The sequence below is a fragment of the Streptomyces sp. NPDC050617 genome, assembly GCF_040654795.1.
In the GTDB taxonomy this organism is placed as follows: Bacteria; Actinomycetota; Actinomycetes; order Streptomycetales; family Streptomycetaceae; genus Streptomyces.
The window spans coordinates 1-111,124 of sequence record NZ_JBFAIS010000012.1 but is presented as its reverse complement, the minus strand read 5'-3'; the positions used below and the strand labels follow the sequence as shown (position 1 = coordinate 111,124).

Below are 111,124 nucleotides of genomic sequence, written 5' to 3'. Positions count from 1 at the left end.
CGTCGGGTGGCGGAGGTAGACGAGGTACGGGAGTCCGGCGCCCTTGTGGTCGGTGATCGCGGCGGCGACCTTGACCATCTGGAGGAAGGCGACGGTGCCCTCCTGCATGCGCGTGCCCCCGGACGCCGGGGCGGCCAGCAGCGGCAGCCGGAGTTCCGTGGCGCGCTCTACGGCCCGTACGAGCCGCTCCCCCGCCGCCACGCCGATGGAACCGGCCAGGAAGCGGAACTCACAGGCGACGACCGCCACTCGGCGCCCGCGCAGCCGCCCCTCGCCGGTGATCACGGACTCGTCCAGGCCGGTGCGCTCGCGCGCGGCGAGCAGATCCGCGCGGTAGCCGGGGTCCGGCGTATCGGCGAGCGCCCCGGCCGGCTCGTCCCAGCAGCGCCAGCTGCCGGGGTCCACGACGGCTTCGATCAGTTCCAGCGCGGGCGTTCGGGGGCTCGGTGCGGTCATGGGATCACCCTGCCACGCGCCGTACGGGACCGACGGCCCGCGGGGTCGCGGTCGCGCGACGGCGTGCAGGCACTCGCCCACCGTGCTCACCACCGGCGCGTCCGCATCTGCGTCCGCGCCGCCGGAGCCGGGGTCGGAGTCGGCGGCGGCGGCGAGCCAGAAATCCCGCCACCGCGGGTCGGTCCCCGGCGGCAGCCGGAACGCCGTGCGCCCGCGGTGCGGGACCCGTGGCCGGGCCCGTGCCCGGTACGCGGTTGCGGGGCCACCGGCCCGGTGTGAGTCTGAAGAGCCTCGGGGAACCGCCGCGCGTCCGCGCCAGCGAAAGGGTCTTCCGTGAGCATCGCCGCCGACAGCCTGTCCGACCCTGCCGTACGAGCCTTCGTCACCGCCCTCAACGCCAACGACCAGCAGGCCTTCCGGGCGGCGCTCGCCCCCGGCGCGACCATGTCCGACGACGGCACCGACCGCGCCCTGGGCGAGTGGGCGGACCGGGAGATCTTCTCCTCGAACGGCCGCATGGAGGTGGAGTCCGAGGCGGACGGCGGGCGCTCGCTGACCGCGCTCTACAGCAACGACACGTGGGGCGCGATGCGCACGCGCTGGGTGTTCACCGTCGAGGACGGCAAGGTCAGCCGCTTCGAGACCGGGCAGGCGTGACGACGACGGCCGGGGCCGCCCCGCGAAAGCGGGACGGCCCCGGAGCGCGGGCAGGTCAGCGGTTCGGCGGCTTGACCCAGCCCTTCTTCACCAGCTGGTCGCAGTGCCACTTCGCGTGCGCCGGGCTCTCGCCCTTCTTCGCGGTCGCCTTGAGGCAGTCCGCGTAGGGGAACGGCGGTCCCTGCGGGGCGGCGGCCTGGGCGGCCGCGGCCGACGCGCCGAGCCCGCCGACGGCGATGGCCAGGGCCAGGGCGGCACTCATTCTGCGCATGGTGTTCTCCTCTGTCGTCTCGTATATCTCGTGTCCCGCTGATCTCGCAGATCTCGCAGATCTCGCTGAACAAGATCAGCTAGGGCTCAACGAGCGAGACGGCCGGCAGAAACCATCCCTCTGCCGTGACCTCAGGAGAAGCAGGTGGTCGGCGTCGCGTGGGCCGGGTCGAGGGCGTTGGCCGTCTCGTGGAAGGCCAGCCGGTCCGTGAGGCCGATCGCGAGGTGTTCGGACAGGTCGACCGGGCACAGGTCCTGGAGCAGGACGTTGCGGACGTCCGGACCGCTGAGGAACTGCGAGCGGTACGGCGTGACGACCTCGTCGTACTTGCTCGCGATGACGGTGTAGCGCACGCCCGGCACGGTGTCGCCGCCCGCGTTCAGGCGGTTGAGGAAGGCGGACCCGGCGACCTGGTCGGTGAGGCCGGGGGTGAAGTGACCGATCGCGTCGGCCGCGCCCGGGAAGTAGTTCAGCAGCTTGGTGAGGCCGCTGAGCGTCGTGCCGTGGTTGTCGGGGGCGATGCCGACGAGCGCGCCGACCTTGGCCGCGCCGCCCAGGAACTTCAGGTACTGACGGGGCATCATGCCGCCCTGCGAGTGCCCGACCAGGTCGGCCTTGGGTCTGCCGGTGGCGGCCAGCACCCTGTCCACGTACGCGGACAGCTGCTTCGCGGAGTCCGCGATCGGGCCGAGGCCGTGGAAGAGCGGGACGCCGGGCAGCTGCCCGTAGTCGAAGGAGAAGACGCAGTAGCCGCGCGCCACGAGGTAGGGGGCGAGGCCGAGCCAGTTGTCGACGGAGTTGCCGAGCGTGCCGTGTACGAGGACGACGGGGCGGGGGTGGGCGGCGGAGGGCTTGCAGGAGTAGTCGTTCCAGCCGCGGCTGACGGCGGTGGTACGGGCCCCCTCAGCGGCAGCCGACGCGGCGGACGGCACGGCTGGCGGCGCGGCGGACGGCGCGGCGGACGCGGCGGCCGGCGCCACGGACGCGGTGAGCGCGGTCAGCGCCAGGGCGAGCGCGGTCAGTGGCCCGCGGGCGCGCCCCAGGGACAGCTTCATGTGGACTCCTCGCAGGTGGTGGGAGGTTGCGACGGGGGTTCACGCTGCGGTCCGGACCACAGATTTGCCGAGTGCACGTCAAAGTACTCACGGGTAAGGAAGGTGGCCAGCCGTGCGCCGGTGAAGAAAGAGGCACGGAGCCCTCACGCCACGTCCAGGAGCGCGGCGGGCCCGACCGCCGCCGCGCCGAAGCGGGCCCGCGCCCGGTCCACGGCCGCCCAGGCGCGGCGCGCCTTGTCGTCGGCGGGGTCGAACGTCAGCTGGCGCGCGGTCCGGTCGGCGTCCCGCAGGTCCTCCGCCCGCAGCGCCACCGCCCGCACCCGGGCCCGTTCCAGGCCGAGCGCCGCGTGCAGCGCGTACGCGGCGGCGGTCAGCGCCGGGGTGTGCGCGGTCGGCTCCTCGAAGGCCCTGGCCCGTACGGTCGTGGAGCCGTCCGCGTAGCGCACGGTCAGCGCGAGGCCGCGGGCGGTCTGCCCGCTCGTGCGCAGCCGGGAGCCGAGCCCGTCGGCGAGCGTGAGCAGCGCGCGGCGCCTGCGGCCGGGGTCCAGCTCGTCGCCGCCGAAGCGGTGTTCGGCGGAGAGCGAGCGGGCGGGCGCGTTCGGCGTGACGGGCGTCGGGTCGATGCCGCGCGCCCGCTCGTGGATCCGGCGGCCGGCGCTCGCGCCGAGGATCCGCTGCAGGGTGGCCGGCGGCGCGGCCGCGATCCGGCCGACACTGTCGAGCCCGTACGCGCACAGGGTGCGGGCGGTGGCCGGCCCCACTCCGTGCAGCGCCGCGGCGGGCTTCCGGGCGAGGAAGGCCGCGACCTCGGCCGGGTCGTCGGCCAGGGTGCGCACCGCGCCGGGCGGGCCGTCCTGTGCGGCCATCCGCGCCAGCATCGGGTTCGCCGCCGCCCCGACCGTGCAGTCGACCCCGTGCAGCGCCAGCGCCCGGAGCCGGATGAGGTCGGCGAGTCCGACGGCGTCCCGCCCGAAGTACCGCCGGGCGCCCCGCACATCGACGAGCGCGGCGTCGGGCGGCAGCGCCTCGACCACGGGCGAGAACTCCGCCAGCATCGCGAGCAGCCCGCCGTAACTCTCCTCGCCGAGGGCGACCGGCCGGGCGCCGGGGCCGCCGGTGCCGCGGGGCGCGCGGCGGTGGAAGTGCGCGTACAGGACGTGCGGCGCGGTTTCGTCGGCGGCGGGCGATACGGTGCCGCCGGGCCCGGACTCCCTCTCCTCGTGCGGCCGTTCGCCCTCCGGTTCCGGGCGCGCCGCCAGCTCGCCCCAGACCTCCCGGTACGTCGCCGCGCCCGCGCCCGTACGGGCCTCGTCCGCCGCCCCGCGGCCCGTCATCCCGCGCTCCCCGGGCTCGCGTGCCACAGCTTGCGGCCGGTGGCGGCGCGGTCGCCGGCCGGCCGGAGGTCGGCCCAGGGGTGCAGCTCGTACCCGGTGGGCAGCTGGATGCGGCGGTCGGTCTCCGAGGCGGCGGAATCGGCTCCGGAGGCGGCGGACTCCCCCGGTTCCGCCGCGAGCAGCGCGGTGACCGCCTCCAGGCCCCCTTCCCGGCGCAGCGCGGTGAGGTCGGCGAGGTTCCAGGCCGCGGCGCCGACGACGCTGAGGCTGCGGGGGCCGCGGCGCTGCACCACGCCGCGTACGAGCAGTAGCCAGGAGTGGAAGACGGTGTGCGCGCACGCGGCGTGGCTGTCGTCGAAGAAGGCGCAGTCGACCAGGCCGCTGCCGTCGTCGAGGGTGGTGAAGATGACGCGCCGGCCCGAGCGGATCGGCGGGGTCTGGGTGGCGGCCTTGGCCCCGGCGACCAGCACGGTCTCGCCGTGCCGTGCGTCGCGCAGCCGTTTCGCGGGCACGGCGCCCAGTTCGGCCAGGAACTGCCGGTGGTCGTCCATGAGGTGGCGGGAGGCGTCCATGCCGAGGACGCCCAGTTCCGCGCCGAGCCGTTCGTCCGCGTCGAGGTCGGGCAGGCCCGCGGGTTCGGCGAGCGTGCCGCCGTCGAGCGGGAGCTGCCGTTCCCGGGGGTCGGCGCCGCGCTGCCCGCGGTGGAGTTCGGCGATGTGCAGCAGCAGGTCGCGGCGGTTGGGGCCGAAGGCGTCCAACGCGCCGACCTGGGCGAGCCGTTCGGCGACGGGGCGGCCGGGGCGGGCGCGCCGCCACAGGTCCTGGAGCGAGGCGTACGGGCGGCCGGCCGCGATCCGGTCGGTGGCCGCCTCGCTGATGCCGTGCACGTCGCCGAGGGCCAGCCGCACTCCGAAGACGCCGCCCGGTCCGCCTTTCGAACCTTTCGGACCTTCCGAACCAGACACCAGTTCGATTCCATAGGCGGCCGCCGACCGGTTCACGTCCAGCGGCAGGATCGGCACCCCCCGCCGCCGCGCGTCCGCGAGCAGCAGCCGCTTCGGGTACATCCCCGGGTCGTGCGTGAGCAGCCCGGCGTAGAAGGCCGCCGGGTAGTGCGCCTTGAGCCAGGCCGACTGGTAGGTCGGCACGGCGAAGGCGACGGCGTGCGCCTTGCAGAAGCCGTAGCTGCCGAACGCCTCGACGATCCCCCAGGTACGGCGGACGACCTCCGGCGTGTACCCCCGCCGGCCGGTCTCCCGCTCGAACCAGGCCCGTACCCGCCCCTGCCGCTCGGGGTCCGACAGCGCGCGCCGCGCCTCCTCGGCCAGCGACCGGTCGCAGCCGGTCATGATCGCCAGGATCTCGATGATCTGCTCGTGGAAGACGACCACGCCGTATGTGTCGCGCAGCGGTCCCTCCAGGTCCGGGTGCGGATAGCGGACCGGCGCCCGGCCGTGCCGGGCCTCGATGAAGGGGCGCACCATGTCGGCGGCGACCGGGCCCGGCCGGAAAAGCGATATGTCGACCACGAGGTCGTGAAAGGTCGAGGGCTGGAGCCGCCCCACCAAATCCCGCTGGCCCGGCGACTCGATCTGGAAGCAGCCGAGCGTCTCGGCGGTCCGGATCAGCTCGTACGTCCTGGGGTCACCGGGCGCCACCCGCGCCGGGTCGTCGAGGTCCACCCGCTCCCCCGTGGCCCGCTCGATCTCCCCCACCGCGTGCGCCATCGCCGACTGCATCCGCACGCCCAGCACGTCGAGCTTGAGCAGCCCGAGGTCCTCGACGTCGTCCTTGTCGAACTGGGCCATCGGGAACCCCTCGCCGCTGGTGGGCACGGTGGGCGTGCGGGCGCGCAGCGTGGCGTCCGAGAGCAGCACCCCGCACGGGTGCATGGCGACGCCGCGCGGCAGCGCGTCCAGCGCCTCCACCAGTTCCCACAGCCGCCCGTGCTTCGTGCCGTCGGGGTCCACGCCGCGCAGCTCCGGCAGCTCCGCCAGCGCGGTGCGGGCGTCCCTGGCCCGGATGTGCGGGAAGGACTTGGCGAGCCGGTCGGTGAGGGCGGGGTCCATGCCCAGCGCCGCGCCCACGTCCCGTACGGCGTGGCGCACCCGGTAGGTCTCGGGCATGGCGACGGTCGCCACCCGCTCCGCGCCGAAGCGGTCGAATATCGCGCGGTAGACGTCGAGGCGGCGCGCGGACTCGACGTCGATGTCGATGTCGGGCAGCACGGCCCGCCGGACGGAGAGGAAGCGCTCCATCAGGAGCCCCTGTTCGACGGGGTCCGCGTGGGCGATGCCCAGCAGGTGGTTGACGAGCGACCCGGCGCCCGAGCCGCGCGCGGCGACGCGGACGCCGAGCGCGCGGGTGTCGTCGACGACCTGGGCGACGGTGAGGAAGTACGAGGCGAAGCCGTGGTGCTCGATGACGCGCAGCTCGTCGGCGAGCCGGTCCCAGTACCGGCGGTCGCGGTCGTACCGGCGCAGCACCAGGCCCGCCGCGCACCGCGAGCGCAGCACGCGGGCGGCGGTGCGCCGCTCCGCGCCGACGAGGCGCGGCTCGGGGAAGTGGACCTGGCCGAGGCCCAGGTGGTCCTCGGGGTCGACCACGCACTCGGCGGCGGTGCGGGCGGTCTCGGCCAGCAGCCGCCGCGCGGCGCCCCGCCCCTGCCCGGCGGCCTCGGTGATCCGCTCCGCGACGGCCGCCATGTCCCGTGCGTCCTTGAGCCAGCGCTCGCCGCTGTCGAGGAGCTCGGGTCTGCGCGGGTCGATCGGCACCAGCCGCCGCGCGGAGTCCAGGACGTCGGCGACCGGGCCCTGGCCGGGGTCGGCGTAGCGCGTGGAGTTGGTCAGCACGGCCCGTACGCCCTGGTCGGCGGCGAAGCCGACGGTGCGGGCGGCGAGCCGCAGCGAGCCCGGTCCGGTGCCCTGCCGGCCGTGCCATACGGCGGCCAGCCGCAGGGCGTCGCCGAAGAGCTCGCGCCAGGGGGCCAGCAGCCGGGCGGCGCGGTCGGGCCGACCGGCGGCGAGCGCCCGGCCGATCTCGGAATCGGGGCCGAGCAGCACGGTCAGCGGGGCGAGCGCGCCGGCGGCGGCGCCCTCCAGGTCCTCCCAGCGGAGCCGGGGCCGCCGGGCGGGGTCGGGGCGGACGGGGGCCGTGCCCAGCGGGTCGGTCCCGCCCGTGCGGATCGTGTCCGCGTGGGCGGCCGAGACCAGCCCGCACAGGGCGGCCCAGCCGGCCGCGCCGTCGCGGGCGAGGAAGACCGCGCGGGGCGTCGACTCGTCGATGAACGCGCCGCCCCGCACGGGGGCGCGCCGCCGCACCGTGCCGTGGCGGCCCTGGGGCTCGGCCCGTTCCCGTACGGCCAGGTCGGCGCCGAAGAGCGGCCGCACCCCGGCCCGTGCGCTCGCCTTCGCGAACCGTACGGCCCCGGCGAGGCTGTCCCGGTCGGTCAGCGCGATCGCGTCCATGCCCCGCTCGGCGGCGCGCTCGGCGAGCCGCTCCGGGTGCACCGCGCCGTACCGCGTCGAGAATCCGGAGGCGGTGTGCAGATGCGTGAAGCCAGGGGGAACCTGAAGAGCCGGCATCCGCACCTCCCACTCGCTACTCGATACCCGAAGACCAACCCACCCCCTGACGGCCCCGACGCCTCCATCTCTTCCTTCACCATAACCCCTACGTCGAACACTCGTACGAACGAACATCATCCGTACGAGCAGGCCCCACCCTCACCTCTTCGAGCCGTTCACACTGCGGAATGCCCGCTTTTGTGCGCACCATATGGGGGCAGAAAGCCCACCCATCACGGCGAGGAGCGGCCCATGGCCACCACAGACCCCGGCACCCGCCCCTCCTTCGCCAGGGAGGTCAAGAGCGCGGTCAGCACCCGCGCCGCCGTGCTGGTGATCGGCGTGCTGGCGCTCCAGCTCGCGTTCATCGCCTCCTACGTGGGCGCCTTCCACAGCCCCAAGCCCAAGAACATCGCGCTCGCCGTCGTCGCCCCGGAACAGGTCCGCGGGCAGCTGATGGGCAAACTCGACAAGCTGCCGGGCGACCCCCTCGACCCGCGCGCCGCCTCGGACGAGGCCAAGGCCGTACGGCAGATCCGCGAGCGGGACATCGACGCGGCGCTGATCGTCGACCCGCGCGGCAGCACCGACCGGCTGCTCGTCGCGAGCGGCGGCGGCGCCTCGCTCTCCCAGGCCGTCGAACGGGTCGTCACCGCCGCCGAGAAGTCCCAGCAGCGCACCGTGAAGACCCAGGACATCGCGCCGGTCGCCAAGGGCGACGCCCGCGGGCTGTCCGCGTTCTACCTGGTGGTGGGGTGGTGCGTGGGCGGCTATCTGTGTGCGGCGATCCTCGCGATCAGCGCCGGGGCCCGGCCCGCCAATCCACAGCGCGCGGTCATCCGGCTCGGCACGCTCGCGCTCTACTCGATCGCCTCCGGCATCGGCGGCGCGGTCATCATGGGCCCGATCCTCGAAGCGCTGCCCGGCTCCATCCTCGGGCTGTGGGGCCTGGGCGCCCTGGTGGTCTTCGCGGTCGGGGCCACCACGCTGGCGTTCCAGGGGCTGGCGGGCATCGTCGGCATCGGCCTCGCCATCGCGGTCATCGTCGTCCTGGGCAACCCGAGCGCGGGCGGCGCGTACCCCTATCCGCTGCTGCCGGGCTTCTGGCGCGCCATCGGCCCCGCCCTGCCGCCGGGCGCGGGCACCTGGACGGCGCGCTCCATCGCGTACTTCCGGGGCAACGCGGTGACGGGGCCGCTGCTGGTGCTCTCGGCCTGGGCGGTGGCGGGGTCCGTGGTCACCCTGCTGTTCGCCGCGTTCAAGAAGCCGTCGGACGCGGCGATCGCGGCGAAGCCGCCGCGCTGACGGGGCGGCGCGAGTAACAGGAGTCGCTCTTTGGAGTGATGAAGGCCGGTGCGCGGACTCTCAGCCTTGTTCGAATGAAAGCGGTCGACGGTACGCGGGGCGCGTGGCCCAGGTGGAGCGCCGACGCCGGGCTGGTCGCGCTGACGGTTCTGCCGCCGCTGCTGTCCCAGCCGTATGTGGACCCGTCAGGAGTGGCGTGGTCGGCGCTCGCCGGTTACGAAGCGGTGACCGCGGTGCTCCTGGCGCTGCGGCGGCGGCTGCCCGCCACCGCCTTCGCGGCGGGCCTGGCCGCGCTCGTGGTGGCGCCGGCCGGAGGGGCGAGCCAGGACGCCAAGCTGACCCCGCTGGTCTTCCTGCCGCTCGCCGTGCTGTTCTACGGCCTGGGCTGCTACTGCACGAGCTGGGTACGCACCGGACTGGCGATGTCCGGCGGCATCGTGGCGATCGCGGCCGGCCTGCTGGTGAACTGGACGACCGCCGGCGCCCGCGAGTACAAGGGCGGTCTGGACATCCTCGCCTCCCTGGCCCCGATGCCGCTGGCGTGGGCGATGGGGTTCGCCGCCCGTACCCGGCGGGCGCTGCTCGCCGCGGCCGAGCAGCGGGTGGCCGACGCGGACCGCGCGCAGCGCCTGGAGGCGGCGCAGGCCACCCAGCGGGAGCGGGCGCGGATCGCCCGCGAGATGCACGACGTGGTCGCGCACTCGCTCACCCTGCTCGTCGTGCACGCGGAGACCCTGCGCGCCCGCGGCGACGAGCTGCCCGGCTGGGCCCGTACCCAGATCGACGGGCTGGCGGCGGCGGGCCGGCAGACCGGCGGCGAACTGCGCGACCTGCTGCGGATGCTGCGCGACCCGGCGGAGGCGGCCCCGCTCCAGCCGATGCCGGGCCTCGGCGAGCTGGCGGCGCTGCTGGACAGCCACCGCGCCGCGGGCGGAACGATCGAGGCGCGGGTGGGGGCGGCGCTGGGGTCGCTGCCGAGCGCGGTGCAGCTGGCGGGCTACCGCGTCGTACAGGAATCGCTGGCCAACGCCCGTCGGCACGCGCCGGGAGCCCCGGTCCGGCTCACCGTGGACAGCGCCGCCGGGCGGCTGCGGTGCGAGGTGGTGAACACCCGCGCGGCGCGGCGCGGCACGGCGGGCGCGGGGGTCGGCCTCGGTCTGACCAGCATGCGGGAGCGGGTGTCCGCGCTGGGCGGCGACCTCAGCGCCGAACCGACCGACGACGGCGGCTTCCGCGTCGTGGCCACGATGCCGTTGGAGAGCGCCGGTGCCTGAAGCGCTCGGTGCGCCTGAAATACCTGAAATACCTGAAGAAAGTGGGAGAGCTCCGGTGTCCGAGCAGCAGATCAGTGTGCTCGTCGTGGACGACGAGCCGGTCATCCGGGCCGGCCTGGTCGCGATCCTGGACAGCCAGTCCGATCTCACCGTGGTCGGCACGGCGGGCGACGGCGAGGAGGCCGTCGAGGCGAGCGCGCGGCTGCGGCCGCAGGTGCTGCTGCTCGACATCCGCATGCCCCGCCGGAACGGGCTGTGGGCGCTGGCCGAACTGGGCCGCCGGGGGCTGCTCGGGCCGGGGCGGAGCCAGGTGCTCATGCTGACGACGTTCGACCTGGACGAGTACGTGGACGACGCGCTGGGCGACGGGGCCGCGGGGTTCCTGCTGAAGAACAGTTCGTACGAAGAACTGACGGGGGCGGTACGGGCGGCGGCGGCCGGACACAGCGCGCTGAGCCCGGCGGTGACCCGCCGGATCATCGAGGGGCATCTGAGCACCCGGAGCGGGGCGGACGATCAGGACCTGGCCCGGCTGAGCGACCTCACCGAGCGGGAGCGCGGCGTGCTGCGGCTGGTCGGGGACGGGCTGAGCAACGCGGAGATAGCCGACCGGCTCGTGGTCAGCCTGCACACGGTGAAGACGCATGTGAGCCGCATGCTCGCGAAGACCGGCTGCCAGAGCCGGGCACAGGCGGCGGTGCTGGCCCGGAACACGCTGGCCTGACGGGGGCCTGTCATCCCTCGTCACTCCTTCGAGTGATCCGGGGGCACGGGAGGCCGCGCCAACGAGCGATGTGCCGGGCGACCAGCCCTGGCTGAATGGTTGTTGTGCGGCGGGCCCGCCGTGAAGCCCCGCAGGGGGAGGAATCCGGGGCCTTCGCCGCACGAGACCACTTGTCATGCGCCGAAGGGAACCGCCATGTCCGTAACCACATCATCTCGCCGCCGGATTCTGCGCGGGGCGCTGACGGTGGCGCTGGTGACCGGCATGGCCGGGGGGCTCGCGGCCTGTTCGGACTCGGACGACGACGAGGGCCCGGGTTCGGGTTCGGGGAAGGGAAAGGGAAAGGTGTCGGCCGAGCGGGACGCGGCGGCGGCCGACAAGCAGCTGGGCGACCTCGCGCAGAAGGCTGCGGACGGCGGCTCCGTAGGCGTGATCGTCCGGGTCGACGACGGCAGCGGCAAGCCCGTGGAGATAGCGCGGCAGGCCGGCTGGACGGAGTCCGATCACCGCATCGCCCCCGGCGACCAGTTCAGGGTCGGGTCCAACACCAAGACGGTCACCGCCACCCTCGTCCTGCAACTGGTCGCCCAGCACAAGATCGGCCTGAACGACCCGGTGGAGAAGTGGCTGCCCGGAACGGTCAAGGGCGGCAAGGACATCACCGTCCGCATGCTGCTCAACCACACCAGCGGGCTCGGCGATTTCCTGCTGACGCCGCAGTTCCTGCCCTCCCTCACGGGCCAGAAGCCGCGCACCTGGCAGCCGAAGGAACTGCTCGCCATCACCCCTCGGCAGGACCCGCCGGCCGCGCCCGGCGAGAAGCACTCCTACAGCAACGCCAACTACTCGGCGCTCCAGCTGATCGTCGAGAAGGCTTCCGGTAAGAAGCTGGGCGAGCTGATCGAGCAGAAGATCCTCAAGCCGCTGAAGATGAAGGACTCGTTCCTGGCCGAGAACGCCGACTGGCCCTCCGGCAAGCAGCACGTGACCGGTTACGAGCCGGACTCGGAGCGACTGAGGCAGCTTCTCGCCGGGACCGTGGACCTGCCCGAGGGCGTCGGGTTCGCGGGCCCCGAGCGACCCAAGGGCAACGTGGACACCGACGCCATCGATCCGAGCTGGGCCGGGGCCGCGGGCGGCATGGTCTCCACCGCGCAGGACTGGGAGCGCTTCCAGACCGCGCTCATGTCCGGCAAGCTCCTGCCCGAGGCCCAGATGAAGCAGATGCGCACCACCGTCGCCGCGTCCGAGGAGGGCGAGGCATACGGGCTGGGGCTGATGAAGGTGGACACGCCCTGCGGCACCGTCTGGGGCCACACCGGCGGGCTGCCCGGCTACTCCAGCGAGTTCTACACCGACGAGAGCGGCAGCCGCAGCGTCGCGGTCCTGACGAGCACGAACTTCGGCATCAAGGAGAAGTCGGCCGCGGTCTCCGACAAGGCCCTCGTCAACGCGGCGGCCTGCACCATGCTGGGCAAGCCGGCGCCGTCCGGCGACAAGGCGAAGTGACCGGGCCGAGCGGGCCGGCGGCCGGGCCGTCGGTCACCGGCCCGCTTCCGCGGGGGCGGGGCCGGTGCGGGGCGCGGGAAGGCTCCGCGCCGGACGCCTGAGCTGCCAGACCCTGGCCGGGGGGAGGTTGGTCCGGACCGTCCGGCAGCCGGTGGCGTACCGGCGCTGGTAGCCGGCCATGACCTCCTCCACCGCCCGGTGGCGGCGCGCCTCGGCGCGGGTGGCGAACAGGGCGCGCGCGTGCCGGGTGCCGAGGTAGGCGAAGTAGGTCAGGGTGCCGCCGGGGTGGAGCAGTTCCAGGTACCGGTCCATGACCGTTTCGGCCTGGCGGGGAGTGAAGTTGGTCAGCGGCAGGCCGGAGACGATCACGTCGTAGCGTCGGCCGGTGTCCAGGTCCTCCACGAGGCTCTGGTGGACGCGGACCTGTTCGGGGCTGCCGGCCAGGCGCGGATGGGTGCGTACGAGGTGGCGCAGCCGGGCGGCGAAGCGCGGGTTGGCGTCGACGACGTCGAGGCGGCTGCCCGGCGCCAGCCGGGGGATCAGGGCGCGGGTGACGGCTCCGGTGCCCGCGCCCGCCTCCAGTACGGCGAGGGGGCGGGGCGCCCGGGCGCGTACCGGGTCGGTGAGCGCGCGGGCCAGGGCCTTGCCGCTGGGCGCGACGGCGCCCGTGGTGCGCGGGTCGCGGGCGGCTTCGAGGAGGAACGTCCAGCCCTCGGCGTGGCGCCGCGCGAGGACACGTTCGTACGGGGTGGTGGTCTGGTCATCCATGGATCCGACGCTAGAAATCCGCGAGCGTCGGCACTTCGGCCGATGTGCGGCCGTCTCCCCCTACGAAAGTAGGGTGCGTAACGCGGGCCTCAGCCGTAACGCGGGGCTCATAACGCGGGTCTCAGCCGTAACGCGGTCCTCAGCGCCGCGCGTGACGGATCGTCAGCCGTCCGAACCCCATGGCCCCGGAGATCCGGATCGTCGGCCCGCCGGGGCGGGCGTTCCGCCGGGGCTTGTAGTGGGAGTCCTTCCATCCGGTACGCAGCCCCTCGACGTCCACGACGGCGTCGCGCGGCACCGTGATCACGGCCTTGCCGGTGCCGAGCTGCAGCTCGATGTCGAGCACCGGATGCTCGAAGACCGCCCGGGACAGGTCCAGCCGGACCTTCGCGAACGCGGACTCGACCTTGAGGGTCCGCGGCACCCGCCATGCGCCGCGCCGCCGGATCCGCCCGGCTCCGGCGGCGATCGTGGACGTGGCGCCCGCGTCCTCCTCCGGGATCGCGTCCAGGGCCGACACGAACTCGCCGTGCGTCGTGGCAGTGAGCACCTGGTGAAGACGGGCTTCCAGGTCCTCGTGCGCGATCTGCCCCGCGGCGTACGCCTCTTGGAGGCGCCGTACGGCTGTGTCGCGGTCGTCTTCGCCGATCAGCGGCGGCCGGTCGTTCGGCAGGGCGGTCACCTTGTCACTCTATCGCCGTCGCGCCCGCGCACGGGAGCGCGAGGGAAGGCGGCCGGGCCGCCGTACTACCGCAGTTGGGGCAGATAGGCGCCGGAAGTCTGGCCGGTGGCCCGGCGGAACGCGGCGATGAACGCGCTGGGTTTGCGGTAGCCGACCGCTCGGGCGGTGGCGTTGACCGGGACGCCGTCGGCCGCCATCGGGACGACGGCGCGGACGCGGACCTGGGTGCGCCAGGCGGATCGACACCGCCGTGCTCACCGCCGTGCTCACCGTCGTCCTCGCCCACCGACTCCGCCGCCACCCCACGCCCGCCGGGCAGGCCGGCGGATTCGGGACGACGTTCCTATGGGTGCCGGCGATCACGATCGCCGCCGCCGTCCCGACCGTCGTGCTCGCCCGCGCCGAACGCCGCGCCCTCCGCAGCGCCGACGCGGCCGAGCCCCGCCCCGCCGCGGGCGAACCGGTGGAGAACTCGCGCTAGGACGAAGGCGCTGTCCGGTGCGGCGGCTCGTCCTGGGGGCGTACGACGATGGCGATCTTGCCGCGCGGGCGTCGGCGCCCCCCGGCGGTGGCGCCGCCCTCCAGCAGGGCGTGCGCCTGCGCGACGTCGGCCAGCGGCAGCACGGCGCCGATCACCGGCCGGAGTCTCCCCTCGTCGACCAGGCGGCCGAGGGCGTCGAGCTTCGCCCGGCCGGGGCTGACGAAGAGGAAGTGGTAAGTCGCGTTCACGCCCCACGCGGCGAGCAGGTTCTGCGGTTCGGGGATGTCCACGATGGACACGACGCGACCCCGGTCGGCGAGGACCTCCGGGCTGCGGGTGAGGGTGTCCCCGCCCACCGTGTCCAGCACGACGTCCACCCCGCCCAGCTCACGGACCTGCGGCACATAGTCGCCGGCCGAGAAGTCGATCGCGGTGTCGGCCCCCAGCCCGGTGACGAACTCGTGGTCCCTCGCCCGCGCGGTGGTGACCACCTCGGCCCCCAGCGCCTTGGCGACCTGGACGGCGGCCGAGCCGACCCCGCCCGCCCCGCCGTGCACCAGGACCCGTTCCCCGGCCCGTACCCCGGCGCGTTCAACCAGGGCCTCCCACACCGTCACGCCCACGAGCGCGAGACCGGCGGCCTCGACGTGCGACAGCCGTGCGGGCTTACGGGCGACCAGGGCCTGGTCGACCACGTGGAACTCGGCGTAGGTCCCCTGCCCGGCGAACACCGGCGCCAGGTACCAGACCTCGTCGCCCGGCTGGAAGTCATCGGCCCCGGGGCCGGTCCCGACCACCACGCCGGACACGTCGTTGCCGATCACCGCGGGCAGCGCCACCTGGTCGCGGTAGTCGCCGCGCCGGGTCTGCAGGTCGAGGGGGTTCACGGAGGTGGCCAGCACGCGCACCAGCACCTGGCCGGGTCCGGGAGTGGGCCTGGGCAGTTCCCGGGCGGCGAACGCGGTGTCGGCGTCGCCGAAGCGGACGAGTTCCATCACGCGCATCGCAGTAGGCACCGAAGCAGACATCGGAGCAGGCGCCGAAGCAGGCGCCGAAGCAGACATCGACGGGGGTATCGACGGGGGTATCGAGGTAGGCATGCGGCAACCTTAGATCGTCATATCGCGAATCATCAATACGTCCTGCCGATATACGTGTACGTTACGATCACCCCGTGTTCTCGGAGGCGGAGTTGCTGACAGTGTTCCGGGCCCTGTCGAACCCGGCCCGCCGCCAGATGCTGGTGTGGCTCAAGGACCCGATGAGCTTCCCCGGCCAGGAGCCCGAGGACGTCGAGATCGGCGTCTGCGTGACCGACATCCAGCAGCGCGCGGGCCTGGGCCAGTCGACCACCTCGCAGTACCTCGCGATACTGCGGCAAGCGGGACTGGTGGTCGCCACCCGGCGGGGCAAGTGGACCTACTACCGCCGCGACGAGGCGAACATCGCCCGGCTGCTGGAGACCCTGCGGGACGTGTTCTAGACCCAATACCGTGCAGTCAGGCGTCGGCCGCGTATGTCAGGTCGCCTGAACAGGGACGGAGCCTCCACTGGGCAGGACGCCGTCAGCGGTGACGACAAGCAGGTCCGTCGCGCCGGTCGACAGCACTTGGGTGAAATCGGCTCGCTCGTCGGCCATCCACCGTTCGGTGGTCAATTCGGTGGTCAATTCGGCGGTCAAGCGGAGCACGGCCACGCCGACATCGGTGGCCGGCCGCGCCGCCTGCCGGCCGCAGCCGCGGTGCAGCAGGGCGGCGGCGAGGGCGTCGGACAGGGACGCCGGCTTGATCAGTTCGCGTTCTCGCGACGGCGGATTGGCCGCAATGACCGCAGACCGCTCCCGCAGGAACTCGCGGGGACGGAACACCTCTGGCGCGGTTGCGAGTGAGGGCGGCAGCGTCGGCAGCGCACCAGTGTCCGCGGGAAGGGCGTCGATCGCAGAGACGAGATGCTTCTTGAGGCCCTCACTGCCGCCGAACAGCACCTCACGCTTGTCGGCGAACCATCGGCAGAACGACCGCCCGGCGAGGTTGGCGCGCTGCGCGACCTGCGCGACCTGCGCGATTGTCGTGCGGTCGTAGCCCTGCTATTTCGACACCAACACCACTCAGCGCAACGACGTGCTCGGCGAATACGCGAACCTGGCGTCCGAGGGCCGGTTCTCTGCGCCAGTGGCCCGCACCTTCCCGCTGGAGGACTGGCGGACCGCCGCCGAGCTGAGCCGCCTCGCGTGGCTACCGGGCATCGATCGCCTCGAAATCGATCATCTGGAGCTACGCAGGGTCTTCCGCGGCGCGGCGGAGGCGTTCGAGCCAGGTGTCGAGGGACTGGCCGAGCAGCTTCCGCATGTTCTCCGTGTCGGCATCGACCGGGTCGCCCGACCAGGACTCCTCGTTGCGCACCTGGGTTCCGTCGCCGTCGGCCTCGAAACGCCACTCGTGGATGGCGGCGATGCCGTGGGCGGTGCCGCCCCACAGGATGCGCCCGGGGGCCTCGACGGCGTAGATGGTGGAACCGATGGACAGGCCGGCGCTGGTCCAGTGGAAGGTGCTGCCGGGCATCACGGGACCGTCGATCCGGGCGGTTTCGATGTCGGTCTGCCAGCGAGGCCAGGCGTCAACGTCGGTGTGCAGCTGCCATACCCGCTCGATGGAGGCGGCGATTCGAATGCTGTGCCGGGAGATCACCGGGGCGGTCTCGTCGATACCGCTGGGGGTGGGCTCGGAACGGGTCATGACTCTTCCTTAGTGTTGGATACCGGAACCTTAGGGATAAGGTAGCTCGTTAGTTAGAGTGTATAACTCTCCCGAACGGGAGTGTCAAACAATCCCTTGCCCCGCCCGTCACCCGCCGCCTGACCGACCCCACGTCGAAGCCGCCGTCGCTGCCTACCAGCGCCCCTCAAACCTTCACGATCACTGCATGGATGATCGATTCCGAGGTCAGCGGCCGTAGGCGGTCGGTGAGCGGATGGTCGAGCCGGCGGTCTTGTGGCTATGCCGGATCGCGGTCGTCAGGGCGAAGGCGATCGGCAGGCCGTGAGGGTGCACACCAGGTGCAGACGCAGCCACCACGAGAACCGTGAGTGGTCGGGTCGGCGCAATAGCCTGGAGTCGGCCAGGCGCACCGCCGAAGCGGTCACGTTACGGGCGTCCTGCCCGTCGTTGCCGACGAGATGTCCGGGTGCCGGATGCCGTCATGGAGGGTGCACGGGCGCTACGTTCGCCACTGGCCGATGCACCGTTCGGCGGCGCGGCCGTCGTGATCGAGCTGACCGTGCGCCGGTTCACGTGCCTCAACTCGGCCTGTCCGGCAGTGACGTTCACCGAGCAGATCCCGGACTGACGACCAGCCCGCACGCCCGGCGCACGCCGCTGCTGCGCACCGCGCTCCCCCCTCGCGCCTTTACTGGCCGCGCGCCCCGGGGCCAGGCCGGCCGCCGCGTTGAAGATTTAGTGGGTGTTCTACGAGTCTTTGCGCGGGTTCACTTTGCGAGCCGGGGCATGGTGAACAGGCCGGGTTCGGATTCGGTGAGGATGCCGCGGCTGACGAGGCGTTTGAGTTTGGCCCGGGCGCCTTCGACGTGGCGGTTCTCGGTGCCGGGTCCCAGGGCTTCGCAGACGTCCTCGGCCCGCAGGCCGTGCTCGCCCTCCTCGAACAGGGCCAGTATCTGGCGGTAGGCGGACGGCAGCGGCCGGGGCCGCCGGGATCGCTGCCACCGTCCGCGGCGATCTCCAGGACGGTCTCCCGGGTGATCTCCAGCCGCTCCAGCCCGTTCTCCACGGCCGTGAGCGGATCGCCGAGCTCGGCGATCCGCTCACGCAGGCGGGCTGCTTCCTCGCGGCCGGCGGCCTGCCGTGTCTCGATCCGGGCCAGGAGCTCACGCATGCGCCGCCCCGCGGGCCGGGGACCCGGTGCCGATCGCCGACGGGTCCTCGCGCCGCCCCGGCCCTCGCGGACCTGCCAGCGCAGCAGGCCATGGATCACCTGGTCGGTGCCGGGACGAGCTCGATGTCGATGCCCAGGGCCGCGCCGTGGTCGACGACCGCGTTCTTGAACCTGGCGTCCACCCAGCCCTTGGTCACCGACGGATTGTCCGCGGCGACCCGGTCCAGCAGCGCGATGCCGACGGCGTTGTCGTGCACGCTCGCGGCGACCACGATCACCGCGATGAGCAGGCCGAGGCCGTCGGCGGCGATGCCCCGCTTGCGGCCCCGACTCTTCCTGCCCCGGATCCAGCCCCGTAGTCTCCTCCGGCGCGTTGACCGGGACGTGCACGGTCTGGGCGTCCATCACTATCGCCGACGGGTCCTCGCGCCGCCCCGGCCCTCGCGGACCTGCCAGCGCAGCAGGTCATGAATCACCTGGTCGGTACCGTCGTCGCGCCACTTGCCGAAGTAGCAGTACACCGCGGTGCAGGGCGGGAAGTCATGCGGCAGGTAGCGCCACTGGCAGCCCACCCGGGCCTCGTACAGGATCGCGTCGACGATCTCCCGCATCTCGTACCGGCCGCCATGGCCGCTGACCGAGCGGTGCTGTGCCTAAGCTGCCTGAGTCGCTTGAGCTGCTTGAGCTGCCTAGGCGACCGTGACGCTCTTGTCGTCCGGGGGCCAGCCGACGGCCGTGATCGCCGTCAGCAGCACGACCGCGTCCTCCAGCGCCACCAGCCCGTGCCGCTCCTGCCGGATGCCGTGCAGCGCCCCGGCCGCCAGCTCCTGATCCCCGGACCCGGCCGTCAGCCGCACCCGCCCGCGCAGTACCTGAAGGCTCGCGGAGGGGGGCGCGCTGTGCTCGTCCAGGGCGGCGCCGGAGACCAGCGCGATGACGCTCTGCCGCAACGGGCCGTCGTGCAGGACCAGATGGGCGCTGCGCCCGTGCTCGGCGGCCCGCGCCACGGCCAGGTGCTCGTCGGCCAGTGAATTCAGGTCCTCCATCGGAGTCTCCCCTTGCCCATCGCCGAGTACCGCTGTCGCTACCGCTCCCCACCCACCGTAACGCCCGCACTCCCGCCACGACCGCCTCATTGACCCGAACGACGCCCCGGACCGCGCGGGGCTCGGGGCGTGTGCGGCTCGGGACGTGTGCGGCTCGGGACGTGTGCGGCTGCGGCTGCGGCTGCGGCTGCGGACCGCGTACACCGGCACGTATACCGGAACGCATACCGAGGAGTCGCACGCGAGCCGGGCTACCGCGGCGACGCGCTGGAAGACGGTGCGGGTGAGGCGGAGCCGATCGGGGCCGGGAGGTCGGGGAGCTGCCAGCCGCCGCCGCGGTCCTCCTTCGCGAAGCGCGCGGCGAGATCGGGGATGTGCAGGAAGCAGGCCAGTGCGGTGGTGTTCTGGAAGGCGCTGATCGCCCCCTGGGTCACCGGCATGGCCAGCCGCAGGAGACGCGGGTTCACCGCGCCCTGGATCTCGTCGACGAAGGGCCGCAGCACGCTGTCGTAGTTCGCCAGCGCGGTCGGCAGGTCGTCCGGATGCCGGTTGATCTCGCCGGCCAGGACGTACGCGCCGACCAGGCCGCCGGAGATGCCCATGCCGCTGTACGGGGAGGCGCAGTGGGCGGCGTCGCCGGCCAGGACGACGCGCCCCTTGGACCAGGTGCGGGTCCGGACCTGGACGACCTCCTGGGAGTAGAAGAAGGGGCTCGTCCGCATGCCGTCGATGAAGCGCTCGACCTGCCAGCCCGCGTCGCTGAACCTCCTCGCCCAGAACTCCCGCTGACGCTCGACGGGTTCCCGGTGTATCGCCGACGCCTCCTCGGACTCCTCCCGCATCACGAAGTACACCTGGGTCTCGGTCGGGTTGTGGCTGCGGCGCATGATCTGACGGCCGCCCGGAACCATGTAGGTGTCCCGGATGTTGCCGTCGGACGCCGTGCGCGGGATGAACCAGTAGGCCATGTGGATGCCGAGCCTCCGGTACGGGTCGAACCCCTCGGGGAGGATCGACCGCCGGATGCGCGAGCCCTGCCCGTCCGCGCCGACCAGCAGGTCGTACTCGCCGGAGGACCCGTCGGAGAAGTGCGCGGTGACCTTCTGCTCGTCCTGCGTGAAGCCGTCCACGCTCACGTCGAAGACGTACTCGGCGTCGTCCTTGGACGCCTCGTGCAGGATGCGCACCAGGTCGCCGCGCATGATCTCGTACTCGGAGGTGAGGGTCTGCCGGCCCTTGCCCGAGGTGTTGGCCATGATCTTCGCCTTGGCCCTGCCGCGCGAGTCGACGAAGGCGACGCCCGGCTCGTCCACCAGCTTGTCGCGTACGGCGTCGAGCAGACCCATCCGCTCGACGGCCTCGATGCCCTGCCCTCGGAGATCGACCTGCGCCCCGGTGGCCCGCAGCGCCGGGAAGCGTTCGACGACGGTCACCTCGTGGCCGCCCCGCGTGAGCCAGAAGGCCAGCGCCTGGCCCGCTATCCCGCCGCCTGCGACGAGTACCCGCAGGGGGCGTGCTCCCGATCCGTTTGTCATGCCCATCACCTCAGAAAATCTATCAGTGAATGATTCCTCTTCAGCGTCACCTATCAGTGATAGGTTTGTCAACGTGACCAAGGTGAACCGCGAAATCGTCGTCTCCGAAGCCCTCGACCTGCTCGACGAGGTCGGGCTGGACACGGTCAGTACGCGCCGCCTGGCGAAGCGGCTGGGCGTCGAACAGCCCTCGCTCTACTGGTACTTCCGCACCAAGAAGGACCTCCTCGCCGCCATGGCGGAGGCGGCGATGGCACCACACTCCACCGCCCCGCTGCCGACGCCCGACGACGACTGGCGCGAGTGGTTCCTGGAGAACATGCGCAGCTTCCGGCGCACCCTGCTGATGCGTCGGGACGGCGCGCGCCTCCACGCGGGCAGCACCCCCTCCAGCGACCTCGACCGGCTCCGCCGCAAGATGGACTTCCTGGTCACCGCCGGGGTACCCGAGCGGGACGCGCAGATGGCGATGCTGGCCGCCGGCCGCTACACGGTCGGCAGCGTCCTGGAGGAACAGGCGGACGCCGGCCCCGGCGACGGCTCGGATCTGCCGGCGGACATCCCTGTGATCGACTACGAGTCGGCGTTCGAGGCCGGGCTGACCCTCATCCTGGACGGCCTGGCGCACCGCGCCGACGGCCTTCCGCCGTCCTGACGTCGCACGTCGGAGGGGTGGTACGGGCCGACCGCCGGAGGCCGCCGGCCGGGCGGCTCCGCATTACGTGGCGACGGGGGATGCGCGTACGGGCGCCCGGCGGCAGGCTTCAGTTCGCCGACGTCACCTCTCCGGCATCACCGCGGAGCATCGGGTGCGAGTTGCGCGCCGTCGCGACCGCCGTCGCCGCACTGTGCGCAGGGCAGTGCCAGTCAGGGCAGCGCGTAGCCGACCAGCGGTCCGATGCCGGCGGCGAGGGCGGCGACGGCGAGCGCGCGAGTACGCGAGTACGCGAGTACGGGGCAGCCGCGGCAGCGCCCGCACAGCCGTCGCCGGTCTCTCACAGACGCCGGGCGATGGCCCAGGTCCGGGCGGGCGGTTTTGCGCGTTGAAAAGGTCGGTGTGGGGGCACCGCGTGACTTCGGTGGCCCCGGCGGTAACGGTGTCCTCGCCGCCGACGATCAGCAGGTCCGCCGCGCGTTCGACAGCCCCTCGGCCGCGATGACCTTCTGGTAGAACGGCGTGCTGTCGTAGAAGCCGAGGGCGGCTGCGGCGTCGTCGGTGACCTCCGATCTGCGGTGCCGGGGCCGCCCGGCTGCGGCGGCGGCTTCGGTAATGACCGGCACGATCCGTTCGGAGAGGGTACGAGGCCCGGCGGGGAACGGAACCGTTCCCTCGGCCAGCTCGCCCGCAGCCGCGAGCAGCCCCCTGGCCCCCTGGCCCCCTGGCCCCCTGGCCCCCTACACCAGACCGTCGCTCAGAACACGGTCGAGCGCTGCCCGGCCCGCGGGTCCCCACGCCGGTTTGCCGCCGGGCAGGCCCCGGTCACCGTTCTGGCCCATGAGCATGAGGAACAGGCTCTTCAGGGCGGCCAGCCCGCGGGCGCGCCGGATCGTCCCCGCGTCTGCCTGCCCGTACGCGCTGAAGAAGGGTGAGGCGGCGCCGGCGGGGAGGATGACCCACGCGGCCGCGAGGTCCCACGCAGGATCGCCCGCGAGCACGTCACCGAAGTCGATCACGCCCGAGAGCGTCCCGTCCGTGACGACGACGTTCGCGGGATGAAGGTCGCCGTGCACCCAGAGCGGCGGGCCCTCCCACTCGGGCGCCGCGACGGCGTCGTCCCAGACGGCCCGGACACCGTCGGCGAGCTCGTCGGGAACGACGGCGTGGAAGAAGTGGTCGAATCCGTCCGTGTACTTCTTGAGGTGGCCGCCACGGTCCTCACTGACCGGCGCGTCCTCGGGCGCCTCCACGTGGAGCGCTTCGAGGAAAGCCGCCAGAGTGCCGGCCGCGTGGCCGCCGCGGCTGATGGAAGTGCGGTCCAACGGCTCGCCGGGGATCCACGTCATGATCGTCCAGGGCTTCGGGAAGCGCGCGGACGGTTCACCGATCCGTACGGGCTCGGGCACCGGAAGCGGCAGGCGCGGGGCCAGTACGGGCAGCCACCGGCACTCCTTGCGCAGGAGGTCCGGGGCGCCCGCTGTACGCGGCATGCGCACAGCCAACTCATCCCCCAGGCGCCACATCTGGTTCCCCCACCCGCCGGCCACTTCGCGGATGGCCAGTCCTGCGAGGTCCGGATGCTGCTCCCGCAGCAGGTCATGTACCAGGTCCGCGGTGATCTCGATCTCGGAGTCGGTCATGCGAAGCCACCCTAGCCGGGGCAGGATCGGGGCAGGGTTCCGGCTTCGCTCATTCATCGAGGTCGTCGTAGGAGGTCGCCGTACCGTGACGCGCGGGAACGGCCCGCGAGAGCTGGGCAGTTGAGTCCTCCCTCAAGGGGACGGGCTGCCTTCATGCCGCAGCCAGGCGGGTGTCGATGGTGTCACCGAGGCCGCTCGCCGGGTCGCCGTCGGGCAACCGACGTCAGGGACGTCAGGGACGTCAGGGACGTCAGGGACGTCAAGGACGTCAGGGACGTCAAGGACCGTCAACGTCCAGGCGAGCGCCGGCGTCACGTTCCCCGGTATCGGCACCCTGGCGGCGGGTGGGCCCGCGGCCGGGGCCGCCGTCCCCGCACACGCCGCGCCCACGCTGTAGACCACATTGCTCATGCCGCATGCCGCATGCCGCATGCCGCATCAGGCAACGCCCGCCTCGCCTGTGAATACGGAGGAGTAAATCGGTGGGGTGATGCAGGGGAATCTGCCACGATCGCCGGATGGGTGCATTGGATGCGGTGGCAGGCAGGGTTGCCGGCGGGGCCACACTGGCGTTCCGGCCCAGCGGCTCCTCGATGGTCCCGCTGATACGCAGCCAGCAGCAAGTGGTCGTCGCTCCGGTCGACCCGTCGAAATTGGAGGTCGGGGACATCGTCCTCGCCCGTGTCGCCGGGACGGTCTACTTGCACTTGGTGTCGTCCGCGGACCCCGCCAGGAAGCGGGTGCAGATCAGCAACAATCGTGGCCGCGTCAATGGCTGGACCAGCCACGATCGCGTCTATGGCATCTGCGTGACAGTCGACGGCGTCACCCGGTCAAGGGTCGAAGGCAAGACGCACGCGGCCGACTCCGACGACTCCTCCCGAACCTGACGCTCCAGCAGTACCGGACCGCCAAGCCATGCGGGCGGCAGAACGAGAGCGCGTTCGCGAGATCGATGGCATCGATGACGACGAGGGCCTGCGCCTTCTGCTCCACGAGGAAGACATCCCCTTTCAACTTTCAACGCCGGAAGACCTGGCGGCCCCCCATGATCCGGACCACGCGACCAAGAAGGCCCACATCGAGCATCTCTACGCGATCGCCGACGGCGAGGTCATAGCCGAAGACGCCGAACTCGAAGCCGTCTTCTGCATGCTGATACCGCACCCCGGACGGCAGTGGGCCGAGCGCGGTGGCGGCCACAAGGATTCCGACCGTGAGCCCAGCCGCGTGGCTTCGTTCGCGTTCAGCAGCAGCGTTTGTCTACCGGTCCGGGAGGCGACGGAGGGTCGGAGCCTCAGCAGATGTCCACGAGAAATGACGTCGCTCTTGGCCGAGGAGCCTCAACCGTGCCTGGTTGAGTGACGGGCAACCGATAATGCGTTGTCGGTCTCAGCTGGGCTGCGAGAGCATCCGATGCATGGAAGAGCCTGCCGAAAGCCTCATTTCTGACCAGGTTGAGCTGCGCCGGTGGCGCATGAGCGATCTCGACGCCTTGGAACGGACGATCGACGAGTCCCTGGACCATCTGGTGCCGTGGATGCCCTGGGCAGCCGACTCGGACAGACAGCAAACCTCTGATTTCCTCGCCCGCAACCAGGAAGAGTGGGAAACCAGGCAAGCCTTCGGCTATGCGATCACATCGGATGCTGCGGTGATCGGCAGCTGCAGCCTCATGCGCCGCATCGGAGCCGGCGGCCTCGAAATCGGCTACTGGCTCCACCCTCATTGGACCGGACGGGGGCTGGTCACGATGGCAGCGACGGCTCTTGTCCGCCAGGGCTTCCAGCTCGCGGGCATCGAGCGACTCGAGATCCATCACGATGCCGCCAACCTCGCCAGCGGAGCCGTCGCCCGCCGCTTGGGATTCACTGAGGTTGAGCGCATACGAGCAGCTGAAGGGCCCGTCGCTCCTGGCGAAGTGGGGATCGATGTCATCTGGCGTATGACGGCAGACCATTGGAAGGCAAAGACAGCCGAGCACGCTCAACAAGCGAGCTGAGCAGAGGTAATACGGGCAATTCTGTTGGCGGACACCGCCCGTGAGAGCGAGGCCCGTGAACAACTGACGTCACTACTCGTGAATAAAGCCCCGCCGTCGTGGACAAGGCAAACATTGCCTGATGCGACACCAACTGAGCTTTTGGCTAGGTTCGATGGGCCAGCCGGCTCGGGGCCGAAGGGACCGGCGGGCCAGCCGGTCCAGGGTGCGGCAGCAGAGGACTGTTGCGTTGCAACCTCTCCCGTCTCGTCCCCTCTCACCCCGTGACGGCGGTGTCACGCTCTTTGCCCCTCGCCGAGCCGGCCCCGCGCGGTACATCCCAGACATGCCCCCGCGCGACGGTCCCCAGCGCCCTCTCCGACGCACGCTGGGGGGGTGATCGAACCCGTGCTCACCGCCTGGCGGGCCGAGCGCCGCTGCGCCGCCCTGGGCTTCGACCGCCCGCCCGAGCACGACCTGCGCCGCACCATGGACGCGATCCTCTACGCCCCTCTACGCCGACCGCACCGGCATCCCCCGACGCTGCCTGCCGCACGGCTTCCCACCCCGCCAGACGGTCTACGGCTACGTCGCGCGGCGGGACCAGGACGGTGTCCTCGCCCAGCTCACCGGGCCGCTGCGGCGCCTGAACCGCGAGCGCGAAGGACACTGGGCCGAGCCGTCCGCGTGCGTGCCGGACTCCACACCATCAAGACCTCCGCCCACGTGCACTTGACGGACCAGAGCACCCATGCCGGGAAACGCATCATCGGACGCAAGCGCCACCTCGGCTGCGCCCCCGGCCTGCCGCTGACCGTCCCGGTCACCGCTGGCAGCCAGTTGCGCATGGCGACGTTCGCCGCGTTCGCGTTGGCGACCTGCGGTACGGCCATGGGACCGCATCCGCTGCCGCTCCTCGCGAGGGTCGTCCCGTTCCCGCGGTCGATCATGCCGGGGAGCACCTGACGCACGGCCGCGAGGGCGCCGAGGAAGTACCTCTCCAGTTCGGGCAATACGGCCTCGACGCGGGGGTGCGCCGCCGGGTCTGTCAGTGGGGGGCTGCTGAGAACTCCAGGACGTCGACGGATCCGAAGTGGCTGTCCGCGGCAGCGAGCGCCTCGGCGAGCTTCGGGCGATCGGTGAGGTCGGCCGGGAACGCCGCGGCTCGGATCTCCTTGTCGGGCAACATACTTGCCATGCCCGCGAGCTGCGCTCTGGTTCGACGAGAGTCGCGCTCGTGGTGGGCCTGGTCGTGCGGCCGAGGCGCCCGCACACCGATGTCGCGGCGGGGGGCCTCGGGTCAGGCCGTCCCGGATCAGACTTCGGCACAGGCCCTGGGCGCTACACCTTGGGGGCGTTGGTCAGTACGAACGGGCCGTTGCCCCGGTCGCCGATCGGAGTCAGCACCCGGCCGTGCTCCCGGGCCACGGTGCGTGGGAGCCGCGACTCCACGGCCCAGCCGTGCTCGCGCAGCCACGCGCCGGGGCCCTGCCGGGTTTCCGAGTCAAGCAGCGAGCGCGATCGAGCCCCAGCGACTCGGATCGGGCCCGTGCCTGCGGGTCCTCCATGCGCTTGAGGAAGCACGGATCGTCCTCGATGACCCAGCGTGAGCCGGGCGCCGAATTCTCGTCCACGGCCTGGAGGGGGTCCTGCTGGGCGTCAGGGCCGAGGTAGTAGAGCAGCCCCTCGGCAACCCAGACAGCGGGGCGGTCGCGGGCGAACCCGGCCACGCGCAGCAGCGGCGTCCACGGGTCACGCAGGTCGGCGGAGAGCGGAAAGCGGAAACACGGCGGTGCGCGCAGTTCGGCTGGTCGGCGCCTTCAGGCCAGCCGTTCGATTCACGCAGCGCTGAACTCACCCCTGCCGGTGGATCCGGGGGGGGAGTCAGCGCACCAGGAAGGGGGGTTATCGCAGTACCTGTATCGCCAGGATCTCCCAGACGTCCAAAGCGCCTGTCAACCTGGTGGAGTCGAAAGCGCCGACAACACTCCATGGACCCGCGCTGCAGCTTTACCCCCATCAGTTCAATTCAGCTGCCCCGAATGCGCACCCGTGCCGGCACACTCTTCCACGAAGGAATAAGGGACCAAGACCAATGGCGGACAACCAATTCACCACTCACACAGAACTCTTCGATCTGAGGGGGAAGTACGCCCTTGTAACCGGCGGCACCAGGGGCATTGGGCTGATGATAGCGCGCGGCCTTCTCCAGGCAGGCGCCCGCGTCGTCATCAGCTCACGCAAGGCGGACGCGTGCGCGGAGGCACAGCGTCTGCTGTCCGAATTCGGCGACGTTCAAGCAATTCCCGCCGACCTGTCCAGGCACGACGAGTGTCAGCGCCTCGCTGATCTCGTCAAGGCCGACTCGGAACGCCTGGACATTCTTGTCAACAACGCGGGAGCGATGTGGCGCGAGCCGCTGGCGACGTTCCCGGACGAGGGCTGGGACACCGTGATCGACCTCAACCTCAAGTCGCCGTTCTGGCTGGTGCAGGCGCTGGTCCCCGCGCTTCGCAGGGCGGGCACCGCCGATGATCCCGCGCGGATCATCAACATCGGCAGTATCGCCGCCATCCACGTCGCCCAGGCGCCCAACTACTCGTACGCCAGCAGCAAAGCGGCGCTCCATCAACTGACCAGAGTGCTCGCCCGAGAGCTGGGCCCACAGCACGTCACGGTGAACGCGGTAGCACCGGGAGTGTTCCCGTCGCAGATGATGACGTCCACGCTCGACGCCATCGGCGACACGATCGCGGCGGCGACCCCCCTGCGCCGGCACGGCCGCTACGACGACATGGCCGGAATCGCCGTGTTTCTCGCCAGCCGTGCCGGGTCCTTCCTCACCGGCACCGTCATCCCGGTAGACGGCGGCATCGCGACGACCGCATCGGGTACCCCTTGAGGCCATGTCCTACGTGGTGAGGCGGACGTAGAACCCGTTATGGGACGGGGCGTTCCGCAGCGGAAGGAGACCGAACGGCCGTGAAACTCGTAGAGGTGGGATCGGAGGACCCGGCGAAACTCCGCCCCGTACTGGGCGCCGAGCGCACCCGGACGCTGAAGGAAGCCCTGCGCGACGCCGGCACGGCCCTCGCCGGACGCACCGTGTGGCAGGTCAACACCACCGCGGCCGGCGGCGGCGTCGCCGAGCTGTCGCACGCTCTGCTGCCGTACGTACGCGGCGCCGGAATCGACGTCCGGTGGCTGGTCCTGACCGCCGACAGCCAGTTCGTCGACACGGCCAAACGGCTGTGCCTGCTGCTGTACGGCCTCGACGTCGCCGAGCCGGACGACGCCGCCCACGCCCACTACACCGAGGTCTGCGAGACAGCCGCGGCACGGCTCGCCGCCGCGCTGCGTCCCGGGGACGTGGTCATTCTGCACGACCCCCAGACGGCGGGCCTGGCCCCCGTTCTGCACCGGGCCGGGGCCCACGTGGTGTGGCGCTGCCACATCGGAGCCGATGCCCCCACCACGGGCAGCACCCGCGTCCGGGAACGGCTGCACCCCAGTCTGACCGCCGCTGACCTGCTGGTCTTCTCCACCCGCCGGCACATCCCCGCCCCCTGGCGGAACATGCCCGAGCGCACCCGCGTCATCCCTCCCTCGCTCGATCCCCTCTCCGTCAAGAACCGTGACATGGACGCGGATACAGCGGCGCGGATCCTCGGCGGGTCCGGGCTGCTCGCCTCCGCCGCCGGCGCGAGCCCGCTGCGGATCAGCCGGATCACCGACGGTCCGCCGATCCCCGCGCAGGCCCCGTTGGTCGCCCAGGTCTCCCGCTGGGATCCGCTCAAGGACATGCGCGGCGTCATGGACGCCTTTCGCGCCGCGCTCGGCGACCCCGGCGCCGACGGCGCCCATCTGCTCCTGGCCGGCCCCGATGTCACCGCCGTCGCCGACGACCCGGGCGGCGCGGCGGTGCTCCGCGACTGCCATGAGGGGTGGTCCCGTCTCTCCGCCCGCGACCGGGAGCGGGTCCATCTGGTCACCATTCCCATGGACGACCCCGTCGCCAACGCCACCGTGGTGGCGGCGATCCAGCGGCACGCGGCAGTGGTCGTGCAGAAAAGCCTGGCCGAGGGGTTCGGCCTCACCGTGACGGAAGCCATGTGGAAGGCGCGCCCGGTGGTCGCCACGGCCGTGGGCGGCATCGTCGACCAGATCAGCGACGAGCACGAGGGCATCCTCGTCCCCGACCCGCACGACCATGCCGCCGTCGCCCGCCACCTCGTCCGCCTGCTCACCGCCCCCGCTCTGGCCGCCCGGCTCGGCACGGCCGCCAGGGAGCGGGTGCACCGGGACTTTCTGCCGGACCGCCACCTCGGCCAGTGGGCGGCCGCCCTCCACCACCTCGTCGCCTCCTGAACCCCTGCCCGCCCTCGCCGCCGGACCGCACCCAGTCCTTCAGGACGCCGTGCGTCGAGGCGCGGTCCAAACCGCGCGGGCGGTCCGCCAGTACGGCATCCAGCTCATCCGGCAGGCCCCGTCAGGGCGAGCCGGTGCGGTGCCTCCACGCGACGGCTTCGAGGGCTCCACGGTGATCTGCCCGCCTCCCGGCCGGCCAGGGACCGGATCGGTCGGCATCAGCGGCTCGATCCGGTCCCGCGTCGCATCAGCGATCACTGACCGGGCAGACGCAGCCGATCAGCCGGCGGACGCGCCAAGGAGACACGCTCCGGCGGTTCCAGCGTCACGTAGTCGTCGACGACGCGGTGGTAGCTGGTGTGCCCGGTCGCCCGCGTGTGGCGGCGCATCCACTCCTCGATCCAGTCCGAACCACCGGAACGGATCATCTCCCCGCACTCCTTCCCCTCCCCCGCGACACAGGTAGCGCTGTACTCCGGGCGTACGCCCGGGTCCTGCTCGAACGTCCACCCCACGTGCCGGCACGCGCCCCTCATGACGCCCCCTCACGACCGCCGTCGGTCACGCCGCCCCCGGCCAGCCGAACCGCCGTGTCCGGCAACCCCAACCCCGCACGGTGCTGCGGGCATTCGCACCGGGGAAAGGCGATCGAGCCGGGCGGAGGCTTCGGTCGTTCGTCGCTCCCGTTCAGGTGATCCGGAGGGATCGTGAAGACGAGGAGCGCCCCGTTGACCCCCCGCTCCGCGATCATTCGGGCCAGTTGCGCCCGCGCCGTGCTCTTCATGTGACCATCCGCCTCAGTCCGTGCCATACCTTCTCCGTCAATTCCTTTGTCGGCTCCGCGTATTGGCGCGGCACCCAGTCGGGGGCTATGCGCCAGAAGCCGCCCGCGCGGATGAGTTCGTACAGCGCTTCAAGGTCGTCCCCTGGCCCCGGGGGCTGGGGGGCTCGTTCGGCCACGTCCGGTGCCTTTCTGCCGGTTTCCCGACATCACCTTGCCTGCGCAGTCGTACGATCACTAGCAGTGACAGCCGGACAACGGAATTGTCCGGCTGGGGAGGTGCACATGCCCGAGAAGGCCGAAGAGTTGGACGGGGCGAACGACCCCCGGAGCTTCTGGCATTCCGAAGTCAAACGCCTGCGCGAGAAGAGGGGTTGGCTCCAGAGCAGGCTCGGCAAGGAGATCAACGTCTCGGAGGACTACGTCAGTCGCCTGGAGCGGGGCGTGCGACCGCCGACGCATGAACTGTCGATTCGCCTGGATCAAGTATTCGACACAGACGGACACTTCGTGCGCCTCTTCGAGCTGGCCAAGAAGTCCATCGGCGCGATACCCGACTTCTTCGCCTGGGTAGCCGAGATGGAGAAGTCCGCACAGCGGATCGAGGAGTATTCCCCCACCCTGGTTCCTGGGCTGCTACAGACAGCGGGCTACGCCCGCGAGGTGTTCAAGGCCGTGTGGCCGTACCACTCGCCGGAGAAGATCCAGGAGTTGGTCGATGCCCGCTTGGAACGCGCCGGAATCCTCAGTGTTCATGGGGGCCCGGAAGTCTGGGTCATTCTCGAAGAAGCACTGCTGCACGCACGCCTGCCCGTAGGCGTCATGGCCGACCAGCTCGCGCACATCGTCGAGTTGATTGAGGGGCGAAAGATCGTCCTGCAAGTGCTCACACAAGACATCGGCATGCATGCGCTCAAGACCGGACAGCTACGGATCATGACGCTGGAGGACGGCGCACAGATCGCCTATACAGAGGGCCCCTACTCTGGCAGCGTGCTCGACACAGCGGAAGAGGTGGCAGCCTGCCGAAGGTCATACGATCTGGTGAGGGCTACCGCACTTCCACAGGCGGACTCCCTCGCCCGGGTCAAAGCGGCACTTGAGGAGCACAAGAAGCATGATCAGTGAGAACGCGTGGTACAAGTCGAGCCACAGCGGCGGCGAGGGTGGCAACTGTGTCGAGTGGGCACCCTCCACCGTGGCAACGCACGGCGTCGTGCCCGTTCGTGACAGCAAGGCCCCGCACGGCCCTGTCCTCACCGTCTCCCCCGTCGCGTGGGCCTCGTTCATCGCCTTCGCGGCCCGTAGCGACGTCTGAGCCCGACAGAACCCCCCTGCTGCGGAGGCCGGCACCTCATCATGCGGTGCCGGCCGTCGCCCTCGCGGCCTCGGCGATGATGGACTCACGGTCGCGCCATTTGGCCCAGAACGCGCCCCGGTAGCCCAGCGCGGTGAGCGCCGCCAGGAAAGGGTTGTCGGCGTAGTTGTTGTCGTCCTTGGAGCTGCCGGGGGCGGTGGGCAGCATGACGCGGGGGTAGTCGGCGGGGGCGACGTGGTCCCACATCAGCTCGACGGTGCGCAGCCGGCGTCCCGCGGGGTCGGCCAGGGTGTCGGGGTCCTCGGGGAGGCCGGGTGAGAAGTAGAACACCGGGCGGAGGGCGCCGTCGGGCTGGAACAGGAACTGGCGCTCGTACTCCACGGGCGAGGCGCACTGCTCGGCCGTGCGCAGCACGATGGGTTCGGTGGCGGTGTTGGACTGCGTTCCGGGTTCGTGCCGTACGCCCGCGCTCTGCCGGGCCAGCCACAGGCCCAGCGGCTGGTAGGGGAAGCAGCGCAGTCCCAGACTGAACCCGGCGACGGTCGCGTCCAGCGCCAGGGTCCGGTCCATGGCTTCGCGCAGGGTCTGCCAGGTCTCCCCGGGCATCCCGGCCAGGACCTCCACCAGGCTCGCCATGCCGTACTTGCGGCACAGTTCCACCGCGTGCGCGGTGTCGGCCCAGGTGTAGTAGCGGGTGCCCTTGCTGGTGACCTTCCACCCGTCCAGGAGGTCATCGCGTACGTGGTCGGGCGCCACGTTCACGCCGGCGCAGCCGGCCGCCGCCAGCAGCTCGGCGAACTCCTCGTCGAAGGGTTTGGGCTGGGCGTAGATCCACAGCCGCAGCCGGTGCAGCGAGGAGCCGGGGGTGGTGTTCTTGCGGCGCACGATCTCGCGCAGTACGGCCTTGGAGTTCGCGATGGCGAGGTTGAACTCGGAGTCGGCGGTGTGCACGTCGTACACGCCCTGGTCCAGCAGTTCGGTCAGTTCGTCGACCACCGCGTGCACGGAGCGCTTGGCGAACGCCGTGCCCTTGGCATCGGGTTCCACGCAGTGCGCGCACGCGTAGGGGCAGCCGTTCTTGGTGAGGATGTTGCCCAGGCCCCCGCGTTCGTAGTAGCCGAGGTTGTCGACCTTCCACCGGTCGCCGGAGCGCCGCGTGTAGGCGGAGGCGGTGTCGACCTGCCAGGCGCGCGACTGTCTGACGCCGACCTCGCCCACCGCGCCCAGCGCGGTGTCGGGGTCGGGCGTGGCGGAGCGGGTCACCCGGCCGTCGCCGTGGTTGACGAGCAGGCCGGGGACGAGGGCCGGGTCCTCGCGGCGGGAGAGCCGGTCGGCGAGGTCCACCAGGACACGTTCGCCCGGACCTTTGACGCCGAAGTCCAGCCCGAGGTAGTCCACGCACGCGAACGGCGTCGCGGAGAATCCCACGCCGCCGCCCACCAGGGGCGCCGGGGTCAAGGAGCGAATCTTCCGTACGATCTCCCGGTGCTCGGGGAGGAAGACGCGCTGCTGCTGCGCGTAGAGGTTGTCGGTGTTGCGCACCGAGAAGCCCACCAGCAGCGGGGGCGGGCGGGAGGTGAAGTAGTCCTCCAGCAGCCGCGGCCAGCTGTCCCGCTCGAAGCACAGGTCCACGACCTCCGCTGTGTAGCCGTGCTGCTCCAGTTCGGTGGTGAGGACGTCCAGCGCGTACGGGGTGATCGGGGGATGAACCTTGTTCGGGTTGATCAAGGTGATCAGGGGGGACGTGGGAGCGGTCATGATCGGTCCGTGCCTTCCTCGGGGTCGAGCGGGTCGAGCGGGTCGAGCCTGGCGGTGAAGTGCCTCAGCGGCGACTGCGGGCCGGTGATCGTGAAGCCGGTCAGCTCCCGGGCCCGGCCGGCCACTTCGCGCGCCGCCGCCACGACGTACTCCAGGTGCGAGCGGGTGTAGACGCGACGCGGCAGCGCCAGCCGCACCAGTTCGTGCGGGGCCGGGCGGCCGTCGTGGCCGAGCGTCAGCGTGCCGAACTCCACCGTGCGCACCCCCGCCGTCCGGTAGAGCTCGCAGACCAGGGCCACGCCGGGGAACTCGTCGGGCGGAATGTGCGGCAGGAGCGCTCCGGCGTCGGCGTAGACGGCATGGCAGCCGGCCGGGCGCAGCATGGGCAGGCCCGCCTCGGCCAGGGCGTCGACGAACCACGCCGCGGTCTCGGCCCGGTACGCCAGATAGGCGGGGTCGATGACCTCGCGCAACCCGCGGGCCAGGGATTCCAGGTCGCGCCCCGCGAGTCCGCCGTAGGTCGGGAACCCCTCCCAGGCGATCAGGAGTTCACGGCAGCGCGCCGCCGTCTCCTCGTCGCGCAGGGCGAGGAGCCCGCCGGTGTTGGCCATGCCGTCCTTCTTCAGCGAGGCCCAGCAGCCGTCCGCGAGGTCGAACATCGCACGGGCCGTCTCCCGCGGGGTGCGGTTCTCCTGGCCCGGCTCGCGGGCGGTGATCAGATAGGCGTTCTCGGCGAAACGCGACGCGTCCAGCAGCATCGGCACCTCGTACTTCCGGCACTCCTCCCGCACGCACCGCAGGTTCTCCAGCGAAACGGGCTGGCCGCCGCCTCCGTTGTCGGTCACCGTCATGATCACCGCAGCCACCCGCTCGCCGTCCTGGCCGGCCAGGAGTTCCCGCAGCCGGTCGAGATCGATATTTCCCTTGAAAGGCGCGGGGACCGCGATATCGGCGGCCTGCGGGGACGGCAGGTCCACCGCCCGGCACCCCAGCAGTTCGACGTTGGCGCGCGTGGAGTCGAAGTGCGTGTTCGCGACGGTGATCTGGCCGGGGCGCAGCAGCGTGGTGAAGAGAATCCGTTCGGCCGCGCGTCCCTGGTGAATGGGAATGATCTCCGGGAATCCGGTCAGTTCCCGCGCGGTCCGCTCGAATCGTCCATAGGACGAGGCCCCCGCATAGGATTCGTCGCCCTGCATGATCGCCCCCCATTGCGCGGACGACATGGCCGTCGTTCCCGAGTCCGTCAGCAGGTCGATGGTCACGTCGGAGGCGGGCACGCGGAAGATGTTGTAGTCGGCCTCGGCCAGTATCCGCCGCCGCTCATCTGCGGTGCGGAAGGCCAGCGGCTCCACCATCTTTATACGAAACGGCTCCATCGTCGCGCTCCACTCCTCGGAGGGGGTGCGTCACGAACTTCCTCGCTCCCTTCCTTCACGAATACGGCAGCGGCGGTCACGGCCCCGCGGAATGGGAGCCGGAAGAACGGACCGGCAGAACGGACCGGCAAAGCGGGTCGAGAGAACGGGCCGGGAGAACGGGCCGGAATTACGCATGCGTGAACGCTTCGGATTCTCATGAATTACCGTACTGCCGACAGGGCGCGCGCGCCTTCTCAAGAAATACGGGCGCGGGGCGGCGGGGTATCGAGCGGCGTGCCGGAGTTACGGGGCGGACCCCAACGGACCCGAACGGGCCCGAGCGGCCCCGAGCGGCGACCCCGCGATACGTGACGTGGACATGTCCGACTATGCGCGGACGCGCACCCCGTTTCGATAGGACTTCGGCCATTGATGCCGCGGACCCGCGCCGTCCGGAGCGCCCCGCGACCGCCCGCCGGGCCTCTTTTCGGCCGGGGCGCCAGAGACCCCACACCACGGCGCGGACCATTGGAACCGAAGGCGCTTCACGGTTCATGTCGCAACCATCAAGGCATATCGCGCACCATAGGCAATGATCAGAAGGCCTCTCCGCCGCTCCGCACCCCTGAGGCCCGGCCGCTCGGCGCGGCGGCCAGGACGCCCGTACCGCCCCTTCCCTGAGACCCCCGTCACGCGAGTTCGCGCCATTACGGAACGCGTTCAACCAGCGACCAGAAGTGATCGGGCGATGTGCGTTCGGCGGGCGGTTGGGTCAGACTCCCGTCCGGTATCTGCACCTACGAGCAAGGGAGTGTTCGAAATGCGGTACATCACTGGGGGAATCGCTCTTGCCGCCGCGCTGGCCGTGACCGGTCTGGCCGGGGCCTCGACCATCGCCAGCGCCGCGCCCGTACAGCCCAAGAGCCTGTACGCGCCCTCGGCGCTCGTGCTCACCGTCGGCGAGGGCGAGCACGCCGCGAACACCACGGTCCGCCGCGCGGTGACGCTGAGCTGCACCCCGACCGCGAGCGGCACGCACCCGGCCGCGAAGGCCGCCTGTGCCGAACTGACCGCAGCCGGCGGGAAGTTCGACGTACTGGCCGAACCCGCCTCGGACCGAGCGTGTCCGCATGTATGGAACCCGGTCGTCGTCACCGTTGACGGCGTCTGGGAAGGCGCCCGCGTCTCGTACGAGCACACCTTCGCCAACGCGTGCACGAAGGAGAACGCGCTGAGCACGGTCTACGAGTTCTGAGGCCACGCCACTCCTGAGGGGCACGGTCTCCCGAAGGCCGCTGCCCCCCCTGAAGGTCGCCGCCTCCCGAAGGCAGCCGCGCCTGAAAGTCCCCGTACGACCCTACGCCCGTACATCTCGTACGCACGCGGAGCGGCCCCCGGACAACCCGCTGAGCAGGTTGTCCGGGGGCCGCGTCAAGCAGACCGGGACCAGGACCGGGACCGGGTACTAGCCGATCTCCGCCCCGTACTCCTGGAGCGCCTCCGGGACCGGCTGGAAGAAGGTCTCACCGCCCTGGGAGCAGTCGCCGCTGCCGCCCGAGGTGAGGCCGAGGGCCGACTCGCCGTCGAAGAGGGCGCCGCCGCTGTCACCGGGCTCGGCGCAGACGTCGGTCTGGATCAGGCCGTCGACCTGGCCCTCCTGGTAGTTCACGGTGGCGTTGAGCGCCTTGACCGTGCCGTCGTGGACCTGCGTGGTCGAGCCGCTGCGCTTGACCTGCTCGCCCACGGTGGCCTCGGCGGCCTTGGTGATCTTCTGCGTGCCGCCGTAGAGGTCCACCTCGCTCGGGTGGTCCGTCTGGCCGGTGTACTTCGCGATGGAGTAGTCGTGACCGGGGAAGGTCGACGCCTCCGTGGTCGCGATCTCCTGGCCGCCCTGCTGGTCGGACCAGCTCTTGACCGCGTTGCCGCAGTGACCGGCGGTCAGGAAGTACGGCTGGCCGCCCTTGGTGACGTTGAAGCCGAGCGAGCAGCGCGCACTGCTCCCCCAGATCGCGTCGCCGCCCGCGATCAGCGGCTTGAACTCACCAGCGCTTCTCTTCAGCGCCGCCTTGTCGCCGAGGGACGAGACGACCTTGTCGACCTTCGCCAGCTTCGCGCCCTTGACCGTGCGGTCGGCGGTCACGACGACCTGGTTGGTCTTCTGGTCGACGGCCCAGGCGGTGCCGGGAACGGCGGCCTTGGCGTCCAGCGTCCGGCGGGCGGTGTCGAGCTGGGCGAGCGAGTGCTTGACGATCTTCGGCTCGGCCCCGGCCTTGCGGACGTTGTCCGCGGCGGCCTGGTTGAGGACGTTGACGACGAGTTTCTTGGCCTTGGCGTCGTAGTACGAACCGGCCGCGTCACCCTTGAGGCCGGCGGAGAGCTTGCTCGCAAGCTTTCCGGCGGACGTGACGGACAGTGAGTCGGGGGTGGGGGCCGGCGCGGCGTTGGCGCTCTGCAGGGTGAGGGACGCGGCCGCGAGTACGGCGACACCTGCTCCGGCGAGGGCTACGCGCCGCTTGGGCATCCGACGGTGCTTCAACTCTTGACCTCCAGTGGGGGGATGGGCCCGGCTGTGGGGTAATGCCCGGACCCGGAGGGGGTACGACACGGGCGCTGCCCCCGGTCGGGGTCGCGTCCATGCCAAGTTGCGCCGTCGAGTATCCCGACGTGGCGAGGGAGTGCACAAGACCGACTTCCAGTCGCGCGAACAGGGTTTCGCGCGCCCCCGTCACAGGAGCCTCACAGGTAACTCCCCGCACGTCGGCCAAGGTGCTGAATACGGTGGGCAGATGGCCGGTCAGCGCAGGGTGATCCATAAAGCTGTCCGGTAAACGCCCCTCCGCTTCCGGAATGCGAGGCGGTTTACGCCGGGTGGACTACGGGCGCGGAGCGGGAGCGTGAGGGGGGAGTGTGAGGGGCCGTGGCAACGACCCGGCCCGGTCCGTGCTCGGGCCCCGGTCCGGGCTCGGGCCCCGGTCCGGGCTCGGGCCCCGGTCCGAGCCGAAGTCCGGCCCCGGGTCAGGCCGCCGCGTGCCGATAGGTCGGGTACGTGATGTATCCGGCGTCGCCGCCCTGGTAGAAGGTGCCCTCGTCGACGGGCGCGATCGGCAGCCCCAGGCGCAGGCGCTCGACCAGGTCGGGGTTTGCCAGGAAGGCGCGGCCGAAGCTGATCAGATCGGCCCCCTGGGCCAGCCAGCGGTCGGCCTCGGCCGGTCCGGCCTGCCGGGGGCCGCCGGGCGCGGCGGGGTTGACGATCAAGGAACCCGGCCACGCCTTGCGCAGCTGGAGGAGCACGTCGTCGTCCGCGGTGGCCTCCAAGTGCACATAGGCCAGGTCGAGCCGGGCCAGCTCCGCCAGCAGCGCGGTGTTCAGTTCGGCGGCGTCGTCCTCCACCACGCCCCAGATTCCGCCGCCGGGCGACAGGCGGATGCCCGTACGAGCGGCGCCCACGGCCTCGACCGTGGCAGCGACCGCCTCGACCGCGAACCGAATCCGGCCCGCGATCGAGCCGCCGTAGCGGTCGTCGCGCAGATTGGCGTTGGACGACAGGAACTGGGAGATCAGATAGCCGTTGGCGCCGTGCAGTTCGACCCCGTCGAAGCCGGCGTCGACGGCGCGGCGGGCGGCCTCCGCGTAGGAACGGGCGTGCTCCGGCACCTCCTCGGTTCCCAGGGCGCGGGGTACGGGCATGGGCCGCGGGCCGTGCGGGGTGAAGACGCTGCCCTCGCCGGGCACGGCCGACGGGCCGACCGGCTGGAAGCCGGTGGTGTCCGGGTGCGAGACCCGGCCGCCGTGCATGAGCTGGGCGAAGACGCGGCCGCCGTTGGCGTGCACGGCGTCGGTCACCTGCCGCCAGGAGTCCCGCTGCTCGTCGGTGTGCAGGCCGGGCGTGCCCGGGTTGGACTGCCCGACGAGGCTGGGCTGGACGCCCTCCGAGACGATCAGTCCGGCGGTGGCCCGCTGCGCGTAGTAGGTCGCCATCGCGGGGGTGGCCAGCCCGCCGGCGGCGGCCCGGACGCGGCTCATCGGGGCCATGACGGCCCGGTTGGGGAGGGTCAGCCCGCCGAGCTGGTAGCTGCTGAACAGGGACGGCATCGGTTTCTCCTGCGTGGTCCCGCGCCCCGGTCTTTCGGGGCGCGGGACCACGCTAAAATCTGACATCCATGTCAGATTCAAGTCGAAGACCCCGCGAACTCGTGTGACAGCCCTCACACGCCCTCGGTGCGCCGGGAGACCGGTGAAGAACGACGAGCAACGACGTAGGACGACGTAGGACGACGCAGAACAAAGGACGAAGGGAGCGCAGTCCGTGCGCATCGGAGAGCTTGCCGCACGCACCGGAGTCAGCGTGCGATCACTGCGCTACTACGAGGAGCAGGAGCTGCTCACCAGCGTCCGCAGCGGTGGCGGGCACCGGCACTACACGGAGAACGACATCGACCGCGTCCACTACATCCAGGGCCTGTACGCGGCCAACCTCTCCAGCCGCACCATCGCCGCCCTCATGCCGTGCGCCGAGTCGCCGAGCACCCACAACTCCGACGCGGCCCTGGAGCGCATGGCCCTCGAACGCGACAGGATCACAGCCCAGATCGACGACTTCCTGCGGGCCCGGGACACGCTTGACCGCATGATGGACATGGCGCGTGCGCACCGGGAGACGCTGGCGCACGCGGGTGCGGGTGCGGGTGCGGGTGCGGGCGCGGACGCGGCTCCGGTGGAGGAGGGCGCGGGGTTCCGGTGCGGGTAAGGCGTCGAGGAGGGCGTACGGCCGGGGCCTGAACCTCAGAGGGTCCTCTACCGCACCTGCGGCTCCTCCGAAAGCGCCTGCTCCGGTGTCGCGTCGCTCACCTGATCCGGCTGACGCACCCGGCCCACCTGCCCCAACTGCTGTGTCCGGTCCGGCTGGTCGGCCTGCTCCATCGGGTCGGGCGGCTGCTGCGCCGCCTGCTCCTGCGCCGCTTGCTGCTGAGTCCGGGGCGGCTCGGCCTGGACCTGCGGCTGAACCTGGGGCTGAGGCTGGGGCTGCGAGGGCTGGGCGGCCTGCGGGGCCGGCTGCGTGGAGCGTTCCAGGAAGCGCAGCAGCTCCACCGGGAACGGCAGCACCAGCGTGGAGTTCTTCTCCGCCGCCACGGCCACCACGGTCTGGAGCAGCCGCAGTTGGAGCGCCGCGGGCTCGCCCGACATCTCGTGCGCGGCCTCGGCCAGCTTCTTCGACGCCTGGAGCTCCGCGTCGGCGTTGATGACGCGCGCCCGCCGCTCGCGGTCGGCCTCGGCCTGCCGTGCCATCGACCGCTTCATGGTCTCCGGCAGCGACACGTCCTTGATCTCCACCCGGTCGATCTGCACGCCCCACCCCACGGCCGGGCTGTCGATCATCAACTCCAGGCCCTGGTTGAGCTTCTCGCGGTTGGAGAGCAGATCGTCCAGGTCGCTCTTGCCGATGATCGAGCGCAGCGAGGTCTGGGCCATCTGGGAGACGGCGAAGCGGTAGTCCTCGACCTCGACGACGGCGTTGGCCGGGTCGATCACCTTGAAGTACACGACCGCGTCCACGCGCACCGTGACGTTGTCACGGGTGATGCCCTCCTGCGCGGGCACCGGCATCGTGACGATCTGCATGTTCACCTTGCGCAGCCGGTCCACGGCCGGGATCACCATCGTGAACCCCGGTCCGCGCACGGAATTTCGCAGCCGGCCGAGGCGGAAGACCACGCCCCGCTCGTACTGCTTGACCACACGGGCCGCCGCGAGTGCGTACAGCACACCCGCGGACGCGACCGCCGCTCCTGCTGCCACCAGCTCCTCGACCATCACGGCCCCCTAGCCGTCTGGGCCCCTCCCCGTCTGCGGCAGCGGGGAGGGCGGGTGTTATTTCCCACGGTATGCCCGCTACGGGCAGGGGTCGAGCCCCCCGTCACCGGGCCCGGCCCCGCCTCGGAGCTGTACGCCGGGGTCAGCCCCGGATCAGCCCGAGGCCAGCCGCTCGATCTCGGCGGTGACCTGCTCGGCGTACGGGCGCAGGCGCGGCAGCAGGTCGTCCCAGCGCTCCCGGTCCGCGCCGAGCCGGCCGAGATAGCCGGCTCGCGCGCGGGAGAGTACGGGGCGGTGCTCCTCGGGGAGCCGGGCGAGCGCCCAGCCGGCGGCCGCGTCCTTGGAACCGATCTCCCCGGTCGCCAGGGTCCGCCAGACGCGGGCGAGCGTCAGGACGACGTTCCGGGTGTCGTCCTCCAGCTCGGCCAGCAGCTCCGGCACCCCGGCGACGATGCCGCGGCGCAGGTCCTCGGGGGGTACGGCGTCGAGCGCGTCGGCCGGGGGCGGCCCGCACAGCGGTGCGTCGCCGAGCAGCGCCATGGTGATCAGCGGCGCGAGATCGGGGCTCTCCCCCGGCCCCGGCGTCTCCCCGCGCTCGTACTCCGTACGCAGCCACTCCCCGTACTGGAACTCGCAGCGCGGCGGATACCGCCACGGCCGTACGTCGTCCTGGACGACGACCGTCAGCTCGACGGGCCGCCGTCCGCCGCCTTCCTCGCCTCCTCCGCCTCCTCCGTCCCCTCCGTCTCCCGTGCCCCCCGTGCCGGAGATCCTCAGCAGCGCGGCCACGAGCGCCCGCCGCTCCCCCGCCGTCGTGCGCCGCCGCAGCACGGCCAGCACATCGAGGTCGCTGCTCGGCCGCAGCCCGTCCAGCACGGCGGAGCCGTGGAGATACGCGCCGACGACGTCCTCGCCGAACACCTGACGTACCAGGCGCACGACGTCCTCGGCCTGCGCTTCCGTGTCCGCCTCCGACTCCGGGAGGCCCGTCCCGCTGATCGCCACGGTCCGGATGGTAGGGAGCGGAGGAGGGGGGAGCCAACCGGTTTCCGGCGAGGCGACGGCACCGTACGGTCACCGATTAATCTGTTGATCATGACCGATTCCGCAGACGTACGCCGCATCGCCCTCTCCTTGCCGGAGACGGTGGAGAAGGAGGCGTGGTCCATGCCCACCTTCCGCGTCGCCGGCAAGATGTTCGTGACGGTCCCCGACGACGAGACGTCGTTCGCCGTGCGGTGCCCGATGCACGAGCGGCAGGAGCTGATCGCGGCGGAGCCGGAGAAGTTCTGGGTGCCGCCGCACGAGGCCGCCTCCAACTGGGTGCGCGTACGGCTCGCCGCCCTGGAGGACGTCGACGAACTGCGGGACATCCTCGTCGACTCCTGGAAGCAGGCGGCCCCGCCGCACCTGCTGGACGCCTTCACCGGAGCGGCCTGAGCGTGCGACCCGACCAACTCACCTATCTGATAAGGGGGTTATGGGTCGTCGGCACGACAGCCGTCGTCACCGTCGCCCTGACCGCGTGGTGGCTCTGGGAGGACCGACTCGAAAACCACCGCGATGACGGGCTGGCGTCGAGCCAGGTGCTGGTGAGCCGGGACGGCCGTACGCTCACCGCTGCCGTCTCGTGGTCCCCCTGCCATGAGGTACAGCCCGAACTGGCGGCTCGGGAGTCCTCCGACACCGTCGCCCTGACGATCAGGACAGGCATCCCCGACCTGTCGCACCCCTGCGCGACCTCGAAAGATCAACAGGTTGCCGTCACGCTGCGGACGCCCTTGGGGAAGCGGCGGCTCGTCGAGGGCTTCACCGGCGACCGCATCCATCCCTTCGACAGCGCTTTCCTCGGCGCTCCCGGCTACCTCCCGCCGGGTTACGCGCAGACGGACGTCATGTACCAGGAGGCGCCCGGACCCCAGCCCGGCCTGCCGTCCCTGCTCTCACGGGACCGCGAACACGGGCCCGCCTGGACCCGCTACTACCGCAAGGGGGCAGGGGAACCCACCCTGGCCATCGCGCAGATCGCCGGCAGAGACGGGCAGGTCGGCTCGGGCGAGGCGGTCTCGGTCGGCGGGCGGCCCGGACACCTCTTCACAAGGGCGGGCTCCGAGCGCGGCGTGACCTGGTTCGACGGGACCTTCACCTACATGGTGTGCGACTCGGGCTCGCGGCTGGCCGCCGACGAGTTGCTGAAGGTCGCGGACCGGCTCGGCGGCGGGGAACGGGGCGGGGCCGCGTACGGACCGGCGGCGGTCCCCCGCTGAGTCACGTGCGCCCGTAAGCCCCGCCCGTACGCCCCGTACACCTGCCCCCGGCCGGTGTTCCGGCCGGGGGCAGGGGGGATGGGGCAGGCCGTGAAGGTGGGGAAGAAAGCCGCGCCTTCCCTCGGAACGCGCTCAGAGCGGGGTCAGAACAGGCTCACGCCGTAGGCGTTCATCGCTTCGACCACCGGCTGGAAGAACGTCGTGCCGCCGGAGGTGCAGTTGCCGCTGCCGCCGGAGGTGAGGCCGTAGGCGGTGGAACCGGAGTAGAGCGAGCCGCCGCTGTCGCCGGGCTCGGCGCAGACGGTGGTCTTGATCAGGCCGGAGACGATGTCGCCGTTGCCGTAGTTGACGGTCTGGTTCAGCGCGGTGACCTTGCCGCTGTGGGTGCCGGTGGTGGAGCCGCGCCGGGTGACGTTCTGGCCCACGGTGGGGTTGGCGGCCTTGGTGATGGCCTGGCTGCCGACGGCGCTGGGGTGGGCCAGCGAGGTGTTCGTGTACTGCACGATGCCGTAGTCGTTGCCGGGGAAGCTCGTACCCGTGGTGGGGCCGATGCTCGTGGTCTTGCTGGAGTTCGCGTAGTACGGCGGCTTGCCCTCGGTGCAGTGTCCGGCGGTGAGCAAGTAGTACGTGTTGCCCTTGCGCACGTTGAAGCCGAGGGAGCAGCGCCAGCTCGGCGCGTAGATCGCGTCGCCGCCGGAGAGGAGCTTCCGGAGCTCGCCCTTCATGTGCTCGATGCGGATGGCGCCGGCGTTGGCGCCCGCCCCGGCCTTGATCTTGGCGATGTCGGCCGCGGTGACGGTGTCGTCGACGGTGACGGTGACGGAGCGGGACTTCTGGTCCACGGACCAGGCCGTGCCCGCGACGTCGGCGCTCAGCACGGCCGAGTCGACGGCGGAGAGCTGGGCGACGCTGTACGGCTCGGCGGACCGGCCGCCGTCGGCGTGGGCGTTGGTGGCGACCAGCGCCGTCGCGGCCGCGAGGCCCGCGGCCGTGGCGAGCAGGCCGGAACGTCTCACGATGCCGCTGCGGGGGGTGGTGCGCTTGATCCTCACGTTCTTCCTCCCGAGGGGGGTAGGGGGCCCGCCGTGGGGTGGACGGGCCCGTGAGGCGCAGTCAAAGGGCACACCGGATTCCGTTTCCGCCGTGCCCCTGACAAGCGCTGCTGCGGAGTATCGAGGCGGGCGGACAACAGGCGCAAGGGCAGCTTTCGGACGCCCGTTCGCGGCACAACGGCCATGGCCCCGACGGCTCGGAGGCCGCCGGGGCTGGGTGCTGACCCCCTCGGGTCGCCGATAGGACGTAGCGGCGCGGCGGTCGGTTCCCTTCGGCGCGGCAACCGGTTTTCGCTCGGCGCGTCAGCCGGCCGTCCGCTCCCCCTCGGCGCGGCGACCGGCCCCCTCAGAGCCCCGGCAACCGATCGCGCTCAGCGCGGCGACCAGCCCCCCCCTCAGCCCCGGCAACCGGTCTCGCTCAGCGCGGCGGCCGGCCCCCTCGGCGCCTCAGCCGATCTCGCTCAGCGCGTCAGCCGGTTCCGCTCCCCCGCCCGTACGTCGATCGGCAGCGTGTTGCCCGGCGGCGGGAAGGGGCAGATGAAGTGGTCGGCGAAGGCGCACGGCGGCAGCAGGGTCCGGTTGAAGTCCACCGTCACCGTGCCGTCCGCGGCCGGCGCCGGCGGGCGCAGGAAGCGGAAGCGGTAGCTGTCCCGGCCGCTCGTGCCGTCGGCGAGCACGGCCCACAGCGACCCGTCCCCCTCCACCGCGACCTGGAGCGTGTGCTCGTCGCCGTCGACCGTGAAGGCGAGTTCGCCGCCGAGCCCGAGCCCCCGCTCCTGGCCGTCGGCGTTGCCGACCCGTACGGTGCGGCTCGTGTCGTACGGGCGGAAGAGCCCGTCCAGCACCCACCGCTCGTCGTAGTCGAAGACGTCGATGCCGGCGAAGGAGCGGCGGTTCTCGGCGTCCGGGTCGAAGACCCGGACGGCCCACAGGCCCTCGCGGCGCAGCACGACGAAGCGCTGTCGGCCGCGGGCCACGCGGGCCGCCTCGGGGCCGCTGTCCTCGCCGAGCCGGACCTCGCCGTCCAGCGGCCGGCCGTCCACCGTCAGCCCGTCGGCGGCGTCGGCGCTGAGCGACATCGTGTCCTCGTCCCCGTCACCGCCCTCGGTCCAGCGGCCGGGGAGCGTGCCGCCGTCCAGGGTCGGGACGCGGCCGTCCTCGGCGTCGGAGAGCCAGTGCGTACCGGTGAGCGCGAGCGGCCCGTACGGCTCGGAGACCGTCGCCACGCGGCCCTCGTGCCAGGTCTTCCACTGCTGCTGTGCGTCGTCGCTCATGTCGTTCAACCTTTCACAGCCCCCGCGCGCGTGCCACGCGCGGGGGCCTCGGCGGGGGCCTCGACGAGGCGGGACGGTGCGGCGGGCCGGGGCAGCCCCAGGTGGTCGCGGAGCGTCGTGCCCTCGTACCGGGTGCGGAACGAGCCGCGCTCCTGGAGCAGCGGCACCACGCGCTCCACGAAGTCGTCGAGGCCGCCCGGCGTGAGGTGCGGGATGAGGATGAAGCCGTCGGCGGCGCCCGTCTGCACGAACTCGTCCAGCTCCGCCGCGACGCTCTGCGGCGTCCCGATGAACGACTGCCGGCCGGTCGTCTCGATCACCGTCTGCCGGATGGACAGCCCCTTGGCCGCCGCCAGCGCCCGCCATTTCGCGGCGACGGCCAGCGGATCGCCGAGCCGGACCCGGCCCTGGACCAGTTGGCCGTCGGGGTCCGGGTCGATGTCGGGCAGCGGCCCGTCCGGGTCGTACGCGGACAGGTCGCGGCCCCAGATCTGTTCCAGGGCGAGGATCGCGTTCTGCGGCGAGACCTGGAGCCGGCGGATCTCGGCGGCCTTCTCCTGCGCCTCGGCGGCGGTGTCGCCGAGCGCGTAGGTCACGCCGGGCATGATCTTGAGGTCGTCGGGGCGGCGGCCGTACGCGCCGAGCCGCCGCTTCACGTCGGCGTAGAACTCGCGGCCCGCCTCCAGGGTGCCGTGCCGGGTGAAGATGATGTCGGCGGCCGAGGCGGCGAACTCGCGCCCCTCGTCGGAGTCGCCCGCCTGAATGACCACGGGGTGGCCCTGCGGGCTGCGCCGTACGCCGAACTCGCCCGAGATGTCGAAATGCCGCCCGGTGTGGGCGAAGGGGCTCGGGGCGTCGCCGCCGTCCCAGGAGTCCCACAGCTCACGGGCGGTCGCGACGAACTCGGCGGCGCGGGTGTAGCGGTCGGCCCGGTCGAGGTAGCCCCCGCGCCGGAAGTTCTCGCCGGTGAAGGCGTCGGAGGAGGTGACGACGTTCCAGGCGGCACGGCCGCCGCTGAGGTGGTCCAGCGTGCCGAGCCGACGGGCCAGTTCGTACGGTTCGTTGAAGGTGGCGTTGACCGTGGCGGCCAGCCCGAGGTGCTCGGTGACGGCGGCGAGGGCGTTCAGCACGGTGATCGACTCGGGGCGGCCGACCACGTCGAGGTCGTGCACCCGCCCCTTGTGCTCGCGCAGCCGCAGCCCCTCCGCGAGGAAGAAGAAGTCGAACAGGCCGCGCTCGGCGGTACGGGCCAGGTGCTCGAAGGAGGAGAAGTCGATCTGGCTGCGGGAGCGCGGATCGGCCCATACGGTCGTGGCGTTGACGCCCGGGAAGTGGGCGGCGAGGTGGATCCGCTTCCTTTCGCCCCTCGCGGGAGTGTTCCTGGCGGGAGTGTTCCTGGCGGGTGTGGTCATGCGATGCCTCCGGCGGGTGCGTAGCGGTTGGCGGGGCGCGGCAGGCCGAGGTGGTCGCGGAGCGTGGCGCCGGGGTAGAAGGTGCGGAAGAGGCCGCGGTGCTGGAGCAGCGCCACCGTGCCGTTGACGAACCGCTCCAGGTCGTCCTCCGGGTCGGTGGGCGTGATGTGGAAGCCGTCCACGGCCCCCGCCTCGTGCCAGTCGCCGATCAGCTCGGCGAGGCCGACGGGCCCGCCCCGGTAGAGCGTGCGCCCGTCGCGCCCGGCCGTGAGCTCGCCCTCGTACGAGGCGGCGTCGGCCGACGCCGCGCTCTCGCCGTCGGTCAGATCGACCGTCAGCGCGGCCAGCACCGTCAGCTCGTCCGGGGCCCGGCCGTGCGCCGCCGCCCGGCCGCGCAGATCCGCCCGCGCCCCGGCGGCGGCGGACCGGCTCATGGCCCGTACGTACGCGACGTCGGCGTGCCGGGCCGCGGCCTCGCGCGGCAGCGAGGCGGTGGCGTCCAGCGCGATGACCGGGCGGCCCTGGGGCGGTCGCGGCACGATGGCCGGGCCGCGCACCGAGAACTCGCCGCCCTCGAAATCGACGTAGTGGAGCTTGTCGCGGTCGATGAAGCGGCCGGTGGCGACGTCCCTGATCTCGGCGTCGTCCTCCCAGCTGTCCCAGAGCCGCCCGGCGACGTCGGCGACGTCCGCCGCCTCGCGCCACAGCGCCCGTGCGGAGGCCGCGGGGCGGCGGCCGAAGAGCCGCGCCTCGGCCGCCGTCGTCGACACGTCCACGGTCCAGCCGGCCCGGCCGCGGCTGACCCAGTCCAGCGTGGCGACGGCGCTGGAGACGTGGAACGGCTCGGTGTGCGTGGTGGTGACGGTCGGCACCAGGCCGATCCGTTCCGTCGCGGGGGCGATGCGGGCGAACACGGCGAGGGCGTCCGGGCCCCGCCGCGCGAAGGAGTCGCCGAGGGTGACGAAGTCGAGCCGGCCGCGCTCGGCGAGGCGCGCGGCGCGTACGTACGGGCCGGCGTCGAGCGCACCGGCCGCATCGGCGCGGTCGACGGCCGCGGCCAGCCGCAGCGGCCGGGAAGGGGAGGGTACGGACATGGTCGTATGCCTTCTTTCGGTGGCTCTCGGTGGCTCTCGGTGGCTCTCGGCGGTCGCTTCGGTGCGATGGGCGGACCCGGCGCGCCTCATCCCGGCGCGTCCCGCCCCGGCGCGTCCCATCTCGGCGCGTCTCAGAGGACCTTGGACAGGAACACCCTGGTGCGCTCGTGCTTCGGGTCGTCCAACACCTCGGCGGGCGGCCCCTGTTCGAGGATGCGGCCGCCGTCCATGAAGACGACGGTGTCGGCGACCTCCCTCGCGAACCCGATCTCGTGGGTGACGACGATCATCGTGGTGCCGCGGGCGGCGAGGTCCTTGATGACGTCGAGGACCTCGCCGACCAGCTCCGGGTCGAGGGCGGAGGTCGGCTCGTCGAAGAGGAGCAGCCGGGGTTCGAGGGCGAGGGCCCGCGCGATGGCGACGCGCTGCTGCTGGCCGCCGGAGAGCTGCCGGGGGTACGCGGCGGCCTTGTCGGCGAGGCCGACCCGGGCGAGCAGCCGTTCCGCCGTGGCCGCGGCCTCCTTCTTGGGGCGCTTGAGCGCTGATACGGGCGCTTCGGTGATGTTCTCCGCCACCGTCAGGTGCGGGAAGAGGTTGAAGTTCTGGAAGACGAAGCCGATCCGGGTGCGCTGCCGCAGCACCTCCCGCTCCCGCAGCTCGTAGAGCTTGTCGCCGGAGCGGCGGTAGCCGACGAGGGAGCCGTCGACGCTCACCTGGCCGCTGTCCACCTTCTCCAGGTGGTTGATGGTGCGCAGCAGAGTGGATTTCCCGGAGCCGGACGGGCCGAGCACGACGGCGACCTCTCCTGGTCGTACGCGCAGGTCCACGCCGTGCAGCACCTTGAGCGGTCCGAAGCTCTTGTGTACGGACCGGACGTCGACCATGAAGTCCGCGGCGCTCGCGGCATCAGTGGGGTCCGCGGCATCAGTGGGGTCCGGGGCGTTCGTGGTATCCGGGGCGTTCGTGGTGTCCGTGGCGTTCGTCGGTCGCTTCGCGTGCGAAGTCAGTGGCATAGGGGTTCCTCGAAGTCCGTGCGGGCCGGGGTGTGTTCAGGCGCTGAGCGGTGCGCGACAGGACACGTCGCGGAGGAAGACGAGCAGGGCCCGCGCGGCGGCGTCGTTCTGCCGGAAGGCGGGCGCGTTGGTGCGGGGCCGGGCGAAGGCGCCGGACGAGCGGGCGTCGGTGTGCGCGCCGATGGCGAAGCGGCGGGGGTGCGGGCGGCTCGTACGGTCGAGGACGCGCAGGTCCACGGGGTCGACGGCGAGCAGCCCGGCGGGGGTCGCCGCGGCCCCGTCCGTGTACAGGCCGCGCAGCAGCGGGTCCCGTGAGCGGACGACGGACGGCGCGGGCAGCCGGGCCTCGACGAGCGCTCTCGCCTCGACGGCGTGGCCGGGCACGCTCGCGCCGCCCGCGCGGAAGACGCCGCGCTCCGGGTCGGCGGTCACGGTCATGTCCGCGCCGAGGAAGCGCACGACGCCGGCGCGGGAGAGGGCGAGGAGCTGCCGGAGCCGGGGGCCGGGCGGGCCCGAGGCGAGGTAGCTGAAGAAGCCGTGCCACCACGGGCCCACGTCGCCGAGGCGCACGAGCTGCCCGTAGACGGAGAGCAGGGCGAGGAAGACGGCCAGGTCGGGGCTGTAGGCGGGGTCGTGGGCGCGGGCGAGGCCGGCCTCGATGTAGCCGCGCAGACCGTCCTGGAGGGCGTCCGCGTCGGCGTAGCGCAGGCCCGCGAGGGGGTGGTCGAGCGCGTCGAGGTCGAGCCGGTCGGCGGGGTCGGGCACGGAGGCGGCGACCAGCGCCTGGAGTTCGGGGCCGCCGGGGTCGCAGGCGGCGTACTTCTCCTCGAAGTCCGGCCAGTCGACGGATGTGCGGTGCGGGTGGGCGGTGAAGAGCCGGTGGTAGTGGGCGAAGCCCAGCTCCTTCTCGACCAGCGGCCAGACGTCGCGCCGGAAGTCGGGCGGGCCGGGGCGGGCGAGCACCGCGTCGACCTGGGCCGGGCCGAAGAAGCGGGGCAGCGGGGGCGCCTCGCCGCGCAGCGGGTAGCCGAGCTTGGAGTGGTACGGGACGCCGCGCCGCGAGCCGACGTGCAGGACGGGTTCGCGCCCCGAGGGGTGGTAGGTCGGCGCGCCGTCGGGGCCGTCTTCTGTGTAGCGTCCGCCGCGCCCCTCGGTGAGCAGCACCATCAGGTCGATGAAGGCCAGCCCGAAGCCTCGTACGATGACGGGCTCGCCGGGGCGCAGGCCGGACAGGTCGCTGTCGGCGGTGAACTCCGGCGGGATGTGCGTGAGTCCGTGGTCCGCGGCGAAGGCGGCGAGGGCGCTCTGCTCCGCGTCGGGTTCGGCGTCGAGGTGGCCGAGAGCGAGCACGACGAGGTCGGCGAGGAGCGGCGTGGGCCGGTCCGCGAGCCACACCTGCTGCCGGCCGTCGCGCGGCCCGGACACGCGGGTGGCGCGGCGGCGGTGCTCGTGGACGGTGATGTGCGGGGGCAGGGCGGCCAGCGCCTGCTCGTACACCCAGCCGAGGTACGCGCTCTGGAGCCGCCGGCTGGCGAAGGTCTGGCCGGTCAACTCGGCCAGTTCCGCGGCTGTTTCGGGTTCGAGGTCCACGGTGAGCGCGCCGGTGCGCACGAGTTCGGCCCACTCGGAGAGGGAGGGGCCGGGGCGGACCGGGCCCTCGTGCTCGACGGAGTCGTCGCCGAACATGGTGACGTCCTCGGCCATGGAGTTCATCCACAGCAGCCGCGACTGGTCGTGCCGCCAGATCCGGCCGCCGCCGGGCGGGTGCGGGTCCACGAGGTGGATGTCGAGGCGCGTGCCGTCGAGGAGTTCGGGGGCGTTGGCGGCGATCCGTTCGATCACTCCGGTGGCGCGCGGTCCGGCGCCGACGATGACGACGGAGGGCACAAGGGCGGTGGACCGGCCGTCGGGGGCGTTCGGCACCCGGTCGCCTGCGGCCTGACCGTTCATGGCCTGACCGGTCAGAACGCGGTCGCCCAGGGTGCGGGGGCCGCCCGGTCGGGGGCCAGGCGGGCGCGTGCTCATCGGGCGCCCGCCGTGCCGCGCGCGTAGCGCCGTTCGACGTAGTGCTGGCCCACGCTGAGCACCGAGGTGACCAGCACGTACCAGAGGGTGGCGACCAGCAGCATCGGGATGACCTGGTACGTGCGGTGGTAGACGAGCTGCGCGGAGTAGAGCAGGTCGTTCACGGCGATGATGGAGACGATGGAGGTGCCCTTGAGGGCGCCGATCAGCATGTTCCCGGCCGGGGGCACGATGGACCGCATGGCCTGCGGCAGCACGACGCGGCGCAGGGTGCGACCGCGCCCGAGGCCGAGCGACTGGGCGGCCTCCAGCTGGCCCTTCTCCACGGAGAGGATGCCGCCGCGGACGACCTCGGCGGCGTACGCGGCCTCGTGCAGGGTCAGCCCGACGACGGCGACGGCCGTGGGGCCGAAGAGGTTCACGGTGTGGACGCTGACGAACTCGGGCCCCCAGGGGATGCCGAGGCCGAGCGTCGGGTACAGGGCGCCGATGTTGAACCAGAACAGCAGCTGGACCAGGACCGGCACCGACCGGAAGAGCCAGACGTAGCCCCAACTGACCTTGTTCAGGACGGGGTTGGCCGAGAGTCGCATGACGGCGAGCAGGGTGCCGAGCGCGAAGCCGGCCACCATGACCACGGCCGTCAGCCAGAGCGTGAGGCCGAGGCCGCGCAGCACACTGGAGGAGGTGAAGTACGCGCCGACGACGTCCCATTGGAACGCCTTGTTGCGGGCGACGGAGTTGGCCGCCATGGCGAGCAGCAGGATGACGACGGCTGCCGCGATCCACTGGCCGGTGCGGCGTACGGGCACGACGCGCGGCCGCGCGCCGGGGTCCGGGTCGGGTGCGCCGTCGCGTTCGTACGGCGGGGAGGTGGTGGCGGGAAGGGTTTCGGGGTGCGTGGCTGCGCTGCCCAAAGACATGCGGAGGCTCCGTGGATGCAGAGATCGAACACGGGATACGCCTTCACACGCGGGCCGCGCCCCTCAGCACGGCCGTGACAGGAGGCTAAGCCGCCCGTACGGTCCGCTGTCAAGCCCGTCCGCACTGTGAGCCGTACGTCTCATGTCAGTTGACGAAGAAACGGATGCCTGTTCCACTTGGGCCATGCATTCACGGCAGTGGCTGGTCACACGGGACCACATCGACTTCGGTCGGGTGTGGTCGTCGTCCTGTCAGAGCTGACCTCCCGCCCTGAGGGCCCGGTCGTCTTCCGGGTTCCGAGCCCGCCCTTCGCGGCGCGGCGGCGGCATACGCGCGTTCCTTCCGCGCCTTCACACGCCTGAGCGACCTCCCCTCGCGCCTCTCCCCTCAGCTCGCCCTGTCCCGGCGGCGCGCCCGTACGGGCCCGCGCCCTCACGTCATGCACCCCGAAGGGTCCCGCATGCGTTCCACAGCCCTGCCCCCGACCGGGGGCGCCCCTGAACTGACCGTCCATCACACCACCGTCGCCGATCCGCTGGCCCGTCCGCTGCTCGACGAGCTGACGTACGAGTACACCGCCCGCTACGGCTCGTCCTCCGATCTGCACGGCTATCCGGCCGTCGAATTCGCCCCGCCCGAGGGGGCGTTCCTGCTGCTCCTGGAGCGCGGGGCGGCCATCGCGGGCGGCGCGTTCCGCCGCCACGAGTCGGCCGGCCCGCCGACGGTCGAGCTCAAGCGCATCTGGACGCACTCGGCGCACCGCCGCTGCGGACTGGCCCGGCAGGTGCTGCTCGCCCTGGAGCGGGAGGCCGCCGAGCGCGGTTACGAGCGCCTCTTCCTGACCACCGGACCCCGGCAGCCGGAGGCCAAGGGCCTTTATCTGGCGGCCGGTTACCGCCCTCTCTTCGACGTGTCGGCGGACCCCGAGACGATCGGGCCGCTGCCGTTCGAGAAGTTCCTCAACCGGTTGGAGAACCGCACGCCATGAGAGCGACATCGTGAAGGGGGCGACCTCGTGAGAGCGACCGCCGTGCGCGGCGCCACCGCCCTGCTGGCCGCGGGTCTCCTGTCGCTCACCGCCTGCGGGAGCGGCGATCCGGACGCGGCGGGCGGCGGCGCGCGGAACGCCGCGGCCGGCGCGCCCGGCGCGGACATCCCCACCGAGAACGTAGTCTCCCAGATCGCGGAGGACCGGGCGGCCTCGGCGCTGCTGCCCGCGGACGTACGGGCGCGCGGCACCGTGAAGATCGCCGCCAGCGTCGGCTCGCCGCCCAGCTCCACCTACCTCCAGGACGGCAGGACCCTCGCCGGTCTGGACATCGACATCTCCGACGCGGTCGCGCGGAAGCTCGGGGTGCGGCTCCAGCGGCAGGTCGCCGGGTTCGAGGCGATCCTGCCGGCGCTCGGCAGCGGCAAGTACGACGTGGGGACCGGCAACTTCGGGGTCACCGAGGAGCGCCGCAAGACCATCGACTTCGTCACGTACATCAACGACGGGCAGGGCTTCGCCACCCTCGACGGCAGCGGCCCCGAGAAGGTCACCGACCTGACCGAGCTGTGCGGGCTGACGGTGGCGACGGGCGCGGGCACCACCTTCGAGGCGACGCTGGAGGAGAACGCGCACCGCTGCGCCGACGCGGGGAAGAAGGCGTACCGCGTGAAGACCTTCGCCGACCCGGCGACGGTCTGGCTCGGGCTGCGGCAGGGCCGGATCGACGTGGTGATGAGCACCGCCAACGGGCTGCGCTACGCGGTGCGGCAGCAGCAGGGCGTGCGGTTCCTGAACGAGTCGCACCGGCTCGACGTCGGTTTCGCCTTCGCCAAGGGCAGCAGGCTCGCGCCCGCCTTCCGGGCCGCGGTGGAGGGGCTGATCGCCGACGGCTCGTACGCCCGCATCCTGAAGAAGTGGGGCGTGGGTCCCTCGGCGATCCGGCATTCGCGGCTCAGCCCGCACGAGGTGGAGTAGCCCGCCCGGAGCCCCGGGCCGGTCCGCACCCCGGCCCGGTCCCGGCGGCCGGCCTCCCTGCCGACGTCCGGTCGCCGTCGGCGGCGTGCTCGCGCGCCTACGTCACAGCAGGTCAGGGCGGGGGCCGCCGAGGCCCGGCCGGGACGGACGGGGCGGACGGACCGGCCAGCGCGCCTGTGTCCTGCCGCCGATTGCGTCACGGTCGGTACTGAAATCAACTCAGCTGGTTATAAATCGACAACCCGTCACACTCTTTGCACCAGATGCGTCACGAAACCCCCGTGCGGCGGCTATCCACTTGGCACATCATCAGCATCATGGACGACCATAGGAAGGCGGACGGTACACACCGCGTGTGAGAGGAGGCGTCCATGGGATCGGTGCGCAAGGCGAGTGCCTGGCTTGGGCTCGTCGACGACAGCGATGAAGAGCGCTACTACGACGACGAGTACGCCGAGGGGTCCGAGGCGCGGGAGTCCTGGGTGACGAACCCGCGGGTGCGGGTGGCCGAGGAGGCGGCGGAGGAAGAGGGCACGCGCATCGCCACGGTCACCCCGGAGAGCTTCCGGGACGCCCGCGGCATCGGAGAGCTGTTCCGGGACGGCATTCCGGTGATCGTGAACCTCACGGGCATGGAGCCCACCGACGCCAAGCGCGTCGTGGACTTCGCGGCCGGCCTCACCTTCGGCCTGCGCGGCTCGATCGACCGCGTCGCCAACCGGGTCTTCCTGCTCACGCCGCCCGATTACCAGGTCCTCAGTGGCGACTCCGGCGGCCGCAGGACCGGCGGCTTCTTCAACCAGAGCTGATCGCGTTCCTGCCTCCGGCCGCCGGCGCCGGCCAGAGGCGGGGACCCGTTCGCCGCTTACCGGAAGGCGTCGAGCCCGGTGAGCGCCTTGCCGAGCACCAGCTGGTGCATCTCCACGGTGCCTTCGTAGGTGAGTACCGATTCCAGGTTCGTGGCGTGCCGCATGACGGGGTACTCCAGCGAGATCCCGTTCGCGCCGAGGACCGTACGGGCCGTGCGGCAGATGTCGATGGCCTCCCGCACGTTGTTGAGCTTCCCGAAGCTGACCTGCTCGGGCCGGAGCGTGCCCGCGTCCATCCGCCGCCCGAGGTGGTGGGCGAGCAGTATGCCCTTGTGCAGTTCCACGGCCATGTCGGCGAGCTTGGCCTGGGTGAGCTGGAAGCCGCCGATCGGCCGGCCGAACTGCTCGCGGGTGCGCGAGTACTCCAGCGCCGACTCGAAGGCGGCGCGGGCCGCGCCCATCGATCCCCACACGATGCCGTACCGGGCGTGGGACAGGCAGCTCAGCGGCCCGCGCAGCCCGGTGACGTCGGGGAGCACCGCGTCGGCGGGCAGCCGCACCTCGTCCAGGACGAGCTCGCTGGTGACGGAGGCCCGCAGCGACCACTTGTGCTTGATCTCCGGCGCGGCGAAGCCGGGGGCGTCGGTGGGCACGAGGAAGCCGCGGATGCCGTCGTCGGTGCGGGCCCAGACCACGGCGACGCCCGCCACCGAGCCATTGGTGATCCACATCTTGCGGCCCGTCAGGACCCAGTCCCCGCCGTCCCGCTTGGCGTACGTGCGCATGCCGGCCGGGTCGGAGCCGTGGTCCGGCTCGGTCAGCCCGAAGCAGCCGATGGTCTCGCCCGCCGCCATCCCCGGCAGCCACCGCTGCTTCTGCTCCTCGGAGCCGAACCGGTGGATCGCGTACATCGCCAGGGAGCCCTGCACGGAGACCAGCGAGCGGACGCCGGAGTCGGCGGCCTCCAGTTCCAGGCAGGCCAGCCCGTACTGGACGGCGCTCGCGCCCGCGCAGCCGTAGCCCTTGAGCGTCATGCCGAGCGCGCCCATCGAGCCGAGCTCGCGGGACAGTTCGCGGATGCCGGGCAGCTCCCCGCGCTCGTACCAGTCCGCGATGTGCGGCAGCACCCGGTCGGCGGCCCACTGGCGGACGGTGGCCCGTACGGCGAGGTCCTCGGGGGCGAGGAGGTCGTCGATCCCGAGCGGATCGGTCGGATCGAACGGCGGCATGGAGCGTACGGACATGTCTGCGCCTCCGGCAGTGATCTTTTCGGCTCGCGCCCGACGCTACGACCGGCCGCCGCCCCGCGTCCAGAGGCCCACCGGGGCCGCGCGGCCGGGCCGGGCCGGGTGCGCGGCGGCGCGCGGCGGGCACGGCCGGCGGGTTTCGCGGCGGCGCGGATCGAGGATCAGCCGGAGGACTCCGCGCCGCACGGCTCGCCCCTGCGCGCCGCGGCCTCGGGGCCGGGGCCGCGTTCCGGGGCCGGGCCGGGGCCGCGTTCCGGGGCCGGGCCGGGGTCGGCGTCCGGGTCCGGGCCGCCCTCGCACTCCATCGCGCGGGGCAGCCGCAGCGCGGCGAGCGCGCCGAGGAGCAGCAGCCCGGCGCTGACGATCAGGGTGACGTGCAGGCCGTGCACGAAGGAGGCGCGGGCCGCGTGGCGCAGCGCCGAGCCGGCCGCGCCGCCGAGCCGCCCGGAGACCTCGTACGCCTCGCCGAGGGAGTGGCCGGCGGCGGCGGAGGAGTCGCTGGGGACGCCGGGGGCGTTCTTGACGCCGGGCGCGTACGCGGCGTTCATGACGCTGCCGAGCAGGGCGATGCCGATGCCGCCGCCGAGCTGGTAGGAGGTCTCGCCGATGGCGGCCGCTCCCCCGGCGGAGGCGGCGGGGGCCTCGCTGAGCATGGACTCGTACGCGCCGAAGAGCGTGGTCTCCAGGCCGAAGCCGAGCAGGACGAAGCTGATGACGAGAAGCGCCGGCCGGTCCTGCTGTCCCATGACGGTCAGCGAGAGGACCGCGCCGGCGGTGAGGAGGAAGCCGAGGCCGACCATGGTGCGGGGGCCGAAGCGGTGCAGTATTCGGGAGCCGACCAGGCCCGCGGCCATCGCGGCGAAGGTGAGGGGCAGCAGCCGCAGGCCGGTCGCGAGGGGGGAGAGGCCGAGGACGAGCTGAAGGTACTGGGCCGCTATGAGTTCGAGGCCGACGAGGGCCAGCATGGCCAGCACGATGCAGCCGACCGAGGTGCCGAAGGCGGGCCGGGCGAACATCGTGAGGTCCACGAGCGGGTGTTCGCGGCGTCGCTGGCGGCGGACGAACAGGACGAGCAGGGCCGCGCCGAGGACGACCGGGGCGAGGGTGTCGACGGTCAGGAGCTCGTCGCCGCCGCCCGCCCGTTTCACTCCGAGGACGACCCCGAACAGGCCGAACGCGGCCATCAGCGCGCCGATCACGTCCCAGGGGCCGTCCCGGTCGCCGGTGGACTCGGGGAGCAGCCAGCGGCCGATGGGCAGGCTGACGACCATCAGCGGGATGTTGATGAGGAAGACCGAGCCCCACCAGAAGTGTTCGAGGAGGAAGCCGCCGAGCAGCGGTCCGACGGCCGCGCCCACGGCGGCGACCGCGCTCCACACGCCGATGGCCAGCGCCCGCTCGCGGCGGTCGGGGAAGACCTGACGGAGGATCGACAGCGTCGCGGGCATGATCATCGCGCCGCCGACGCCGAGCAGGGCGCGGGCCGTGACCAGCACGTCGGGGCTGGTGGCGAAGGCGGCGAGGGCCGAGGCCAGGCCGAAGAAGCCGTAGCCGAGCAGCAGGACGCGGCGGCGGCCGACGCGGTCGCCGAGGGTGCCGAAGAGGATGAGCAGGGAGGCGCAGACGAGCGGGTAGACGTCGACGATCCACAGCAGCTCTATCGGGCCGGGCCGCAGATCCTCGGTGACGGCGGGCACGGCGACGTGCAGCACGGTCGAGTCGAGGGCGACCAGCAGCAGGCTGACGCAGAGTACGACGAGCACGGTCCAGCGGTTGGCGCCGCCCCGGTTCCGGGACGGGCCGTCCGCTGTCGGCCTGGCGCCGGCCGTGGTCGTCCCGGACATTCACACACCTCCGTGTCGTGCGCTCGCGCTCGGAACGGGCCAAGGGGGACTGTGGACCCGGCGTCGAGGGGGCGAGTGAGTCGTCAGAGTACGCGAGTCCTCCGGGGGGCCGTTGGGCACTCCTCCCGATGGGAGACCGATCGCAGCAGATCACCGGGGTCGGCGGCGGCTCAGCGCCCCCGCTCCATACCCCGTGGTCCATGACCGATAATCGTGGCGATGACCGGTCTGACTCCCGCGCTCAGCGCGCCCGCGAGCCCCGGCGCGCGGACGGTGACCGACGCGGTGCGCCGGGCCGCGCCCGCGCTGCTGGCCTTCGCGTGCGTACGCCTGCTCTCCCTCACGGTCCTCGCGGTGTGGAGCCGGGCGGCGGGCAGCAGCCCGCGGCAGCTGCTCTCCGGGCGCTGGGACGCGATCTGGTACACCCGCGTCGCCGAGCACGGCTACGGCTTCACGCTCGATCTGGGCGGCGGCCGGGTCCACTCCGATCTGGCCTTCTTCCCGCTGCTGCCGTGGCTGGAGCGGGGGGTGGCCGCGTGCTCGCCGCTGACCGCCGCCGACGCGGGCCTGGCCGTCTCGGCGGTGGCCTCGCTCTTCGCGGCCTGGGCGCTCTTCCTGGTCGGCGAGCGGGTGTACGGGCGGCGGGCGGGCGTCGTGCTGGCCGCGCTGTGGGCGGCGCTGCCGGTGTCGGTGGTGCAGTCGATGGCGTACTCCGAGTCGCTGTTCACGGCGCTGGCGGCGTGGGGCGTGTACGCGGTGCTGACCGGGCGTTGGGTCTGGGCGGGGTGGTTCGCGCTGCTGGCGGGGGCGACCCGGCCGGTGGGCGCGGCCGTCGTCGCGGCCGTATGGGTCGCGGCGGCGCTCGCGCTGGCGTCCGGCGGCCGGTGGCGGACCGCCTGGCGCACCGACCGGCGGATGCTGCTGGGGGCGGCGCTCGCGCCGCTGGGCTGGCTCGGGTACGTCGCGTGGGTCGGGGTGCGCGAGGGCGGGGCGCTCGGCTATCTGCGGGTGCAGGGCGGCTGGGGCAACGGCTTCGACGGCGGGCTGGCGTTCGCCGCCTTCGTCGGCGGCCGGCTCACGGGTCCGGGGTACGTCTCCGGTCTGGTGCTGCTCGCCGCGGTCGCGCTGGTGCTCTGGCTGTACGTGCGCGGGGTGCGCCAGGGGCAGCCGCTGCCGCTGCTGGTGTACGCGGGCGTCGTGCTGCTGCTGGCGCTGACCGCGAAGGGCTACTTCGGTTCGAAGCCGCGGCTGATGCTGCCCGCGTTCCCGCTGGTGCTGCCGTTGGCGGTGGCGCTGGCCCGGCTGCGCACCGGATGGGCCGCGGCGGCGCTCGGGGCGCTGGCGCTGGCGTCGGCCGGGTATGGCGCGTTCTGGCTCAACGGGACGGGCCCGCCCTGAGGGCCGGGCCGCGGGCCGGGGCCCCGGCCGCGCCTGCCGGGAAACGGTTCGGGACATCCCGGCCAATCGGCGATAAACAGCGGTGCGAGAAAAGGATAAAGAGACGGAAGGGCCTTCGGCCGCCTCTTCGCACCGGATTCTTTAGGTCGCCTTTATTTATCCGAATCGCGCCATCGAAAGAGCCGATCGAGACCCACTCCACATCACATCGTCATCACAAAGAGTCCTGATCGGCCATGCCTTCCTGTCACCCAATGTAACGTCGATTGGGTGCGTACCAATGACGAGCTCGTCCCAGCGGAGGAGCGCCCCGACGATCCGCGACCACGGATGACCCGAACGCGCCTCGGCATCTTCGTGGCGACCTTCGTGGTCTATGTGGCGATCGTCGTCGGCGTGCTCACCACGTCCTGGCCGGTGCGGTTCGACTGGCAGGTCATGCTGTTCCACCCGTACAAGCAGTGGCCGGAGATCCACACCTTCCTCGACTACTTCGTGGTGCTGGGCCAGCGCGGGCCGACGGCGGTGGCGGTGGCGGCCTGGCTGGGCTGGCGCTCGTACAAGCAGCAGAGCCTGCGCCCGCTGCTGGTGCTGGGCTCCTCGCTGCTGCTGCTCAACGTGACCGTGGGCGCCGCCAAGCTCGGCATGGGCCGACTCGGGCCGCACTACGCGACGGAGATCGGCTCGAACGAGATGTGGGCCGGCGGGGATATATTTCCTTCCGGCCACACCGCCAACGCCGTGGTGACCTGGGGTGTGCTGGCCTATCTGGCCACCACCCCGCTGACCCGCCGCGTCACCTCCGTGATCGTCGCCTCGCTCGCCTTCGGCATCGGCATGACGACCGTCTACCTCGGTACGCACTGGGTGAGCGACGTGACGCTCGGCTGGACCGCGGGGCTGCTCGTCCTGCTGGCGCTGCCCTGGTTCGAGCCGCTGATGGCCTACGCCGAGGCGCATCTGACGGCGCTGCTGCGGCGGCTGCGCGACAGCGGGGCGCTCGCCCCCGCTCCGGCCGGCGGTCTGACCGTCATCGCCGCGCCGCGCCCGGCCGTGGACGACGAACTGCCCGTCCTCGAACCGGTGGGGGCCGCCAGCCGGTCGGGCGGCGGCACGTCGCCGGCCGCCGCCGGGCGGGTGCCGGACGCCTGGCCGCACCTGTCGTCCCGGCCGCACACCGTCCGCTCCGAGCGGTCCCCCGTCACCCCGAGCGGCAGCCGCCGCCCGCCGCACGGCGACCGCGCCCCGCGCACGGCGCCGCTGGGTCCCTCGGCCGGGCGGGGGCGCACGGCGGGCACCTGACGCCGCGGGGGCAGCGGTACGCACAGCCTTTCCCCCCGCACGTGCCACGCACCACGACGGCCCCGGCCGCCCCTTCCACAGGGCGGCCGGGGCCGTCGGCCGTACGGGCGGGCGGTCAGCCTTTCCAGCAGCGGCGCACCGTGCCGTGCTCGACCTCGAAGTTGAGCCTGCCGCCCTGGTACTCCATGGTGATGATCGCGCCCGGCGGCAGCGCGCGCACCGTGTTCCAGCCGCGCGCGCGGGCCTGCTCCTCGGCCTTGGCCGCGTCGAGGCCGACGTACCGCCCGGGGTCGTCCTCGGGCTCGTAGGGGGGCTTGGGAAGAGGTGCCATGGCAGCCACCGTAGGCCGCCGGGCGCGGCGGCGGAAGTCCGGGCGGTGCCATGGACTCATGCGTGACACGTTCCCCACTGGTCACACTTCTGTCACAGAAAACCGCCTCTGGTTTGCCGTTACGCGCGTCACTCGTACGGTGCTTCTCTTGCCGTGTCCAAGACACGCTAACGACCTTCGGATAAATTCCCGGCGCTCTCGCCGGGGAATGCCGGGGGCCGATCGGCAGGGCCCGCCATAACGCCCGGAGCGCGGATAGCGGGCGGGCCCGCGCGGGGGAATTCGCGGAGGCGCGGCGAAATGCGGGGGCGGGCACATGGATTGCACAAATCCGCCACATCCCGCTCCTGATCCCCGCACAGGTTTGGCCCGGCTCCGGCGCGGTACCCGCTGCCCCGAGGTCACCTATGACAGACACCCCTGAGAAGCGAGACAAGAGCGCGGCGGACGACGAACCGACGCCGCTGGAACTGCTGCGGGCGGCCCGCGAGCAACTGGGCGAACTGACCGGGCGGACGCCCGAGACGGTCTCCCGGTTCGAGCGGACCGACGGCGGCTGGACGGTGGAGGCGGAGGTCGTGGAGGTCGCCCGGGTGCCCGAGACGATGAGTCTCATGGCGCTCTACGAGGTGACGCTCGACGCGGGCGGACGCCTCACCGGCTACCGCCGCGTCCGCCGCTACGAGCGCTCGCGGTCCGACCGCGACTGACGCCCGGCGGCCCGGCCCGCACACCCCGAGCGCCCGAGCGCCGGGAGAGAGCACCAGGAGAGGAAGACCGGCGACATGACCGCTGACCCCGTCTCCCGCCCCCCGACGGACGAAGAGCGAGAAGGCACGTATGTGTACGGCATCGCACGCGGCGAACAGGTCCGGTGCCCGGAGCCGCTCACCGGCGTCGGCGACCCGCCCCGTCCCGTGCGCGCGCTGAGCGAGGGACGGCTCACCGCGATCGTCAGCGACTGCCCGGAGCGCCTGCGGCCCAAACGGCGCGACCTGATGGCGCACCAGCAGGTGCTGGCGCGGGTCGGCGAGTCGTCGGCCGTGCTGCCGATGCGGTTCGGCAGCGTCTCCCCCAGCGACGAGGCCGTACGCACCGTGCTCAGCGAGCAGGCCGAGCGCTACCACGAGCAGTTGGAGCGGCTGACCGGCCGCGTCGAGTACAACGTGAAGGCCGTGCACCGCGAGGAGGCGGTGCTCCACCTCGTCCTCGCCGACAGTGCCGAGCTGCGGGCCCTCGCCGAGGCCAACCGGGCGGCCGGCGGCGGCACGTACGAACAGCGGCTGCGCTTCGGCGAACTGGTCGCGGGCAGCGTGCGCGAGCGCGAGGAGCGCGACGCCCGGCTGGTGGAGGAGGCGCTGCTGCCACTGTCGGAGGAGAGCCGGCCGGGGCCGGAGAGCGGCGGCTGGTTCGTGAACATGTCCTTCCTCGTGGAGAAGGGCGAGGGCGTCGACGAGCTGCTGAGCACCATCGACGAGCTGACCGGGAACCACCCGCACATGGAGCTGAACGTGCACGGTCCGCTGCCCCCGTACAGCTTCGTCGAGCCGTGAGCGGGGGCGGCGGGGAGGCGGATGTCCGGGACGCGGAGGTCCGCGACGCGCATCCAAGGACGGGAGGAGGGGTCGCGGTGTCCGAGGGCCCGACGACCGGGGAGCCGACGACCGGAGGTCGGATGGCCGGAGAGCCGGCGGCCGGAGAGCCGATGACCGGGGAGCTGCTGTACGCCTACGCCGTCGCGCGGGACGCCGAGGACGCCGACGCGGCGCTCGAAGCGGTCGGCGGCGTGTGCGGCGGGCCCGTGCGGACCGTACGGCACCTGGGGCTCGCCGCGCTGGTCAGCCCGGTGCCCGCCGCCGACTTCGACGAGGCGGGGCTGCGCAAGCGGCTGGAGGACCTGCCGTGGCTGAGCGAGGTGGCGCGCGCCCATCAGCGGGTCGTGGACGCCGCCTCGCGGGAGCGCTGCGTGCTGCCGCTGCGGCTGGCCACCGTCTACCGCGACGAGGCGGGGCTGCGGCGGGTGCTGGCGGCCGAGCGGGAGGAGTTCGGCTCGGTGCTCGACCGGCTGGAGGGGCGGGTGGAGTGGGGCGTCAAGGCGTACGCGACCGCAGCGCCCGGCGCGGAGGGCGAGGGCGGTAGGCCCGCGGCGGACGCCGCCTCCGAAGGCTCCCAAGGCTCCGGCAGCTCCGGCGGCTCCGCAGGCTCCGCTCGCTCCGGCCGCGACTACCTGCGCCGGCGGGGAGCGCAGCGGCGGGCCCGCGAGGAGCGGTGGCAGCGTGCGGACGAGCGCGCCCGCCTGGTGCACGAGACGCTCGCCGCGCTGGCCGAGGGCGTGCGGCTGCACCCGCCGCAGGACGCCCGGCTCTCCGGCGACCCGGACCGCAATGTCCTCAACGCCGCGTATCTGGTGCGCCGCGAGCGCAGCTCCGCTTTCACCTCGCGAGTGGGCGAGCTGGCGCAGGCGGCGGACGGCGTGCGGCTGGAGCTGACGGGCCCCTGGGCGCCGTACTCCTTCGTCTCCCGCGAGACGTCCCACGAAGCGCCCGGCGAGGTCTCCCACGAGGCCCCCGGCGGGCTCTCGGGCGAGGCCTCCCGCGAGGAGCGGGGCGGCGGGGCCGGCGAGTGAGGGAACAGGAGCAGCTCGCGCTCGTGGACCTGCTGGACCGGCTGCTGGCGGGCGGGGCGGTGATCGTCGGCGACATCACGCTGCGGATCGCCGACGTCGATCTCGTACGGATCGATCTGCGCGCCCTCATCAGCTCGGTGAACGAGAACGTGCCCTCCCCGTGGGACGGTTCCGCGGGCGGGGCCGCCCCGGGGAAGGAGTGGAGCGCGTGAGCGAGCGCACCGTGCACGGCCGGGTCGAGCTGGACCGGGACACCGTCGAGCGCGACCTGATGAAGCTGGTGCTCACCGTCGTGGAGCTGCTGCGGCAGTTGATGGAGCGTCAGGCGTTGCGCCGGGTGGAGCAGGGCGACTTGACGGAGGATCAGGAGGAGCGGATGGGGCTGACCCTGATGCTGCTCTCGGAGCGGATGACCGAGCTGCGCGAGCGGTACGGGCTGACCGCCGCGGACCTCAACCTGGATCTCGGCCCGCTCGGACCGCTGCTGCCCCCGGAACCCTCCGGGCCCTCCGAATAAGGCGTGATCCGCACCCCCGCACATCGCGACGCACCCTCGCGCAACCGCCGGGCGGCGAGCATCATGGCCTGAGCCCGAATGCTCAGGCCCATGCTCAATGCCCCACGGCCAGAGAACTCCTCAACACCGCGGCGCAGGCGACATCGAGGGAGCGCAGATGGGTGCGGACACCGCGCAGGCGGCCGCCGGTCCGGTGCGGGTGCGTCGGCCGGGAAGGATCGTCGTCGACTGGCTGACCACCACCGACCACAAGAAGATCGGCCACCTCTATCTGATCACGGCGTTCGGCTTCTTCCTGATCGGCGGCGTGCTGGCGCTGCTGATGCGCACCGAACTGGCCCGGCCCGGACTCCAGATCATGACGAACGAGGAGTTCAACGAGGCGTTCACGGCGCACGGCACGATCATGCTGCTGCTGTTCGCGACGCCGGCGTTCGCGGGGTTCGCCAACGAGATCATGCCGCTGCAGATCGGCTCCCCCGACGTCGCCTTCCCGCGCCTGAACATGCTCTCCTACTGGCTGTTCCTGTTCGGCGGGCTGATCGTGATCTCCAGCCTGCTGATGCCCGCGGGCGGCGCGGCCTTCGGCTGGACCGCGTACGCGCCGCTGAACAGCATGGTGCGGTCGCCGGGCGGCGGCGCCGATATGTGGATCATGGGGCTGGCGCTGGCCGGCTTCGGCACGATCCTCGGCGCGGTGAACTTCCTGACCACGATCATCGGGATGCGCGCGCCCGGCATGACGATGTTCCGGATGCCGGTCTTCACCTGGAACGTGCTCTTCACCTCGATCCTCGTGCTGATGGCCTTCCCGGTGCTGGCGGCGGCGCTGCTCACACTGGAGGCGGACCGGCGGTTCGGGTCGGTGGTCTTCGAGAGCCCGTACGGCGGGGCGCTGCTGTGGCAGCACCTGTTCTGGTTCTTCGGCCACCCCGAGGTCTACATCATCGCGCTGCCGTTCTTCGGCATCGTCACGGAGATCATCCCGGTCTTCTCCCGGAAGCCGATCTTCGGCTATGTGGCGCTGATCGGCGCGACGATGGCGATCACCGGGCTGTCGGTGGTGGTGTGGGCGCACCACATGTTCGCGACGGGCGCGGTGCTGCTGCCCTTCTTCTCGTTCATGTCGTTCCTGATCGCGGTGCCGACCGGGGTGAAGTTCTTCAACTGGATCGGCACGATGTGGCAGGGCTCGCTGTCCTTCGAGACGCCGATGCTGTGGGCGATCGGCTTCCTGGTGAGCTTCCTGTTCGGCGGGCTCACGGGCGTGATCCTGGCCTCGCCGCCGCTGGACTTCCACGTCACGGACACGTACTTCGTCGTTGCGCACTTCCACTACGTGGTGTTCGGGACGGTGGTGTTCGCGATGTTCGCGGGCTTCTACTTCTGGTGGCCGAAGTTCACCGGCAAGATGCTCGACGAACGGCTCGGGAAGCTGCACTTCTGGACGCTGTTCGTGGGCTTCCACACCACGTTCCTCGTCCAGCACTGGCTGGGCGTGGAGGGGATGCCGCGGCGGATCGCGGACTATCTGGCGGCCGACGGCTTCACGGCGCTCAACACCCTCTCCACGGTGGGCGCGTTCCTGCTGGGCCTGTCGACGCTGCCGTTCTTCTACAACGTCTGGAAGACCGCGAAGTACGGGCAGAAGGTCGGCGTCGACGACCCGTGGGGGTTCGGCCGCTCGCTGGAGTGGGCGACGTCCTGCCCGCCGCCGCGCCACAACTTCCTGACCCTGCCGCGCATCCGCTCCGAGTCCCCGGCCTTCGACCTGCACCATCCGCAGATCGTACGGACGGAAATGGGCCGACCGGACGGGCCGGCGGAGGCGGCGGGCGACCCGGAGCAGCCTCCGGCCGCCGCTCCGGAGAGCCCGGAGACCAGCCCGGAAACCAACTGATCCCGCCGCCCCGCACAGGCTTCCGCCGGCCGCCGAGGAGCGTCGTGCTGCCTCGGCGGCCGGCGGAAGCGAAGCTCTGCCGGGGTCACGGCGCCCGGCGGCGGGCGCCGCCGATCACCATCGGTACCAACGTGACCTGCTCCCCCCTGCGGCCGTGGACCGGAAGAGGAAGCCGAGCAGCCAGATCACCAGGACCGCCACCGCGACCCACCACAGAACCTTGATCGCGAAACCTGCGCCGAAGAGGATCAGGGCGAGCAGGAGAACGAGAAGAACTGGAACCATTATTCGCACCTCCGCAGCTCCGAGTGCCCCTGGATGCGCGTTCCATACCCTTTCTCCCCGGAGGTTCCCCGGGCCGCCGCCCGAGCCTCCCCCAGCGCCCGGCGTTCCTCAGCGGGCGGCGGGCTCGCGCTCGTCGATCCGCACCGACAGGTCGTTGTCGGCCGTGTAGTACGGACCGGCCTGCGCGGGGGCGTGGTCGGCGGCGATGGGCCGCGTCGGGTAGACGAAGACCGGCTTCTTGTCCGCGATGTCGTCGAGGATGCGGGCGATGCGGACCGGCTCGCCGTCGGCCGGGCGCAGCCACAGGTCCCACACGTCGAGCCCGCCGCGCCACGCCTCGGCCAGCGGCCCGTACGGCAGGGTGAACGCGAACTCCGGGCCCTCGGCGCTCGTCGGGACCGTGTGGACCAGCTCGGCGTCGCGCCGGCAGCGGGCCTCGACCACGGCGCCGGCCAGCCACGCCTGCGGGTCCGGGACGCGGTAGAGGACGCCGCGGGCGGTTATGCCGGTGCTCTCGACCTGGATGTCGGCGGCCTCGGCGTGCGGCACGCGGAGCCAGCTGCGCAGCGAGAGGTTGCCGTGCTTGGTCGCGTACGGGATGCGGACGGCGAGCGGCGAGGTGCTCTGGCCGGGCCTGCGGTCGACGAGCGAGCGCAGGTCGTTCAGGCCGGGCACGAGCCGCCGGACGTCGTCCTCGCCGCAGGCCACATGGATGTCCCAGCGGCCCTCGGGGAGCGCGACCGTGCTGGGCAGCACGGCCCTGAGGCGGCCGTCGCCGTTGGGCGACAGGGGCAGGCGGACCTCGTCGAAGTCGGCGTCGGCGTCCGCCACGCGCCGGCGCAGGACGAGCGCTGCCGTCCAGTCGCCGGTGGGGGCGGGACGGCCCCAGACGTCGACGTCGAAGGTGAGTCCGCCCGCGGAGTCCGCGATGCAGTCGGCGCGCGGCGGGGCAGACACGATGGTGGGCTCCTCGGGTGGGGTGACGGGGTGGTGACGCGGGGCGGAGGTCGTCATGCGGCTCGCCCCCGTCGCAACGCTGATCTGCCGGCGTCCTTGGTGCGGAACGCGTTGCTCAGCAGGGCGCCGCGGGTGCGGTGCAGCGAGCCGCGCAGCGCTCCGCGGGCCACGAGGTCGCCGAAGAGCGATTCGTAGCGGCCGGCGACGCGTGACGGGTCGAAGCGCTCCGAGCGCGCGAGGGCCTCGCGGCCCATGCGGCGGCGGAGCTCGTCGTCGTTGATGAGGCTCAGCAGTCCGTCGGCGATGGCGTCGACCTTCCCGGTCGGCACGAGGAGGCCGTCGACGCCGTTGTCGATGATCTCGCCGGGGCCGTGCGGGCAGTCGGTGGAGACCACCGGCAGGCCGCAGCGCATGGCCTCGACGATGGTCATGCCGAAGGATTCGAGGCTGGAGGTGACGGCCGCGACGGAGCCCTTGACCCACTCGGGGTCGAGGGGGTTGGCGGGGCCCATGAGGAAGACGTGGTTGTAGAGGCCGCGCTTGTCGATCTCGGCGCGCAGCTTGGCGCGCTCGGCGCCGGCGCCGTAGATCCGCAGCCGCCAGTCGGGGCGCTGCGCGACGACCTTCTCGAAGGCGCGGATGAGCAGGTCGTACCGCTTGGCGGGGGCGAGCCGGCCGGCCGCGACGACCCACTTCCCGGTCCCGTCGGCGGGGGCGACCGCGGGCGCGGGGATGGAGTTCGGCACGGCTTCCACGCGCACGCCGGGCAGCCTCATGAGCTTGCGGTAGGTGTCGGCGTCGGCCTCGGTCACGGTGGTGACCGCGTCGAGCCGGGGGTAGGCGGTGCGCAGGGTGCGCTTGAGCGGCGCGGAGTGCGTGGAGAGCGTCAGGTGCTCCTGGCCGACGCGGACGGGACCGCGGCGGGCCTGCTGGGCGATGTGCACGTTGAGGCCGGGGCGGGTGCCGATGACGACATCGCAGTCCAGGGTGCGCAGATGCTCGGCGATCCGCCGGTCGGTGAGCGCGCTGTACTGCTTGTAGCGGCCCTCAGTGGCGGGGAAGACGGCGGCGGGGCGCTCCTGCTCGGGGTCGTCGCCCTCGTAGGCGGGGCTGTCCTTGCGGAGGTCGACGAGGTGGCGCAGGCGCACGTCGCCGCTCGGCGCGAGGATCGGCTCGTCGCGGTGGCGGAACACCGAGACGATCTCCACGTCGTGCTGCTCGGCGAGGGCGCTCGCCAGGTTGTACGTCGTACGGATCGTCCCGCCGATGCCGTACGCATTGTGAATAAGGAATGAAAGGTGCATTCGACCCCGTATGCCGCGGATTTCCAGCGGACGTTACCACTCGCCCGCCTACCTTGAGATAAGACTGTCGCCCGGTGGCCGAGGTTGACCGTGCTCACCAAGTCGTTCTTGAAGCGATGGGAAATCGGTAGCCGGAACCGGGAACTTTTCACTTTCCCCCGCGCTACGGCCGGTAGGCAAGGAGGGGGACGGTGAAGCAATTGTGGATCATGTCGCCGCCCTCGGTGACCCAGCGGCCGGCGCCGCCGCCGGCCCCGTCCCGCCAGCGCGCGACCGACAGGCACGTACGACGGCTCGTAGGCGGCTCGGCCAGACGCTCGTACGAGACGGGGAGGAGCAGGCCGCGCGCCGTATAAGGGGTGCCGCGCTCCATGAAGCGCCGTACGCAGCTGCGGGTGACGGAACCGGAACAGGATGTGGCGGCGTCGGTGAACCACATGGCGGCGGCCCAGCCCTCCAGCGCCCACTGCGACAGCGGCGCCGTCCGCGCATACCGGCCCATGCCCGCCCGGAACCCGCGCACCTCCGCGGCGGCGGCGCCGTCGGTGGCATCGGTGGCGTCGGTGGCGTCGTAATTTCGGCTGGAACCCGTCGCCCACAGAGCGTTACGGCAGCCCGGGGCCCCCTTGTAGTCCTCGCGGACGGACGCCGTCCAGTTCTGCACGTTGGTGACCTTGGCGGTGACCTTCACCCCGGCGGCGTCCATCGCCTCGCACAGCCGCGCGTTGCCGTGGGTGTCCAGCGCGTCGAAGACGAGATCCGTGCCGCGGGCCCGCATGTCCGCGGCGACCGCCCGGAAATTCGGCAGCGCGAAGTCCACCTGCTCGCCGGTCACGTCGTAGCCCTCCGCCTCCAGTCCGCGCGTCACGAGACGGGCGTACGAGGCCGAGGACGCCTGGTTGTAGGAGACGACGGCGGCGGTACGGGCCCCCCGCGCCCGCTTGAAGTAGCGGTAGACCTCGGTGCCGCCGTACAGCCGCCCGCCCCAGCCCGGCTCGCCGTCGCGCGGGGCGCTGCTGCCGTAGATGCCGTACAGCCCCGGATAGGTGTCGTACGCGGCCCCGATCGGCTGGCCGCCGATGTCCGGCACGCCGGCCGCGCTGACGCGGGGCGCGCCCGCGTAGTCGAGGGCCGTGGTGGCGACGAGCGCGACCACCTTCTCCTGCTCCACCAGCCGCCGCACGCATGCGTTGTTGCCGACGCCGCTGCCGCCGTCGTCGCAGGTCACGGCCTGGACGGGGCGGCCGGCCAGGCCGCCGGAGGCGTTGAGCCGGGCGAAGTAGGCGCGGGCGCCGTCGCGGGGGCCGGTGAAGGCGGCGGCGCCGACGGGGCTGGTGGCGCTCGTGATGATGCCGACTTTGAGGGGCCGGCCGGGAGCGGCGGTGGGGGCCTGGGCGCTCGGGCCGCGGGTGAAGTCGCTCTCCGGGAGGCGGCTGCCGCAGGCGGTGACGAGCACGGCGGCCATGAGCATCGTCAGGAGCAGGGCGGGCGCCGGCGGGGCGGCGCGGTCAGCAGCCCGGCGCCTTCGGCGCATCGCCGCTCAGCTTCACCAGCGCGCACAGCGTCTTGACCGACACCTTCCAGACCTGGTCCTGGTACACGGACGTACCGGACGCTCCCGGCAGCGCGGTCTGGCCGCCGAGCAGCAGCGCGTACCGCACCTCGGCCTCGGCGGCGGAGGAGAACGCGACGCGCGAGACGCGGGCCTCGACCTGGCTGCCGCGCTCGTCGCCGCCGAACGCGCGGAGCAGCGGCTTCAGCTGCCGGCCGTTCTCAAGGAGGCCGGCCTTCTCGTCGTTCGAGGTCGCCGGGTCGAAGAACTTCTCCCAGTTCTCCTTCACCTCGCGCCGCGCGGCGGCCTCGTCGGGGGGCCGGGCCCCGGAGGGCGAGGGCCCGCCGCTCTCCGCGGCGGGCGGGGAGGAGGCCGACGCCGAGGCGGGGGGTTTCACCGGCTCGTCCGCACCACCCGAATCATCGCCGCACCCGACCGCCGCGACGAGCACGACCGCCGACGCGAGCACCGCCCGCCACGCGCCGCTCCCACGGACCTTCATCGGCACACCACCACCCACCGTCCGAGGCCGTCGAGGAGGTTTTCCGGTTGAACGCCGGTTTCCCCTCACTCGGCATAGTGCATCCACCCGGCGGTGATGCACAGTCATTGCACGGTCATCGGACAGCCATCACGACACGGGGGTCCCGATGCGCACCACGCAATGGACCGGCTGGGCCGCCCTGGCGGGCGGAGCGGTGCTCTGCGCGATCGGCTGGTACGGAATCTCGGGCGAGCGCTTCGCCGAGCGCCAACTCCCCTACCTTGCCTCCTGCACGATTCCGGGCGCGGCCCTGATCGTGGCGGGGGCGGTGCTGCTGGCGCGCGGCGAACAGGGGCCGGCGGCGGAGCGGGTGGCGGAGCTGCACAGGCTGCTGGTGGCGGCGGACGAGACCGACCCGGCGGAAGGGGCCGAACAGGCCCGTACGGCCGGGGCCTCGGCGTCGGACGACCGGCTGGTTACCGTCCCCGAAGGGACGATGTACCACAGGGCGGACTGCCCGCTGGCGGACGGCCGCGGGGGGCCGATGGCGCCGGGCGCTGCCGGGCGGCTGTCCCCCTGCCCGATATGCACCCCGCCGCCACCGCCCTCGCCTCCCCCGAGCTCCTGAGTTCCTGAACGGAGGGGAGGGACGCGGCCGATGGAGTCACTGAGCTACGAACTCACCCTGGCGGGGCTGGCCGTGGGCAGCGCGGCGGCCCTGACCGGCATCGGACTGATCGTCACCTACCGGGCGACGGGCGTACTCAACTTCGCGCACGGGGCGCTCGCCATGGTGACGGCGTACACGATGCGGCAGTTCGCCGTCGACTGGTCCTGGCCGCTGCCGCTGGCGGCGGCGGTCTCCCTGCTGGTGGTCGCACCGGCGATGGGGCTCACGCTGGACCGCCTGGTCTTCCGCCCCTTGGCGGACGGGGCAGACGACCAGGCCCGGCCGCTGGTCGCGTCGCTGGGCGTCTTCGTCCTCCTGGTGGGCGCGGCGAGCCTGCTGTGGGGGCCGGGGGCCCGAGCGGACGCGCCCGCACTGCTGCCGTCCGGCCCGTGGGCGCAACTGGGCACGGCGGTGGCGCTGGCCGCCGCGGTGGGCGCGACCACCCGCTGGACCCCCTTCGGCCGCCGCCTGCGCGCCGTGGTCGACGACCGCTCCCTGGCCGCCCTCGCCGGGATCGACGCCGACCGGGTCGCCGCGGCGGGCTGGGCCTTCGGCTCCTTCACCGCCGGCCTGACGGGCGTACTGATGGCCCCCTACCTGCGCCTGGACCCGTACGGGCTGCCGCTGCTGGTCATGGAGGTGATGGCGGTCGCGGTCCTGGCGAGGATGCGCAGCCTGCCGACGGCGGTACTGGCCGCCCTCGCCATCGGCGTGGCCCAGAGCCAGCTGACCCGCCTGCACCCGAGCGGCTGGGCGGAACCCCTGCTCCAAGCGGTCGGCGCGAATCTCTTCGTGGTCGCCCTGCTGGTGGCCGCCTTGGCCCTGCCCGACTGGTCGGGACGAGGACGCGCTGCCGGGCGGGCCCGGCCCTGGTACCGCCTGGGCTTCGCGGGGCGGCGCGTCGGCCGGGCACGGCGGCGGCCGGACCGTACCGGAGCGGCAGTCTCCGTGCCCGCGCGCGCGAACGCGACTGGCACCCGGGCGGGGCGTGTACGGGCGGCGGCCTGGGTACGCGGCGCCGCCCGGCGGGGCCGCCGGCCCCGCGCCGACCGGGACCCGAGGGCGTGGACGGTGTGCGGGGCGCTGTTCCTGCTGCCGCTCGGCTTCGCGGGCACGGATCTCCAGACGTCGGTGCAGGTGCCGGCGATGGGCGTGATCCTGCTGTCCCTGACCGTCGTCACCGGGCGCGGCGGGCAGCTCTCGCTCGGCCAGGCCGCCTACGCCGGCCTCGGCGCGCTGTTCACCGCGCTGCTCGCCGCCGGCCGCCTCCCCCCGCTCCCGCCGATGCCCGAACTCCCCGCGCTGGCCCTCGCCGTGGCGCTCGTGGCCCCGCTCGGCCTGCTCACCGGCGTCCCCGCGATCCGTCGGCACGGCCTCGCGCTCGCGCTGGCCACGCTCGCCGTCGGGGTGGCGGTGAGCCGGTTCGTCTTCGCCCAGCCGTACGCGACCGCCGCCCTGACCCTGGCCCGCCCGGCCGGTTTCGGCCACGACCGCGCGTATTACGTCCTCGAACTGGCCGTACTGGCGGCGGCGTTGACCGGCGTGGCCGCGCTGCGCCGTGGCCGGTACGGGCGCGCGCTGGCCGCGATGCGCGACCACGAGGCGGGCGCGGCGGCGGCAGGGGTCGCGGTGCCCGCACTCAAGCAGGCGGCCTTCACCGCGGGCGCGGCCCTCGCGGCCCTGGGCGGCGGGCTGCTGGCCATGGGCGTACGCGCCTTCGACCCGGCCGCCTTCGACCCGGTACGCGGCCTCCTGTGGTTCGCGGCGTCGGTGGTACTGGGCACGGACAGCCTCCTCGGCGCGCTGGGCGCGGCGGCACTGCTGGCCGGCCTGGACGCCGGTACACGCGGCGGGGTGGCCGCCGCGGTAATCGGCGTCCTCGCGATACTGCTCGGCCGCTTCCCACACGGCCCGGCGGAGGCTCTGCGGTCGGCGGCACGGCGGGCGGCGCACACGGTACGGCCGGGTCCTGGCGGGCTCGTAGCGCCGGGGTCACACACGGGGGCGCGGCAAGCCCCGGCCACGGACGCACCGACGGGACCGCGTGCCGCGCCGCAGCGGGGCCCCGGCACGCCCGTACCGGCGGGGTTGCGCACAGGGGCACGGCAGACCTCGGACGCGCTCGCCCCGCCGGAGGCGGCTACGGCAGCGCCACGAGGCCGCGGCATGCTCGGGACGCTCCGGCCGTGGCGCGCACGACGAACCCCCAGCACGCCCACACCGCCGAGGCCACACACGGGGGCCCGGCACACCTCGGACAAGCTCACCCCACCGGAACCAGCTACAGCAGCGCCACGAGGCCGCGGCATGCTCGGGACGCTCCGGCCGTGGCGCGTACGACGAGCCCCCGGCACGCCCACACCGCCGAGGCCACACACGGGGACCCGACAGACCTCGGACGCGCTCACCCCGCCGGGAGCACGTAACGCAACGCAGCAAGGCCCCGGCCTACTCGGGGTGCTCCGGGCGCTGGGAGCACGCGCCGTACAGCGGGGTCTAGGCACGCCCGTACCGGCGGGGTCACGCACCCGGCCACAGCGCACCCAGGGCACGCCCGCACCGCCCGGACCGCGTGCGACGCCCCGGCGAGGCCCCGGCGTCCTCACGCCGCTGGGGCTGCGTACGCGCGAACGTCTCGCGCCGCTCGTCGCGGCACGCGCGCCCGCCCACGGCGGAGGGCTCGGCGGCACGGAAACCCCCGCCCGGCTGCCGCGCCGCAGCGCGGCGACACTCCGGCCGAAAGCCCCGCGCGGCGCCGCGCCCAACGCCCCGGCGCCGCCCGCAGAGGCTCCCCGCCCACTCCGGGCAGCGGAGCCCGGCCCGAGTACGCGCCCGGCTCAATCTCCGAGACCGGCTCCGGCGGCAGCGGCCGGCCCTTCCGACGGCCCCGTCCCCCTGGCCGCCCGGCCGCCCGCGCCCCGCGCGGGCTCGGTCGCCCGCCCCCAAGGCCGTCTCACCGCGCGTTCCGTCCGGGTCTCCTTCGACGGGTTCACGGCGCTCGACGGCGTGGACGTGGCCGTCGCCCCCGGCCGCGTAACGGCCCTCGTCGGCCCGAACGGCGCGGGCAAGAGCACCCTGTTCCACTGCCTGTGCGGCACGCTGCGCCCGGACTCGGGGCGCGTACTGCTCGACGGGCGGGACATCACGCGCCGCCCGGCCCACGCCCGTACCCGGCTGGGCATCGCCCGCACCTTCCAGCAGCCGGCGGTCTTCCCCTCGCTGACCGTGGCGGAGAACGTCCGCATCGGCGCCGAACAGGGCCGGTTCCGGGCCCCCGCAGCGACCGAACGGGCGCTGCGCCTGACGGGCCTCGACTCAGCGGTGCGCGACGCCCCCGCCGGGGAGCTCCCGACAGGGTCGCTCCGCCGGGTGGAGCTCGGCCGCGCCCTGGCCGGCAGCCCGCGCGTACTGCTCCTCGACGAGCCGGCGGCCGGGCTGGACACGGCGGAAGTGGACGCCCTGGCACGGCTGTTGCGGGCCCTGGCCGCGGACGGCATGGCGCTGCTCGTCGTCGAGCACGACCTCGACCTGGTCGGCGAACTCGCCGGCACGGCATACGTGATGGCGGCGGGCCGCATCGTGGCCGCGGGCCCGGCCCGCCGGGTACTGGGCGGGGCGACGCCGTGACCGTGGAGATCGAGCTCCGCGCCGCGCGCGTACGCTACGGGCCGCTCGAAGCGCTCCACGGTGTCGACCTCGCCGCCCCCGCCGGGCTGCTGACCGTCCTGCTGGGCCGCAACGGGGCCGGCCGGACCACGACGCTGCGGGCGCTCGCCGGGGCGGTGCCGCTCGCGGCGGGGCGCGTGGTGTGGGGCGGGGTGGAGGTGACGCGGCTGCCCGCGTACGCCCGCGCCCGTCGCGGCCTGGCCTTCGTTCCTGATCAGCGCGCGGTCTTCGGCACGCTCACGGTCGCCGAGAACCTCGAACTCGCCTGCCCCGGCGGCGGTTCGGCCGGCGCGGCGATGCCCTTCCCCGAGCTCAGCCCCCTCCTGTCCCGCCTCGCGGGCACCTTGTCGGGCGGCGAGCAGCGGATGCTGGCGGTCTCGCGGGCCCTGCTCTCCCCGGCCTCGCTCCTGCTGCTCGACGAGCCGACGCAGGGCATGTCCCCCGCCGCCGCGGCCCGTACGCACGCGCTGCTGGCCCGGGCGTGCGGCGATCACGGCCGTACGGTCGTGATCGCCGAGCAGCGTCTGCCGCCCGGCCTGCGGCGGGCCGTGAGCGTCGTGCACGAACTGCGCCGCGGCGCGGTCGTCTTCAGCGGCGAGCCGGCGGAACGGTGACACGGCCCGCCCGGTCGGTGCGACCGAGCGGGCCGTCGAACGGGCTCAGCAAGCGGCGTCGGCGCGGCGCCGCGTCACAGGACGAGCCGCTGTCCCGGCAGGATCAGGTTCGGGTTCGGGCCGATGACGGCGCGGTTGGCCGCGTGGAGCGCGTGCCAGCCGGTGCCGTGGGCGGCGGCGATGCTCCCGAGGGTGTCGCCGGCCACCACGGTGTAGTGGCCGCCCTGGGCGGTGGAGCGATGACGGTCGGCCCGGTACGTCGGCGACCGGTGTCCCGTGTCCGGCGCCGCCTTGCGGAAGGTCTTCGGCGCGGACCGCGGTGCGGCCTTCGCCGTCAGGTGCCCCGGGGCCTTGCCGTACGCCCCGGCGCGCGCCGAACACGTGGGCCAGGCGCCCCAGCCCTGCGTCGCCTGGACCCTGGAGGCCACGGCGATCTGCTGGGCGCGGCTGGCCCGGTCGGCGGTGGCCGCGTACGCTCCGCCGCCGTGCGCCCGCCAGGTCCCGGCGCTGAACTGGAGGCCGCCGTAGTAGCCGTTGCCGGTGTTGACGTGCCAGTTTCCGCCGCTTTCGCAGGCGGCGATACGGTCCCACACTCCGCTGTCCGCCGCCTCGGCCGGGCCGGAGGCGGCGAGCAGTGCCAGCGGGGCGAGCAGTACGGCCCCTGCCAACGCTGCTGTCTCGCGACGACGTCTGGACATGGATTCCCTCTCGACGGACCCGAGGTCCCCCTGCCGGTGCGGGACCGCCGTATCGGACGCCGGTACTCCGCTCTGGCCTCGGGCGGTGCTCGCTGCACACGGCCGGTGAATGTAGGGAGCCGCTCGCCCGGACGGCAACCGCTTGCCCTCCCGCAGCAGGCCAGTTCCCCGTTACCGTCGGTATCAGCCTTTTTCGGACACCCACTTGATCGTGGGATATCAGCATTTACCGCTCACCCGACCCGGTGATCTGTGACTCAGCTCACGCCGTCAACTTCGATGCATTACCCATGAGTTGGCAGGGAGTGAGCAATTCCGCCACCCTTCTCACCGTGTGCGCCGATTGCCGCGATCCCGGCCCGGCCGACGCGTGACCCTCGACACAGATCGTCCGTTGTCTTCTTATGAGCCGGGAACAGCCCGGCGCACGCACCGAGTTCAAGGAGCCCCAGTGCCGCGCATGCTCGACGTCAGCGACGAGGTACGCGCCGAGATCGGCGACCAGGAAGCCGACCGGCTGCTCACCGGCGACAACGCCCCGGGCAGCTACGACTGCACGTCCTGCCGCACCGCCGGCGACACCGAACAGGAGCGCACCAGCACCGTGCTCTTCGTGGGCGAGGAGACGGCCGTGCTGGCCTTCGCCCACGCGGACTGCATCCCCTCCCAGGTCGTCCCGGTCTCGGAGGAGCAGCTCCAGGGGGCCGTCCGGTCCATCAACGGCGAGGCGGGCGCCGCCCCGGCCGCCGCGGCCATGCCCACCGTCCCCGCGCCCGCCCCGCAGATCGAGACGCTCCCCCGCCAGGCGGTGCTCGGCGTGACCAGCGGCCTCGTCCTGATCAGCGGGGACCTCTACCCGGCGCTCGTGGTCGAGCCCACCGAGCCGATCGTCCGGCCGGGCACCGACGGCCAAGAGGACGAATTCCTGCACCTCCTGACCGAGCAGGGGTTCGTGCCGGTCGGCCACCTCAAGGAGGCCCCCGCCGACAACCCCGGCTGGTCCGTGCTCGTGGCCATGGGCAAGCTGCACGCCGTCCTCCAGCCCGGCCCCGGCCCCACGCCGACCGCCTGGTGGCAGGCGCACCAGCCGCTCCAGGTCACCGACGACTGGCGGTCCACCGTCAACCGGACCAAGAAGGTGCTCGTGTTCGCCGCGCCGGTCGGCACCATCGGCGCGCAGCCCCGCGAGGACCTGCTCGCGGAGGCGCTGGACCGGGCCGCGGCGGCCGGGCTGCTGGTCGGCGCCGCGATGCCGCTGGCGGGCACGTGATCACCGCACTGCACCGGACACAAACCCCGCCAACGGGACATTCCCCGTCGCACCCGCATCCGAGCGGCAATCGGGTCGTTGGCACCTATGTGCACTCATACGACCCCTCGTCCCGGAACCCGTACCAGCAGCAGATCCCCGGCATGCGCCCGTCCCACGAGGGCTCGGAGGATCACCACAGCTCGGAAACGCCCATCTTCGACGCGCTGTACTCCGAGTACCGGCGGTCCTTCCGGGCGCTGCCCGGCGACCGTACGGGCGAGGCGGACCTCGCCTTCACGGCCTTCGGCCGCCAGCCGGGCAGCACCCCCTACCCCGGCCACTCCGGACGCCCCGGCTTCTGGGAGCCGTTCGGGCGGGTGCCGATGAGCGGGCAGCCCGCGCTGCCGCCCGCCCCACGCGACGGCCGGGGGCGCGGGCGCTGAGCGCCCGCGCCCCCGGGCGCTCCGGTCCCCGCTCCCGGGGCTACTGCTTGCGGCCGCGCTTCTCGCGCACCCGCACGGAGATATGGATCGGAGTGCCCTCGAAGCCGAACTCCTCGCGCAGCCGGCGCTCGACGAACCGCCGGTAGCCCGCCTCCAGGAAGCCGGAGGCGAAGAGGACGAACCGCGGCGGCCGGACGCCCGCCTGCGTCCCGAAGAGGATGCGGGGCTGCTTGCCGCCGCGGATCGGGTGCGGGTGGGAGGCCACGATCTCGCCGAGGAAGGCGTTGAGCCGCCCCGTCGGCACCCGCGTCTCCCAGCCCGCCAGGGCCGTCTCGATCGCCGGGACGAGCTTCTCCATGTGGCGGCCGGTGAGCGCCGAGACGTTCACCCGCATCGCCCACGGGACCTGCACCAGGTCGCGCTCGATCTCCCGCTCCAGGTAGTAGCGGCGCTCCTCGTCGAGGGTGTCCCACTTGTTGTAGGCGATGACGAGCGCGCGGCCCGCCTCGACGGCCATCGTGATGATCCGCTGGTCCTGCACGCTGATGGATTCGGAGGCGTCGATCAGCACGACCGCGACCTCGGCCTTCTCGACGGCGGCGGCGGTGCGCAGCGAGGCGTAGTAGTCGGCGCCCTCCTGGAGGTGGACGCGGCGGCGGATGCCGGCGGTGTCCACGAACTTCCAGGTCTTGCCGCCCAGCTCGATCATCTCGTCGACCGGGTCACGAGTGGTGCCGGCCAGCTCGTTGACGACGACCCGCTCCTCGCGCGCGACCTTGTTCAGGAGCGAGGACTTGCCGACGTTCGGGCGGCCGATGAGCGCGATGCGGCGCGGCCCGCCGAGCGCGGTGCCGAAGGTCTGCGCGGGCGCGTCGGGCAGCGCCTCCAGCACGGCGTCGAGCATGTCGCCGGTGCCGCGGCCGTGCAGCGCCGAGACGGCGTGCGGCTCGCCCAGGCCGAGCGACCAGAGCATGGCGGCGTCGGCCTCGGCGGACGGGCCGTCGACCTTGTTGGCGCAGAGCACGACGGGCTTGCCGGCCCGGCGCAGCAGCTTGACGACGGCCTCGTCGGTGTCGGTGGCGCCGACCGTGGCGTCCACGACGAAGACCACCGCGTCGGCGGCCTCGATGGCGAACTCGGCCTGCGCGGCCACCGACGCGTCGATGCCCAGGACGTCCTGCTCCCAGCCGCCGGTGTCGACGACCTTGAAGCGGCGGCCCGCCCACTCGGCCTCGTAGGTGACGCGGTCGCGGGTGACGCCGGGCTTGTCCTCGACGACCGCCTCGCGGCGGCCGATGATGCGGTTCACCAGGGTCGACTTGCCGACATTGGGGCGGCCGACGACGGCGAGCACGGGCAGCGGGCCGTGCCCGGCCGCGGCCAGTTCGCTGTCGATGTCCTCCGGGTCGAAGCCTTCCTGCGCGGCGAGCTCCATGAACTCCGCGTACTCGGCGTCGCCAAGCTCACCGTGCTCGTCGCCGGAGGGAATCTGGTCGTTCATGAAGTCCGTTCCTCGTTCATCATCGATGGGCCGCGACCGCGGCCCACTACTCACGTCTCGTTCAACGGCCGGTGCGCCGCCTGGCGTCGGCCAGGTGCGCCCCCAGCCGGGCCTGTACGCGCACGGTCGCCGCGTCCAGCGCCGTACGGGTGCGCCTGCCGCTGCCGTCGCCCGCGTCGAAGGGGTCGCCGAAGACGACGTCCACGCGCTTCCGCAGCGGCGGCAGGCCGGATATCAGGCGGCTCCGCCGGTCCGCGCTGCCGAGCACCGCCACCGGCACGATCGGGGCCCCCGACCGCAGCGCGAAGTAGGCGAGCCCGGCGCGCAGCGACGCGAAGTCGCCCTCGCCGCGGCTGCCCTCCGGGAAGATCCCCAGCACCCCGCCGCCGGCGAGCACGTCGAGCGCGCCTTTGACGGCGGTCCGGTCGGCGCTGCCGCGGTCCACCTCGACCTGCCCGATGGCGCGCAGGAACGGGTCGAGCGGGCCGGTGAACGCCTCCCGCTTGATCAGGAAGTGCACGGGCCGCGGCGCGGTGCCCATCACCATCGGGCCGTCGACGTTGTGGGAGTGGTTGACCGCCATGATCACGGGGCCCGCGGCGGGCACCCGCCAGGAGCCCAGGACGCGCGGCTTCCACAGCCCGTACATCAGGCCGATGCCGATGCGGCGGCCGACGGCGGCGCCGGAGGCGGAGGGTGTCACGCGGCCCGCTTCTCCTCGATGAGGGTGACCACGCACTGGATGACCTGATTCAGCGTCAGCTCGGTGGTGTCCACCTCGACGGCGTCGTCCGCCTTGGCCAGCGGCGAGGTCTTGCGGCCCGAGTCGGCGGCGTCGCGCTTGACGAGCGCCGCCTGCGTCGCGGCCAGGTCCGAGCGCTCCTTGCCGGCCAGCTCGCCGCTGCGGCGGGCGGCGCGCGCCTCGGCGGAGGCGGTCAAAAAGATCTTGACGTCGGCGTCGGGCAGCACGGTGGTGCCGATGTCCCGGCCCTCCACCACGATGCCGCGCGGGCCCTCGGCGGCGATGCTCCGCTGGAGCTCGGTGAGCCGGGAGCGCACCTCCGGGACGGCGCTGACGGCGCTGACCGCGGCGGTGACCTCCTTGGTGCGGATCGGGCCGGCCGCGTCCTGGCCGTCCACGGTGATCGTCGGCGCGGCCGGGTCGGTGCCGGAGACCAGCGTCGGCTTGCCCGCGGCGTCGGCGACGGCCGCGGCGTCCCGCACGTCGATGCCGTTGTTCAGCATCCACCAGGTGATCGCCCGGTACTGGGCGCCGGTGTCGAGGTAGCGCAGCCCGAGCTCGGCCGCCACGGCCTTCGACGTGCTGGACTTGCCCGTGCCGGAGGGGCCGTCGATGCCGACAATGACTGCTGCCTGGGCGGTCCGGGCGGCGGTTTCCACGGTGACAGACACCTTCCTTGTGCACGGGGCGGGGTTCGCGGGCCGGGGGCCTGATCGCGGGGGCCCGAAAGAACGGGCCTCGACCAAGGTTACTGGCTTGTGCGACCGGCCCGTACGGCAACCGCCGCCGTCATATCGCGAGGGTCCGGCGCGCCCGGCCCCGTAGCGGCGCTAATTCCGCAGCGACCAGCCCCGCTCGCGCAGGGCGGCGGTCAGCGCCGGGACCGCCTGCGGTTCCACCATCAGCTGGATGAGGCCCGCCTGCTGCCCGTTGGCGTGCTCGATGCGGACATCCTCGATATTGACGGCGGCCCGGCCCGCGTCGGCGAAGATCCGGGCCAGCTCGCCCGGCTGGTCGCCGATGAGGACCCGGACCGTCTCGTAGACGGCGGGCGCCGCGCCGTGCTTGCCCGGCACCCGGACGCGGCCCGCGTTGCCGCGGCGCAGGACGTCGTCGATGCCCGCGGTGCCCTCGGCCCGCTCCTTCTCGTCGGCGGACTGGAGGGCGCGCAGCGACCGTACGGTCTCGTCCAGGTCGGCGGCGACGGCCGCGAGGACGTCGGCGACCGGGCCGGGGTTGGCGGCGAGGATGTCGATCCACATCCGCGGGTCGGAGGCGGCGATCCGGGTCACGTCGCGGATGCCCTGGCCGCACAGGCGCACCGCGGTGTCGTCGGCGTCCCGCAGCCGGGCCGCGACCATGCTGGAGAGCAGCTGCGGGGTGTGCGAGACGAGGGCGACGGCGCGGTCGTGGGCGTCGGCGTCCATGACGATGGGGACGGCGCGGCAGAGCGCGACGAGTTCGAGGGCGAGGTTGAGCACCTCGGTGTCGGTGTCGCGGGTGGGGGTGAGCACCCAGGGCCGGCCCTCGAAGAGGTCGGGGGTGGCGGCGAGCGGCCCGGAGGACTCGCGGCCGGCCATCGGGTGGGTGCCGATGTAGCGGGAGAGGTCGCAGCCGAGCGCCTGGAGGTCGCGGCGCGGGCCGCCCTTGACGCTGGCCACGTCGACGTAGCCGCGGGCGAGGCCGCGCCGCATGGCGTCGGCGAGCGTCGGGGCGACGTGCGCGGGCGGCACGGCGACGAGGGCGAGGTCGACGGCGGACTCGGGCTCCTCGTCGTACCCGGCGCCGAGGGCCGCGGCCGTACGGGCCTGGGCCGGGTCGTGGTCGACGAGGTGCACCCGGACACCGCGGCCCGCGAGCACGAGGGCGGCGGAGGTGCCGATCAGTCCGGTGCCGATGACGAGCGCGGTCCTCACTGGGCGATGTCCTTGCGCAGAGCGCCCGCGGCGCCGAGGTAGACGTGGGCGATCTTCGACCGCTCGGTGTCCGTCTCGACGTGCGCGAGGATGCGCACGACGCGCGGCATGGCCCCGGCGACGTCCAGCTCCTGCGCGCAGATCAGCGGTACGTCCGTGATGCCGATCATCCGGGCGGCGGCGGCCGGGAAGTCGCTGTGCAGGTCGGGGGTGGCGGTGAACCAGACGCTGATCAGGTCGTCCGGCCCGAGGCTGTTGCGCCGCAGGATCTCGGTGAGCAGCTCCGAGACCTGCTCGTGCATGTGCCCGGCCTCGTCCTGCTCCAGCTGGACGGCTCCGCGGACCGCTCGTACCGCCACGTCATCGCTCCCTGTGTCCGCTCAGTGGCCTCGGTGGCCTTGCTGCGCTCTCAGCCTAACCAGTGGCCGGGCCGGCGCGGCCACGGTGTCCAACCGCGCGGGATTCGGCGGCCGCCGCCCGCGTCTTCCTCGGCGGCGGCCCGGTGTCCGGTAGAACCGTGTGCATGATCTTCCATGTGGTGCCCCTGGACGACTGGCTCACCGCTCCGGACCGCCCCTACGCCCCCGCCTCGCTCGCCGCCGAGGGGTTCGTGCACTGCTCCCCGGACGAGGCCGTCGCGCTCGCCGTGGCCACGGCGTTCTACCGCGAGGCGGTGGGGCCGCTGATGGTGCTGCTGATCGACGAGCACAAGCTGGACGTCATGGTCCGCTGGGAGGACGCGGAGGGCGCGCCGCCGCCGGGGGTCTCGCCGGGGACGCTGTTCCCGCACGTCTACGGGCGCGTCAACCGGACGGCGGTCCAGGGGATGATGGAGGTGCGGCGCGACGAGACGGGGCGGGCCATGGGGCTGGAGGTATGGTCCTGAGCCGGAATTCAGCGGCCTGCGGGCGGCCGTCCATGGCACCATCCGGCCATGGCCGAATCCCCCGAGTGCCCCGAATCCGCTGGTCACGCCCTTGTCCGCGATCACACGATCTATGACTGCGTGATGGGCTCGCGGGCGTTCGGGCTGGCGACGGAGGACAGCGACACCGATCGACGCGGCGTCTTCGTCGCGCCGACGCCGCTGTTCTGGCGGTTCGACAAGCCGCCGACGCATGTGGACGGCCCGGGCGCCGAGCGGTTCTCCTGGGAGCTGGAGCGGTTCTGCGAACTGGCGCTGCGCGCCAACCCGAACGTCCTGGAGTGCCTGCACTCCCCGCTCGTGGGCCGCCTCGACGACACCGGCCGCGAACTGCTCGCCCTGCGCTCCGCGTTCCTCTCCCGCCGCGCGCACCAGTCCTTCTCCGGCTACGCGCTCGGCCAGCGCGGGAAACTCGAAGCCGACGTCCGCACCCACGGCGCACCGCGCTGGAAGCACGCCATGCACCTGCTGCGGCTCCTGATGTCGGCCCGCGACCTGCTGCGCACCGGCACGCTCACCGTGGACGTGGGAGAACAGCGCGAGCCGCTGCTGGCGGTCCGGCGCGGCGAGCTGACCTGGTCCGCCGTCGAGTCCTGGATGGCCCGCCTGCGCGACGAGGCCGACGCCGCGGCCGTACGCACCCCTCTGCCGCCCGAGCCGGACCGCGCCCGCGTGGAGGACTTCCTCGTGCGGGTGCGGCGGGCGTCGGCGGCATAGCCGGGAGGGCGCGCGTACGGACGTACACGCGCCCTCCGGAAAGCGGCGGCCTACAGATCGACCTCGCGCATCAGCATGCCGACCTCGGTGTTGGTCATGCGGCGCAGCCAGCCGGACTTCTGGTCGCCGAGGGCGATCGGGCCGAAGTGGGTGCGGACGAGCTTCTCGACCGGGAAGCCGGCCTCGGAGAGCATCCGGCGCACGATGTGCTTGCGGCCCTCGTGGAGGGTGACCTCGACGAGGTAGTTCTTGCCGACGTTGTCGACGATCCGGAAGTGGTCGGCGCGGGCGTAGCCGTCCTCCAGCTCGACGCCGTCCTTGAGCCGCTTGCCGAGGTCGCGCGGGAGCGGGCCCTGGATCGCGGCGAGGTAGGTCTTCTTGACGCCGTACCGGGGGTGGGTGAGGCGGTGGGCCAGCTCGCCGTGGTTGGTGAGCAGGATGATGCCCTCGGTCTCGGTGTCGAGGCGGCCGACGTGGAAGAGCCGCGTCTCGCGGTTGGTCACGTAGTCGCCGAGGCACTGCCGGCCGTCCGGGTCCTCCATGGTGGAGACGACGCCGGCGGGCTTGTTGAGCGCGAAGAAGAGGTACGACTGGGTGGCCACGGTCAGGCCGTCGACCTTGATCTCGTCCTTCTGGGGGTCGACGCGCAGCCCCTGCTCCATGACGATCTCGCCGTTCACCTCGACACGCGCCTGGTCGATCAGCTCCTCGCAGGCGCGCCGCGAGCCCATGCCGGCCCGCGCGAGAACCTTCTGGAGCCGCTCGCCCTCCTGCTCGCCGAAGGTCTTCGGCGTCGTGACCCGCGGCTTGTCGTACCGCTCGCGGTTGCGCTCCTCGATCTTGGCGTCGAGCTCGCGGGAGCGGGCGGGCACCGACTTGCGCCCCCGGTTTCCGGTCGGCTTGCTGCTCGGCTTGGACCGCCCGACGCCGCCGGGCCGGTTCGCCCCCGACTGGCCGGTGTCGCCGACGTCGTAGCGGCGCTCCTCGGGCCGGGGGGTGCCCGAGCGCTTCTTGTCGTCGCGCCTGCCGCCGCCCGCACCCCGTGGGTTCCGGTTGCCGCTGTTCCTGTCGCTGCTTCGCATCAAGGTTCCGTTGTCGAGTGGGTACTGTCTGCATCGTCCGGTGCATCCGGGTCGAACGACGGAACCCCCTCACGGGAGTCCGCCTCGACGGCGTCCGCCTCCGGCAGGAACGGGGCGAGCTCAGGCAGCTCGTCCAGGCCGCGCAGACCCATCCGCTCCAAGAAGTAGTTCGTCGTCCTGTACAGGATCGCACCTGTTTCGGGTTCCGTGCCCGCCTCCCGCACCAGACCGCGCTGGAGGAGGGTCCGCATCACGCCGTCGCAGTTCACCCCGCGTACGGCCGAGACGCGGGAACGGCTGACCGGCTGACGGTACGCGACCACGGCCAGCGTCTCCAGCGCGGCCTGCGTGAGGCGGGCCTGCTGGCCGTCCAGGACGAAGCTCTCGACGGCGTCCGCGTACTCGGCGCGCGTGTAGAACCGCCAGCCGCCGGCGATCAGCCGCAGGTCGAAGCCGCGCCCCTGGGCGGTGTACGCGGCCGACAGCGCGTGCAGCGCGTCCGAGACCTCGCGGCGGGGGCGCTGGAGGACCTTGGCCAGGTGCTCCTCGGTGACGGGCTCGTCCACGACCATGAGCACGGCCTCCAGCGCGGGCTCCAGGTCGAGCCGCGCGACGGTGCTCAGGCCGACGGGGTCGCCGTCCTCGCCGGGGGAAGAGGGCTCGCCGGGGGAAGGGGGCTCATCGGTGGGAGAGGGCTCGCCGGTGGGAGAGGGCTCGCCGCCCTCTTCCGGGAGCTGGATCTCGTACGCGTCCGCCTCCGCCGCCGGTTCATCGCGCGGGTTCACGGTGTCTCCTCCACGGCGCTCTCCTCATCGGCCCCATCGGCCCCATCGGCCTCGTCTCCCTGGTCGAACTCGTCCGCCACCACGACCGGCCCCTCCCCCGCCGCCGCCCCGGTCCACCGGACCGTCAGCGCGCCCAGCGCCTCCTCCTGGTCGAGGGCGACCATCCGCTCGCGGTACAGCTCCAGCAGCGCGAGGAAGCGGGCGACGACGGTGAGGGTGTCGGCGGCGTCCTCGGTGAGCCGCGCGAAGCTCGCCTCGCCCGCCGCCCGCAGCCGGGCGATCACCACGTCCGCCTGCTCGCGCACGCTGACCAGCGGCGCGTGGATGTGGTCGACGTATACCTCGGGCTTCGCCTTGGGCCGCATCGCCTGCACCGCGAGCTTGGCGAACCCCTCCGCGCCGATGCTGATGACCACCTCGGGCAGCAGCTCCGCGTGGTGCGGCTCCAGCCCGACCGTACGGGGCCAGCGGCGCGCCTCGTCCTGGAGACGGCCGCTGAAGACCTCCGCGATCCGCTTGTAGGCGCGGTACTGGAGCAGCCGCGCGAACAGCAGGTCCCGCGCCTCCAGCAGGGCGAGGTCCGCCTCGTCCTCCACCTCGGCGGCCGGCAGCAGCCGGGCGGCCTTGAGGTCCAGCAGGGTCGCGGCGACGACCAGGAACTCGGTGGTCTGGTCGAGGTCCCAGTCGGCGCCCATGGCCCGGATGTGCGCCATGAACTCGTCGGTGACGCGGGAGAGCGCGACCTCGGTCACGTCCATCTTGTGCTTCGAGATCAGCTGGAGGAGGAGGTCGAAGGGGCCTTCGAAGTTGTCGAGCCGGACGGTGAAGCGCCGGTCGTCCGCAGCACCCGCGTTCTCGGTCCCCGTGTTCTCGGCGTCCGCGTCCACGGCACCCGCGGTCTCGGTGCTCGGGTCTTCCCCCTCCGCCGCCTCCGCGTTCCCCGCCTCCGCCGCTGCGGGCTCCTCGTCCGCCCCCGGCCCCCGCCCCAGCGTTCGGCGGGGCGGTACGGCCGGGGCGGCGGCGGAGCTGTCGGCGTCGGTGGTCGGGGGCATCGTGGTCCATCGGGCGGTGGCGGGCGGGGGCGCGACGGACGCGCGGGCCCGGCAGCAGACGGGCAGGCTACCGCCCCCCGCGGTCAGCGACCGCGCAATCGGCGCACCAGGATGCTCGCGTCGCCCCGCGACTCCAGATCGGCGAGGACGACCGCGACGGCCTCGCGCACGATGCGGCCGCGGTCGACGGCGAGGCCGTGCTCGCCGCGCAGCACCAGCCGGGCGTGTTCGAGGTCCATGAGCTCCTCGGCGGAGACATACACCGTGATCTTCTCGTCGTGGCGCTCGCGGCCGCTCGGGCGGCGGTTGGCCGCCCGGGCCCGGCGGCGCGCCGCCGCGGTGGAGCCCTGCTCGGGCTGCGGCTGGCGGCCCTTGGGCCGTTCCTGGGCGGCGGCGGGCGCCGGGGCCGTACGGCGCTCGGCGGACGTGTCCTGGCCCGCGCCCGGCGCGGCGGCGGCGTCGCGCCCGCCGTGCTCGGGCTCGGCGGCGCCCGGCCGGGCGGGCCGGTCCCCGGCGCCGTTCGCGGCCTCGGGCTGCGCGGGGGCGTCGGGCTCCGCGGCCGGTCCCGGCACCCGCGGCGGCTGCTCGCCGTTCGCGGGCCTGCGCGGCGACGAGGGCTGGAGCGCCGTGCCCCCGGTGGTGCGGAACAGCTCGTCGGCTCCGGGCAGACTCACTCGGCGTGACACCGGGCGAGCACCTCCCTGGCGAGCTGTCGGTAGGCGGCCGCGCCGACGGAGTTGGACGCGTACGTGGTGATCGGCTCGCCCGCGACCGTGGTCTCGGGGAACCGGACGGTGCGGCCGATGACCGTGTGGTAGACGTGCTCGTCGAACGCCTCGACCACGCGGGCGAGGACCTCGCGGCTGTGCACGGTCCGCGAGTCGTACATGGTGGCGAGGATGCCGTCGAGCTCCAGCTCGGGGTTGAGCCGCTCCTGGACCTTCTCGATGGTCTCGGTGAGCAGCGCGACGCCGCGCAGCGCGAAGAACTCGCATTCCAGCGGCACGATGACCTTGTGCGCGGCGGTGAGCGCGTTGACGGTGAGCAGGCCCAGCGAGGGCTGGCAGTCGATGACGATGTAGTCGTAGTCCGCCATGAGCGGCTTGAGGGCCCGCTGGAGCGTGGACTCGCGGGCGACCTCGCTGACCAACTGCACTTCAGCGGCTGACAAATCGATATTGCTGGGCAGCAGGTCCATGTTGGGCACGGCCGTCTTCAGGAGCACCTCGTCGGCCGCCATGCCCCGCTCCATGAGCAGGTTGTAGACGGTGAGGTCGAGCTCCATCGGGTTGACGCCGAGGCCGACGGAGAGGGCGCCCTGCGGGTCGAAGTCGACGAGCAGCACCCGGCGTCCGTACTCCGCGAGCGCGGCGCCCAGGTTAATGGTCGAGGTGGTCTTGCCGACCCCGCCCTTCTGGTTGCACATCGCGATGATCTTCGCGGGGCCGTGGTCGGTCAGCGGTCCCGGAATGGGGAAGTACGGGAGCGGACGGCCGGTGGGGCCGACTCGCTCCCGGCGCTGTCGGGCTGCGTCGGGGGCCAGCGTGGCTGCGTACTCCGGATCGGGTTCGTACTCGGCGTCGGGGTCGTAGAAGTGCCCCTGGGGGACTTCGTCGTAGTCGGCGAGACGGGCGGAGTCCGTGCCGCCGTGGTCGCCGGCCATGGCGTTCACGTGGGGGCCATCCATGCTCTGGGGGGCTGTGGTCGTGCTCTGCGCTTCGAAGGTGTGGACAGCGACGGAGCCGACAGCCTGGAACCCCGAGGCGCTCTGGCCCTGTGCAGGCATTCCTGGTTGACCACCCCCGGGAGCAAATGTCGACTCATTCACAAGTCGTCCTACCTCCTTGGTGACCAGGAAACATCTCGATAGGTCAGCGTGGCACCATGCCGACGGTGGCCGACTCTATGGCGTGTCGGCCTTCCGCAGCAACACAATCCGCCGGAGACGGCACGATGTGTCGGCAATCGAACACCCCTCTGTCAAGGGTGTACGGAGGTCGTTCCGGAGATTTCGCGGGAGGGCGAATCGGCGCGAAACGGCCCGGCCGGACCCCGTTTCGCAAGGTCCGGCCGGGCGCGTCACGTTGACCGGCGACGCTCGCGCGTCAGCCGAGGAGGACGCTCAGCTCCACGTGCGGCAGGTCGTGCGCCTCGGCGACGGAGGCGTAAGTGACCTGGCCCTCATGGGTGTTGAGCCCCTTGGCGAGGGCGGCGTCGCGGCTCAGCGCCTCGCGCCAGCCGCGGTTCGCCAGCTCCACGATGTAGGGCAGCGTGGCGTTGGTCAGCGCGTGCGTGGAGGTGTGCGGGACCGCGCCCGGCATGTTCGCGACGCAGTAGAAGACCGAGTCGTGGACCGGGAAGGTCGGCTCGGCGTGCGTGGTCGGCTTGGAGTCCTCGAAGCAGCCGCCCTGGTCGATCGCAATGTCGACAAGGACACTTCCGGGCTTCATCCGGGAGACCAGCTCGTTGGTGACCAGCTTCGGGGCCTTGGCGCCGGGGATGAGCACCGCGCCGATCACGAGGTCGGCGTCGAGGACGGCCTTCTCCAGCTCGTAGGCGTTGGAGGCGATCGTCTGCACCTTGGTGCCGAATACCTTGTCGGCCTCGCGCAGCTTGTTGATGTCCTTGTCGAGCAGCGTGACGTGGAAGCCCATGCCGACGGCGATCTGCGCGGCGTTCCAGCCGGAGACGCCGCCGCCGATGACGACGGCCTTGCCGGCGGCGACGCCGGGGACGCCGCCCGGCAGCACGCCGCGGCCGCCGGCCGCGCGCATCAGGTGGTACGCGCCGACCTGCGGGGCGAGCCGGCCCGCGACCTCGGACATCGGGGCGAGCAGCGGCAGCTGGCGGTTCGCGGTCTCGACGGTCTCGTAGGCGATGGCGGTGGTGCCGGACTCCAGCAGGGCGTCCGTGCACTCCCGGGAGGCGGCGAGGTGGAGGTAGGTGAAGAGGGTCTGACCCTTGCGGAGCCGGTGGTACTCCTCCGCGATCGGCTCCTTGACCTTCAGCAGCAGGTCGGCGGTGGCCCAGACCTCGTCGGCCGTCTCCAGGATGGTCGCGCCCGCGGCGGTGTACTCCGCGTCCGTGATGGAGGAGCCGGCTCCGGCATTCCGCTCCACGTAGACGTGGTGGCCGTGGCGCACCAGCTCATGCACGCCGGCGGGGGTGATGGCCACGCGGAATTCGTTGTTCTTGACCTCGCGGGGGATGCCGACCTTCACGTCGATCACGGTCCTTGTATCGGAGAATGACAGGCTAATCCGGATATGCCACGGCACACCAGAGCAGACCGCGGCGCCCGCGGCGCGGCCAGTCTAATGAAGGATCTCGTGGTGTCTAGCCTTGCAAAGCACTAATCTTCACTAGATGAGCTACTGATTTCGTAGGTCGAGAGTGGTTCTGCGCCTTCCGCTTCCCCTACCGGGCCCACCGGCGCCCCGAGCAGCGCCTCCGCCCCGGCCCGGTGCACTCCGGCCGCGGCCGGGTCGCCGAGCCGCTCCAGGGTGTCCGCCAGCCGCAGCCGCACCGCCGCCTGCAACCGCACGTCGCCCGCCTCGCGCGCGCACTCCAGCGCCTCCTGGCAGGTCCGCAGCGCCTCCTGCGGCCGGCCCGCGTACTCCTGCACCCGGGCCGTCTCGCTGAGCGCCCGCGCGTGGCCGGGCAGGTCCCGCAGCCTGCGGCAGGCGGCCGCCGCCGCCCGCCAGTCGCGCAGCGCCTCGCCGAAGCGCCCGGCATAGGTGTGCACCGCGCCGAGCCGCCCGTACAGCCGCGCCTCGTCGGCGAGTTCACCGCGCGTCAGCCGCAGCTCCAGCGCCCGCCCGTACCAGTCGGCGGCCCGCTGCCAGTCGCCCATCGCGTGGTACGAGGCCGCGATGGACTCCAGCGCGCGGCCGGTCGCGTACGGGTCCCCGGCCTCCCGCGCCGCCACCAGCGCCTCCCGGTAGCGGACCAGCGCGCCCTCCGTACGCTCCGCGCGCGCGTCCAGATCGCCGAGGTTCAGCAGCGCCGCGGCCTTCTCCATCGGCATCCGGCGGCGGCCCGCGACGTCCAGGACGAGTTGGTGGAGGCCGTAGAGCTCCGGAGCGGCCTCCTCCGGGCCCTGATGGGCGGTCAGCGCCCGCGCCAGCGCGGAGACCAACCGCCGCGCCAGGGTGTCGAGTTGGCCGTCGCGGACCGCGAGCCGGGCCGCCGCGAGCAGGGCGGGGCGGCGCAGCCGCAGCCATCGCGCGGCCTCGTCCGCGGAGTCGAAGCGCAGCGCGCGGGGCGCCTCGGCGAGCCTCTTGCGCGCCGCGGAGTCCGCGGGCTCGGTGACCGCCCGGCAGGAGTGCAGCTGCCGTACGGTCCGTTCCAGCATCCGCGCGCGGGCCAGCTCCGCCTCCGCCGGGCGCTCCTGCGCGGCGAGCAGCGCCCGCAGCATCGGATGCAGCGCGCCGGGCACCTGGTACTGCGGCGGCGCAGCCGCGTCCTGGCCCGCCGGGTCCGCCGGGTGCAGCAGCCCCTGCGCGACGAAGTCCTCCAGCGTGGACTGGGCCGCGGAGACCGAGCAGCCGGCGAGCGCGGAGGCGGTGTGGGCGTCGGCCAGCCCCGCCGGGGCCAGCGCGAGCAGCCGCAGTATCCGGGCGGCGGGCGCGGGCAGCGACTCGTACGCGAGCCGGAAGGCGCGGGCCAGCGGCCTGCCGCCGCTCTCCTGCCCCTCGTCCTCCGGCATCTCCCGCAGCAGATTGACGACGTCCGCGACGGACGCCTTGGGCCGGGCGGCCAGCCAGCCGCCGACCAGGACCAGGGCGGCGGGCTGCCCGCCGCACTCCTCCACGACCGAATCCGCGGAGACCGGGTCGCAGGTGATGCGGGTCGAACCCGCGAACCGCCCGATCAGCTCCACGGCCGCGCCCTTGCCGAGCCCGCCCAGGGTGCACGGCCGCACGTCCGGAACACCGGTGAGCGGCCCCTGCGCGACGGCCACGAGCAGCGAGTCCGGGGCGTCCGGGAGCAGCGCGTCGACCTGCTCGGCGCCGGCCGCGTCGTCGAGCAGCAGCAGCACGCGCCGCTTGTCGAGGGCGGCCCGCAGCGCTTCGGACAGCTCGTCCTCGCCGGCGCCGGGCACCGAGCCCACGCCGAGCGTGCCGAGCAGTTCGCGGGCGGCCCGCTCGACCGGTACGGGCTCGCCGCCGGGCTCCGTGAGCCGCGCCCGCAGCACCCCGTCCGGGTAGTCCCCGGCCAGCCGCCGGGCCAGTTCCTCGGCGAGCGCGGTGCGCCCGGAGCCGGGGCGGCCCGCGATGAGCAGCACCCGGCTGCGGGGCGCCTTGCGTCCGGAGATGGTGTCGAGCCCGGCCCGGCCGATGTCCGACCGCAGCGCCTTGAGCTCGCGCTGCCGCCCGTAGAACGCGCGCGGCGCCACCGCGGTGGCAGCGGCCGTACGCCCCCCGGCCCTGTGCTCCCCCACCGCCTGATCCGTCACGCGCCACGCTCCCGTCCACTCGCGCGTACGAGCCCGCCGCGGCTGCGAGCGGGAACTTCACGAGCCTAGTTCACCCGGCGCCGACGCTCCGGCAGCGCACGCCCCCCGGATCACTCAATCGGATCAGCGCATCGGTCCGCCTCCGACGGGGCCGCCCCGGGCGCCTGACATCTGGCGTCAGGCGGTGAACGGCCGGGCCGGCCACGGCGCGTCCGCGGGGCGGAGCGCGTCGAGGCCGTCGCCCGCCATCGCGGCCTGGAGCGAAAGGGCGCCTACCACCAGGCAGTTGTTGTGGAGGTCGCCGGCGAGGACGCCGCGGACGAGGTCGGGGAGCGGGACGCGGGCGAGTTCCATGTCGGCCTCTTCCTCGGAGACCTCGAAGCGCTCGCCCTCCACCTCGGAGACGCCGCGGGCGAGGAAGATCCGTACGGCCTCGTCGCAGCCGCCGGGCGTGGTGTAGACGTCGGTGAGGACGCGCCAGTCCTCGGCCTTGACGTGGGCCTCCTCGTACAGCTCCCGCTGCGCGGCGTGCAGCGGGTTCTCGCCGGGGATGTCGAGGAGCCCGGCCGGGATCTCCCAGAGCTTGTGCCGTACCGGGTGCCGGTACTGGTTGAGGACCAGCACGCGCTGCTCGTCGTCGAGGGCGAGGACGGCGACGGAACCGGGGTGGACCTGATAGTCACGCGTGACGGCGGCGCCGTCCGGCATGACGACCTCGTCCGTACGGACACTGGTCTTGTTCCCGACGAACGGCGTCGCGGTCGCGGTGACCTGCCACTCGGCGGCGGTGTCCTTGATACCCATGTACGTCCTCCTGAACGACGGAACCGGGGCACGGGCCGCAAAACGCCCGCACCCCGGTCCACCGTATAGGTCAGCCCTGCTGCCGCTTGACGGCCGCCTTCACCAGGCCCGCGAAGAGCGGGTGCGGGCGGGTCGGGCGGGAGCGCAGCTCCGGGTGCGCCTGCGTGGCGACCAGGAAGGGGTGCACGTCGCGCGGGTACTCGACGTACTCCACCAGCTTGTTGTCCGGGGAGGTGCCGGAGAACTGGAGCCCGGCCTTCTTCTCCAGGTCCGCGCGGTAGGAGTTGTTGACCTCGTAGCGGTGGCGGTGGCGCTCCTCCACGTACGGCTGGTCGTCGTAGGTCTCGCGCACGATGGAGCCCTCGGCGAGCTTCGCCGGGTACATGCCGAGCCGCATCGTGCCGCCCATGTCGCCCTCGCCGGCGACGATGTCGAGCTGCTCGGCCATGGTGGAGATGACCGGGTTGGCGGTGGCCGGGTCGAACTCGGTGGAGTTGGCGCCCTCGATGCCCGCGAGGTTGCGCGCCGCCTCGATGACCACGCACTGGAGGCCCAGGCAGAGGCCGAGCAGCGGGATGCCGCGTTCACGGGCGAAGGTGATCGCGCCGACCTTGCCGTTGACGCCGCGGTCGCCGAAGCCGCCGGGGATGCAGACCGCGTCGCAGTCGCCGAGCTGCTCCTGGGCGCCGGCCGGGGTGGTGCAGTCGTCGGAGGTGACCCACTTGATCTTCACGCGGGCCTGGTTGGCGAAGCCGCCGGCCCGGATCGCCTCGGTGACCGAGAGGTAGGCGTCCGGCAGGTCGATGTACTTGCCGACCAGCGCGACCTTGACCTCGTGCTTCGGCTCGTGGACGCGCTTGAGCAGGTCGTCCCACTGGGTCCAGTCCACGTCGCGGAACGGCAGGTCGAGGCGGCGCACCACGTAGGCGTCCAGGCCCTCGGTGTGCAGCACCTTCGGGATGTCGTAGATCGACGGCGCGTCCTTGCAGGCCACCACCGCGTCCTCGTCGACGTCGCACATCAGCGAGATCTTGCGCTTGATGGCGGTCGGCACGTCGCGGTCGGCGCGCAGCACGATGGCGTCCGGCTGGATGCCGATGTTGCGCAGGGCGGCGACCGAGTGCTGGGTCGGCTTGGTCTTCAGCTCGCCGGACGGGCCGATGTACGGGAGCAGCGAGATGTGCACGACGAAGACGTTGTCGCGGCCGACCTCGTGCCGGGTCTGGCGCACGGCCTCCAGGAACGGCAGCGACTCGATGTCGCCGACGGTGCCGCCGACCTCGGTGATGACGACGTCGACGTCGTCGGTGGCCATCCGCCGGACGCGGTGCTTGATCTCGTTGGTGATGTGCGGGATGACCTGCACCGTGTCGCCCAGGTACTCGCCGCGCCGCTCCTTGGCGATCACGGTGGAGTAGACCTGGCCGGTGGTGACGTTGGCGGACCCGTCGAGGTCGACGTCGAGGAACCGCTCGTAGTGGCCGATGTCCAGGTCCGTCTCGGCGCCGTCGTTGGTGACGAACACCTCGCCGTGCTGGAACGGGTTCATCGTGCCCGGGTCGACGTTCAGGTACGGGTCGAGCTTCTGCATCGTGACCCGCAGGCCCCGAGCCTTGAGCAGCGCGCCCAGGCTGGAGGCGGTGAGGCCCTTGCCGAGCGAGGAGGCGACACCCCCGGTGACGAAGAGGTGCTTGGTCGTCGTGGGCTTTGCGGCAATGGCCAAGAGGGGGCTCCCGTGGTCGCGAGGTGAAGTGCGAACCGGCGTCAGCCCGGATTTCCGGGGGCCGCCGTCGCTGCGGTTCGGGGGTTCTGCTCCCACCGGTCCACGGGCTACCAGGGTATCAGCGACCTGGGGCGGTCGCTTCCGGCGACTCCCGAGGGCCTCCGGCGGCACGGCATGAGCCCTGCGTAGCGGCGCGGGGACCCCTGCGTAGCGAGGGTGGGACCCCTGTGTAGCGGCGAGGTCACAGGCCACCCATTCGGCTCAGGTTCCTGTCCCGACCGTCGCGCGTCACACCAACTGGGCGTCGTATCCTGCACGGACACAGCAGCGAGCCGGCCGGCATGGCACTACCCCGCCCCTTCCCGGAACAAGAGCTCGTCGAAGATCGCTTGACCGCAAGAGAGCCCTTCGGGGCGACGTGGCCGTTCGACTGGAGATGCACGTGGCCGGGCGCATCGAGGATTACGCACTGATTGGCGATATGCAGACCGCCGCCCTCGTCTGCCGGGATGGAACAGCCGACTGGCTGTGCCTCCCTCGTTTTGACTCCCATGCCGTTTTCGCCGGACTGCTCGGCAGCGACGAGCACGGCTTCTGGCGCATCGGCCCCGCCCATGCGTCCGGGGCCACGCCGCCGCCGGCCGACCGGCGCCGCTACAGAGGGGACTCCCTCGTACTGGAATCCGAGTGGGACACGCCGCGCGGCACGGTCCGAGTGATCGATTTCATGCCGCCGCGCGACGGAGCGCCGCAGCTCATCCGGATCGTGGAGGGCGTCAGCGGACGGGTGCCGATGCGCTCCGCGCTGCGGATGCGCTTCTCCTACGGCCGGGTCGTGCCGTGGGTGCACACGGGCGCGGACGGCCGCACGGTGGCCGTCGCCGGTCCCGACTCGGTGTGGTTCGACACCGACGCGGAGACCTATGGCAAGGACCTGACGACCTACGCGGACTTCACCGTCGCGCCGGGCGAACGGGTCGCCTTCACCATCAGCTGGGAGCCCTCGCACAAGGAGCCGCCCGCGCTGCCCGAACCGGAGGGCGCGCTGGAGGCGACGGAGGACTTCTGGCGGGAGTGGGTGGAGCACTGTACGTACCACGGGCCCTACCGGGACGCCGTCGTCCGTTCGCTCATCACCCTCAAGGCGCTGACCTACGCCCCGACCGGCGGCATCGTGGCGGCGCCGACCACCTCGCTGCCCGAGGACATCGGCGGCTCCCGCAACTGGGACTACCGCTTCACCTGGCTGCGGGACGCGGCCATCACCCTGTCCTCGCTGCTGCGCACGGGCTACCGCGAGGAGGCCCGCGCCTGGCGCGAGTGGCTGCTGCGGGCCGTGGCGGGCGACCCGGAGAACCTGCAGATCATGTACGGGATCGCGGGCGAGCGGGAGCTGGGCGAGGCCGAGCTGTCGTGGCTGCCGGGGTACGAGGAGTCGGGGCCGGTGCGGATCGGCAACGGCGCGGCCGGCCAGCTCCAGCTGGACGTCTACGGCGAGGTCACCGAGGCGCTGCACCTCGCGCACATGACGGGCCTGGCCCGCAACGACTACGCGAGCGTCCTCCAGCTCAAGCTGATCCAGTATCTGGAGGCGCACTGGGACGAGCCGGACGAGGGCATCTGGGAGGTGCGCGGCCCGCGCCGGCACTTCGTGCACTCGAAGGTGATGGCCTGGGTGGCGGTCGACCGGACCATCAAGCTCATCGAATCGGGTGATGTGGACGGCCCGTTGGAGAAGTGGCGCGAGCTGCGCGACGACATCCACCGCGACGTCTGCGAGAAGGGGTACGACAAGGAGCGGAACACCTTCACCCAGTCGTACGGGTCCAAGGAGCTGGACGCGTCCTTGCTGCTCATCCCGCAGATGGGGTTCCTGCCGCCGGACGACAAGCGGGTCATCGGCACCATCGAGGCGATCCAGCGGGAGCTGTCCACGGAGGACGGCTTCGTGCTGCGCTACCCGACGAGCGGCGATGACGCGGGCGTGGACGGGCTGGAGGGCGACGAGGGGGCGTTCCTGGCCTGCTCGTTCTGGCTCGCCGACGACCTCGCGATGATCGGCCGGGTGGACGAGGCGCGCAAGCTGTTCGAGAAGCTGCTCTCGCTCCGCAACGACCTCGGGCTGCTCGCCGAGGAGTGGGACCCCCGGCTCCAGCGCCAAGTGGGCAATTTCCCGCAGGCGTTCAGCCATGTTCCGCTGATCGACACGGCGCTGCGGCTCACGGCGTCGAGCGCGTTCGTAGGCTGAAGAACAGCGCGCAGGCGCTGACGGGCAGGACGAGCACGGCTGCGGCGGCGTTGAGGCCGCCGTAGCCGACGACGGCCACGAGGCCGCCGGAGAGCGCGCCGCCCGCCGCTCCGACGAGGTTCATGAGGGTGTCGGACGCCCCTTGGACCTCGGAGCGGTGTTCGGCGTCGATGGACTCGGTGAGCAGCGTGGAGCCCGCGACCGTGGCGCAGGACCAGCCGACGCCGAGCAGGAAGAGCCCCGCGGTGACCGCCCGGCGGTCGCCGCCGGAGGTGCCCGCGAGGAGCGTCGCGACGACGTAGACCGCCTGCCCGAGCAGGATCACGGGCACCCGGCCGAGCCGGTCGGCGGCCCATCCCACCAGCGGCGACAGCGCGTACATCCCGGCGATGTGCAGGCTGATCGTGAACCCGACGACGCTGAGCGACGCCCCGTGGTGGGCGAGGTGCACGGGCGTCATCGTCATCACCGACACCATCACCGCGTGGCCGATCACCAGTGCCGTGAGCCCGGTCAGGGCGGCCGGCCGGGTGGCCACATGGCGGATGGCGGTGCTCATACGGGCGAAAAACGCGGGCTGCCGGGCGGCGGGGCCCGCGACCGCCGCCGCGTCCCGGCCCGCGGCCAGCAGCAGCGGGTCCGGGCGCAGCCGCAGCCGGATGACCGCCCAGCCGGCGATGAACGCCGCCACGGAGAAGACGAAGGTGCCGGCGGCCTCCGGGAGCGCGAGGGCGCGGGCGACGGCCTCGCCGGGGCCGCTCAGGTTGGGGCCGAGGACGCTGCCGACGGTCGTGGACCAGACGACGAGGGACAGCGAGCGGGCGCGGGTCGCGGAGGTGGCGAGGTCGGCGGCGGCGTAGCGGGACTGGAGGTTGGCGGCGGTCCCGGAGCCGACGAGCAGCATGCCCGCGAGCATCAGCGGAAACCAGCCGAGGCGGGCCGCGGCCAGCACGGTCAGGGCGCCCGCCGCGGCGACCAGCCAGCCGATGCCGAGGCCGGCCCGGCGGCCGCGCGCCCGCGAGAGGGCGGCGAGCGGTACGGACAGCAGGGCCGCGCCGAGGGTGGTCATGGTGGTGGCGAGCCCGGCGGCGCCCTCGGAGCCGGTGAGGTGCTCGACGAGGAGGCCGCCGGAGGAGAGCATCGAGCCCATGCCGATGCCGGCGACGACCTGGGCCGACATGAGGACCTTGACCGTGCGCCGCTGGACGGCGGCGAGGTCGGGCGGGGCGGGTATGGAGCGTCCGGGCCCCTCGGACCCCTCGGCCCCTTCGGGTTGCCCGGCCGCCCGCGGCTTCGCGGTGGTCGGCGGGGTCTGCTGGGCGTCGGCGGCTTCGGTCATGCGCAACAGCGTATGGGCAGCACTGAGCAGGTGTGGCGGTCCTGGTCGGATGCCGTTTCCGGCCACGGCCGAGTACCGTCTGTGACCATGGAATCGCACGGCCCCGACCCCGGCCCACAGGGGACGATCACGGTGGCGCGGGCCCTGGAACTGCCCGCGCTGCGCCGCGGGCTCCCCGAGGTCATGGCCGCCGCCGACCGCCTGGAGCGGCCCGTGCGCTGGGTGCACGCCGGGGAGACGCCGAACATCGCGGCGCTCCTCAAGGGCGGCGAACTGCTGCTGACGACCGGCATCGGCCTGGGCAGCCGCGCCGCCGAGCAGCGCTCCTTCGTGCGCAGGCTCGCGGACCGGGACATCGCGGCGCTCGTCGTCGAGTTGGGCGGGCGGTTCGCGGCGCTGCCCGCCGCGGTCGTCGACACGGCGCGCTCGTACGGGCTGCCGCTGGTGCAGCTGCACCGCGAAGTGCCGTTCGTCGCGGTGACGGAGGAGATCCACACCGAGATCGTCAACGAGCACTACGCGCTGCTGCGCCGCGCCGAGGAGGTGCACCGGCGCGGCACGGAGGCGCTGCTGAACGGCGGGGGCGTGCCCGAGATCCTGCGGCTGTTCGCCGAGTTCGCGGGGAACCCGGTCTTCCTGGAGACGCCCGACGGGCGGCTGCTGTACGCGGCCGGGCCCGGCCCGCAGCCGGGGGCGGCCGATCCGCTCCAGGTGTGGGACGGGCTGCGGGCCCAGCGCGCGGCGCCGCGCCCCGAGCCGCCGGCGGGCAGCGTCGTCGCGGACATCCCCGGCGGCGGGCACGGGCCGGGCGCGGTCCGGGCCCGGCTGACGGTGCTGCCGGTGAACGCGCCGCTCGCGCCCGTACACCGGATCGCCGCCGACCGTACGGCGGGGCTGCTGGCGGTCGTGCTCCTCCAGGCGCGGCAGGAGGAGGAGTTGGCGGCGCGCGGGCGCGGCGATTTCCTCGCCGATCTGGCGGAGGGCCGGATCGAGGCGGCCGACGCGCCCGCGCAGGCGCGGGTGCTGGGCTTCAAGCCGGGGGACGGCCCGCTGCTGCCGGTCGTGCTGCGGCCGGCGGCGGAGCCCGCGTTCCTCGACGCGTCGGACAGCTGGGCGGCGCTGGCGTGCGCGGTCCAGGAGGAGTTGGCGTCGGTCGGCGCGCCCGTACTGCTGGGGGTGCGGCTGCCGGAGGGCCGGCTTCCGCTGCTGGTCGGGCTGCGGGCGGGGACCGAGCGGGCGGCGGTCGCCGAACGGGTGGCGGCGGCGCTGCGGGCCGGGGTCGAGCGGACCTGGACGGAGCGGTCCGGGTCCCGGCCGGTGATCGTCGTGGGCCTGGCGGGCGACTGGGCCGCCGCCGGACCGGGGCTGCGGCACGCGGCGGAGGCCGCGACGGCGGCCGAGGGGCTCGCGCCGCGGCCGTGGCACGACGTGCGGCGGCTGGACGTGGACCTGCTGCTGTGGCGGCTGCGCGCGCACGGCGATCTGACGGCGTTCGTCGAGCGGGTGATCGGCCCCCTCCTGGCCCACGACCGCTCGGCGCGCCCGCCGTTGCTGCCGACCCTGGAGACGTACCTGGCCCACGCGGGCCGCAAGGCGGAGACCGCCCGCGAACTCCACCTCAACCGCCAGACCCTCTACGACCGCCTGGCCCGCATCGCGCGTCTGCTCGGCAGCGACCTGGACGACCCGCAGACGGCCCTGGCCCTGAGCCTGGCGCTGCGGGCGCGCCGCCATGTGAAGTAGCGGGGCCGCCCGCCATCCGCCGGACGCCTCGCGTCAGTTCGCCCGGCTCTGCGCCAATTCGTCGTAGACGCTGAGCACTTGGGCGACCGTGTCGTCCTCCGTCGGCCACTGCGCGGCCCGCAGCCGCCCGGCGCTCGCCAGTTCGGCGCGCCGCTCGGGGTCCGCGAGGAGGCCGGTGACCGCCGCGGCGAGGGCGTCGGCATCGCCGTAGGGGACCAGTTCGGCGGCGTCGCCCACCAGTTCCGGGACGCCGCCGACGGCCGTGGCGACCAGGGGCACGCCCGCGTGCAGCGCCTCGTGGGCCAGCAGGGGGCGCGCCTCCCAGCGGCTCGGGAGGACGGCGAGGTCGGCGGCGGCCAGCAGGTCCGGTACGTCCTCGCGGCGGCCCAGCAGCAGCACCGGCAGGGCCTCCTCCTCGATGCGGCGCTGCAACTCGGCGCGCCGGCCGCCCTCTCCGGCGATGACCAGCAGCGGTTCGGGGTCGAGCGAGCGCCAGGAGCCGGCGGCGTCCAGCAGCGTTCCGTACCCCCGGCCCTTGTCCAGCCGGCCGACTGCCAGCAGCAGCGGGCGGCCCACGGCGCCGATGTCCGCCCGCGTCTTGTGCCCCGAGGGGTCGTCCTCCGCGTCCGGCACGGCGTTCGGCACGGGCAGCGCCACCGGCGCGAGCCTGGCGTCGCGCGCCCCTCGGCCACGGGCGCGCTCCACGAGGTCCGAGGACGCGCCGAGCACGACGGCGGCGGCGCGCGTCACCCTGCGCTCGGTCAGGCGCACGAGGCGGGCGCGCGCGCCGTCCGCCGCGGGCCTGGTGTGCCACGTGACGACCAGCGGCGTCGCCCTGCCGCGCAGCGCGAGCGAGGCGAGCAGCCCGGAGCGCAGCCCGTGCGCGTGCACGACGTCGGCCTCCGCGCACGCGGCGCGCAGCGCGGCGACGGCCCCCGGGTCCGTACGCGTCCGCAGCGGCGTGAACCGCGCCCCGGCGTCCGCGAATCCGTATCCGTCGCCCGCGCCCTGCGGTGCGCAGACCGTGATCCGCAGTCCGCGCGCGACGAGCCCCGCGGCCAGCGATCTGACGTGCGCCCCGCTGCCCGAGCTGCCCGTGCCCAGCACCTGGACGGCGTGCAGCGGCTGCTGCCCGTGCGGTGGTGCCGGTGTGCTGCTCACGCGGGGGGAGCTCCTGAGTCGGTTCGACGGGGTTCGGGTCGAGGAATTCCGGAACGAAGGCGCCCGCGCGCGTGCGGACCGGCCGCTTCCGCGCGAAGAGTGCGCCGGCCCCAGGATGCCAGCCCGCACCGGCATCCCGTCACCGCCGCCGCCGGTTTCCGGCTCGGCCTCGCCCGTACGTCCACAAAATCAGTCGCATGGGTGAGTTTGCGGCGCTGCTCTCTCAGAAGACCCACAGAAGGCCCGCCGTGCGCGCGTGCCCTCTCAGCCTCCCGTACGAGCCGCCGCCAGCAACTCCTCGGCATGCGCCCGCGCCAGCTCCGAGTCCTCCTGGCCCGCCAGCATCCGGGACAGCTCGCGCACCCGGTCCTCGCCGGTCATCGCCTGGACGCCGCTGCGCGTCACGGAGCCGTCGTTCGTCTTCTCCACCACCAGGTGCCGGTCGGCGAAGGCGGCGACCTGCGGCAGGTGGGTGACCACCACGACCTGCGCGGTCTTGGCGAGCCGGGCGAGGCGGCGGCCCACCTCGACGGCCGCCTTGCCGCCGACGCCCGCGTCGACCTCGTCGAAGAGGTACGTCGGCACGGGGTCCGAGCCCGCGAAGACCACCTCCACCGCGAGCATCACCCGCGACAGCTCGCCGCCGGACGCGCCCTTGGCGATCGGCCGGGGCTGCGCGCCGGGGTGCGGGGCGAGGTGCAGTTCGACCTCGTCGGCGCCGTGCGGCCCGTACGCGACGACGCGCCCGCCCACCTCGATGCCGGACTCCTCGTCGGCCGCGGGCGCCTGCCGGATCTCGAAGGACACCCGCGCGTGCGGCATGGCCAGCTCCGCCAGCTCCGCGGTGACCGCCCCGGCGAATCGCTTCGCCGCTTCGGTGCGGGCGTCGGTGAGGGCCTGCGCCAGACCGCCGAGCTCGGCGCGCAGCGCGTCGCGCTCGCCGGTGAGTTCGGCGATCCGGTCGTCGTCGCCCTCCAGCTCGGTGAGGCGGGCGGCGCTCTCCTCGGCCCAGGCCAGGACGGCGGCGATGTCCTGGCCGTACTTGCGCGTCAGCGCGGTGAGCGCCGCGCGGCGCTCCTCCACGGCCGCGAGCCGCAGCGGGTCGGCGTCCAGGTTGTCCGCGTAGCCGGCCAGCTCCCCCGCCACGTCGGCGAGCAGGATGCCGACCTCGCCGAGCCGGTCGGCGAGGGCCGCGAGCGCCGGGTCGTGGGCGCGTACGGCCTCCAGGGCGCGGTGCGCGCCGCCGGCGAGGGTGGCGGCGTCGACGCCCTCCGGGTCCTCGGGGTTCCCGGCGAGCGCGGCGTGCGCTATGGCCGCGGCGGAGGCGAGGGACTCGGCATGGCCGAGGCGCTCGGCCTCGGCGGCGAGTTCGGCGTCTTCTCCGGGAAGCGGCTCGACGGCGGCGACCTCGTCGAGGCCGAACCGCAGCAGCCCCGCCTCCTGGGCGCGCTCCCGCGCGCGCGTGGTCAGCTCCTCCAGCTCGGCGGCGATCGCCCGCAGCCGCCGGTACGCCCCGGAGTACTTCGCGAGCGGCGCCGCCACCGCGTCCCCGGCGTACCGGTCGAGCGCCTCGCGCTGCCGGGCCGGGCGCAGCAGCCCCTGCTGGTCGGTCTGCCCGTGCACGGCGACGAGGTCGTCCGCCAGCTCCGCGAGCAGCCCCACGGGCACGCTCCGGCCGCCCACGTGGGCGCGGGAGCGGCCCTCGGCGGAGAGCGTGCGGCTGATCAGGAGCGCGCCGTCGTCGAGTTCGGCGCCCGCCTCCACGGCCCGTACGGCCGCGGCCGAGCCGTCCGCGACGACGATCCGTCCCTCCACCACCGCGGCCTTGGCCCCGATCCGCACGAGGGCGGGGTCGGCGCGTCCGCCGAGCAGCAGGCCGAGGCTGGTGACGACCATGGTCTTGCCGGCGCCGGTCTCGCCGGTCACCGCGGTGAAACCGGGCGACAGCTCGACGACGGCGTCATCAATGACGCCCAGTGAACGAATCCGCATCTCCTCCAACACGGATACGACCATACGAGGTTCCGGGGCCCGCTTGCGACGGCCACCCCCTGGGTGCGCCGCCCCGGAGCGCCTCCGGGGACGGTACGGGGAGCCCCTGGAGAGCACCTGGGGCGGCCCTGGGGACAGCCCCACCCCTGTTCGGGGTGGACGCTCCATGGCCCTGGAAGCGCCGCGGACCGGAGGGTGGACGGTGATCCCGTCATGCTCACCGCGAGAGGTCCCTCCATGCCCAACGGACTGGCGCGCGCCGCTCTGCGCGGCCACCGGCCCGCCTTCGTCGGCACCGCCGTCGCCGCGCTGTTCGCCGCCACGGTCGTCAGCGCGTCGACGACCATGCTGACGGCCACCGGCGCCGACGGCCTCTCCGCCGCCGCCCGCAGGACCCTGGACGCGAACGGCGTGGGCGCCATGGCCGCCGTCATGCTGATCGGCTCGGTCTATCTGTCGATATTCGTGATCGTGTCGACCATGGGCACGGCCGTGGCCCAGCAGCACCGCGAGTTCGCGATGCTCCGGGCGATCGGCGCCCGGCCCCGGCAGCTGCGGCGCGCCGTGGCCGTACAGGCGCTCGCGGCGGCGGTCCCCTCGGCGGTGGCGGGGTGCGGGCTCGGCGTCCTGGTGGCGCGCTGGTGGTTCGCGGCGCTGGCGGGGCACGGCCTGATCCCGGCGGAGGTGCGGTTCCGTTTCACCCTGCTCGCGCTGCCGGTCTGCCTGGCGGTCGCGGCCGTGACGTCGGCGCTCGCGGGCATGGGCGCCGCCGCGCGGTTCACCTGGCTGCGCCCCGCGCGGGCCCTGGCGGAGGCCGCCTCGGGGCGGCGGGGGCTCGGGGTGGTCCGTACCCCGCTCGGGGTGCTCGCGCTCGCCGGCGGCGGCGTGCTGAGCGCGGTGGTCTCCACGCTGCCGGCCGAGAAGGCGGGCCAGTCGGCGTTCCTGGTGCTGATCCTGTTCTGCGCGGGCGTGGGGCTGCTCGGGCCGCGGATCATCGGTCCGGCGGCGTGGCTGGCCGCGCGCGTCACGCGGCCGTTCGGCAGCGCCGCGGAGCTGGCGATGATCAACGTCACCTCGCAGACCCGGCGGTTCGCGGCGGCGGTGGTCCCGCTGACCCTGGTGGTCGGCTTCGGCGTCACGAAGATCGCCGTGCATACGACGGCGGCGTACCGCACCGGGTCGGCGGGCAGCACCGGCGAGGTGTGGCTCGACTACACCGGCACCGGCCTGTACGCGTCCTTCGCGGCCATCGCCGCCGCCAACACCCTCGCCATGATCACCTTCGAGCGGCGGCGCGACCTCGCCCTGCTCCGCGTGGTCGGCACCGCCCCTGCCCAACTGCGCACCATGGCCGCTTGGGAGGCGCTGGTGGTGGCCCTGACCGCACTGCTCATCGGCGCGGCCGTCGCCCTGCTCACCCTCGCCCCCATCCTCCGCACCGCGTACGGCTCCGCGCTCCCGCACCTGCCGTGGCCGGTGGCCGCCGCCATCGCGGGCGGCACCCTGGCCCTGACGCTGCTGTCCACCGGCGTGCCCGTACTGACGAGCCTGCGCCGCCGCGCGATCACAGCCCTGTGAGACCCCGGCCCGACACAGCACCCCGAAGTCCGCACGAGAGCCGAGCCCCAACCCAGCGCAAAGGGGCGCGAGGAACTGCGCAGCCCCGGTGCTCCCAGCCGCACGGAGCCAGCCACCCCGTGAAGCTCAACCCCAACCCAGCGCCCAAAGGGGCGCGAGGAACTGCGCGACCAGCCACGACGAACCCGCAGACGGCAACGGCGCGCCGAACCCCACCGCCCCCGGCGAAGGGCTAGTGCGGAGCGCCCCGCCACCCGGCGACCGGCAGCGCGAACTTCGCCACGAGCCGGTCCGTGAAGGACGCATGGTGCAGGCGCGCCAGCCGCACCGGCACCGCGCCGCGCCGCACCTCCACCCGCGCGCCCGCGGGCAGTTCGACCGTGCGCCGTCCGTCGCACCACAGCACCCCGTGCGGAGTCTGCGGCTGCACCTCCACCGCGAGCACCGAGTCCGGCGCGGTGACCAGCGGCTTGGCGAACAGCGCGTGCGCGCTGATCGGCACCATCAGCAGCGCCTCCACCTCCGGCCACACCACCGGCCCGCCCGCCGAGAACGCGTACGCGGTGGAACCGGTCGGCGTCGCGCAGACCACCCCGTCGCCGCCGAAGCGGGAGACGGGCCGCCCGTCGACCTCCGTGACGACCTCCAGCAGCCGCTCGCGGGCCGCCTTCTCGACCGACGCCTCGTTCCAGGCCCAGTCCGTGTGCACGATGTGCCCGTCGTTGCGTACGAGGACGTCGAGCGTCATCCGCTCCTCCACCTCGTACGCCCGCGTCGCGACGCGGTCCACGACCTTGTCGAGGTCGTCCCGCTCGGCCTCGGCGAGGAACCCGACCCGGCCGAGGTTGACGCCGAGCATCGGCACCCCGGAGACGCGGGCGAACTCCGCGCCGCGCAGCAGCGTGCCGTCGCCCCCCAGGACGACGAGCAGCTCGCACCCGGCCAGCACGTCCGGCGTCTGCGGCCCCGCCTCGACCAGCTCCACCTCGGCGGGCAGCGGCAGGTCGGCGGCCTCGCCGGCGAGGACCCGGACGCCGATGCCGCAGCGCAGCAGCCCCTGGACGACGAGTTCGGCGCTGCGGATGGCCGCGGGGCGGCCGGTGTGGGCGAGCAGGAAGACGGTGCGCCGCTCATCGGCGGCCTCCGAAGCCGCCGCCGAAGCCGCGGTCGAAGCCGGCGCCGAAGTCACTGCTGCCGAAGACGCTGCTGAAGCTGCTGAAGCTGCTTGTGATGTGGTCAACGAGGCCCCTCCGCCACGGCACGGTCAACGTCGGCCGGGTCCAGTTCGGGCGCCCCGGCACGCAGCCACAGAAAGTACTCGACATTCCCGGACGGTCCCGGCAGCGGGCTCGCGGTCACGCCCAGAACGCCGAGGCCGAGCGCCGCGGCCCGCTCCCCCACCGCCCGTACCGCCTCGGCGCGGAGCTTCGCGCTGCGCACGACGCCGCCGCTGCCGAGCCGCTCCTTGCCCACCTCGAACTGCGGTTTGACCATGAGCACGAGGTCCGCGCCGGGCGCCGCGCACCGCACGAGCGCCGGCAGCACCAGCCCCAGCGGGATGAAGGACAGATCGCCGACGACGACGTCGACGGGTTCGCCGTCGATGTGCTCCAGCGTCAGTTCGCGCACGTTCGTACGGTCCTTCACGGTGACCCGCTCGTCGCTCTGCAACGACCAGGCGAGCTGCCCGTATCCGACGTCCACGGCGACGACGCGCGCCGCCCCGGCGCGGAGCAGCACATCGGTGAAGCCGCCCGTCGAGGCCCCGGCGTCCAGCGCCCGGCGGCCCGCGACGGTGAGCCCCAGCGGCCCGAACGCGGCCAGCGCGCCCGCGAGCTTGTGGCCGCCGCGCGAGACGTACTCGGGGTCGTCGTCGTCCTTGGCGACGACCAGGGCCGCGCCGGTCTCCACCTGGGTGGCCGGCTTGGTCGCGGTGGCGCCGCCCACCGTCACCCGGCCGGCCGCGATCAGCTGGCTGGCGTGCTCGCGCGAGCGGGCGAGCTTGCGGCGCACCAGTTCGGCGTCGAGCCGCGCGAGCCGGCCGCGCCCGCCGCTGTGGTGGCTGTTCTTGCCACGTGCCACTGCCACGTGTGGTTCAGCTCCTGTTGTCGTACGGACCGGAGGGCGCGGGAGGCCCGGGGCGCTGGTCGAGCGCGGTGAGCGCGGACCGCAGGCCCCGGTGTACATCCTCGTACACCTCCAGGTGGCCGCTCGCCGCGAGGTGGTCGGCGTCGGCCAGCCGCTCCAGCTGCGCGTCCACGTCGGCGTCGCCGGTGGGGGTGCGGTGCACGCCGAGCGGCCGCGGCCCGGCGTCCGCGGGAGAATCGCCCACCGGTTCCGGCTCGCCCACCGGCTCCGGCTCGCTCTCCGGCCCCGGCTCGCTCTCCGGCCCCGGCTCGTCGCCGGTCATCGCATCGGTCATGGTTCCGACGCTACCCCGGAACGGCTCGTGTCCCGGTCCGGGAGCCCCGGCGCGGGCGGCCCCTGGGGTACCGTCGATCACAATGGCGACCATCGAGGAGTGCCGGGGCGCACTCGACCGGCTGGCGGAGAACCTCGCGGGGGCGGACGGCGACCTGCGCACCGCCGCCGCGCTCAACCGCTCGCTCAGCTGCCACCTCACCGACCTCGACACCACCTTCGTGGGCCGGCTCGCGGGCGGCCGCATCGAGGACGTCACGGCCGTGCCCGGCCCGCCGCCCGGCCGCGCCGACATCGGGCTCGCGATGACCGGCGACGACCTGGTGGCGCTGGTGGGCGGCGAGCTGAACTTCGCGAGGGCGTGGGGCAGCGGCCGGGTCAAGCTCCAGGCGGGCCTCAGGGACGTGCTGCGGCTGCGCTCCCTGCTGTGACGGCCCGGCTCTGAGCCGTACGGTCCTCCTGAGCCGTACGGGCCTTCGCCACCCGCTCCCCGGCCGTGCGCGCGTCGCGGGCGGCGGGCACCACCAGCGGGGTGGCGGTCTCGGGGTCGTCGATGACCTGGCAGCGCAGCCCGAAGACCTGCTCCACCAGCTGCGCCGTGACGACCTCGGCGGGCTCCCCCTCGGCGACGATCCGCCCGTCGCGCATGGCGATCAGGTGCGTCGCGTAGCGGGCGGCGTGGTTGAGGTCGTGCAACACGGCCACCAGCGTGCGCCCCTGCTCCTCGTGGAGCTGCGCGCACAGGTCGAGCACCTCGATCTGGTGCTGGATGTCGAGGAAGGTGGTCGGCTCGTCGAGGAGGAGCAGCGGGGTCTGCTGGGCGAGCGCCATGGCGATCCAGACGCGCTGCCGCTGGCCGCCGGAGAGCTCGTCGACATAGCGGTCGGCGAGCGCGCCGACGCCGGTAGCCGCCATGGACTCGTCGACGACCCGCTCGTCCTCAGCCGACCACTGGCGCAGCACGCCCTGGTGCGGGTACCGGCCGCGCGCGACGAGGTCCCCGACCGTGATGCCGTCCGGCGCCACCGAGGACTGCGGCAGCAGCCCGAGCGTACGGGCGACCTTCTTGGCCGGGTACGAGCCGATGGCCTGCCCGTCGAGCAGCACGGAGCCGGCGGCGGGCTTGAGCATCCGGGAGAGGGCGCGCAGCAGCGTGGACTTGCCGCAGGCGTTGGGCCCGACGATGACGGTGAAGGAGTTGTCGGGTATCGCGACGGAGAGGTTCTCCGCGATGACGCGCTGGTCGTAGGCGAGGGTGACGGACTCGGCCGTAAGACGGCTCACGGTATCTCTCCTGTTGCTGGTGGTTTCCGGGGCGCGCGCGCCTGCCGCGGGTACGTCCGTACCGCCCGTACGCGCCGCGCTCGGATCCGCGGAGCACGCATCCCCACGACTCGATTCCCCACGGCTCAATTCCCCACGGCTCAATTCCCCACGGCTCATATCCCCACGGCTCATATCCGCCCCGCCCTGCGCTCGGTGAACAGCAGCCACAGCAGGTAGCAGCCGCCCAGCATCCCGGTCAGCGCGCCGACCGGCAGCCGGTCGGCGCCGAAGATCCGCTGCGTGGCCCAGTCGGCGGTGACGAGCAGCGCCGCGCCCATGCAGGCGGCGGCGGCCAGGTTGGGGCCCGGCGCGCGGGTCAGCCGCCGGGCGAGCTGGGGCGCGGCCAGGGCGATGAAGGCGACGGGCCCGGCGGCGGCCGTGGCGGAGGCGGTCAGCAGCACGGCGGAGAGCATGAGCACCAGCCGGGTCCGCTCCACCCGCACCCCGAGCGCGTACGCGGCGTCGTCCCCCATCTCCAGCATCTTCAGGCCCCGGCCGTGGCCGAGCACGACCGGGAAGAGCACCGCGCAGACCGCCAGCAGCGGCCAGACCTGGTCCCAGTCCCGGCCGCTGAGGGAGCCGACCATCCAGGCCACCGAGCGGGAGGCGTCGGAGGGGTTGGCCTCGACGAGCAGATAGCCGATGAGGCCGGTGAGCATGGCGGCCGCGCCGATGCCGATGAGGACGAGGCGGTAGCCGTGCACGCCCTTCTTCCAGGCGAGCGCGTAGATGGCGACGCCGGTGACGAGCCCGCCGACGATCGAACCGGCGGAGACCGCGACGGTGCTGCCGTGGAAGAGGACGATGACGGCGAGCGCGCCGACCGTCGAGCCCTGGCCGAAACCGATCACGTCCGGGCTGCCCAGCGGGTTGCGGGCGACGGACTGGAAGACCGCGCCGGCCATCCCGAACGCCGCGCCGACGAGCAGGGCCACCAGGACCCTGGGCAGCCGCAGGTCCTGGACGATGAACTCCTGCGCGGTGGTGCCGCCGCCGGTCAGCGTCCGCAGGACGTCGGCGGTGGACATCGGGAAGTCGCCGACGCCGATCAGGACGACGGAGACGGCGAGCGCGACGGCCACGAGCAGCAGCGAGACGAGCGCCGCCCACGGGTCGAGGCGGAAGGAGAGGCCGCCGGGGGTGCGTACCGCCTTGCTCCGCCGACGCCCCTTCGCGACCGCTGCACGCGCGCCGTCGTCGGTCACCGCTCCGTGTTCTTCCGCGTCCGCGCGGTGCGTGGGTGCGCTGTTCACAGGTGCGCCATCTTCCGTCGGCGTACGAGACAGATGAAGACGGGCCCGCCGATCACCGCCGTCACGATGCCGACCTGGAGCTCGGAGGGCCGGGCGACGACGCGCCCGACGATGTCCGTGCCGAGCAGCAGGACGGGCGCGAGCAGGGCCGCGTACGGCAGGGTCCAGCGCATGTCGGGGCCGGTGATCGCCCGCACCACGTGCGGCACCATCAGCCCGACGAAGACGATCGGCCCGCAGGCGGCCGTCGCGGCGCCGCACAGCAGGGTGACCGCGAGCATCGCGAGGACGCGGGTGCGGGTGAGGTTGGCGCCGAGCGCCCGCGCGGTGTCGTCGCCGAGCGCCACGGCGTTCAGCGGCCGGGCGAGCGCGAGCGCGAGCACCACGCCGACCAGGATGAACGGCGCGACCCGCGCGACGATGTCGCCGTTGGCGGCGGCCAGCGAGCCGACCGTCCAGAAGCGCAGCTTGTCGAGGGCCGCGTTGTCCATGAGCTGTACGGAGTTGACGTACCCGAAGAGCGCGGCGGTCACGGCGGTGCCCGCGAGCGCGAGCCGTACGGGCGTCGCGCCGCGGCTGCCGCCCAGTACGTACACGGCGACCGAGACGGCCGCGGAGCCGAGGAAGGCGAACCAGACGTACCCGGTCAGCGAGGTGACGCCGAGGAAGCTGATGGCGGAGACGACGGCCGCCGCGGCGCCCGCGTTGACGCCGAGGATGCCGGGCTCGGCGAGCGGATTGCGGGTGAGCGCCTGCATGACCGCGCCCGCGAGCCCGAGCGCCGCGCCCGCCAGCACGCCGAGCAGCGTGCGCGGCAGCCGTACGTCCCGGATGACGACGTCCGCGTCGGTGCCGGAGTAGTGGAACAGGCCGTGCCAGACCTGGTCGACCGGGATCTGCTTGGCGCCGACGGCGATGCTCGCCACCACGACCAGCAGCAGCACGCCCGCCGCGGCGAGCAGCCCGGCCGCGCGGGTGGCGTTGCGCCTTCGGGGCTCGGCCTCCGGGGCGGCGCGGGATTCGGGGGGACTGTCGACCAACACCCAGTTAGGTTAGCCTAACCTGGCAACTGCCCTCCAGGAGAGAAGCACATCCCCCATGAGCAACCCCCGCACCCTCACCCTGTCCCGCCGCGGCCTCCTCGCCGCGGGCGGCGCCGTCTCCATCGGCGCCCTGCTCACCGCCTGCGGGGGCGGCAGCTCATCGTCGGGCTCCTCCAAAAAGGACAGCGGCCCGTGGACGTTCAAGGACGACCGCGGCGAGAGCGTCAAGGCCGACCACACCCCGAAGAATATCGTCGCCTTCACCGGCTCCGCCGCGGCCCTGCACGACTTCGGCATCGACTGCGTCGGCGTCTTCGGCCCCACCAAGCTCAAGGACGGCAAGCCCGACCCGCAGGCCGGCGACATCGACATCGACAAGGTCACCATCCTCGGCAACGCCTTCGGCGAGTTCAGCGTCGAGAAGTACGCGGCGCTCTCCCCCGACCTGCTGGTCACCAACATGATCCAGGACCACGACCTGTGGGCCGTCCCCGAGGAGAGCAAGAAGAAGATCCTCGCCCTGGCCCCCAGCGTCGGCATCACCACCTCCCACACCCCGCTCCTGGAGCCCATCCGGCGCTACGCGGCGCTCGCCGAGTCGCTCGGCGCGGACCTGCGGGACAAGAAGGTCACCGACGCCAAGGCCCGCTTCGAGAAGGCCGCCGAGCGGCTCCGCAAGGCCGCGAAGGCGAAGAAGGGCCTCAAGGTCCTGGCCGCCTCCGGCAGCGCCAACCTGCTGTACGTCTCCGACCCGACCGTCTACACCGACCTCAGCTTCTTCAAGGAGCTCGGCGTCGACGTCATCGTCCCCGGCAAGGTCAGCGGCGGCTTCTTCGAGAACCTCAGCTGGGAGAACGCCGACAAGTACCCGGCCGACCTGATCCTCCTCGACAACCGCACCGCCACCCTCCAGCCCAAGGACCTCGCCGCCAAGCCCACCTGGGCGAAGCTCCCCGCCGTCAAGGCCGGGCAGGTCGTCCCCTGGCTCAGCGAACCGCGGTACTCCTACGCCGGCTGCGCCCCGATCCTGGAAGACCTCGCCGCCGCCGTCGAGAAGGCCAAGAAGGTCACCTGACCGGTCCCGGCGCCGGGGCGGGGCCCCGCCCGGCGGCGGGCCCGCCGCCCCCGCCGGGTCCCCCGAGGAGCACGCCCACCAGCCCCCCAC

General features: G+C 73.0%; 107 protein-coding genes and 4 pseudogenes (1 of these 111 cut by a window edge). 44 read left to right on the top strand and 67 right to left on the bottom strand.

The window, feature by feature from the left end; translation table 11 throughout:
• Positions 1–456, bottom strand: partial view of a carboxyl transferase domain-containing protein gene (locus tag AB0I49_RS18405; protein WP_363227995.1) — the 5' portion only. It extends 1,167 nt beyond the left edge of the window; only the first 456 of its 1,623 coding nucleotides appear in the window; its start codon is at positions 454–456; the stop codon falls past the left edge of the window.
• Positions 457–789: 333 nt separating this feature from the next.
• On the opposite strand from AB0I49_RS18405, the gene AB0I49_RS18400 reads away from it, so the two are divergent.
• Positions 790–1,113 carry a nuclear transport factor 2 family protein gene (locus tag AB0I49_RS18400; RefSeq protein ID WP_363227994.1) on the top strand — a complete coding sequence of 108 codons (324 nt, stop codon included), beginning with the start codon at positions 790–792 and terminating at the stop codon, positions 1,111–1,113.
• A 55-nt stretch (positions 1,114–1,168) separates the two neighbouring features.
• On the opposite strand, the gene AB0I49_RS18395 is transcribed toward AB0I49_RS18400, so the two are convergent.
• The 4 genes from AB0I49_RS18395 to dnaE all read right to left on the bottom strand — a co-directional run bounded on the left by AB0I49_RS18395 (position 1,169) and on the right by dnaE (position 7,357).
• Positions 1,169–1,384: a hypothetical protein gene (locus AB0I49_RS18395; RefSeq protein WP_363227993.1), complete on the bottom strand. Its 216-nt coding sequence runs from the start codon at positions 1,382–1,384 to the stop codon at positions 1,169–1,171.
• Between the two features lie 131 nt (positions 1,385–1,515).
• Positions 1,516–2,439, bottom strand: coding sequence for an alpha/beta fold hydrolase (locus tag AB0I49_RS18390; protein ID WP_363227992.1), 924 nt, complete (start codon positions 2,437–2,439; stop codon positions 1,516–1,518).
• Positions 2,440–2,582: 143 nt separating this feature from the next.
• Complete coding sequence (locus tag AB0I49_RS18385) at positions 2,583–3,773, bottom strand: helix-hairpin-helix domain-containing protein (RefSeq protein ID WP_363227991.1); 1,191 nt, start codon at positions 3,771–3,773, stop codon at positions 2,583–2,585.
• Entirely contained in the window at positions 3,770–7,357 is a 3,588-nt protein-coding gene (gene dnaE, locus AB0I49_RS18380) for a DNA polymerase III subunit alpha (protein WP_363227990.1), read from the bottom strand. Before dnaE ends, AB0I49_RS18385 begins: the two co-directional genes overlap by 4 nt.
• A gap of 234 nt (positions 7,358–7,591) precedes the next feature.
• Between dnaE and AB0I49_RS18375 the strand changes: the two genes are divergently transcribed.
• The 4 genes from AB0I49_RS18375 (at position 7,592) to AB0I49_RS18360 (ending at position 12,151) form a co-directional block, all read left to right on the top strand.
• A complete protein-coding gene (locus AB0I49_RS18375; RefSeq protein WP_363227989.1) occupies positions 7,592–8,644 on the top strand; it encodes a DUF3533 domain-containing protein in 1,053 nt (350 codons plus the stop codon).
• A 74-nt stretch (positions 8,645–8,718) separates the two neighbouring features.
• Positions 8,719–9,918 (top strand): histidine kinase, encoded by a 1,200-nt coding sequence (locus AB0I49_RS18370; protein WP_363227988.1) that lies wholly within the window; start codon positions 8,719–8,721, stop codon positions 9,916–9,918.
• A 55-nt stretch (positions 9,919–9,973) separates the two neighbouring features.
• Entirely contained in the window at positions 9,974–10,642 is a 669-nt protein-coding gene (locus tag AB0I49_RS18365; protein ID WP_363227987.1) for a response regulator transcription factor, read from the top strand.
• A gap of 195 nt (positions 10,643–10,837) precedes the next feature.
• Positions 10,838–12,151 (top strand): serine hydrolase domain-containing protein, encoded by a 1,314-nt coding sequence (locus AB0I49_RS18360; protein WP_363227986.1) that lies wholly within the window; start codon positions 10,838–10,840, stop codon positions 12,149–12,151.
• Between the two features lie 33 nt (positions 12,152–12,184).
• Here AB0I49_RS18360 and AB0I49_RS18355 read toward each other — a convergent pair whose 3' ends face one another.
• From AB0I49_RS18355 to AB0I49_RS18345, 3 genes are all read right to left on the bottom strand, one after another.
• Complete coding sequence (locus tag AB0I49_RS18355; protein ID WP_363227985.1) at positions 12,185–12,919, bottom strand: methyltransferase; 735 nt, start codon at positions 12,917–12,919, stop codon at positions 12,185–12,187.
• A gap of 139 nt (positions 12,920–13,058) precedes the next feature.
• Positions 13,059–13,601, bottom strand: a complete 543-nt coding sequence (locus AB0I49_RS18350; RefSeq protein ID WP_363227984.1) for a DUF1707 domain-containing protein — start codon at positions 13,599–13,601, stop codon at positions 13,059–13,061.
• Between the two features lie 65 nt (positions 13,602–13,666).
• On the bottom strand, positions 13,667–13,798 hold the full coding sequence (locus AB0I49_RS18345; RefSeq protein WP_363227983.1) for a hypothetical protein: 132 nt from the start codon (positions 13,796–13,798) through the stop codon (positions 13,667–13,669).
• Between the two features lie 53 nt (positions 13,799–13,851).
• Here AB0I49_RS18345 and AB0I49_RS18340 point away from each other — a divergent pair, with 53 nt between their 5' ends.
• Positions 13,852–14,082: a hypothetical protein gene (locus AB0I49_RS18340; protein WP_363227982.1), complete on the top strand. Its 231-nt coding sequence runs from the start codon at positions 13,852–13,854 to the stop codon at positions 14,080–14,082.
• On the opposite strand, the gene AB0I49_RS18335 is transcribed toward AB0I49_RS18340, so the two are convergent.
• Positions 14,079–15,086 (bottom strand): zinc-binding dehydrogenase, encoded by a 1,008-nt coding sequence (locus AB0I49_RS18335; protein ID WP_363227981.1) that lies wholly within the window; start codon positions 15,084–15,086, stop codon positions 14,079–14,081. The two genes, AB0I49_RS18340 and AB0I49_RS18335, sit on opposite strands and share 4 nt — an antisense overlap.
• A gap of 170 nt (positions 15,087–15,256) precedes the next feature.
• On the opposite strand from AB0I49_RS18335, the gene AB0I49_RS18330 reads away from it, so the two are divergent.
• On the top strand, positions 15,257–15,565 hold the full coding sequence (locus AB0I49_RS18330) for a metalloregulator ArsR/SmtB family transcription factor (protein WP_363227980.1): 309 nt from the start codon (positions 15,257–15,259) through the stop codon (positions 15,563–15,565).
• Between the two features lie 36 nt (positions 15,566–15,601).
• Here AB0I49_RS18330 and AB0I49_RS18325 read toward each other — a convergent pair whose 3' ends face one another.
• Both AB0I49_RS18325 and AB0I49_RS18320 read right to left on the bottom strand, forming a co-directional pair.
• Positions 15,602–16,066 (bottom strand): TetR family transcriptional regulator, encoded by a 465-nt coding sequence (locus AB0I49_RS18325; RefSeq protein ID WP_363227979.1) that lies wholly within the window; start codon positions 16,064–16,066, stop codon positions 15,602–15,604.
• A gap of 289 nt (positions 16,067–16,355) precedes the next feature.
• Positions 16,356–16,817, bottom strand: coding sequence for an SRPBCC family protein (locus AB0I49_RS18320; RefSeq protein ID WP_363227978.1), 462 nt, complete (start codon positions 16,815–16,817; stop codon positions 16,356–16,358).
• A gap of 448 nt (positions 16,818–17,265) precedes the next feature.
• On the opposite strand from AB0I49_RS18320, the gene AB0I49_RS18315 reads away from it, so the two are divergent.
• Positions 17,266–17,427, top strand: coding sequence for a hypothetical protein (locus AB0I49_RS18315; protein WP_363227977.1), 162 nt, complete (start codon positions 17,266–17,268; stop codon positions 17,425–17,427).
• A 638-nt stretch (positions 17,428–18,065) separates the two neighbouring features.
• Here AB0I49_RS18315 and AB0I49_RS18310 read toward each other — a convergent pair.
• The 4 genes and pseudogenes from AB0I49_RS18310 to AB0I49_RS18295 form a co-directional block, all read right to left on the bottom strand.
• Entirely contained in the window at positions 18,066–18,317 is a 252-nt protein-coding gene (locus AB0I49_RS18310) for a transposase (protein ID WP_363228126.1), read from the bottom strand.
• A gap of 60 nt (positions 18,318–18,377) precedes the next feature.
• Positions 18,378–18,596 (bottom strand): annotated as a pseudogene (locus AB0I49_RS18305) (transposase); the annotation flags it as partial.
• A 63-nt stretch (positions 18,597–18,659) separates the two neighbouring features.
• Positions 18,660–19,016 carry a cupin gene (locus AB0I49_RS18300; protein ID WP_363227976.1) on the bottom strand — a complete coding sequence of 119 codons (357 nt, stop codon included), beginning with the start codon at positions 19,014–19,016 and terminating at the stop codon, positions 18,660–18,662.
• Between the two features lie 251 nt (positions 19,017–19,267).
• Entirely contained in the window at positions 19,268–20,551 is a 1,284-nt protein-coding gene (locus tag AB0I49_RS18295; RefSeq protein ID WP_363227975.1) for an FAD-dependent monooxygenase, read from the bottom strand.
• Between the two features lie 73 nt (positions 20,552–20,624).
• On the opposite strand from AB0I49_RS18295, the gene AB0I49_RS18290 reads away from it, so the two are divergent.
• A complete protein-coding gene (locus AB0I49_RS18290; protein WP_363227974.1) occupies positions 20,625–21,206 on the top strand; it encodes a TetR/AcrR family transcriptional regulator C-terminal domain-containing protein in 582 nt (193 codons plus the stop codon).
• A gap of 212 nt (positions 21,207–21,418) precedes the next feature.
• Here AB0I49_RS18290 and AB0I49_RS18285 read toward each other — a convergent pair whose 3' ends face one another.
• The 3 genes from AB0I49_RS18285 to AB0I49_RS18275 form a co-directional block, all read right to left on the bottom strand.
• A complete protein-coding gene (locus tag AB0I49_RS18285) occupies positions 21,419–21,550 on the bottom strand; it encodes a hypothetical protein (RefSeq protein ID WP_363227973.1) in 132 nt (43 codons plus the stop codon).
• Between the two features lie 117 nt (positions 21,551–21,667).
• On the bottom strand, positions 21,668–21,832 hold the full coding sequence (locus AB0I49_RS18280; RefSeq protein WP_363227972.1) for a hypothetical protein: 165 nt from the start codon (positions 21,830–21,832) through the stop codon (positions 21,668–21,670).
• A gap of 114 nt (positions 21,833–21,946) precedes the next feature.
• Complete coding sequence (locus AB0I49_RS18275) at positions 21,947–22,849, bottom strand: aminoglycoside phosphotransferase family protein (RefSeq protein ID WP_363227971.1); 903 nt, start codon at positions 22,847–22,849, stop codon at positions 21,947–21,949.
• A 518-nt stretch (positions 22,850–23,367) separates the two neighbouring features.
• Here AB0I49_RS18275 and AB0I49_RS18270 point away from each other — a divergent pair.
• The 4 genes and pseudogenes from AB0I49_RS18270 to AB0I49_RS18255 form a co-directional block, all read left to right on the top strand.
• A complete protein-coding gene (locus AB0I49_RS18270; protein WP_363227970.1) occupies positions 23,368–23,739 on the top strand; it encodes a S26 family signal peptidase in 372 nt (123 codons plus the stop codon).
• 28 nt (positions 23,740–23,767) lie between these two features.
• Positions 23,768–24,070: pseudogene (locus AB0I49_RS18265) on the top strand (hypothetical protein); the annotation flags it as partial.
• Between the two features lie 199 nt (positions 24,071–24,269).
• Complete coding sequence (locus AB0I49_RS18260; protein WP_363227969.1) at positions 24,270–24,851, top strand: GNAT family N-acetyltransferase; 582 nt, start codon at positions 24,270–24,272, stop codon at positions 24,849–24,851.
• 284 nt (positions 24,852–25,135) lie between these two features.
• Positions 25,136–25,661, top strand: a pseudogene (locus tag AB0I49_RS18255) (transposase); the annotation flags it as partial.
• Between the two features lie 217 nt (positions 25,662–25,878).
• On the opposite strand, the gene AB0I49_RS18250 reads toward AB0I49_RS18255, so the two are convergent.
• Together AB0I49_RS18250 and AB0I49_RS18245 are read right to left on the bottom strand one after the other, a co-directional pair.
• Positions 25,879–26,028: a hypothetical protein gene (locus AB0I49_RS18250; protein WP_363227968.1), complete on the bottom strand. Its 150-nt coding sequence runs from the start codon at positions 26,026–26,028 to the stop codon at positions 25,879–25,881.
• A 202-nt stretch (positions 26,029–26,230) separates the two neighbouring features.
• The gene (locus AB0I49_RS18245; RefSeq protein WP_363228125.1) at positions 26,231–26,632 is read right to left on the bottom strand and encodes a class I SAM-dependent methyltransferase; all 402 of its coding nucleotides are present in this window, start codon (positions 26,630–26,632) and stop codon (positions 26,231–26,233) included.
• Positions 26,633–26,925: 293 nt separating this feature from the next.
• On the opposite strand from AB0I49_RS18245, the gene AB0I49_RS18240 reads away from it, so the two are divergent.
• Both AB0I49_RS18240 and AB0I49_RS18235 read left to right on the top strand, forming a co-directional pair.
• Positions 26,926–27,732 carry an SDR family oxidoreductase gene (locus AB0I49_RS18240; protein WP_363227967.1) on the top strand — a complete coding sequence of 269 codons (807 nt, stop codon included), beginning with the start codon at positions 26,926–26,928 and terminating at the stop codon, positions 27,730–27,732.
• 80 nt (positions 27,733–27,812) lie between these two features.
• On the top strand, positions 27,813–29,198 hold the full coding sequence (locus AB0I49_RS18235) for a glycosyltransferase (protein ID WP_363227966.1): 1,386 nt from the start codon (positions 27,813–27,815) through the stop codon (positions 29,196–29,198).
• Between the two features lie 124 nt (positions 29,199–29,322).
• On the opposite strand, the pseudogene AB0I49_RS18230 reads toward AB0I49_RS18235, so the two are convergent.
• Positions 29,323–29,456, bottom strand: a pseudogene (locus AB0I49_RS18230) (transposase); the annotation flags it as partial.
• Positions 29,453–29,626 (bottom strand): hypothetical protein, encoded by a 174-nt coding sequence (locus AB0I49_RS18225; protein WP_363227965.1) that lies wholly within the window; start codon positions 29,624–29,626, stop codon positions 29,453–29,455. The pseudogene AB0I49_RS18230 and the gene AB0I49_RS18225, both read right to left, overlap by 4 nt.
• A 638-nt stretch (positions 29,627–30,264) precedes the next feature.
• Here AB0I49_RS18225 and AB0I49_RS18220 point away from each other — a divergent pair.
• Both AB0I49_RS18220 and AB0I49_RS18215 read left to right on the top strand, forming a co-directional pair.
• Positions 30,265–31,107, top strand: coding sequence for a helix-turn-helix transcriptional regulator (locus tag AB0I49_RS18220; RefSeq protein WP_363227964.1), 843 nt, complete (start codon positions 30,265–30,267; stop codon positions 31,105–31,107).
• Entirely contained in the window at positions 31,097–31,297 is a 201-nt protein-coding gene (locus AB0I49_RS18215; protein ID WP_363227963.1) for a DUF397 domain-containing protein, read from the top strand. Before AB0I49_RS18220 ends, AB0I49_RS18215 begins: the two co-directional genes overlap by 11 nt.
• A gap of 39 nt (positions 31,298–31,336) precedes the next feature.
• Here the strand turns inward: AB0I49_RS18215 and tsrT are convergent, their stop codons facing one another.
• Both tsrT and AB0I49_RS18205 read right to left on the bottom strand, forming a co-directional pair.
• On the bottom strand, positions 31,337–33,055 hold the full coding sequence (tsrT, locus tag AB0I49_RS18210; protein ID WP_363227962.1) for a tryptophan 2-C-methyltransferase: 1,719 nt from the start codon (positions 33,053–33,055) through the stop codon (positions 31,337–31,339).
• A complete protein-coding gene (locus tag AB0I49_RS18205) occupies positions 33,052–34,431 on the bottom strand; it encodes a tryptophanase (protein WP_363227961.1) in 1,380 nt (459 codons plus the stop codon). Before AB0I49_RS18205 ends, tsrT begins: the two co-directional genes overlap by 4 nt.
• Positions 34,432–35,233: 802 nt before the next feature.
• On the opposite strand from AB0I49_RS18205, the gene AB0I49_RS18200 reads away from it, so the two are divergent.
• On the top strand, positions 35,234–35,668 hold the full coding sequence (locus AB0I49_RS18200) for a subtilase-type protease inhibitor (protein ID WP_363227960.1): 435 nt from the start codon (positions 35,234–35,236) through the stop codon (positions 35,666–35,668).
• A gap of 210 nt (positions 35,669–35,878) precedes the next feature.
• Here the strand turns inward: AB0I49_RS18200 and AB0I49_RS18195 are convergent, their stop codons facing one another.
• Together AB0I49_RS18195 and AB0I49_RS18190 are read right to left on the bottom strand one after the other, a co-directional pair.
• Positions 35,879–36,934 carry a S1 family peptidase gene (locus AB0I49_RS18195; protein ID WP_363227959.1) on the bottom strand — a complete coding sequence of 352 codons (1,056 nt, stop codon included), beginning with the start codon at positions 36,932–36,934 and terminating at the stop codon, positions 35,879–35,881.
• A 494-nt stretch (positions 36,935–37,428) separates the two neighbouring features.
• On the bottom strand, positions 37,429–38,505 hold the full coding sequence (locus AB0I49_RS18190) for an alkene reductase (RefSeq protein WP_363227958.1): 1,077 nt from the start codon (positions 38,503–38,505) through the stop codon (positions 37,429–37,431).
• 214 nt (positions 38,506–38,719) lie between these two features.
• Between AB0I49_RS18190 and AB0I49_RS18185 the strand changes: the two genes are divergently transcribed.
• Positions 38,720–39,160, top strand: a complete 441-nt coding sequence (locus AB0I49_RS18185) for a MerR family transcriptional regulator (RefSeq protein WP_363227957.1) — start codon at positions 38,720–38,722, stop codon at positions 39,158–39,160.
• A 47-nt stretch (positions 39,161–39,207) separates the two neighbouring features.
• Here AB0I49_RS18185 and AB0I49_RS18180 read toward each other — a convergent pair whose 3' ends face one another.
• Positions 39,208–40,224 (bottom strand): slipin family protein, encoded by a 1,017-nt coding sequence (locus tag AB0I49_RS18180; protein WP_363227956.1) that lies wholly within the window; start codon positions 40,222–40,224, stop codon positions 39,208–39,210.
• A 153-nt stretch (positions 40,225–40,377) separates the two neighbouring features.
• A complete protein-coding gene (locus AB0I49_RS18175) occupies positions 40,378–41,223 on the bottom strand; it encodes an aminoglycoside adenylyltransferase family protein (RefSeq protein WP_363228123.1) in 846 nt (281 codons plus the stop codon).
• A gap of 96 nt (positions 41,224–41,319) precedes the next feature.
• On the opposite strand from AB0I49_RS18175, the gene AB0I49_RS18170 reads away from it, so the two are divergent.
• Complete coding sequence (locus AB0I49_RS18170; RefSeq protein ID WP_363227955.1) at positions 41,320–41,664, top strand: MmcQ/YjbR family DNA-binding protein; 345 nt, start codon at positions 41,320–41,322, stop codon at positions 41,662–41,664.
• A 2-nt stretch (positions 41,665–41,666) separates the two neighbouring features.
• Positions 41,667–42,491: a hypothetical protein gene (locus tag AB0I49_RS18165; RefSeq protein WP_363227954.1), complete on the top strand. Its 825-nt coding sequence runs from the start codon at positions 41,667–41,669 to the stop codon at positions 42,489–42,491.
• Positions 42,492–42,634: 143 nt separating this feature from the next.
• Here AB0I49_RS18165 and AB0I49_RS18160 read toward each other — a convergent pair whose 3' ends face one another.
• The 7 genes from AB0I49_RS18160 to AB0I49_RS18130 form a co-directional block, all read right to left on the bottom strand.
• A complete protein-coding gene (locus AB0I49_RS18160; RefSeq protein WP_363227953.1) occupies positions 42,635–43,543 on the bottom strand; it encodes a S1 family peptidase in 909 nt (302 codons plus the stop codon).
• Between the two features lie 461 nt (positions 43,544–44,004).
• On the bottom strand, positions 44,005–44,817 hold the full coding sequence (locus tag AB0I49_RS18155) for a DUF1684 domain-containing protein (RefSeq protein WP_363227952.1): 813 nt from the start codon (positions 44,815–44,817) through the stop codon (positions 44,005–44,007).
• Between the two features lie 5 nt (positions 44,818–44,822).
• On the bottom strand, positions 44,823–46,229 hold the full coding sequence (locus tag AB0I49_RS18150) for an NtaA/DmoA family FMN-dependent monooxygenase (RefSeq protein WP_363227951.1): 1,407 nt from the start codon (positions 46,227–46,229) through the stop codon (positions 44,823–44,825).
• Positions 46,226–47,323 carry an LLM class flavin-dependent oxidoreductase gene (locus tag AB0I49_RS18145; protein ID WP_363227950.1) on the bottom strand — a complete coding sequence of 366 codons (1,098 nt, stop codon included), beginning with the start codon at positions 47,321–47,323 and terminating at the stop codon, positions 46,226–46,228. The genes AB0I49_RS18150 and AB0I49_RS18145 overlap by 4 nt, the downstream gene beginning before the upstream one ends.
• A gap of 131 nt (positions 47,324–47,454) precedes the next feature.
• Entirely contained in the window at positions 47,455–48,207 is a 753-nt protein-coding gene (locus AB0I49_RS18140; protein WP_363228122.1) for an amino acid ABC transporter ATP-binding protein, read from the bottom strand.
• 165 nt (positions 48,208–48,372) lie between these two features.
• A complete protein-coding gene (locus AB0I49_RS18135; protein WP_363227949.1) occupies positions 48,373–50,286 on the bottom strand; it encodes an FAD/NAD(P)-binding protein in 1,914 nt (637 codons plus the stop codon).
• 71 nt (positions 50,287–50,357) lie between these two features.
• Complete coding sequence (locus AB0I49_RS18130; protein WP_363227948.1) at positions 50,358–51,284, bottom strand: amino acid ABC transporter permease; 927 nt, start codon at positions 51,282–51,284, stop codon at positions 50,358–50,360.
• A 461-nt stretch (positions 51,285–51,745) separates the two neighbouring features.
• Between AB0I49_RS18130 and AB0I49_RS18125 the strand changes: the two genes are divergently transcribed.
• From AB0I49_RS18125 to AB0I49_RS18115, 3 genes are all read left to right on the top strand, one after another.
• Positions 51,746–52,273, top strand: a complete 528-nt coding sequence (locus tag AB0I49_RS18125) for a GNAT family N-acetyltransferase (protein WP_363227947.1) — start codon at positions 51,746–51,748, stop codon at positions 52,271–52,273.
• 27 nt (positions 52,274–52,300) lie between these two features.
• The gene (locus AB0I49_RS18120) at positions 52,301–53,251 is read left to right on the top strand and encodes an ABC transporter substrate-binding protein (RefSeq protein ID WP_363227946.1); all 951 of its coding nucleotides are present in this window, start codon (positions 52,301–52,303) and stop codon (positions 53,249–53,251) included.
• 371 nt (positions 53,252–53,622) lie between these two features.
• Entirely contained in the window at positions 53,623–54,060 is a 438-nt protein-coding gene (locus AB0I49_RS18115; protein WP_363227945.1) for a cell division protein SepF, read from the top strand.
• Between the two features lie 56 nt (positions 54,061–54,116).
• On the opposite strand, the gene AB0I49_RS18110 is transcribed toward AB0I49_RS18115, so the two are convergent.
• Complete coding sequence (locus AB0I49_RS18110; protein WP_363228120.1) at positions 54,117–55,289, bottom strand: acyl-CoA dehydrogenase family protein; 1,173 nt, start codon at positions 55,287–55,289, stop codon at positions 54,117–54,119.
• A 179-nt stretch (positions 55,290–55,468) separates the two neighbouring features.
• Complete coding sequence (locus AB0I49_RS18105) at positions 55,469–57,151, bottom strand: MFS transporter (protein WP_363227944.1); 1,683 nt, start codon at positions 57,149–57,151, stop codon at positions 55,469–55,471.
• Between the two features lie 219 nt (positions 57,152–57,370).
• Between AB0I49_RS18105 and AB0I49_RS18100 the strand changes: the two genes are divergently transcribed.
• Positions 57,371–58,549 carry a mannosyltransferase family protein gene (locus AB0I49_RS18100; RefSeq protein WP_363227943.1) on the top strand — a complete coding sequence of 393 codons (1,179 nt, stop codon included), beginning with the start codon at positions 57,371–57,373 and terminating at the stop codon, positions 58,547–58,549.
• A gap of 270 nt (positions 58,550–58,819) precedes the next feature.
• Entirely contained in the window at positions 58,820–59,851 is a 1,032-nt protein-coding gene (locus AB0I49_RS18095; RefSeq protein ID WP_363227942.1) for a phosphatase PAP2 family protein, read from the top strand.
• 115 nt (positions 59,852–59,966) lie between these two features.
• Here the strand turns inward: AB0I49_RS18095 and AB0I49_RS18090 are convergent, their stop codons facing one another.
• The gene (locus AB0I49_RS18090) at positions 59,967–60,182 is read right to left on the bottom strand and encodes an I78 family peptidase inhibitor (protein ID WP_363227941.1); all 216 of its coding nucleotides are present in this window, start codon (positions 60,180–60,182) and stop codon (positions 59,967–59,969) included.
• A 407-nt stretch (positions 60,183–60,589) separates the two neighbouring features.
• Between AB0I49_RS18090 and gvpO the strand changes: the two genes are divergently transcribed.
• The 6 genes from gvpO (at position 60,590) to ctaD (ending at position 65,225) form a co-directional block, all read left to right on the top strand.
• The gene (gene gvpO / locus AB0I49_RS18085) at positions 60,590–60,892 is read left to right on the top strand and encodes a gas vesicle protein GvpO (protein WP_363227940.1); all 303 of its coding nucleotides are present in this window, start codon (positions 60,590–60,592) and stop codon (positions 60,890–60,892) included.
• Positions 60,893–60,967: 75 nt separating this feature from the next.
• On the top strand, positions 60,968–61,735 hold the full coding sequence (locus AB0I49_RS18080) for a GvpL/GvpF family gas vesicle protein (RefSeq protein WP_363227939.1): 768 nt from the start codon (positions 60,968–60,970) through the stop codon (positions 61,733–61,735).
• Between the two features lie 77 nt (positions 61,736–61,812).
• Entirely contained in the window at positions 61,813–62,808 is a 996-nt protein-coding gene (locus AB0I49_RS18075; RefSeq protein WP_363227938.1) for a GvpL/GvpF family gas vesicle protein, read from the top strand.
• Positions 62,805–63,020, top strand: a complete 216-nt coding sequence (locus AB0I49_RS18070; RefSeq protein ID WP_363227937.1) for a gas vesicle protein — start codon at positions 62,805–62,807, stop codon at positions 63,018–63,020. The genes AB0I49_RS18075 and AB0I49_RS18070 overlap by 4 nt, the downstream gene beginning before the upstream one ends.
• Positions 63,017–63,325, top strand: a complete 309-nt coding sequence (locus AB0I49_RS18065) for a gas vesicle protein K (RefSeq protein WP_363227936.1) — start codon at positions 63,017–63,019, stop codon at positions 63,323–63,325. Before AB0I49_RS18070 ends, AB0I49_RS18065 begins: the two co-directional genes overlap by 4 nt.
• Before the next feature lie 157 nt (positions 63,326–63,482).
• Positions 63,483–65,225, top strand: coding sequence for a cytochrome c oxidase subunit I (gene ctaD, locus AB0I49_RS18060; protein WP_363227935.1), 1,743 nt, complete (start codon positions 63,483–63,485; stop codon positions 65,223–65,225).
• Between the two features lie 114 nt (positions 65,226–65,339).
• On the opposite strand, the gene AB0I49_RS18055 is transcribed toward ctaD, so the two are convergent.
• From AB0I49_RS18055 to AB0I49_RS18035, 5 genes are all read right to left on the bottom strand, one after another.
• Complete coding sequence (locus AB0I49_RS18055; RefSeq protein WP_030886818.1) at positions 65,340–65,510, bottom strand: hypothetical protein; 171 nt, start codon at positions 65,508–65,510, stop codon at positions 65,340–65,342.
• Between the two features lie 108 nt (positions 65,511–65,618).
• On the bottom strand, positions 65,619–66,524 hold the full coding sequence (locus AB0I49_RS18050; protein WP_363227934.1) for a hypothetical protein: 906 nt from the start codon (positions 66,522–66,524) through the stop codon (positions 65,619–65,621).
• Positions 66,521–67,771, bottom strand: a complete 1,251-nt coding sequence (locus tag AB0I49_RS18045) for a glycosyltransferase family 4 protein (protein ID WP_363227933.1) — start codon at positions 67,769–67,771, stop codon at positions 66,521–66,523. Before AB0I49_RS18045 ends, AB0I49_RS18050 begins: the two co-directional genes overlap by 4 nt.
• Before the next feature lie 163 nt (positions 67,772–67,934).
• A complete protein-coding gene (locus AB0I49_RS18040) occupies positions 67,935–69,305 on the bottom strand; it encodes an ABC transporter substrate-binding protein (protein ID WP_363227932.1) in 1,371 nt (456 codons plus the stop codon).
• Entirely contained in the window at positions 69,280–69,825 is a 546-nt protein-coding gene (locus AB0I49_RS18035; protein WP_363227931.1) for a hypothetical protein, read from the bottom strand. The genes AB0I49_RS18040 and AB0I49_RS18035 overlap by 26 nt, the downstream gene beginning before the upstream one ends.
• Positions 69,826–69,973: 148 nt before the next feature.
• Between AB0I49_RS18035 and AB0I49_RS18030 the strand changes: the two genes are divergently transcribed.
• The 3 genes from AB0I49_RS18030 to AB0I49_RS18020 are packed head-to-tail and all read left to right on the top strand — an operon-like array spanning position 69,974 to position 74,757.
• The gene (locus AB0I49_RS18030) at positions 69,974–70,435 is read left to right on the top strand and encodes a hypothetical protein (protein WP_363227930.1); all 462 of its coding nucleotides are present in this window, start codon (positions 69,974–69,976) and stop codon (positions 70,433–70,435) included.
• A 30-nt stretch (positions 70,436–70,465) separates the two neighbouring features.
• Complete coding sequence (locus AB0I49_RS18025) at positions 70,466–74,104, top strand: ATP-binding cassette domain-containing protein (RefSeq protein ID WP_363227929.1); 3,639 nt, start codon at positions 70,466–70,468, stop codon at positions 74,102–74,104.
• Positions 74,101–74,757: an ATP-binding cassette domain-containing protein gene (locus tag AB0I49_RS18020; protein WP_363227928.1), complete on the top strand. Its 657-nt coding sequence runs from the start codon at positions 74,101–74,103 to the stop codon at positions 74,755–74,757. Before AB0I49_RS18025 ends, AB0I49_RS18020 begins: the two co-directional genes overlap by 4 nt.
• Positions 74,758–74,831: 74 nt before the next feature.
• On the opposite strand, the gene AB0I49_RS18015 is transcribed toward AB0I49_RS18020, so the two are convergent.
• Positions 74,832–75,455 carry a transglycosylase family protein gene (locus AB0I49_RS18015; RefSeq protein ID WP_363227927.1) on the bottom strand — a complete coding sequence of 208 codons (624 nt, stop codon included), beginning with the start codon at positions 75,453–75,455 and terminating at the stop codon, positions 74,832–74,834.
• Positions 75,456–75,906: 451 nt separating this feature from the next.
• On the opposite strand from AB0I49_RS18015, the gene AB0I49_RS18010 reads away from it, so the two are divergent.
• Positions 75,907–76,725 (top strand): hypothetical protein, encoded by an 819-nt coding sequence (locus tag AB0I49_RS18010; RefSeq protein WP_363227926.1) that lies wholly within the window; start codon positions 75,907–75,909, stop codon positions 76,723–76,725.
• 89 nt (positions 76,726–76,814) lie between these two features.
• A complete protein-coding gene (locus tag AB0I49_RS18005) occupies positions 76,815–77,150 on the top strand; it encodes a hypothetical protein (RefSeq protein WP_363227925.1) in 336 nt (111 codons plus the stop codon).
• 40 nt (positions 77,151–77,190) lie between these two features.
• Here the strand turns inward: AB0I49_RS18005 and der are convergent, their stop codons facing one another.
• The 5 genes from der to aroH form a co-directional block, all read right to left on the bottom strand.
• Positions 77,191–78,651, bottom strand: a complete 1,461-nt coding sequence (der, locus tag AB0I49_RS18000; protein WP_363227924.1) for a ribosome biogenesis GTPase Der — start codon at positions 78,649–78,651, stop codon at positions 77,191–77,193.
• Between the two features lie 61 nt (positions 78,652–78,712).
• Positions 78,713–79,390 (bottom strand): lysophospholipid acyltransferase family protein, encoded by a 678-nt coding sequence (locus AB0I49_RS17995; protein ID WP_363227923.1) that lies wholly within the window; start codon positions 79,388–79,390, stop codon positions 78,713–78,715.
• Entirely contained in the window at positions 79,351–80,064 is a 714-nt protein-coding gene (cmk, locus tag AB0I49_RS17990; protein ID WP_363227922.1) for a (d)CMP kinase, read from the bottom strand. The genes AB0I49_RS17995 and cmk overlap by 40 nt, the downstream gene beginning before the upstream one ends.
• Before the next feature lie 159 nt (positions 80,065–80,223).
• Positions 80,224–81,309 carry a prephenate dehydrogenase gene (locus AB0I49_RS17985; RefSeq protein ID WP_363227921.1) on the bottom strand — a complete coding sequence of 362 codons (1,086 nt, stop codon included), beginning with the start codon at positions 81,307–81,309 and terminating at the stop codon, positions 80,224–80,226.
• On the bottom strand, positions 81,306–81,668 hold the full coding sequence (aroH, locus tag AB0I49_RS17980) for a chorismate mutase (protein WP_363227920.1): 363 nt from the start codon (positions 81,666–81,668) through the stop codon (positions 81,306–81,308). The genes AB0I49_RS17985 and aroH overlap by 4 nt, the downstream gene beginning before the upstream one ends.
• A gap of 164 nt (positions 81,669–81,832) precedes the next feature.
• Between aroH and AB0I49_RS17975 the strand changes: the two genes are divergently transcribed.
• Both AB0I49_RS17975 and AB0I49_RS17970 read left to right on the top strand, forming a co-directional pair.
• Positions 81,833–82,195: a DUF952 domain-containing protein gene (locus AB0I49_RS17975; RefSeq protein ID WP_363227919.1), complete on the top strand. Its 363-nt coding sequence runs from the start codon at positions 81,833–81,835 to the stop codon at positions 82,193–82,195.
• Positions 82,196–82,243: 48 nt separating this feature from the next.
• Positions 82,244–82,951, top strand: coding sequence for a nucleotidyltransferase domain-containing protein (locus AB0I49_RS17970; protein ID WP_363227918.1), 708 nt, complete (start codon positions 82,244–82,246; stop codon positions 82,949–82,951).
• Positions 82,952–83,001: 50 nt separating this feature from the next.
• Here the strand turns inward: AB0I49_RS17970 and AB0I49_RS17965 are convergent, their stop codons facing one another.
• The 9 genes from AB0I49_RS17965 to AB0I49_RS17925 form a co-directional block, all read right to left on the bottom strand.
• Positions 83,002–84,033, bottom strand: a complete 1,032-nt coding sequence (locus tag AB0I49_RS17965) for a pseudouridine synthase (RefSeq protein WP_363227917.1) — start codon at positions 84,031–84,033, stop codon at positions 83,002–83,004.
• Positions 84,033–84,656, bottom strand: a complete 624-nt coding sequence (gene scpB, locus AB0I49_RS17960; protein ID WP_363228119.1) for an SMC-Scp complex subunit ScpB — start codon at positions 84,654–84,656, stop codon at positions 84,033–84,035. Before scpB ends, AB0I49_RS17965 begins: the two co-directional genes overlap by 1 nt.
• 158 nt (positions 84,657–84,814) lie before the next feature.
• Complete coding sequence (locus AB0I49_RS17955; RefSeq protein WP_363227916.1) at positions 84,815–85,870, bottom strand: ScpA family protein; 1,056 nt, start codon at positions 85,868–85,870, stop codon at positions 84,815–84,817.
• Between the two features lie 83 nt (positions 85,871–85,953).
• Positions 85,954–86,556, bottom strand: a complete 603-nt coding sequence (locus tag AB0I49_RS17950; RefSeq protein WP_363227915.1) for a hypothetical protein — start codon at positions 86,554–86,556, stop codon at positions 85,954–85,956.
• Complete coding sequence (locus tag AB0I49_RS17945; RefSeq protein ID WP_363227914.1) at positions 86,541–87,656, bottom strand: ParA family protein; 1,116 nt, start codon at positions 87,654–87,656, stop codon at positions 86,541–86,543. The genes AB0I49_RS17950 and AB0I49_RS17945 overlap by 16 nt, the downstream gene beginning before the upstream one ends.
• Positions 87,657–87,975: 319 nt before the next feature.
• Positions 87,976–89,100 (bottom strand): alanine dehydrogenase, encoded by a 1,125-nt coding sequence (gene ald / locus AB0I49_RS17940; protein ID WP_363227913.1) that lies wholly within the window; start codon positions 89,098–89,100, stop codon positions 87,976–87,978.
• A 122-nt stretch (positions 89,101–89,222) separates the two neighbouring features.
• Positions 89,223–91,268, bottom strand: a complete 2,046-nt coding sequence (locus AB0I49_RS17935; protein WP_363228117.1) for a tetratricopeptide repeat protein — start codon at positions 91,266–91,268, stop codon at positions 89,223–89,225.
• Positions 91,269–91,505: 237 nt separating this feature from the next.
• The gene (locus AB0I49_RS17930; protein WP_363227912.1) at positions 91,506–92,132 is read right to left on the bottom strand and encodes an NUDIX hydrolase; all 627 of its coding nucleotides are present in this window, start codon (positions 92,130–92,132) and stop codon (positions 91,506–91,508) included.
• 70 nt (positions 92,133–92,202) lie between these two features.
• Positions 92,203–93,855, bottom strand: a complete 1,653-nt coding sequence (locus AB0I49_RS17925) for a CTP synthase (RefSeq protein WP_363227911.1) — start codon at positions 93,853–93,855, stop codon at positions 92,203–92,205.
• Positions 93,856–94,291: 436 nt separating this feature from the next.
• Between AB0I49_RS17925 and AB0I49_RS17920 the strand changes: the two genes are divergently transcribed.
• Positions 94,292–96,103, top strand: a complete 1,812-nt coding sequence (locus tag AB0I49_RS17920) for a glycoside hydrolase family 15 protein (RefSeq protein ID WP_363228116.1) — start codon at positions 94,292–94,294, stop codon at positions 96,101–96,103.
• Here the strand turns inward: AB0I49_RS17920 and AB0I49_RS17915 are convergent.
• Positions 96,075–97,442 (bottom strand): MFS transporter, encoded by a 1,368-nt coding sequence (locus AB0I49_RS17915; protein ID WP_363227910.1) that lies wholly within the window; start codon positions 97,440–97,442, stop codon positions 96,075–96,077. The two genes, AB0I49_RS17920 and AB0I49_RS17915, sit on opposite strands and share 29 nt — an antisense overlap.
• An 87-nt stretch (positions 97,443–97,529) precedes the next feature.
• Here AB0I49_RS17915 and AB0I49_RS17910 point away from each other — a divergent pair, with 87 nt between their 5' ends.
• A complete protein-coding gene (locus tag AB0I49_RS17910) occupies positions 97,530–99,185 on the top strand; it encodes a PucR family transcriptional regulator (protein WP_363227909.1) in 1,656 nt (551 codons plus the stop codon).
• Positions 99,186–99,218: 33 nt separating this feature from the next.
• On the opposite strand, the gene AB0I49_RS17905 is transcribed toward AB0I49_RS17910, so the two are convergent.
• On the bottom strand, positions 99,219–100,346 hold the full coding sequence (locus tag AB0I49_RS17905) for a glycosyltransferase family 4 protein (RefSeq protein ID WP_363227908.1): 1,128 nt from the start codon (positions 100,344–100,346) through the stop codon (positions 99,219–99,221).
• Positions 100,347–100,610: 264 nt separating this feature from the next.
• Positions 100,611–102,362 carry a DNA repair protein RecN gene (gene recN, locus AB0I49_RS17900; protein WP_363227907.1) on the bottom strand — a complete coding sequence of 584 codons (1,752 nt, stop codon included), beginning with the start codon at positions 102,360–102,362 and terminating at the stop codon, positions 100,611–100,613.
• A 213-nt stretch (positions 102,363–102,575) separates the two neighbouring features.
• On the opposite strand from recN, the gene AB0I49_RS17895 reads away from it, so the two are divergent.
• Complete coding sequence (locus tag AB0I49_RS17895) at positions 102,576–103,916, top strand: FtsX-like permease family protein (protein ID WP_363227906.1); 1,341 nt, start codon at positions 102,576–102,578, stop codon at positions 103,914–103,916.
• 232 nt (positions 103,917–104,148) lie between these two features.
• On the opposite strand, the gene AB0I49_RS17890 is transcribed toward AB0I49_RS17895, so the two are convergent.
• Genes AB0I49_RS17890 through AB0I49_RS17880 form a run of 3 tightly spaced genes read right to left on the bottom strand, consistent with a single transcriptional unit; the run spans position 104,149 to position 106,338 of the window.
• On the bottom strand, positions 104,149–105,105 hold the full coding sequence (locus tag AB0I49_RS17890) for an NAD kinase (protein ID WP_363227905.1): 957 nt from the start codon (positions 105,103–105,105) through the stop codon (positions 104,149–104,151).
• A gap of 47 nt (positions 105,106–105,152) precedes the next feature.
• Positions 105,153–105,998 (bottom strand): TlyA family RNA methyltransferase, encoded by an 846-nt coding sequence (locus tag AB0I49_RS17885; RefSeq protein WP_363228115.1) that lies wholly within the window; start codon positions 105,996–105,998, stop codon positions 105,153–105,155.
• Between the two features lie 13 nt (positions 105,999–106,011).
• Positions 106,012–106,338 (bottom strand): hypothetical protein, encoded by a 327-nt coding sequence (locus AB0I49_RS17880; protein ID WP_363227904.1) that lies wholly within the window; start codon positions 106,336–106,338, stop codon positions 106,012–106,014.
• Positions 106,339–106,420: 82 nt separating this feature from the next.
• Here AB0I49_RS17880 and AB0I49_RS17875 point away from each other — a divergent pair, with 82 nt between their 5' ends.
• Positions 106,421–106,768: a sterol-binding protein gene (locus AB0I49_RS17875; RefSeq protein ID WP_363227903.1), complete on the top strand. Its 348-nt coding sequence runs from the start codon at positions 106,421–106,423 to the stop codon at positions 106,766–106,768.
• On the opposite strand, the gene AB0I49_RS17870 is transcribed toward AB0I49_RS17875, so the two are convergent.
• The 3 genes from AB0I49_RS17870 to AB0I49_RS17860 are packed head-to-tail and all read right to left on the bottom strand — an operon-like array spanning position 106,734 to position 109,959.
• The gene (locus tag AB0I49_RS17870) at positions 106,734–107,780 is read right to left on the bottom strand and encodes an ABC transporter ATP-binding protein (protein ID WP_363227902.1); all 1,047 of its coding nucleotides are present in this window, start codon (positions 107,778–107,780) and stop codon (positions 106,734–106,736) included. The two genes, AB0I49_RS17875 and AB0I49_RS17870, sit on opposite strands and share 35 nt — an antisense overlap.
• An 11-nt stretch (positions 107,781–107,791) precedes the next feature.
• Complete coding sequence (locus AB0I49_RS17865) at positions 107,792–108,868, bottom strand: iron chelate uptake ABC transporter family permease subunit (protein WP_363228114.1); 1,077 nt, start codon at positions 108,866–108,868, stop codon at positions 107,792–107,794.
• Positions 108,869–108,912: 44 nt separating this feature from the next.
• Positions 108,913–109,959 (bottom strand): iron chelate uptake ABC transporter family permease subunit, encoded by a 1,047-nt coding sequence (locus AB0I49_RS17860; protein WP_363227901.1) that lies wholly within the window; start codon positions 109,957–109,959, stop codon positions 108,913–108,915.
• A gap of 55 nt (positions 109,960–110,014) precedes the next feature.
• Here AB0I49_RS17860 and AB0I49_RS17855 point away from each other — a divergent pair, with 55 nt between their 5' ends.
• Positions 110,015–111,034: an ABC transporter substrate-binding protein gene (locus AB0I49_RS17855; RefSeq protein ID WP_363227900.1), complete on the top strand. Its 1,020-nt coding sequence runs from the start codon at positions 110,015–110,017 to the stop codon at positions 111,032–111,034.
• Positions 111,035–111,124: the final 90 nt, after the last annotated feature.

Excerpts from the sequence above, each read along its gene's own strand:
- AB0I49_RS18190 (WP_363227958.1), bottom strand. The coding sequence starts at position 38,505 with ATGCCGTCCCTGTTCAGCAGCTACCAGCTCGGCGGGCTGACCCTCCCC.
- AB0I49_RS17920 (WP_363228116.1), top strand. The coding sequence starts at position 94,292 with ATGCACGTGGCCGGGCGCATCGAGGATTACGCACTGATTGGCGATATG.
- AB0I49_RS18355 (WP_363227985.1), bottom strand. The coding sequence starts at position 12,919 with ATGGATGACCAGACCACCACCCCGTACGAACGTGTCCTCGCGCGGCGC.
- AB0I49_RS18240 (WP_363227967.1), top strand. The coding sequence starts at position 26,926 with ATGGCGGACAACCAATTCACCACTCACACAGAACTCTTCGATCTGAGG.
- AB0I49_RS17870 (WP_363227902.1), bottom strand. The coding sequence starts at position 107,780 with ATGAGCCGTGGGGAATTGAGCCGTGGGGAATTGAGCCGTGGGGAATCG.
- AB0I49_RS17930 (WP_363227912.1), bottom strand. The coding sequence starts at position 92,132 with ATGGGTATCAAGGACACCGCCGCCGAGTGGCAGGTCACCGCGACCGCG.
- AB0I49_RS18205 (WP_363227961.1), bottom strand. The coding sequence starts at position 34,431 with ATGGAGCCGTTTCGTATAAAGATGGTGGAGCCGCTGGCCTTCCGCACC.
- ctaD (WP_363227935.1), top strand. The coding sequence starts at position 63,483 with ATGGGTGCGGACACCGCGCAGGCGGCCGCCGGTCCGGTGCGGGTGCGT.
- AB0I49_RS18200 (WP_363227960.1), top strand. The coding sequence starts at position 35,234 with ATGCGGTACATCACTGGGGGAATCGCTCTTGCCGCCGCGCTGGCCGTG.
- AB0I49_RS18195 (WP_363227959.1), bottom strand. The coding sequence starts at position 36,934 with ATGCCCAAGCGGCGCGTAGCCCTCGCCGGAGCAGGTGTCGCCGTACTC.
- AB0I49_RS18260 (WP_363227969.1), top strand. The coding sequence starts at position 24,270 with ATGGAAGAGCCTGCCGAAAGCCTCATTTCTGACCAGGTTGAGCTGCGC.
- AB0I49_RS18105 (WP_363227944.1), bottom strand. The coding sequence starts at position 57,151 with ATGTCCGGGACGACCACGGCCGGCGCCAGGCCGACAGCGGACGGCCCG.
- AB0I49_RS18215 (WP_363227963.1), top strand. The coding sequence starts at position 31,097 with ATGATCAGTGAGAACGCGTGGTACAAGTCGAGCCACAGCGGCGGCGAG.
- AB0I49_RS18270 (WP_363227970.1), top strand. The coding sequence starts at position 23,368 with ATGGGTGCATTGGATGCGGTGGCAGGCAGGGTTGCCGGCGGGGCCACA.
- AB0I49_RS18345 (WP_363227983.1), bottom strand. The coding sequence starts at position 13,798 with ATGGCGGCCGACGGCGTCCCGGTCAACGCCACCGCCCGAGCGGTCGGC.
- AB0I49_RS17955 (WP_363227916.1), bottom strand. The coding sequence starts at position 85,870 with ATGCCCCCGACCACCGACGCCGACAGCTCCGCCGCCGCCCCGGCCGTA.
- gvpO (WP_363227940.1), top strand. The coding sequence starts at position 60,590 with ATGACAGACACCCCTGAGAAGCGAGACAAGAGCGCGGCGGACGACGAA.
- AB0I49_RS18055 (WP_030886818.1), bottom strand. The coding sequence starts at position 65,510 with ATGGTTCCAGTTCTTCTCGTTCTCCTGCTCGCCCTGATCCTCTTCGGC.
- AB0I49_RS18180 (WP_363227956.1), bottom strand. The coding sequence starts at position 40,224 with ATGGTCGAGGAGCTGGTGGCAGCAGGAGCGGCGGTCGCGTCCGCGGGT.
- AB0I49_RS18145 (WP_363227950.1), bottom strand. The coding sequence starts at position 47,323 with ATGTCCGTACCCTCCCCTTCCCGGCCGCTGCGGCTGGCCGCGGCCGTC.
- AB0I49_RS18170 (WP_363227955.1), top strand. The coding sequence starts at position 41,320 with ATGACCGATTCCGCAGACGTACGCCGCATCGCCCTCTCCTTGCCGGAG.
- AB0I49_RS18390 (WP_363227992.1), bottom strand. The coding sequence starts at position 2,439 with ATGAAGCTGTCCCTGGGGCGCGCCCGCGGGCCACTGACCGCGCTCGCC.
- AB0I49_RS18110 (WP_363228120.1), bottom strand. The coding sequence starts at position 55,289 with ATGCCGCCGTTCGATCCGACCGATCCGCTCGGGATCGACGACCTCCTC.
- AB0I49_RS18375 (WP_363227989.1), top strand. The coding sequence starts at position 7,592 with ATGGCCACCACAGACCCCGGCACCCGCCCCTCCTTCGCCAGGGAGGTC.
- AB0I49_RS18080 (WP_363227939.1), top strand. The coding sequence starts at position 60,968 with ATGACCGCTGACCCCGTCTCCCGCCCCCCGACGGACGAAGAGCGAGAA.
- AB0I49_RS18025 (WP_363227929.1), top strand. The coding sequence starts at position 70,466 with ATGGAGTCACTGAGCTACGAACTCACCCTGGCGGGGCTGGCCGTGGGC.
- AB0I49_RS18045 (WP_363227933.1), bottom strand. The coding sequence starts at position 67,771 with ATGCACCTTTCATTCCTTATTCACAATGCGTACGGCATCGGCGGGACG.
- AB0I49_RS18140 (WP_363228122.1), bottom strand. The coding sequence starts at position 48,207 with ATGGTCGACGTCCGGTCCGTACACAAGAGCTTCGGACCGCTCAAGGTG.
- AB0I49_RS17910 (WP_363227909.1), top strand. The coding sequence starts at position 97,530 with ATGGAATCGCACGGCCCCGACCCCGGCCCACAGGGGACGATCACGGTG.
- AB0I49_RS18015 (WP_363227927.1), bottom strand. The coding sequence starts at position 75,455 with ATGTCCAGACGTCGTCGCGAGACAGCAGCGTTGGCAGGGGCCGTACTG.
- AB0I49_RS18040 (WP_363227932.1), bottom strand. The coding sequence starts at position 69,305 with ATGCGCCGAAGGCGCCGGGCTGCTGACCGCGCCGCCCCGCCGGCGCCC.
- AB0I49_RS18125 (WP_363227947.1), top strand. The coding sequence starts at position 51,746 with ATGCGTTCCACAGCCCTGCCCCCGACCGGGGGCGCCCCTGAACTGACC.
- AB0I49_RS17965 (WP_363227917.1), bottom strand. The coding sequence starts at position 84,033 with ATGCGAAGCAGCGACAGGAACAGCGGCAACCGGAACCCACGGGGTGCG.
- AB0I49_RS18275 (WP_363227971.1), bottom strand. The coding sequence starts at position 22,849 with ATGACCGACTCCGAGATCGAGATCACCGCGGACCTGGTACATGACCTG.
- AB0I49_RS18135 (WP_363227949.1), bottom strand. The coding sequence starts at position 50,286 with ATGAACGGTCAGGCCGCAGGCGACCGGGTGCCGAACGCCCCCGACGGC.
- AB0I49_RS17945 (WP_363227914.1), bottom strand. The coding sequence starts at position 87,656 with ATGCCTGCACAGGGCCAGAGCGCCTCGGGGTTCCAGGCTGTCGGCTCC.
- AB0I49_RS18360 (WP_363227986.1), top strand. The coding sequence starts at position 10,838 with ATGTCCGTAACCACATCATCTCGCCGCCGGATTCTGCGCGGGGCGCTG.
- recN (WP_363227907.1), bottom strand. The coding sequence starts at position 102,362 with ATGGTCGTATCCGTGTTGGAGGAGATGCGGATTCGTTCACTGGGCGTC.
- AB0I49_RS18395 (WP_363227993.1), bottom strand. The coding sequence starts at position 1,384 with ATGCGCAGAATGAGTGCCGCCCTGGCCCTGGCCATCGCCGTCGGCGGG.
- AB0I49_RS18090 (WP_363227941.1), bottom strand. The coding sequence starts at position 60,182 with ATGGCACCTCTTCCCAAGCCCCCCTACGAGCCCGAGGACGACCCCGGG.
- AB0I49_RS18150 (WP_363227951.1), bottom strand. The coding sequence starts at position 46,229 with ATGACCACACCCGCCAGGAACACTCCCGCCAGGAACACTCCCGCGAGG.
- AB0I49_RS18030 (WP_363227930.1), top strand. The coding sequence starts at position 69,974 with ATGCGCACCACGCAATGGACCGGCTGGGCCGCCCTGGCGGGCGGAGCG.
- AB0I49_RS18100 (WP_363227943.1), top strand. The coding sequence starts at position 57,371 with ATGACCGGTCTGACTCCCGCGCTCAGCGCGCCCGCGAGCCCCGGCGCG.
- AB0I49_RS18225 (WP_363227965.1), bottom strand. The coding sequence starts at position 29,626 with ATGATCCGTTCCGGTGGTTCGGACTGGATCGAGGAGTGGATGCGCCGC.
- AB0I49_RS17970 (WP_363227918.1), top strand. The coding sequence starts at position 82,244 with ATGGCCGAATCCCCCGAGTGCCCCGAATCCGCTGGTCACGCCCTTGTC.
- AB0I49_RS17855 (WP_363227900.1), top strand. The coding sequence starts at position 110,015 with ATGAGCAACCCCCGCACCCTCACCCTGTCCCGCCGCGGCCTCCTCGCC.
- AB0I49_RS18295 (WP_363227975.1), bottom strand. The coding sequence starts at position 20,551 with ATGACAAACGGATCGGGAGCACGCCCCCTGCGGGTACTCGTCGCAGGC.
- AB0I49_RS17875 (WP_363227903.1), top strand. The coding sequence starts at position 106,421 with ATGGCGACCATCGAGGAGTGCCGGGGCGCACTCGACCGGCTGGCGGAG.
- AB0I49_RS18320 (WP_363227978.1), bottom strand. The coding sequence starts at position 16,817 with ATGACCCGTTCCGAGCCCACCCCCAGCGGTATCGACGAGACCGCCCCG.
- AB0I49_RS17880 (WP_363227904.1), bottom strand. The coding sequence starts at position 106,338 with ATGACCGATGCGATGACCGGCGACGAGCCGGGGCCGGAGAGCGAGCCG.
- dnaE (WP_363227990.1), bottom strand. The coding sequence starts at position 7,357 with ATGCCGGCTCTTCAGGTTCCCCCTGGCTTCACGCATCTGCACACCGCC.
- AB0I49_RS18155 (WP_363227952.1), bottom strand. The coding sequence starts at position 44,817 with ATGAGCGACGACGCACAGCAGCAGTGGAAGACCTGGCACGAGGGCCGC.
- AB0I49_RS17915 (WP_363227910.1), bottom strand. The coding sequence starts at position 97,442 with ATGACCGAAGCCGCCGACGCCCAGCAGACCCCGCCGACCACCGCGAAG.
- AB0I49_RS18370 (WP_363227988.1), top strand. The coding sequence starts at position 8,719 with ATGAAAGCGGTCGACGGTACGCGGGGCGCGTGGCCCAGGTGGAGCGCC.
- AB0I49_RS18385 (WP_363227991.1), bottom strand. The coding sequence starts at position 3,773 with ATGACGGGCCGCGGGGCGGCGGACGAGGCCCGTACGGGCGCGGGCGCG.
- AB0I49_RS18335 (WP_363227981.1), bottom strand. The coding sequence starts at position 15,086 with ATGCGCGTGATGGAACTCGTCCGCTTCGGCGACGCCGACACCGCGTTC.
- AB0I49_RS17895 (WP_363227906.1), top strand. The coding sequence starts at position 102,576 with ATGCCCAACGGACTGGCGCGCGCCGCTCTGCGCGGCCACCGGCCCGCC.
- AB0I49_RS18050 (WP_363227934.1), bottom strand. The coding sequence starts at position 66,524 with ATGACGACCTCCGCCCCGCGTCACCACCCCGTCACCCCACCCGAGGAG.
- tsrT (WP_363227962.1), bottom strand. The coding sequence starts at position 33,055 with ATGACCGCTCCCACGTCCCCCCTGATCACCTTGATCAACCCGAACAAG.
- AB0I49_RS18130 (WP_363227948.1), bottom strand. The coding sequence starts at position 51,284 with ATGTCTTTGGGCAGCGCAGCCACGCACCCCGAAACCCTTCCCGCCACC.
- AB0I49_RS18115 (WP_363227945.1), top strand. The coding sequence starts at position 53,623 with ATGGGATCGGTGCGCAAGGCGAGTGCCTGGCTTGGGCTCGTCGACGAC.
- AB0I49_RS17975 (WP_363227919.1), top strand. The coding sequence starts at position 81,833 with ATGATCTTCCATGTGGTGCCCCTGGACGACTGGCTCACCGCTCCGGAC.
- AB0I49_RS18250 (WP_363227968.1), bottom strand. The coding sequence starts at position 26,028 with ATGGCAAGTATGTTGCCCGACAAGGAGATCCGAGCCGCGGCGTTCCCG.
- der (WP_363227924.1), bottom strand. The coding sequence starts at position 78,651 with ATGAACGACCAGATTCCCTCCGGCGACGAGCACGGTGAGCTTGGCGAC.
- AB0I49_RS18300 (WP_363227976.1), bottom strand. The coding sequence starts at position 19,016 with ATGGAGGACCTGAATTCACTGGCCGACGAGCACCTGGCCGTGGCGCGG.
- AB0I49_RS18035 (WP_363227931.1), bottom strand. The coding sequence starts at position 69,825 with ATGAAGGTCCGTGGGAGCGGCGCGTGGCGGGCGGTGCTCGCGTCGGCG.
- AB0I49_RS18220 (WP_363227964.1), top strand. The coding sequence starts at position 30,265 with ATGCCCGAGAAGGCCGAAGAGTTGGACGGGGCGAACGACCCCCGGAGC.